The 115343-nt window shown below is 37.7% G+C and carries 122 protein-coding genes and 1 other RNA gene (2 of these 123 cut by a window edge); 85 read left to right on the top strand and 38 right to left on the bottom strand.

The window, feature by feature from the left end:
- From ZA05_RS09835 to ZA05_RS09805, 7 genes are all read left to right on the top strand, one after another.
- On the top strand, positions 1-981 hold the 3' portion of the coding sequence (locus ZA05_RS09835; protein WP_053991518.1) for a glycoside hydrolase family 43 protein. The gene continues 30 nt to the left of window position 1, outside the view; only the last 981 of its 1011 coding nucleotides appear in the window; its start codon lies off the left edge, out of view; its stop codon occupies positions 979-981.
- A 105-nt stretch (positions 982-1086) separates the two neighbouring features.
- Entirely contained in the window at positions 1087-3123 is a 2037-nt protein-coding gene (locus ZA05_RS09830; RefSeq protein ID WP_082333734.1) for an alpha-L-arabinofuranosidase C-terminal domain-containing protein, read from the top strand.
- A gap of 58 nt (positions 3124-3181) precedes the next feature.
- Positions 3182-4858, top strand: coding sequence for a ribulokinase (locus tag ZA05_RS09825; RefSeq protein WP_053991517.1), 1677 nt, complete (start codon positions 3182-3184; stop codon positions 4856-4858).
- On the top strand, positions 4858-5559 hold the full coding sequence (locus tag ZA05_RS09820; protein WP_053991516.1) for an L-ribulose-5-phosphate 4-epimerase: 702 nt from the start codon (positions 4858-4860) through the stop codon (positions 5557-5559). The genes ZA05_RS09825 and ZA05_RS09820 overlap by 1 nt, the downstream gene beginning before the upstream one ends.
- Before the next feature lie 15 nt (positions 5560-5574).
- The gene (gene araA, locus ZA05_RS09815; RefSeq protein WP_053991515.1) at positions 5575-7065 is read left to right on the top strand and encodes an L-arabinose isomerase; all 1491 of its coding nucleotides are present in this window, start codon (positions 5575-5577) and stop codon (positions 7063-7065) included.
- A 33-nt stretch (positions 7066-7098) separates the two neighbouring features.
- A complete protein-coding gene (locus ZA05_RS09810) occupies positions 7099-8277 on the top strand; it encodes an aldose epimerase family protein (protein ID WP_053991514.1) in 1179 nt (392 codons plus the stop codon).
- 10 nt (positions 8278-8287) lie between these two features.
- On the top strand, positions 8288-9907 hold the full coding sequence (locus ZA05_RS09805; protein ID WP_053991513.1) for a sodium:solute symporter: 1620 nt from the start codon (positions 8288-8290) through the stop codon (positions 9905-9907).
- 63 nt (positions 9908-9970) lie between these two features.
- On the opposite strand, the gene ZA05_RS09800 is transcribed toward ZA05_RS09805, so the two are convergent.
- On the bottom strand, positions 9971-11887 hold the full coding sequence (locus tag ZA05_RS09800) for a glycoside hydrolase family 97 protein (protein ID WP_053991512.1): 1917 nt from the start codon (positions 11885-11887) through the stop codon (positions 9971-9973).
- A gap of 201 nt (positions 11888-12088) precedes the next feature.
- Here ZA05_RS09800 and ZA05_RS09795 point away from each other — a divergent pair, with 201 nt between their 5' ends.
- The 9 genes from ZA05_RS09795 to ZA05_RS09755 all read left to right on the top strand — a co-directional run bounded on the left by ZA05_RS09795 (position 12089) and on the right by ZA05_RS09755 (position 23310).
- Positions 12089-12622, top strand: coding sequence for a YSC84-related protein (locus tag ZA05_RS09795; RefSeq protein WP_053991511.1), 534 nt, complete (start codon positions 12089-12091; stop codon positions 12620-12622).
- 135 nt (positions 12623-12757) lie between these two features.
- Positions 12758-14020, top strand: a complete 1263-nt coding sequence (locus tag ZA05_RS09790) for an ATP-binding protein (RefSeq protein WP_053991510.1) — start codon at positions 12758-12760, stop codon at positions 14018-14020.
- Positions 13998-15053, top strand: coding sequence for a response regulator (locus ZA05_RS09785; protein ID WP_053991509.1), 1056 nt, complete (start codon positions 13998-14000; stop codon positions 15051-15053). Before ZA05_RS09790 ends, ZA05_RS09785 begins: the two co-directional genes overlap by 23 nt.
- A gap of 82 nt (positions 15054-15135) precedes the next feature.
- Positions 15136-15975 (top strand): universal stress protein, encoded by an 840-nt coding sequence (locus tag ZA05_RS09780; protein WP_053991508.1) that lies wholly within the window; start codon positions 15136-15138, stop codon positions 15973-15975.
- Between the two features lie 116 nt (positions 15976-16091).
- Positions 16092-17453: an oxygen-independent coproporphyrinogen III oxidase gene (gene hemN / locus ZA05_RS09775; protein ID WP_053991507.1), complete on the top strand. Its 1362-nt coding sequence runs from the start codon at positions 16092-16094 to the stop codon at positions 17451-17453.
- Between the two features lie 201 nt (positions 17454-17654).
- Complete coding sequence (locus ZA05_RS09770; RefSeq protein ID WP_053991506.1) at positions 17655-18239, top strand: YceI family protein; 585 nt, start codon at positions 17655-17657, stop codon at positions 18237-18239.
- A gap of 38 nt (positions 18240-18277) precedes the next feature.
- Positions 18278-19558 carry a hypothetical protein gene (locus ZA05_RS09765; protein WP_053991505.1) on the top strand — a complete coding sequence of 427 codons (1281 nt, stop codon included), beginning with the start codon at positions 18278-18280 and terminating at the stop codon, positions 19556-19558.
- A 458-nt stretch (positions 19559-20016) separates the two neighbouring features.
- The gene (gene pta, locus ZA05_RS09760; RefSeq protein WP_053991504.1) at positions 20017-22110 is read left to right on the top strand and encodes a phosphate acetyltransferase; all 2094 of its coding nucleotides are present in this window, start codon (positions 20017-20019) and stop codon (positions 22108-22110) included.
- 15 nt (positions 22111-22125) lie between these two features.
- The gene (locus ZA05_RS09755; protein ID WP_053991503.1) at positions 22126-23310 is read left to right on the top strand and encodes an acetate/propionate family kinase; all 1185 of its coding nucleotides are present in this window, start codon (positions 22126-22128) and stop codon (positions 23308-23310) included.
- A 41-nt stretch (positions 23311-23351) separates the two neighbouring features.
- On the opposite strand, the gene ZA05_RS09750 is transcribed toward ZA05_RS09755, so the two are convergent.
- From ZA05_RS09750 to ZA05_RS09730, 5 genes are all read right to left on the bottom strand, one after another.
- The gene (locus ZA05_RS09750; RefSeq protein WP_082333733.1) at positions 23352-25769 is read right to left on the bottom strand and encodes a thioredoxin family protein; all 2418 of its coding nucleotides are present in this window, start codon (positions 25767-25769) and stop codon (positions 23352-23354) included.
- A gap of 195 nt (positions 25770-25964) precedes the next feature.
- Positions 25965-26369 carry a rhodanese-like domain-containing protein gene (locus tag ZA05_RS09745; RefSeq protein ID WP_053991502.1) on the bottom strand — a complete coding sequence of 135 codons (405 nt, stop codon included), beginning with the start codon at positions 26367-26369 and terminating at the stop codon, positions 25965-25967.
- 12 nt (positions 26370-26381) lie between these two features.
- Positions 26382-26699 (bottom strand): rhodanese-like domain-containing protein, encoded by a 318-nt coding sequence (locus ZA05_RS09740; protein ID WP_053991501.1) that lies wholly within the window; start codon positions 26697-26699, stop codon positions 26382-26384.
- Positions 26700-26804: 105 nt separating this feature from the next.
- Positions 26805-27416 (bottom strand): thioredoxin family protein, encoded by a 612-nt coding sequence (locus tag ZA05_RS09735; protein WP_053991500.1) that lies wholly within the window; start codon positions 27414-27416, stop codon positions 26805-26807.
- 5 nt (positions 27417-27421) lie between these two features.
- Positions 27422-27946, bottom strand: coding sequence for a TlpA family protein disulfide reductase (locus tag ZA05_RS09730; protein ID WP_053991499.1), 525 nt, complete (start codon positions 27944-27946; stop codon positions 27422-27424).
- A gap of 309 nt (positions 27947-28255) precedes the next feature.
- Between ZA05_RS09730 and ZA05_RS09725 the strand changes: the two genes are divergently transcribed.
- The 9 genes from ZA05_RS09725 to ZA05_RS09685 all read left to right on the top strand — a co-directional run bounded on the left by ZA05_RS09725 (position 28256) and on the right by ZA05_RS09685 (position 36622).
- Positions 28256-29659 carry an anthranilate synthase component I family protein gene (locus ZA05_RS09725; protein WP_053991498.1) on the top strand — a complete coding sequence of 468 codons (1404 nt, stop codon included), beginning with the start codon at positions 28256-28258 and terminating at the stop codon, positions 29657-29659.
- Between the two features lie 36 nt (positions 29660-29695).
- Complete coding sequence (locus tag ZA05_RS09720; protein WP_053991497.1) at positions 29696-30262, top strand: aminodeoxychorismate/anthranilate synthase component II; 567 nt, start codon at positions 29696-29698, stop codon at positions 30260-30262.
- 42 nt (positions 30263-30304) lie between these two features.
- Complete coding sequence (trpD, locus tag ZA05_RS09715; RefSeq protein ID WP_053991496.1) at positions 30305-31297, top strand: anthranilate phosphoribosyltransferase; 993 nt, start codon at positions 30305-30307, stop codon at positions 31295-31297.
- Positions 31298-31299: 2 nt separating this feature from the next.
- Positions 31300-32085 carry an indole-3-glycerol phosphate synthase TrpC gene (trpC, locus tag ZA05_RS09710; protein ID WP_053991495.1) on the top strand — a complete coding sequence of 262 codons (786 nt, stop codon included), beginning with the start codon at positions 31300-31302 and terminating at the stop codon, positions 32083-32085.
- On the top strand, positions 32082-32726 hold the full coding sequence (locus ZA05_RS09705; RefSeq protein WP_053991494.1) for a phosphoribosylanthranilate isomerase: 645 nt from the start codon (positions 32082-32084) through the stop codon (positions 32724-32726). The genes trpC and ZA05_RS09705 overlap by 4 nt, the downstream gene beginning before the upstream one ends.
- A complete protein-coding gene (trpB, locus tag ZA05_RS09700; RefSeq protein ID WP_053991493.1) occupies positions 32707-33888 on the top strand; it encodes a tryptophan synthase subunit beta in 1182 nt (393 codons plus the stop codon). Before ZA05_RS09705 ends, trpB begins: the two co-directional genes overlap by 20 nt.
- Before the next feature lie 8 nt (positions 33889-33896).
- Positions 33897-34661, top strand: a complete 765-nt coding sequence (gene trpA / locus ZA05_RS09695) for a tryptophan synthase subunit alpha (RefSeq protein ID WP_053991492.1) — start codon at positions 33897-33899, stop codon at positions 34659-34661.
- Positions 34662-34786: 125 nt separating this feature from the next.
- On the top strand, positions 34787-36211 hold the full coding sequence (locus ZA05_RS09690) for a hypothetical protein (protein WP_157514644.1): 1425 nt from the start codon (positions 34787-34789) through the stop codon (positions 36209-36211).
- A gap of 60 nt (positions 36212-36271) precedes the next feature.
- Positions 36272-36622, top strand: coding sequence for a hypothetical protein (locus ZA05_RS09685; RefSeq protein ID WP_053991490.1), 351 nt, complete (start codon positions 36272-36274; stop codon positions 36620-36622).
- A gap of 1 nt (position 36623) precedes the next feature.
- On the opposite strand, the gene ZA05_RS09680 is transcribed toward ZA05_RS09685, so the two are convergent.
- From ZA05_RS09680 to ZA05_RS09660, 5 genes are all read right to left on the bottom strand, one after another.
- The gene (locus tag ZA05_RS09680; protein WP_053991489.1) at positions 36624-37646 is read right to left on the bottom strand and encodes a hypothetical protein; all 1023 of its coding nucleotides are present in this window, start codon (positions 37644-37646) and stop codon (positions 36624-36626) included.
- A 134-nt stretch (positions 37647-37780) separates the two neighbouring features.
- Positions 37781-38239 carry an RNA methyltransferase gene (locus ZA05_RS09675; protein ID WP_053975800.1) on the bottom strand — a complete coding sequence of 153 codons (459 nt, stop codon included), beginning with the start codon at positions 38237-38239 and terminating at the stop codon, positions 37781-37783.
- 43 nt (positions 38240-38282) lie between these two features.
- Entirely contained in the window at positions 38283-38585 is a 303-nt protein-coding gene (locus ZA05_RS09670; protein WP_053991488.1) for a hypothetical protein, read from the bottom strand.
- 162 nt (positions 38586-38747) lie between these two features.
- Complete coding sequence (locus tag ZA05_RS09665) at positions 38748-39611, bottom strand: outer membrane beta-barrel protein (RefSeq protein ID WP_053991487.1); 864 nt, start codon at positions 39609-39611, stop codon at positions 38748-38750.
- A gap of 65 nt (positions 39612-39676) precedes the next feature.
- Complete coding sequence (locus ZA05_RS09660; protein WP_053991486.1) at positions 39677-39856, bottom strand: hypothetical protein; 180 nt, start codon at positions 39854-39856, stop codon at positions 39677-39679.
- Between the two features lie 189 nt (positions 39857-40045).
- On the opposite strand from ZA05_RS09660, the gene ZA05_RS09655 reads away from it, so the two are divergent.
- Entirely contained in the window at positions 40046-40813 is a 768-nt protein-coding gene (locus tag ZA05_RS09655; protein WP_053991485.1) for a hypothetical protein, read from the top strand.
- 97 nt (positions 40814-40910) lie between these two features.
- Here ZA05_RS09655 and ssrA read toward each other — a convergent pair.
- Positions 40911-41306, bottom strand: a transfer-messenger RNA (tmRNA) gene (gene ssrA, locus ZA05_RS18040).
- 236 nt (positions 41307-41542) lie between these two features.
- On the opposite strand from ssrA, the gene ZA05_RS09650 reads away from it, so the two are divergent.
- Positions 41543-42745 (top strand): NAD(P)-dependent oxidoreductase, encoded by a 1203-nt coding sequence (locus tag ZA05_RS09650; protein ID WP_053991484.1) that lies wholly within the window; start codon positions 41543-41545, stop codon positions 42743-42745.
- A 2-nt stretch (positions 42746-42747) separates the two neighbouring features.
- Here the strand turns inward: ZA05_RS09650 and ZA05_RS09645 are convergent, their stop codons facing one another.
- Entirely contained in the window at positions 42748-44031 is a 1284-nt protein-coding gene (locus ZA05_RS09645; RefSeq protein ID WP_053991483.1) for a glycosyltransferase family 39 protein, read from the bottom strand.
- Positions 44028-44744, bottom strand: coding sequence for a glycosyltransferase family 2 protein (locus ZA05_RS09640; protein ID WP_053991482.1), 717 nt, complete (start codon positions 44742-44744; stop codon positions 44028-44030). The genes ZA05_RS09645 and ZA05_RS09640 overlap by 4 nt, the downstream gene beginning before the upstream one ends.
- A 249-nt stretch (positions 44745-44993) precedes the next feature.
- Here ZA05_RS09640 and ZA05_RS09635 point away from each other — a divergent pair, with 249 nt between their 5' ends.
- Entirely contained in the window at positions 44994-45776 is a 783-nt protein-coding gene (locus tag ZA05_RS09635; protein ID WP_053991481.1) for an SDR family oxidoreductase, read from the top strand.
- On the opposite strand, the gene ZA05_RS09630 is transcribed toward ZA05_RS09635, so the two are convergent.
- The 9 genes from ZA05_RS09630 to ZA05_RS09590 all read right to left on the bottom strand — a co-directional run bounded on the left by ZA05_RS09630 (position 45773) and on the right by ZA05_RS09590 (position 51540).
- Positions 45773-46432, bottom strand: a complete 660-nt coding sequence (locus ZA05_RS09630; RefSeq protein WP_082333732.1) for a DUF1361 domain-containing protein — start codon at positions 46430-46432, stop codon at positions 45773-45775. The genes ZA05_RS09635 and ZA05_RS09630 overlap by 4 nt on opposite strands.
- Positions 46425-46802 (bottom strand): DUF2809 domain-containing protein, encoded by a 378-nt coding sequence (locus tag ZA05_RS09625; protein WP_053991479.1) that lies wholly within the window; start codon positions 46800-46802, stop codon positions 46425-46427. The genes ZA05_RS09630 and ZA05_RS09625 overlap by 8 nt, the downstream gene beginning before the upstream one ends.
- Positions 46799-47287, bottom strand: coding sequence for a Coq4 family protein (locus ZA05_RS09620; RefSeq protein ID WP_053991656.1), 489 nt, complete (start codon positions 47285-47287; stop codon positions 46799-46801). Before ZA05_RS09620 ends, ZA05_RS09625 begins: the two co-directional genes overlap by 4 nt.
- Positions 47288-47357: 70 nt before the next feature.
- Positions 47358-48731: a cell envelope integrity protein CreD gene (gene creD, locus ZA05_RS09615; RefSeq protein ID WP_053991478.1), complete on the bottom strand. Its 1374-nt coding sequence runs from the start codon at positions 48729-48731 to the stop codon at positions 47358-47360.
- Between the two features lie 53 nt (positions 48732-48784).
- The gene (locus ZA05_RS09610) at positions 48785-49078 is read right to left on the bottom strand and encodes a transcriptional regulator (RefSeq protein WP_053991477.1); all 294 of its coding nucleotides are present in this window, start codon (positions 49076-49078) and stop codon (positions 48785-48787) included.
- Positions 49079-49081: 3 nt separating this feature from the next.
- Positions 49082-49690 carry a hypothetical protein gene (locus ZA05_RS09605; RefSeq protein WP_053991476.1) on the bottom strand — a complete coding sequence of 203 codons (609 nt, stop codon included), beginning with the start codon at positions 49688-49690 and terminating at the stop codon, positions 49082-49084.
- Positions 49691-49825: 135 nt separating this feature from the next.
- Positions 49826-50290: a GNAT family N-acetyltransferase gene (locus tag ZA05_RS09600; protein WP_053991475.1), complete on the bottom strand. Its 465-nt coding sequence runs from the start codon at positions 50288-50290 to the stop codon at positions 49826-49828.
- Positions 50291-50322: 32 nt separating this feature from the next.
- The gene (gene kdsA, locus ZA05_RS09595) at positions 50323-51141 is read right to left on the bottom strand and encodes a 3-deoxy-8-phosphooctulonate synthase (protein WP_053991474.1); all 819 of its coding nucleotides are present in this window, start codon (positions 51139-51141) and stop codon (positions 50323-50325) included.
- A 39-nt stretch (positions 51142-51180) separates the two neighbouring features.
- The gene (locus tag ZA05_RS09590) at positions 51181-51540 is read right to left on the bottom strand and encodes a hypothetical protein (RefSeq protein ID WP_053991473.1); all 360 of its coding nucleotides are present in this window, start codon (positions 51538-51540) and stop codon (positions 51181-51183) included.
- A gap of 320 nt (positions 51541-51860) precedes the next feature.
- Here ZA05_RS09590 and typA point away from each other — a divergent pair, with 320 nt between their 5' ends.
- The 10 genes from typA (at position 51861) to ZA05_RS09540 (ending at position 62823) form a co-directional block, all read left to right on the top strand.
- On the top strand, positions 51861-53660 hold the full coding sequence (typA, locus tag ZA05_RS09585) for a translational GTPase TypA (RefSeq protein ID WP_053991472.1): 1800 nt from the start codon (positions 51861-51863) through the stop codon (positions 53658-53660).
- A gap of 104 nt (positions 53661-53764) precedes the next feature.
- The gene (locus ZA05_RS09580) at positions 53765-53977 is read left to right on the top strand and encodes a hypothetical protein (RefSeq protein WP_053991471.1); all 213 of its coding nucleotides are present in this window, start codon (positions 53765-53767) and stop codon (positions 53975-53977) included.
- Positions 53967-55355 (top strand): hypothetical protein, encoded by a 1389-nt coding sequence (locus ZA05_RS09575; protein ID WP_053991470.1) that lies wholly within the window; start codon positions 53967-53969, stop codon positions 55353-55355. The genes ZA05_RS09580 and ZA05_RS09575 overlap by 11 nt, the downstream gene beginning before the upstream one ends.
- Positions 55345-56826: a sulfatase-like hydrolase/transferase gene (locus ZA05_RS09570; protein WP_053991469.1), complete on the top strand. Its 1482-nt coding sequence runs from the start codon at positions 55345-55347 to the stop codon at positions 56824-56826. The genes ZA05_RS09575 and ZA05_RS09570 overlap by 11 nt, the downstream gene beginning before the upstream one ends.
- Positions 56827-56916: 90 nt before the next feature.
- Positions 56917-57150: a hypothetical protein gene (locus ZA05_RS09565; protein ID WP_053991468.1), complete on the top strand. Its 234-nt coding sequence runs from the start codon at positions 56917-56919 to the stop codon at positions 57148-57150.
- 122 nt (positions 57151-57272) lie between these two features.
- Entirely contained in the window at positions 57273-58223 is a 951-nt protein-coding gene (locus ZA05_RS09560) for a FemAB family protein (protein WP_053991467.1), read from the top strand.
- Positions 58220-59320 (top strand): DegT/DnrJ/EryC1/StrS aminotransferase family protein, encoded by a 1101-nt coding sequence (locus ZA05_RS09555; RefSeq protein WP_053991466.1) that lies wholly within the window; start codon positions 58220-58222, stop codon positions 59318-59320. Before ZA05_RS09560 ends, ZA05_RS09555 begins: the two co-directional genes overlap by 4 nt.
- Positions 59321-60652 carry an O-antigen translocase gene (locus ZA05_RS09550; RefSeq protein ID WP_053991465.1) on the top strand — a complete coding sequence of 444 codons (1332 nt, stop codon included), beginning with the start codon at positions 59321-59323 and terminating at the stop codon, positions 60650-60652. It begins immediately after the preceding gene.
- Between the two features lie 17 nt (positions 60653-60669).
- Complete coding sequence (locus tag ZA05_RS09545) at positions 60670-61965, top strand: O-antigen translocase (protein ID WP_053991464.1); 1296 nt, start codon at positions 60670-60672, stop codon at positions 61963-61965.
- Between the two features lie 27 nt (positions 61966-61992).
- Positions 61993-62823: a phytanoyl-CoA dioxygenase family protein gene (locus ZA05_RS09540; protein ID WP_053991463.1), complete on the top strand. Its 831-nt coding sequence runs from the start codon at positions 61993-61995 to the stop codon at positions 62821-62823.
- On the opposite strand, the gene ZA05_RS09535 is transcribed toward ZA05_RS09540, so the two are convergent.
- On the bottom strand, positions 62813-63967 hold the full coding sequence (locus ZA05_RS09535) for a glycosyltransferase (RefSeq protein WP_053991462.1): 1155 nt from the start codon (positions 63965-63967) through the stop codon (positions 62813-62815). The two genes, ZA05_RS09540 and ZA05_RS09535, sit on opposite strands and share 11 nt — an antisense overlap.
- Before the next feature lie 40 nt (positions 63968-64007).
- Between ZA05_RS09535 and ZA05_RS09530 the strand changes: the two genes are divergently transcribed.
- Together ZA05_RS09530 and ZA05_RS09525 are read left to right on the top strand one after the other, a co-directional pair.
- On the top strand, positions 64008-65105 hold the full coding sequence (locus ZA05_RS09530) for a glycosyltransferase (RefSeq protein WP_157514639.1): 1098 nt from the start codon (positions 64008-64010) through the stop codon (positions 65103-65105).
- On the top strand, positions 65102-65506 hold the full coding sequence (locus tag ZA05_RS09525) for an FdtA/QdtA family cupin domain-containing protein (protein WP_053991655.1): 405 nt from the start codon (positions 65102-65104) through the stop codon (positions 65504-65506). Before ZA05_RS09530 ends, ZA05_RS09525 begins: the two co-directional genes overlap by 4 nt.
- On the opposite strand, the gene ZA05_RS09520 is transcribed toward ZA05_RS09525, so the two are convergent.
- The 3 genes from ZA05_RS09520 to ZA05_RS09510 are packed head-to-tail and all read right to left on the bottom strand — an operon-like array spanning position 65482 to position 68011.
- The gene (locus tag ZA05_RS09520; protein ID WP_053991460.1) at positions 65482-66414 is read right to left on the bottom strand and encodes a glycosyltransferase family A protein; all 933 of its coding nucleotides are present in this window, start codon (positions 66412-66414) and stop codon (positions 65482-65484) included. The genes ZA05_RS09525 and ZA05_RS09520 overlap by 25 nt on opposite strands.
- Positions 66407-67294 carry a glycosyltransferase family 2 protein gene (locus tag ZA05_RS09515; RefSeq protein ID WP_053991459.1) on the bottom strand — a complete coding sequence of 296 codons (888 nt, stop codon included), beginning with the start codon at positions 67292-67294 and terminating at the stop codon, positions 66407-66409. The genes ZA05_RS09520 and ZA05_RS09515 overlap by 8 nt, the downstream gene beginning before the upstream one ends.
- 33 nt (positions 67295-67327) lie before the next feature.
- Complete coding sequence (locus ZA05_RS09510) at positions 67328-68011, bottom strand: cell division ATP-binding protein FtsE (RefSeq protein ID WP_053991458.1); 684 nt, start codon at positions 68009-68011, stop codon at positions 67328-67330.
- Between the two features lie 257 nt (positions 68012-68268).
- On the opposite strand from ZA05_RS09510, the gene ZA05_RS09505 reads away from it, so the two are divergent.
- The 3 genes from ZA05_RS09505 to ZA05_RS09495 all read left to right on the top strand — a co-directional run bounded on the left by ZA05_RS09505 (position 68269) and on the right by ZA05_RS09495 (position 74218).
- Positions 68269-71295 carry a tetratricopeptide repeat protein gene (locus ZA05_RS09505; protein WP_053991457.1) on the top strand — a complete coding sequence of 1009 codons (3027 nt, stop codon included), beginning with the start codon at positions 68269-68271 and terminating at the stop codon, positions 71293-71295.
- A gap of 30 nt (positions 71296-71325) precedes the next feature.
- Positions 71326-73062 (top strand): TonB-dependent receptor, encoded by a 1737-nt coding sequence (locus ZA05_RS09500; protein ID WP_053991456.1) that lies wholly within the window; start codon positions 71326-71328, stop codon positions 73060-73062.
- Between the two features lie 151 nt (positions 73063-73213).
- Positions 73214-74218: a DUF6340 family protein gene (locus ZA05_RS09495; RefSeq protein ID WP_053991455.1), complete on the top strand. Its 1005-nt coding sequence runs from the start codon at positions 73214-73216 to the stop codon at positions 74216-74218.
- A gap of 73 nt (positions 74219-74291) precedes the next feature.
- Here the strand turns inward: ZA05_RS09495 and ZA05_RS09490 are convergent, their stop codons facing one another.
- Together ZA05_RS09490 and ZA05_RS09485 are read right to left on the bottom strand one after the other, a co-directional pair.
- A complete protein-coding gene (locus ZA05_RS09490) occupies positions 74292-74501 on the bottom strand; it encodes a putative signal transducing protein (RefSeq protein WP_053991454.1) in 210 nt (69 codons plus the stop codon).
- Positions 74502-74513: 12 nt separating this feature from the next.
- Positions 74514-77156 carry a mechanosensitive ion channel family protein gene (locus tag ZA05_RS09485; protein WP_053991453.1) on the bottom strand — a complete coding sequence of 881 codons (2643 nt, stop codon included), beginning with the start codon at positions 77154-77156 and terminating at the stop codon, positions 74514-74516.
- A 228-nt stretch (positions 77157-77384) separates the two neighbouring features.
- Between ZA05_RS09485 and ZA05_RS09480 the strand changes: the two genes are divergently transcribed.
- Both ZA05_RS09480 and ZA05_RS09475 read left to right on the top strand, forming a co-directional pair.
- Positions 77385-78023 carry a hypothetical protein gene (locus ZA05_RS09480; protein WP_053991452.1) on the top strand — a complete coding sequence of 213 codons (639 nt, stop codon included), beginning with the start codon at positions 77385-77387 and terminating at the stop codon, positions 78021-78023.
- A 12-nt stretch (positions 78024-78035) separates the two neighbouring features.
- A complete protein-coding gene (locus tag ZA05_RS09475; RefSeq protein ID WP_053991451.1) occupies positions 78036-78674 on the top strand; it encodes a hypothetical protein in 639 nt (212 codons plus the stop codon).
- Between the two features lie 27 nt (positions 78675-78701).
- Here the strand turns inward: ZA05_RS09475 and ZA05_RS09470 are convergent, their stop codons facing one another.
- Together ZA05_RS09470 and ZA05_RS09465 are read right to left on the bottom strand one after the other, a co-directional pair.
- Complete coding sequence (locus ZA05_RS09470) at positions 78702-79295, bottom strand: FMN-binding negative transcriptional regulator (protein WP_053991450.1); 594 nt, start codon at positions 79293-79295, stop codon at positions 78702-78704.
- A gap of 6 nt (positions 79296-79301) precedes the next feature.
- Complete coding sequence (locus ZA05_RS09465; RefSeq protein WP_053991449.1) at positions 79302-79751, bottom strand: DUF1569 domain-containing protein; 450 nt, start codon at positions 79749-79751, stop codon at positions 79302-79304.
- Positions 79752-79882: 131 nt separating this feature from the next.
- Here ZA05_RS09465 and radC point away from each other — a divergent pair, with 131 nt between their 5' ends.
- The 4 genes from radC (at position 79883) to ZA05_RS09445 (ending at position 83493) form a co-directional block, all read left to right on the top strand.
- Positions 79883-80581 carry a DNA repair protein RadC gene (gene radC / locus ZA05_RS09460; RefSeq protein ID WP_053991448.1) on the top strand — a complete coding sequence of 233 codons (699 nt, stop codon included), beginning with the start codon at positions 79883-79885 and terminating at the stop codon, positions 80579-80581.
- Positions 80582-80671: 90 nt separating this feature from the next.
- Positions 80672-81976 carry a polysaccharide deacetylase family protein gene (locus ZA05_RS09455; protein ID WP_053991447.1) on the top strand — a complete coding sequence of 435 codons (1305 nt, stop codon included), beginning with the start codon at positions 80672-80674 and terminating at the stop codon, positions 81974-81976.
- Positions 81963-82652, top strand: a complete 690-nt coding sequence (locus ZA05_RS09450; RefSeq protein ID WP_053991446.1) for a YjjG family noncanonical pyrimidine nucleotidase — start codon at positions 81963-81965, stop codon at positions 82650-82652. The genes ZA05_RS09455 and ZA05_RS09450 overlap by 14 nt, the downstream gene beginning before the upstream one ends.
- Before the next feature lie 40 nt (positions 82653-82692).
- A complete protein-coding gene (locus tag ZA05_RS09445; protein ID WP_053991445.1) occupies positions 82693-83493 on the top strand; it encodes a hypothetical protein in 801 nt (266 codons plus the stop codon).
- Here ZA05_RS09445 and ZA05_RS09440 read toward each other — a convergent pair.
- Positions 83490-84770, bottom strand: coding sequence for a replication-associated recombination protein A (locus ZA05_RS09440; protein WP_053991444.1), 1281 nt, complete (start codon positions 84768-84770; stop codon positions 83490-83492). The two genes, ZA05_RS09445 and ZA05_RS09440, sit on opposite strands and share 4 nt — an antisense overlap.
- Before the next feature lie 145 nt (positions 84771-84915).
- On the opposite strand from ZA05_RS09440, the gene ZA05_RS09435 reads away from it, so the two are divergent.
- Complete coding sequence (locus ZA05_RS09435) at positions 84916-85677, top strand: rhomboid family intramembrane serine protease (RefSeq protein WP_053991443.1); 762 nt, start codon at positions 84916-84918, stop codon at positions 85675-85677.
- Here ZA05_RS09435 and rlmB read toward each other — a convergent pair.
- From rlmB to ZA05_RS09405, 6 genes are all read right to left on the bottom strand, one after another.
- Complete coding sequence (gene rlmB, locus ZA05_RS09430; RefSeq protein WP_053991654.1) at positions 85674-86408, bottom strand: 23S rRNA (guanosine(2251)-2'-O)-methyltransferase RlmB; 735 nt, start codon at positions 86406-86408, stop codon at positions 85674-85676. The genes ZA05_RS09435 and rlmB overlap by 4 nt on opposite strands.
- A 135-nt stretch (positions 86409-86543) precedes the next feature.
- Entirely contained in the window at positions 86544-87770 is a 1227-nt protein-coding gene (locus ZA05_RS09425) for a hypothetical protein (protein ID WP_053991442.1), read from the bottom strand.
- Positions 87771-87783: 13 nt separating this feature from the next.
- Entirely contained in the window at positions 87784-88707 is a 924-nt protein-coding gene (locus ZA05_RS09420) for a hypothetical protein (RefSeq protein ID WP_157514637.1), read from the bottom strand.
- A 20-nt stretch (positions 88708-88727) separates the two neighbouring features.
- Positions 88728-90176, bottom strand: a complete 1449-nt coding sequence (locus ZA05_RS09415) for a SusD/RagB family nutrient-binding outer membrane lipoprotein (protein WP_053991440.1) — start codon at positions 90174-90176, stop codon at positions 88728-88730.
- 10 nt (positions 90177-90186) lie between these two features.
- A complete protein-coding gene (locus ZA05_RS09410; RefSeq protein WP_053991439.1) occupies positions 90187-93339 on the bottom strand; it encodes a SusC/RagA family TonB-linked outer membrane protein in 3153 nt (1050 codons plus the stop codon).
- A 100-nt stretch (positions 93340-93439) separates the two neighbouring features.
- Positions 93440-95104, bottom strand: coding sequence for a POTRA domain-containing protein (locus tag ZA05_RS09405; protein ID WP_231632473.1), 1665 nt, complete (start codon positions 95102-95104; stop codon positions 93440-93442).
- 194 nt (positions 95105-95298) lie between these two features.
- On the opposite strand from ZA05_RS09405, the gene rpsL reads away from it, so the two are divergent.
- From rpsL to eno, 35 genes are all read left to right on the top strand, one after another.
- On the top strand, positions 95299-95673 hold the full coding sequence (gene rpsL, locus ZA05_RS09400; RefSeq protein WP_019386263.1) for a 30S ribosomal protein S12: 375 nt from the start codon (positions 95299-95301) through the stop codon (positions 95671-95673).
- Positions 95674-95697: 24 nt separating this feature from the next.
- Complete coding sequence (gene rpsG / locus ZA05_RS09395) at positions 95698-96174, top strand: 30S ribosomal protein S7 (RefSeq protein WP_053991438.1); 477 nt, start codon at positions 95698-95700, stop codon at positions 96172-96174.
- Positions 96175-96179: 5 nt separating this feature from the next.
- Positions 96180-98309: an elongation factor G gene (fusA, locus tag ZA05_RS09390; protein WP_053991437.1), complete on the top strand. Its 2130-nt coding sequence runs from the start codon at positions 96180-96182 to the stop codon at positions 98307-98309.
- An 11-nt stretch (positions 98310-98320) separates the two neighbouring features.
- Positions 98321-98626: a 30S ribosomal protein S10 gene (gene rpsJ, locus ZA05_RS09385; protein WP_007650482.1), complete on the top strand. Its 306-nt coding sequence runs from the start codon at positions 98321-98323 to the stop codon at positions 98624-98626.
- 148 nt (positions 98627-98774) lie between these two features.
- Positions 98775-99392 (top strand): 50S ribosomal protein L3, encoded by a 618-nt coding sequence (gene rplC / locus ZA05_RS09380; protein WP_053991436.1) that lies wholly within the window; start codon positions 98775-98777, stop codon positions 99390-99392.
- On the top strand, positions 99392-100021 hold the full coding sequence (gene rplD / locus ZA05_RS09375; protein WP_053991435.1) for a 50S ribosomal protein L4: 630 nt from the start codon (positions 99392-99394) through the stop codon (positions 100019-100021). The genes rplC and rplD overlap by 1 nt, the downstream gene beginning before the upstream one ends.
- 8 nt (positions 100022-100029) lie before the next feature.
- Entirely contained in the window at positions 100030-100320 is a 291-nt protein-coding gene (gene rplW / locus ZA05_RS09370) for a 50S ribosomal protein L23 (protein ID WP_053991434.1), read from the top strand.
- Between the two features lie 10 nt (positions 100321-100330).
- Complete coding sequence (gene rplB, locus ZA05_RS09365; RefSeq protein ID WP_053975742.1) at positions 100331-101158, top strand: 50S ribosomal protein L2; 828 nt, start codon at positions 100331-100333, stop codon at positions 101156-101158.
- Between the two features lie 6 nt (positions 101159-101164).
- On the top strand, positions 101165-101443 hold the full coding sequence (gene rpsS / locus ZA05_RS09360) for a 30S ribosomal protein S19 (RefSeq protein WP_053975741.1): 279 nt from the start codon (positions 101165-101167) through the stop codon (positions 101441-101443).
- Between the two features lie 8 nt (positions 101444-101451).
- The gene (gene rplV / locus ZA05_RS09355; protein WP_053975740.1) at positions 101452-101862 is read left to right on the top strand and encodes a 50S ribosomal protein L22; all 411 of its coding nucleotides are present in this window, start codon (positions 101452-101454) and stop codon (positions 101860-101862) included.
- A 9-nt stretch (positions 101863-101871) separates the two neighbouring features.
- Positions 101872-102585 (top strand): 30S ribosomal protein S3, encoded by a 714-nt coding sequence (gene rpsC / locus ZA05_RS09350; protein ID WP_053991433.1) that lies wholly within the window; start codon positions 101872-101874, stop codon positions 102583-102585.
- A gap of 18 nt (positions 102586-102603) precedes the next feature.
- Complete coding sequence (gene rplP, locus ZA05_RS09345; protein WP_053991432.1) at positions 102604-103029, top strand: 50S ribosomal protein L16; 426 nt, start codon at positions 102604-102606, stop codon at positions 103027-103029.
- Between the two features lie 13 nt (positions 103030-103042).
- The gene (gene rpmC, locus ZA05_RS18035) at positions 103043-103234 is read left to right on the top strand and encodes a 50S ribosomal protein L29 (protein ID WP_053975737.1); all 192 of its coding nucleotides are present in this window, start codon (positions 103043-103045) and stop codon (positions 103232-103234) included.
- Between the two features lie 17 nt (positions 103235-103251).
- Complete coding sequence (rpsQ, locus tag ZA05_RS09340) at positions 103252-103509, top strand: 30S ribosomal protein S17 (protein WP_053991431.1); 258 nt, start codon at positions 103252-103254, stop codon at positions 103507-103509.
- A gap of 2 nt (positions 103510-103511) precedes the next feature.
- Positions 103512-103880: a 50S ribosomal protein L14 gene (gene rplN, locus ZA05_RS09335; protein ID WP_053975735.1), complete on the top strand. Its 369-nt coding sequence runs from the start codon at positions 103512-103514 to the stop codon at positions 103878-103880.
- 13 nt (positions 103881-103893) lie between these two features.
- Complete coding sequence (rplX, locus tag ZA05_RS09330; protein ID WP_053991430.1) at positions 103894-104205, top strand: 50S ribosomal protein L24; 312 nt, start codon at positions 103894-103896, stop codon at positions 104203-104205.
- A gap of 5 nt (positions 104206-104210) precedes the next feature.
- Positions 104211-104762: a 50S ribosomal protein L5 gene (gene rplE, locus ZA05_RS09325; RefSeq protein ID WP_053991429.1), complete on the top strand. Its 552-nt coding sequence runs from the start codon at positions 104211-104213 to the stop codon at positions 104760-104762.
- A gap of 3 nt (positions 104763-104765) precedes the next feature.
- Positions 104766-105035 carry a 30S ribosomal protein S14 gene (gene rpsN, locus ZA05_RS09320; RefSeq protein ID WP_053975732.1) on the top strand — a complete coding sequence of 90 codons (270 nt, stop codon included), beginning with the start codon at positions 104766-104768 and terminating at the stop codon, positions 105033-105035.
- A gap of 74 nt (positions 105036-105109) precedes the next feature.
- Positions 105110-105508, top strand: coding sequence for a 30S ribosomal protein S8 (rpsH, locus tag ZA05_RS09315; protein ID WP_053991428.1), 399 nt, complete (start codon positions 105110-105112; stop codon positions 105506-105508).
- Positions 105509-105527: 19 nt separating this feature from the next.
- Positions 105528-106070, top strand: coding sequence for a 50S ribosomal protein L6 (gene rplF / locus ZA05_RS09310; protein ID WP_053991427.1), 543 nt, complete (start codon positions 105528-105530; stop codon positions 106068-106070).
- Between the two features lie 10 nt (positions 106071-106080).
- Complete coding sequence (gene rplR / locus ZA05_RS09305) at positions 106081-106437, top strand: 50S ribosomal protein L18 (RefSeq protein ID WP_053991426.1); 357 nt, start codon at positions 106081-106083, stop codon at positions 106435-106437.
- A gap of 6 nt (positions 106438-106443) precedes the next feature.
- The gene (gene rpsE / locus ZA05_RS09300; protein WP_053991425.1) at positions 106444-106968 is read left to right on the top strand and encodes a 30S ribosomal protein S5; all 525 of its coding nucleotides are present in this window, start codon (positions 106444-106446) and stop codon (positions 106966-106968) included.
- Positions 106969-106979: 11 nt separating this feature from the next.
- Positions 106980-107162, top strand: a complete 183-nt coding sequence (rpmD, locus tag ZA05_RS09295; protein WP_053991424.1) for a 50S ribosomal protein L30 — start codon at positions 106980-106982, stop codon at positions 107160-107162.
- A gap of 12 nt (positions 107163-107174) precedes the next feature.
- Positions 107175-107627 carry a 50S ribosomal protein L15 gene (rplO, locus tag ZA05_RS09290; RefSeq protein ID WP_053991423.1) on the top strand — a complete coding sequence of 151 codons (453 nt, stop codon included), beginning with the start codon at positions 107175-107177 and terminating at the stop codon, positions 107625-107627.
- Positions 107628-107640: 13 nt separating this feature from the next.
- Entirely contained in the window at positions 107641-108984 is a 1344-nt protein-coding gene (gene secY, locus ZA05_RS09285; protein WP_053991422.1) for a preprotein translocase subunit SecY, read from the top strand.
- Positions 108985-108996: 12 nt separating this feature from the next.
- The gene (infA, locus tag ZA05_RS09280) at positions 108997-109212 is read left to right on the top strand and encodes a translation initiation factor IF-1 (protein WP_026753784.1); all 216 of its coding nucleotides are present in this window, start codon (positions 108997-108999) and stop codon (positions 109210-109212) included.
- A 4-nt stretch (positions 109213-109216) separates the two neighbouring features.
- Entirely contained in the window at positions 109217-109333 is a 117-nt protein-coding gene (gene ykgO / locus ZA05_RS18030; protein WP_008269159.1) for a type B 50S ribosomal protein L36, read from the top strand.
- A 2-nt stretch (positions 109334-109335) separates the two neighbouring features.
- Entirely contained in the window at positions 109336-109710 is a 375-nt protein-coding gene (gene rpsM, locus ZA05_RS09275; RefSeq protein WP_053991421.1) for a 30S ribosomal protein S13, read from the top strand.
- A gap of 11 nt (positions 109711-109721) precedes the next feature.
- Positions 109722-110111, top strand: a complete 390-nt coding sequence (gene rpsK / locus ZA05_RS09270; protein WP_053991420.1) for a 30S ribosomal protein S11 — start codon at positions 109722-109724, stop codon at positions 110109-110111.
- Positions 110112-110286: 175 nt separating this feature from the next.
- Complete coding sequence (gene rpsD / locus ZA05_RS09265; RefSeq protein WP_053991419.1) at positions 110287-110892, top strand: 30S ribosomal protein S4; 606 nt, start codon at positions 110287-110289, stop codon at positions 110890-110892.
- A gap of 23 nt (positions 110893-110915) precedes the next feature.
- Positions 110916-111908: a DNA-directed RNA polymerase subunit alpha gene (locus ZA05_RS09260; RefSeq protein ID WP_053975721.1), complete on the top strand. Its 993-nt coding sequence runs from the start codon at positions 110916-110918 to the stop codon at positions 111906-111908.
- 69 nt (positions 111909-111977) lie between these two features.
- Positions 111978-112460 carry a 50S ribosomal protein L17 gene (gene rplQ / locus ZA05_RS09255; RefSeq protein WP_053991418.1) on the top strand — a complete coding sequence of 161 codons (483 nt, stop codon included), beginning with the start codon at positions 111978-111980 and terminating at the stop codon, positions 112458-112460.
- A gap of 99 nt (positions 112461-112559) precedes the next feature.
- Complete coding sequence (locus tag ZA05_RS09250) at positions 112560-113258, top strand: hypothetical protein (RefSeq protein ID WP_053991417.1); 699 nt, start codon at positions 112560-112562, stop codon at positions 113256-113258.
- A 65-nt stretch (positions 113259-113323) separates the two neighbouring features.
- Complete coding sequence (carA, locus tag ZA05_RS09245) at positions 113324-114427, top strand: glutamine-hydrolyzing carbamoyl-phosphate synthase small subunit (RefSeq protein WP_053991416.1); 1104 nt, start codon at positions 113324-113326, stop codon at positions 114425-114427.
- A 167-nt stretch (positions 114428-114594) separates the two neighbouring features.
- Positions 114595-115343, top strand: the 5' portion of a protein-coding gene (eno, locus tag ZA05_RS09240) for a phosphopyruvate hydratase (RefSeq protein ID WP_053991415.1). Its footprint extends 541 nt past the window's final position; only the first 749 of its 1290 coding nucleotides appear in the window; its start codon is at positions 114595-114597; its stop codon lies beyond the right edge, outside the window.

Below are 115343 nucleotides of genomic sequence, written 5' to 3'. Positions count from 1 at the left end.
CCGATTGTAGAACAACGTGCCGACCCGTTTATCTATAAGCACACGGATGGTTATTACTATTTTACGGGGTCTGTGCCAACCTATGATCGTATTGAACTTAGAAGAGCGAAAACTATTGCTGAATTGCAGAATGCAGAAACCTTTGATGTTTGGTTCAAGCATGAAAGTGGACCAATGAGCCGTCATATTTGGGCGCCTGAGGTTCATTATTTGGATGGGAAATGGTATGTGTATTTTGCGGCCAGTGAAGAAGAGGATATCTGGGCATTGCGACCTTATGTTTTGGAATGTACAGGTCAAGACCCTCTTAAGGATGAATGGATTGAATTGGGGATGATGCAAGCGGCTGATTGTGACGAGAAATCATTCATCGACTTTTCATTGGATGGTACCGTGTTTGAAAATAATGGTAAGCGTTATTTCTGTTGGGCTGAAAAAACAGGAGGTCAATTTGCGGCGTCCAATTTGTATTTGGCAGAAATGGAATCGCCAATCAAACTTAAAACAACGCAGTTCATGCTGACCACGCCAGATTACGATTGGGAGCGTATTGGCTTTTGGGTGAACGAAGGACCAGCGGTTTTAAAGCACAACGGTAAAATATTTATCACCTTTTCGGCTAGTGCTACTGGCGCCTGTTATTGTATGGGTTATATGGAAGCCGATGAAACTGCTGATTTATTGGATAGAAATTCATGGACCAAAACCAGATACCCGGTATTGGAAACCAATTACGACAAGAAAATTTTTGGTCCCGGACATAATTGCTTTACCGTGGCAGAAGATGATACAACGCCGCTGTGCATCTATCACGCCAGGGATTATGAAAATGCCGTTGGCGATCCTACAGTGGTTCCGAAAACTGATACGAGACCTTTGGAGGAGATTGTTGCTGATCCATTATATGATCCAAACCGACATGCTAGAATGTTGGAGGTGAGTTATGACGACAATGGAAAGCCGCTTTTTGAATTGTATTAAATTTTGACTTTTGGTTGAATAGTGTCACTAGGATGAACGATTACCATCCATGGTTGGCATAAAATTTATTGAATTTTGATGCATAAATTATTTGCAAGCTTTTAAATGAAAAAAACAGTTTTAAAACCAGTAGTTTTTGTTGCCTTGGCAACTTGTAATTTCTTTGGATGCAAGGAGGTAGTAGAGGATAGGTCTATTCTCGAATCAAATATTGCTTCAAAGGAAATTACACAACTAGTGGTGGATTTAAATGATACAGGTGTCAAAATTCAACCTACGATGTACGGTATCTTTTTTGAGGACATCAACTTTGCTGCCGATGGAGGCCTTTATGCCGAAATGGTAAAAAACCGGTCGTTTGAGTTTTTAAATCCAAAAATGGGCTGGAAGGAGCCTAATAGTAATACACATAGTCATAATACGGAATCAGGGTATTTAAGTCCTGTAAAATATACAGGTGAAAATGCTAATCAAACCTATGCTCGTGTTGAGGTAAAAGGGCCAAAATACGAATTGCTCAATGAAGGGTTTAGAGGTATGGGGATTAAAAAGGATGCCCAATACAACCTGACTTTAGATGCAAAAAAGGTAAGTGGGGATATTCAAAAAATTCGGTTTCAGTTTATAGATTCACTAAACCAAGTTTTAGGAGAATCTGTCATTGCGGCAAAAGGAACTTCTTGGACAAATTATGAAGGACAATTAATGGCCAATCAAACCCAAATGAACGCCCAGCTTAAAATCACTTTTGAAGGTACTGGGGTTATTGATTTGGATATGATATCCTTATTTCCCGAAGATACTTGGAAAGGTAGAAAGAAAGGATTACGAAAGGATATCGTTGAGTTGTTGGATGGCTTAAATCCTGGATTTTTAAGGTTTCCTGGCGGCTGTATTGTTGAAGGAAGAACTTTGGAACGACGCTACCAATGGAAAAAAACTGTAGGAGATATAGAGGATAGAGAAATTTTGGTGAACCGTTGGAATACTGAGTTTGCGCATAAACCAGCTCCAGATTATTACCAAAGTTTCGGTGTTGGCTTTTTTGAATATTTCCAGCTATCGGAAGATTTAGGTGCTGAGCCACTTCCTATTTTGAGTTGCGGAATTGCTTGTCAGTTTAACACAGGTGAGTTGGTTCCTATAGATGGTTTGGACCCTTATGTTCAAGATGCTTTGGATTTAATAGAATTTGCCAACGGAAGTACTTCTACAACTTGGGGAAAACTACGTTCCGACATGGGGCACCCTGAGCCTTTCAACTTAAAATATTTAGGGGTAGGGAATGAGCAATGGGGCCCCGCTTATATTGAGCGTTACAAGGTGTTTCATAAGGCTATAAAAGCTAAATATCCTGAGATTATCATAGTATCTGGTAGTGGACCATTTCCAGATGGAGACCAATTTGAATATGGTTGGGAGGAACTCAAGAAAATGAATGCCGAGATTGTAGATGAGCATTATTATCGTTCTCCAGAATGGTTTTTGGAAAACGCCAACAGATATGACAGTTATGACCGAAATGGCCCAAAAGTCTTTGCTGGAGAGTATGCCGCACATCCCAAAGACGTGGAAGACGGTCCTAAAGAGAATAATTGGTTGGCAGCACTTTCTGAAGCGGCATTCATGACAGGATTGGAACGCAATGCCGATGTGGTGCAATTAACATCTTATGCTCCTTTGATGGCGCATATTGATGCATTTCAATGGGCTCCAGATATGATTTGGTTTAACAATTTGGAAACTTATGGAACGCCCAATTATTATGTGCAAAAGCTGTATGCCAATAATCCTGGAACAGATTTGTTAAAAATTACCAAGGATGGGCAACCACTAATTGGCCAAGAACAATTGTATGCTTCGGTGGTAAAGGATGTCAACACAAATGAGCTGATAGTGAAATTGGTGAATACAGCAGAAGAGGGGAAGCGTATTTCTCTAAATATGGGTGACGCTACTTTAGAAGAAAAAGGAACTGTGATTGTTCTTCAAAATGAGGATAGAACACAAAGTAATTCCTTTAAATCACCAAAATCAATAAGCCCAAAAATTGATGAAATTGAATTGAAGAACGGGCAACTTGAAATAGAATTAGAGCCTAGTTCTTTGAATGTGTTAAAACTAAAATTTAAAAGTGTATAAAATACACTTATTTTAATGTAAAGCGTATCTTTGTATACAAACAACTAAACAAGTTAAGATGAAAACATATGTTATAGGATTAGATTATGGATCGGATTCTGTTCGTGCGGTCTTGATTGATACACAAAACGGGGCCGAATTGGCTTCAGAAGTATTTTGGTATCCACGATGGAAGGAACAAAAATATTGTAATGCAGGAATTAATCAGTTTAGGCAGCACCCTTTGGATCATATAGAAGGGTTGGAACATACCATTACTTCTGTAATGCAGCAAAGTGACGTGAAGCCAGAAGCTGTAGTTGGAATTTGTATCGATACTACAGGGTCGTCACCTATGCCTTTAACAGCCGAGGGAACGCCATTGGCATTGGTTGATGGGTTCGCAGAAAATCCAAATGCCATGATGGTACTTTGGAAAGATCATACCTCTGTTAACGAAGCCAACGAAATTAATGAATTGGCCAGAACTTGGGGAGGTGAAGACTATACCAAATTTGAAGGAGGTATTTACTCTTCTGAATGGTTCTGGGCAAAAATATTACATATCGCCAGAGAAGATAAGGCAGTAAAAGAGCAGGCTTACACTTGGATGGAGCATTGTGACTATATCACTTACTTACTGGCCGATAACAAAGATTTAAATACGTTTAAAAGAAGCCGTTGTGCCGCAGGGCATAAAGCGATGTGGCATGAGAGTTGGGGAGGATTGCCTGCTAAGGAATTCTTAGGGCAATTGGATCCATATTTAGCCGATTTAAAAGATAATTTATATACAGAAACCTTTACGTCCGACGATATTGCTGGTCACCTTAATGAAGAGTGGGCCGCTAAATTAGGTCTGTCAACTAAAACAGTAATTGCTGTGGGTACTTTCGATGCACACTCTGGTGCGGTGGGAGCTAAGGTTGACAATAATGCGTTGGTACGCGTTATGGGAACCTCTACTTGCGATATCATGGTATCACCTCGTGAAGTGATTGGGGATAACTGTGTAAAAGGAATTTGTGGACAAGTAGATGGTTCGGTAATTCCAGGCATGATTGGTTTGGAAGCTGGTCAGTCTGCTTTTGGGGATGTGTTGGCTTGGTTCAAAGATGTGTTGTCTTGGCCTATAGATAATTTGGTCATGACTTCAAAAATGTTGAACGATGAGCAAAAACAATCCCTAAAGGATGAAATTGAAGCTAAGTTCATTCGTACTTTAGCAGAACAGGCGGAGAGAATTCCAATTTCAGAAGCCATTCCAATTGCATTGGATTGGGTAAACGGAAGAAGAACTCCAGATGCCAACCAAGAGTTGAAAAGTGCCATCTCTGGAATTTCCTTGGGAACAAAAGCGCCTCATATCTTCAAGGCTTTGGTGAATTCTATTTGTTTTGGTTCCAAAATGATCGTGGATCGTTTTGAGAGCGAAGGCGTAAAAATAGAATCTGTTATCGGAATTGGAGGCGTGGCAAGAAAGTCGCCTTTCATCATGCAAACTTTGGCCAACGTTTTGAATATGCCTATTAAAGTGGCCGAATCAGACCAAGCACCAGCTTTGGGGGCTGCCATTTATGCTGCTGTAGCTGCAGGTTTATATCCAAACGTAATTGAAGCTAGTAAAGTCATGGGAAGTGACTTTGAAGCAGAATATTTCCCGCAAACAGAACAAGTGAAGGTGTATGCCAATTATATGGAGGCCTACAAAACATTGGCGACCTTTGTTGAAACTAACATTAAATCCAAAAAGTAATGAGTTCTAAGTACAAATCTTTAAAAGAAGAATGTTACGAGGCAAACATGCAATTGAATGCCTTGAACCTTGTAGTGTACACTTTCGGGAATGTAAGTGCTGTAGACAGAGCCAATGGCGTATTTGCCATTAAGCCAAGCGGGGTGCCGTATGAAATTTTGAAGCCTGAAGATATTGTGATCTTGGATTACGACAACAATATTGTGGAAGGAACAATGAGACCTTCTTCCGATACCAAAACACATTCCTTCTTGTATAAAAATTGGGATGACATCGGTGGCATTGCCCATACACATGCTACCTATTCGGTGTCATGGGCACAGGCGCAAAGAGACATTCCTATTTTTGGAACCACCCACGCCGATCATTTAACAGCCGATATTCCTTGTGCACCACCTATGAGCGACGACCTTATTGAAGGGAATTATGAGCACAACACGGGAATTCAAATTTTGAACTGTTTCAAGGATAAGAACATTTCGCATAAAGAAGTGGAAATGGTACTTATTGGAAACCATGGTCCATTTACTTGGGGTAAAGATGCTGCAAAGGCAGTGTATAACAGTAAGGTTCTGGAAGTGGTGGCAGAAATGGCCTATTTAACACTTCAAATCAACCCAAGCGCACCAAGATTAAAAGATTCATTAATAAAAAAACACTACGAGCGTAAGCACGGTAAAAATGCCTATTACGGTCAATAATTAATACACACAATTATGATTGATATATCACAAAAGGAAGTTTGGTTCATTACAGGGAGCCAACATCTATATGGGCCAGAAACATTGGAGCAAGTGGCCAAAAACTCTTCGGAAATTGTTGAAGCCTTAAATGCATCCCAACAAATTCCTGTAAAAGTAGTTTTCAAGCCAACGGTAAAGACTACTGAAGAAATTTACGAAACTTTAACCGCAGCTAATCAAGAGGCGAACTGTATCGGGATCATTACTTGGATGCACACGTTTTCACCTGCTAAAATGTGGATTCGTGGGTTAACTGCCCTTCAAAAACCTTTGTGTCACTTACATACGCAATTCAATAGAGACATTCCTTGGGATTCCATCGATATGGATTTTATGAACTTAAACCAAGCGGCCCACGGTGACCGTGAGTTTGGATTTATGGTGAGCAGATTACGTAAAAATAGAAAAGTAGTTGTTGGACACTGGTCTCAAGAATCTGTACAAAAGAAAATTGGAGATTGGACACGTGTCGCTGCAGGATGGGACGATTGGCAAGGTGCTAAGTTTGCTCGTTTTGGAGACAATATGCGTTTTGTTGCCGTAACCGATGGAGATAAAGTAGAGGCTGAAACCAAATTTGGTTTTTCAGTGAATACCTATGCTGTTGGTGATTTAGTAGAAGTTATCAATGGAGTGTCTGACGAGGCTATTGCTGAATTGGTTAAGGAATATGAAAGTTCTTATAACATGGCTGATTCCTTATTGGAAGGCGGAGAGAACAGACAGTCTTTAATTGAAGCGGCTCGCATTGAATTAGGACTTGAGAAGTTCTTGGTTGATGGAGGGTTTAAAGGCTTCACCGATACGTTTGAAGATTTACATGGCATGGTTCAATTGCCAGGTATCGCTGTACAACGTTTGATGCAAAAGGGATATTCTTTTGCAGGAGAAGGTGACTGGAAAACGGCTGCTTTGGTACGTGCTATGAAGGTTATGGGAGCTGGATTGGAAGGTGGAAATGCCTTTATGGAAGATTACACCTATCACTTAGACCCTAAAGAACCTAGAATTTTAGGATCGCACATGTTGGAAGTTGATCCGGTTTTGGCGGCTTCAAAACCTTCTTGTGAAGTACATCCTTTAGGAATTGGAGGAAAAGCAGATCCTGTACGTTTGGTATTTAATGGTAGAGCTGGAGATTCTTTGGTTGCTGGTTTAATGGACTTTGGAAACCGTTTCAGATTGTTGATCAACAAAACAGTTGGAGAAGAAGTAAAAGAAGCCTTGCCTAAATTGCCGGTAGCAAGAATTATGTGGAAACCACTACCTGATTTCGAAACTGCATGTACTGCTTGGATTTTGGGAGGTGGAGCACACCACACTTGTTACAGTGAAAATGTATCGGTTGAGCAATTGGAAGATTTTGCCGAAATTGCGGGCATAGAATCTTTGGTGATTGATGAACACACAACCATCAGGGATTTTAAAAATACCATACATACCAATGAGGCCTACTATAGATAATAGTAGGTTAGGACTAACTAAAATTAATTAAACATGAAGATTCTAAAACGTTCCTTGTTTTATGCACTAATGTTGCTGTTAACCTTGAGTAATATTCAGTGTAAAAAAGACAAAAAGGAAGAATCAGAAACAACAATTCCAGTGAAAGAGAAATTAACAATTGATAAGGAACTATTTGGCACGATGCCAGATGGTCAAGAGGTGGAGAAATTCACCTTGAAGAACCATAACGGGGTAGAAATGCAGGTAATAACTTATGGCGGAAGGATTACTTCCCTTAAAGTACCTAATAAGCAAGGAGCGTTTGAGAATGTCATACTTGGGTTTGATAAGTTAGAGGATTACTTGGCTGACAACCCATTCTTTGGTGCGTTGATTGGGCGTTACGGAAACCGAATTGCTAAAGGAAAATTTACTTTGGAAGACAAGGAATATGCCTTGGCAATCAACGATGGCCCTAATCATTTGCACGGTGGTGTAGACGGTTATGATCGTGTAGTTTGGAAAGCTGAAGCTATCGAAGGCGAAGAGGATTCAACCTTAAGATTGAATTATTTGAGCAAAGATGGCGAAGAAGGTTATCCAGGAGATTTGAACGTGACCGTAACGTATGTGTTGACCAAAGACAATGAGTTGAAGGTTTCATATAAAGCCACTACCAACAAAACTACGGTGGTGAATTTAACCCAGCACAGTTATTTTAACTTATCGGGAGATTTTTCAAAATCTATTTTAGACCATGAAGTAGTATTGGATGCCGATGCATTTTTACCAGTAGATGCTACCTTGATTCCAACAGGGGAAATCGGAAGCGTGGAAGGAACACCATTCGATTTCAGAACTGTAAAAACTATTGGAAGAGATATTGAAGCTGATAATGAGCAATTGATTTTAGGAAAAGGTTACGATCATTGTTGGATATTGAACGGAGAAGCAGGAAGCTTAAGAAAAGTAGGTTCTGCTTTTGATGCTACAAGCGGGCGTTTTATGGAAGTATTTACAGATCAACCTGGAATGCAATTCTACACCGGAAACTTTTTGGATGGCACATTGCCTATGCCAAATGGGGGTACTTATGGTCAAAGAACAGGATTTTGTTTAGAAACACAACATTATCCAGATTCTCCAAATCAACCAGAGTTTCCTTCTACGGTTTTACAACCAAAAGAAACGTATACAACAACGACCATTTATAAATTTTCAACTAAATAATTAAGAGCAGATGAAGACTTTAGATACTTTAGATTGGATTTTTATTGGGGTATATTTTCTGGTGTTGGTAGGAATTGCCGTTTGGATCATCAGAAAAAAACAAAATAATACAGAAGACTATTTCCTTGCAGGAAGAAATGTGGGATGGTTTGTGGTTGGAGCCTCTATTTTTGCCTCCAATATCGGGTCAGAGCACGTTGTGGGATTGGCAGGAGCCGGAGCCGGAAACAAATTGCCAATGCTTATTTACGAGATTCAGGCCTGGGTGGTATTGATTCTCGGTTGGGTATTCTTGCCCTTTTATGCCAGAAGTGGTGTGTTTACCATGCCTGAGTTCTTGGAAAAACGTTTTGATGCACGTTCACGTTGGATCTTGTCCATTTTCTCTATTGCAGCCTATGTACTTACCAAAATTTCGGTAACCATTTACGCAGGAGGTGTGGTAGTGTCTGCTTTATTGGGAATTGATTTCTGGACGGGAGCTTTGGCTACGGTAATCTTAACAGGATTGTATACGGTTGTAGGTGGAATGCGTGCTGTAGTTTACACTGAAACCTTGCAAGCTATCGTCTTGGTGATTGGTGCTGCGGCATTGACCTTTATTGGTTTGGACCACGTAGGTGGTTGGGAGAGTATGGCCGAAACGGTATCTCCTGAGTACTTGAACATGTGGAGACCAGCTACAGATCCTGATTTCCCTTGGCCAACCTTGTTTATTACAAGTACCATTGTAGGGATTTGGTATTGGTGTACCGACCAATATATTGTACAAAGAACCTTGACAGCTAAAAACATTAAGGAAGGTAGACGAGGAACTATTTTTGGAGCTTTATTGAAGCTACTTCCTGTATTCTTGTTCTTGGTTCCTGGGATTATAGCTTTAGCATTAAAAATGAGAGGAGAGTTACATTGGGATAGTCCAGACCAGGCATTTCCTGTATTGATGAGTAACTTGTTGCCTTCTGGTTTAAGAGGATTGGTAGCAGCAGGTCTTTTAGCAGCATTGATGAGTTCTTTGGCATCGGTGTTCAATTCCTGTTCTACTTTGTTTACGGTGGATATCTATAAGAAATTAAGACCGAATACACCTGAAAAGAAATTAGTGAAAACAGGACAAATTGCAACGGTATTTATCGTAATTATCGGAATTATTTGGATTCCTATTATGGCCAACATTTCTGGGGTATTATATGAATATCTACAGAGTGTACAGTCCTATATCGCGCCTCCAATTACGGCGGTATTCTTACTGGGAATCTTCTCAAAGAGAATCAACGGAACGGGAGCTTATGTTACTTTAGTTGTAGGATTGATAGTAGCAGCCATTAGAATTGTACTGGAATTGGTAAAAGGTTCTATGGATCCAAATGGGGTATTATTCTTCTTAGGTAATATGAACTTCTTGACCTTTGGTGCATGGTTCTTCTTATTCTGTGTATTATTAATCATCACAGTAAGTTTCTTGACCAAAGCACCTTCAGAAGAAAAAGTGGCCAACCTTACGTTCTCTACAATTTCTGAAGAAGAAAAAGCAAACAATAAAAATAGTTATAGCTGGGTGGATATTGCCATATCAATCTTAGTTGTGGTTATTGTTGTTGGAGTGATGATATTCTTTAATGGAAAATAATCCATAAAATATGATATAAAAAAAGCGGGCCAAAGCCCGCTTTTTTTATATGTGATGATGAGATTAAAACTTCATTACAAACCCACCATAAGGTTGTACTTCTACAGTTTTTACAGTAGCAGCATTTACAGGTTCCAATACAAATTTATCGTCTTCATCTGCAATCATGGTTCCGTTACCTTCACCAATAAAGGAAAGATCCATTTCTAAAGTTTTGGCTTTGTCTTCACCATTGATACCTACTACATACCAATTGCCATTGTGTTTTCTGGCCATTACCACATCTTTTCCAGGAAAACCTGATACAAACTTACTGCTGTCCCAATTTACAGGTATATCTTTTAAAAAATCTACGATATAGTCTGGTTGCTTTTTCATGCCTTCAGGGATTTCTGCCATATGTTGTACCCCAGAAGTAAACAGAATAGGCAATGCCAACTCAAAAGTGTTCGTGGTTTTTCTGTTGATGTTGGTAATAGAATCCAATACCATTGGGGTAAAGTCCATTGGGTCAAACACATTTCTGGTAAAAGGTAACATGGTACAGTGGTTAGGCTGTAAATCGGCGTTTTTTTGCTCGAAGGTTATAAATTCTTCTCCCATAATAGATTCCATCGTCATTAAGTGAGGATAGGTGCGTTGCCAACCTCTAGGCAGTGTACAACCGTGGAAGTTTACCAAAAGCTTGTATTGAGCGGCATCTTTAAGAATGTCGTGGTAATACGCAATCATGGATTGGCCGTCCCCTCCAAAGAAATCAATCTTAACACCAGAAACTCCTAAATCCACCAATTTTTGAAATTCAACTGTACGGTTGTCATGAGTAAGTAACTTGCTTTTTGGTGTGTACGGCGTCTCATTCCAATCTCCTGATGAATTGTACCAAACCAATATTTTAACACCTTTAGAATTGGCATATTCGGCTAATTCCTTGATTTTTTCGTTGCCTATTTTTTGATCCCAATTCACATCGATAAGGCAGTAAGGCCAGTTCATAGAGGCTGAATAATCGATGAATTTTTTGGTAGTTTCATAGGTGATAAAATCATCTTTCAACAAAACCCAGCTCCAAGAGGCAAGTCCTCCTTTTATAAAGGACGTGTCCATATCCATGGCAGGCTTGGCAAGGTCGGTTCCCAAAGTACTTTCGGTAACCGTAGCAAGATCACCAATGGCGAGGATGCGCCAAGGTGTTTCCCAAGGTAATTTGGATTCTGGGTTGAGGGCACCGCCTGGGAAGAACTCTTCCTTTTGTGGAAATACCACCTGCAGCGACTTTTTATCGTCCTTATATTGTAAATGAGTTCCGCAGTAATTTGGTTCCAAAGCAGTCTCAGAAATCAATACCCAAGTATTATTGCTGTTGAAAAGCGCAGGGTATACCCAGCCTTCACCAATCTCCGATTTGGTGTTGATATCTACATTTTGATAGTAGTGTTCTTCGTAGGAAGGATTGGTGCTGCTCCAGCCAGTTTTTGCTTTGGACATAGGTTGTACCCAAGCTTTGGCTGACGTTGGGAAGTTGTAAGTAGTCAGTTCTTCTGTGATTTTTTTGATGTCTTCAGATGTATTTGGGAACACATATTTAAAGGCAATCCCATCATCTGAAAGGTTGAAGACAATCTGCATAGGTTGTCCATTTTCGTTTTCAAGGTCAACGGTGTATTGGTTGGCCTCATAACTCATGTGTTTTTGCTTGCCGTGAAGCATGCTATACTTATCCGAAACTTTTTTTGCTTCAGAAATGCCTTTTAAAGTCATGTTGTTAAAAAAGTTGGCATCCTCGCGTACAAGTCCTAAACTTGAAGAGTCAATCACTAATTCGGTCTTGTCATAAACTAGGTAATAAGGCTGTTTGTGAGTATTCAGTCCAACTTCAACAGATAAGGTATTTGAGGGGTTGGATAATAATTTTAGCGTTTCCTTTTTGGAACAGGACACGCTTATAATTGCAATAAGTAGTAGGGTTAATTTTTTCATTTTAAATGTTAATTAGACACTTTAAAAGTACTAAATATCTATGGTTTTTAGAGTGGATTTTAGACAGGAAAGAGGCTGGTTTTTGCAACTGTTTGTGACAGAGAAGGTTTGTTAAAAATATAATGCTGTCAATTTCAGAAATTCATTGCTTTTTGGTAATTTAACTATCTATTAATTAATTATTTAATCCGTAAAAAGACTATGAGACATTTTAAAAAATTAATGGTATTCCTTTTTGTAGGGAATTTTGCGTTGACACTGTCCGCACAATCTAGTAAAGACCAAAAAATAATCGAGGAAGCCGATAAGGCTGTTGCAACCTTATTGGAAGTCAATCCGGGATTACGGGAGTATTTCGATAAATCGGCTGGTTGTGTGGTGTTTCCCAATGTAGGGAAAGGAGGACTTATTATTGGGGGAGCTTCCGGTAATGGTGTACTTTATGAATATGGCCATAAAAAAGGTATGGCAAGTGTGAAGGAAATAAGTGTGGGTGCCCAAATTGGTGGGCAGGCCTTGATAGAGGTGATCTTTTTTGAAACCAAAGAAGAAGTTGATAAGTTCAAGGAAAGTAAATTTGAATTCGACGCCGGTATTTCAGCAACAGCTTTGAAAGAAGGCAAAAGTTTGGATGTTAAATACAAGGATGGTGTAGCGGTGTTTACCCATACGAAAGGAGGTTTGATGGCCGAAGTGTCTGTTGGAGGGCAAAAATTTAAATACGAACCATTCTAAAAATAGAATATTCAAGACGTTATAAAAGGCCTTTTAAAAAGGTCTTTTTTTTGTACGTTATTTGGACAACTTAATTGCAATATCAGGGAGCTTCTTCAAAACTCTTTCGTACATTAGTTGTTTCAAATTCTTACCATGCTTAAAAGAGAAAATGATGTTTTTCAGCTCCTTTTTGAATCTGTTTCCGAAGGGGTAGTTGTTGTAAATCAAAATCATACCATAGTTGCTACCAACTCTTCTGCCGAGCGGATGTTTGGGTACGAGCATGACGAGCTTTTGCAGCAACCTTTATCTATCTTAATTCCCAAGAAGAATCAAGACGGTCATGAAAAAAAAGTGAGCATGTTCATTTCCGAAGATCGATCCCGCCAAATGGGCAAAGGTTTGGATTTGTTTGCACTGCGAAAGGATGGTGAGCTCTTCCCTGTAGAAATTGGTTTGAACATTGTTGAGCTTCAGGGGGAAAAGATTGTGATGGCTATTATCAGTGATATTTCCATTAGAAAACAACACGAAAAGGAAATCCTGGATTTGAATGCCGAATTGGAGCAAAAGGTGGTTAAAAGAACCCAAGCCTTGAGTGAGTCTGTGGAAGAACTCAAAGAGTTGAACATGGAGCTTAGGAAGGAAAATGAGAAGCGCCTTGAAGCAGAGCGCAAGGTGAAAAAGGCCCTTAAAAAAGAAAAGGAACTCAACGATTTAAAGACTAAATTCCTGTCCTTGGTGTCTCATGAATTCAAAACTCCTCTTAGTGGTATTTTAACTTCTACCATGCTTTTGGGCAAATATAAATTGGCCGAACAACAGGAAAAACGCGATAAGCAAATAGGCAACATTACCAATAAGGTACATTACCTCAATAACATTCTTACAGACTTCCTTTCCATCGAAAAGTTGGAAACCGGGAATATCAGCTATCAAGTAAGTACTTTTAAATTGAGTAAAGTTGTCAACGAGGTGGTTTATGATGCCAATATGCTGTTGAAAGAAGGGCAAAACATTATTTACCCAGAAGATATTGATGATATTAGTTTGACCCAAGATGAGAAAATTGTAGAATTGGGGTTATCCAATTTGGTGCGTAACGCGATCAAATATTCTCCTGAGAATTCAACCATTAAAATCGTCATCAAGCAAAAGAAGGACAATACTATATTTAAGGTGATTGATGAAGGTGTTGGAATTCCCAAAAAAGACCAGAAAAACATATTCAAACGTTATTTTAGGGCAGAAAACGTGCTTTTGGTAGAAGGGACAGGAATTGGGCTAAATATTGTAAAAAGTCACTTGAAAAATTTAGGAGGGAACCTTACCTTTGACAGCCGAGAAAATCAAGGGACTACTTTTGTAATGTCTATCCCAAATAAAATAAAATATGAAGAAAATACTGTTGATTGAAGATGATACCATGCTTAGGGAAAATACCGCCGAATTACTGGAACTTTCAGGGTATACGGTTAATACGGCTCCTAATGGTAAACAGGCAATTGAACACATAAAGGACGACCTTCCAAACATTGTGATATGCGATATTATGATGCCAGAACTTGATGGTTATGGCGTTTTGGAAGCTTTGTCTAAAGACGAGGAAACAAAGTATATTCCCTTCATATTTTTATCGGCCAAAACCGAGCGTAAAGACGTTAGAAGAGGGATGGAATTGGGAGCCGATGATTATATCCCCAAGCCGTTCCAGGAAGACGAACTTATCAATGCCATTGAAAGTAGATTGGCAAAATCCGAAATTTTAAAGGACCAAAGGGTTGCTCCTGTCATAACCGAAGCGGAAACCAATGAGGACGAATTGGAAACCCTGAACGACCTTAAAAACTTTTTTGATGACAATGGAGAAGTGCTATGTTTTCAAAAAGGGGATACTATTTATGAAGAAGGACAAAACTCCAATTACATTTATTTAATAACCAAGGGCTCTGTAAAAAGTCACAAGTTGGACGAGCTTGGCAAAGATCTTACAACGTCGCTGTATAACGAAGATGATCTGTTTGGCTATGCCTCCTTCTCACAGGATAGACCGTACCAGGAAACAGCAACGGCCATAGTGGATACCGAGGTGGCTTGCATTTCAAAGAAGACTTTAAAAGATTTATTGGACCACAACCATAAAATAGCCTTGGAATTAATGCAGTTGCTCACCAACGATATTTTAGGAATTAAGGATCAGCTTTTGCAAATGGCCTATAGTTCTGTAAATAAAAAGACCGCTTCTACCATTATTAAATTTGCCGAAAAACTCAATCACGATACCAATAAGGCCATTACAATTTCCCGTAGTGATTTGGCCAGTGTGGCGGGTATCGCCCCGGAAACTTTAATTAGAACGCTTTCCAATTTTAAGAAGCAAGGTATTATTGAAATTAAAGGTAAAAACATTCGCATCCTAGATCTGGAAAGGCTTCAGGACATGCACTAGTATTGGTTTCATTAATTGGTATGATTTAAATCATATTTTTGAAAGCACTTTCAAATTACTTTTGTGTAAGAAAGTGTGAACAATGAAAAATATACTATTACCAACAGATTTTTCAGAAAATTCATTGAACTCCATAAGATACGCCCTTAAGTTTTATGAAGGGGAGGCTTGTGAGTTCTATTTGCTGCATATAATTGTGTTGAAAAATGGTATGTCCAATTTGTCGGATACGGAGCTTTCCAAAATCCAGGAAGAAACCCTTGCAAAGTTGGAGCAATTGCAACAAACTTTGGAACAAGAGTTGCCGGAAGGGCATCATTTTAAATTTCACATTTTGACGGACTATAACTTTTTTGTGGAATCCATTAGGAGTCAAGTCAAAAAACTCAAAATAGATGTTATAGTTATTGGCACCAAAGGCGCCAATGAATTTAAGAACGCAGGGATAGGAACTCATACCCATGAAATAATTACCAAGGTAAAGTGTAATGCATTGGTAGTGCCAGAACATGCCAAGTTTAAGGATTGTAAGGAAATTGTGTTTCCTACAGATTTTTCCATGATTTACCATGATGATACCTTGAAGTCTATTGAAGCTATATTAAAGCGTTTCGATACCAATTTTAGAGTGTTGCATGTGTGCAAAAAAGACAGCGAATTGTTCCCAGATCAAGTGAAAAATAAAACCTACTTGGAGGCTTTTTTGAGATATTTCCATCATAGTTTTAACTTCTTCAATGATAAAAAGCTAGAAGCAGCTATACAATGTTTTGTGGAAGATCAGGGGGTAGATCTAATTGCCTTGGTAGCAAAAAATCTAAATTATATGCAACGCTTGTTGTTTCAACCAAGCGTTAAGAAACTAACCTATTTAACGAATATTCCTTTTTTGGTGTTCCACGAACACCGGCCAACCAAATAGCTTTTCTATAGCGTGAAAACCAATCGTCTCCCTTGGAGATGGTTGGTTTTTAAACTGATATATGTCATATGCAAATGATGGCATACATTTTATTTTTGGCAAAAATTATAGTGTAAATGAATTGTAACCTAGTCAATAAATATAACGTTCCTGGACCTAGATATACCAGTTACCCAACGGTTCCGTTTTGGGATGTAGATTCTTTTTCTTTGGAACAATGGAAAGCCTCCCTAAAAACATCCTTTGTTGAGAGTAAGGAAGAAGGTATTAGTCTTTATATTCACCTTCCTTATTGTGAAAGCTTATGTACCTTTTGTGGTTGCAACAAGCGCATTACCAAACGGCATGAGGTAGAAAAACCATATATAGACTATGTGCTGCGCGAATGGGATTTGTATTGTGAAATTTTGCCAGAAAAGCCAAGCATTAAGGAATTGCATTTAGGAGGTGGAACCCCTACGTTTTTCTCTCCAGAACATTTAAGTGAACTTATTCAGGGTATTCTAAAAAAGGCTGATTTGGCCAAAGGTTACGAGTTCAGTTTTGAAGGACACCCTAATAATACTACAGAAGCACACTTACAGACTTTGTATGATTTGGGCTTCAGAAGAGTGAGTTTTGGAGTTCAAGACTATAATGAAAAGGTGCAAAAGGCCATTCATCGTGTACAACCTTTTGAAAATGTAAAAAGAGTAACAGAAACGGCTAGGGCTATTGGCTATACTTCCGTTGGGCATGATATCATCTTTGGTTTGCCATTCCAGGAAATGGAACATATTGAAACAACCATAGCTTACACCAAAGAATTAAAACCCGACCGTATTGCATTTTATGGCTATGCCCACACGCCCTGGATAAAAGGTAATGGTCAAAGAGGGTTTAACGAACAGGATTTGCCTTCGGCAGAAAGTAGACGCCAACAATACGAAAACGGAAAAGCCTTGTTGGAGCAGGTAGGTTATATGGAGATTGGTATGGACCATTTTGCGTTGCCTACAGATTCTATGTATACTGCCATGAAAACTGACCAGTTGCATAGGAACTTTATGGGCTATACGGCTTCAAAGACCCAAATGATGATTGGTTTGGGAGTTTCGGCTATTGGAGATAGCTGGTATGCCTTTGCCCAAAATGCCAAAGATATTGAGACCTACAAACAATTGATAGATGAAGGATTGATTCCTGTATTTAGAGGTCACATATTAAATGAGGAAGATTTAATCATCAGAAAACATATTTTAGGATTGATGTGTCAATTCAAAACGTCTTGGGAAAATGAGGGGACATACTTTGAGAGTTTGCCAGAAGTGGTTTCGCAACTGGAAGAAATGAAACAAGACGGCCTTATAGAAATAGGGGATCACGCTATTAGGATTACAGAAAAAGGAGTGCCATTTGTACGGAATGTGTGCATGGCTTTTGATGTCAAACTCCAAAAAAGGAGCTCTGGAAAACCTATATTTTCCATGACTATTTAAATGAAAATCGCCTTTGGGCGATTTTTTTATTTCTTCCTTTTTAATTCAAAAGAATTTTCCATTCTTGCAGACCCTTGTAGTAAAAATTTTACACACATTAAATGATTTATTGTCAGTGTTTTATGTCGGTGTATGATTATCGTCATATTTTAATTCTTACATCGGTTGCATCTTTGTACCATAATTAAAAACAAAACGGATATGAAAACGCTTAACAAAATGAACATCGCTCTTAGTGTATTGGCACTTCTGTTCATTTCGTCTACGGCCTCTTTCGCACAACAGTTCAAGTTGAACAACCAAAGTTCTACATTGGTAGTGAAGGGAACCTCAAGCTTGCACGATTGGGAGGAGACTGCAGAAACTCAAAAAGGGAGTTTGGACATTGCAACAACAGATGGCCTTACAATCAATAGTCTTAAAATTGAAATCGAGGCAGAAAGCTTGAAGAGTGGAAAGTCTGCAATGGACAAGAACACTTATAAAGCCTTAAACACTGGAAAATATAAGTACATCACTTTTGAGCTTTTAAACACCAAAAGTGTTCAGGATCTAGGAAATGGAAAATACAAAGTGGCCGCCGAAGGAAACTTGACCATTTCAGGAGCCACCAATAAAGTGACCTTGGATTTCGAGTTAACTCTAAAAGGAAATCAAGCAACGCTTAAAGGAAGTAAGGATCTTAAAATGACCGACTTTAAAGTTGAACCTCCAACAGCAATGTTTGGTGCAGTGACCACTGGAGATGCGCTTACCATAGAATTTAATACCATCATGATAAACTAAATAAAAACAACAAAATCTAACGCAAAAAAATTTAAAACATGAAATCAATTTTTACAAATTCAGTAGTGGCAGTAATGTTAATCGGAGGACTTAACGGTTTTGCCCAAAAAAATAATAGAAGTTTAGACAATTATAGAGAACCAGATAAAGCAGGTATTAACGTATTTGAATCTCCAAAAGATACCATTTCAACTTTTGACGGTATTAGAGTAAGAGTAGGTGGATCATTCGCTTTGCAATTCCAAGCTTTGGATCATGAAGCTTCAGGAGTAGATGTAGACGGAAATGCCTTGGCTCTAGCGGAGTTGGGAAGCAACTTTAACCTGGCTACAGCAAACTTAGATTTGGACGTAGCACTAGCAGATGGGGTACGTATGCACTTAAGAACTTATTTAAGTTCTAGACACCACCCAGAACCATATGTAAAAGGAGGATACTTCCAAATTGACAAATTAGACTTCATCAAAGAAGGACTTTTGGAAGACTTCATGAAACACACTACCGTTAGAATTGGGCACATGGAGAACAACTATGGGGATGCTCACTTTAGAAGAAGTGATAACGCGCAAGCTATCTACAACCCATTTGTTGGAAACTTGATCATGGACGCTTTCACTACAGAAGTTGGTGCTGAACTTTACTACAGAAACAGTGGTTTCATTGGAATGGTTGGATTCTCTAACGGTAAATTGAACCAATCTACAGTGAAAAATGATGCCAACGGAGCTTCTTTCTTAGCTAAATTGGGATATGACAACCAAGTTACTGACGATTTGAGATTACGTTTAACAGGATCTCTTTACAACACCGGTAGCGTTGCAAGTTCTTACCTATACAGTGCAGACCGTACAGGATCTAGATACTACCACGTAATGCAAGCAGAAGGAGCTGATGACAACTTCAGATCTGGACGTTACAACCCTAACTTTGGGAACAAAGTAACAGCTTTTATGATCAATCCATTCGTAAAATATAGAGGTTTGGAGTTCTTTGGAACTGTTGAGGTTGCAAACGGTAGACGTAATTCAGAAGCTGATAGAAGAAGCGCTAACCAATACGCTGGAGAGTTAATCTACAGATTCGGTAGCAAAGAAAACTTCTACGTAGGTGGACGTTACAACATGGTAGATGCTGAAGACAGAAGTGGAGATGATGTTGAAATTTCAAGATTCAACTTTGCAGCAGGTTGGTTCATGACAAACAACATTCTTGTAAAAGCGGAGTATGTTAACCAAACATATGACGGTTATGCAACAGATAACATCTTACACGATGGTCAATTCGATGGACTAATGATGGAAGCCGTAATTAGCTTCTAAATTATAAAAGAGCTGCTTAATATGTTGTATTAAGTTAGTGTTGATTGATGGATAAGGCCTCATTTAAAATACTAAATGGGGCCTTTGTTTTTAATCAATTTAAAAAGAGCCAACAATCTTTTAAATTTAATTGTAGTGTCACCCATCTTTGGGTTTTGGATTGGAAAATAATCCTTAAATTCGTAGTTAACTATTTTTATTACAGGTGTTTAAATTAGGTTTTGAGTCAGGTGGGCTCAATTTAGCCGGAGTATTCAATAGAATGGGAGGTAATAAAGTAGTTCATGTAAATTCGCACCCCAATTACCAAAAACAGCTACAAAGCCAAATTGCACTAAAAGATATTGGTAAATAACACGAAATCTTTTACAATATTGATCTTAAAGATTTCAATTCATAAAATAACAAGGAATCTCAGTTATGCGATTCTTTAAATTACTAACCAAAAGTAAACAACCATGAACAAAGGACTTTATATTGCAACCTTGGAGACCAATAGTGGTAAGTCAATCGTGTCCTTGGGACTTATGCAGGCGCTTTTAGGAAAAACTCCAAAAGTAGCATATTTCAGACCCATTATAAGTAATCAGGAGGAGGGTGTTAAGGACAACCATATAGATACAATTCTTACATATTTTAATTTAGACATCCCTTATGAAGATGCCTACGCCTTAACCCGTCAAGAGATCATTCAGAACCGAAATGCTGGGAAAATAGGCGAGTCCTTGGATATCATTATCAAGAAGTACAAGGAACTCGAAGACCAATATGATTTTGTGTTGGTAGAAGGTAGCGATTTTGTTGGAGAAGGCAGTGTGTTTGAATTTGACTGGAACGTTAATATTGCTAAAAACCTGGGTTTGCCTACCGTAATTGTGAGCAGTGGGGTAGGGAAAACGTTAGAGAAGTTTATTGGCAGTTTAGAAATGGCCTATAAAACTTTTAAGAGTCAAGATGTGGAAATTTTGGCCTTGATAGCTAATAAAATCCAATCTAAAAATGCCACTTTACTTCAAAAATCTATCAAGTCATTTATTCCGGAGGAAGTGGAGGTGCTTACCATCCCGTTGGTGGATACTTTAGCATTTCCAACCTTAACCGAAATTACAGATGCCTTGGAAGGAAAGGTGTTGTTTGGAGGGGAGCATATGGGCAACCAATCGGGGAATTTTGCCGTGGGAGCTATGCAGCTTCGCAATTTCCTGACACATATTAAAGAGGGAAGTTTGCTGATTATGCCAGGGGACCGTGCCGATTTGATTTTGGGATCCTTACAGGCCCATTTGTCGAGTAACTATCCAAATATTTCTGGAATCGTTCTTACAGGTGGTTTGATGCCAGAAGAGCCTATTTTAAAATTGATCGATGGACTTTCCAATGTGGTGCCTATCGTGTCTGTGAACAAAGGTACTTTTGAGGTGACCCAAAGAATAGGTAGCATTAAATCTAATATTTATGCCGAAAGCAAAGAGAAAATACTAACCTCGATAGCTACCTTCCAAAAAAATGTTGCTATAGATGACATATTCGAGAAATTGACGGCTTTCGAAACCAAGGTGATGACACCTCGAATGTTTCAGTATAAATTGATTCAGAAGGCTAGGAAGGAGAAAAAATGTATTGTACTTCCAGAGGCTACAGATTCACGTATCCTTACGGCGGCTGCTAGACTCTCATTATTGGATTTGGTAGACTTGGTATTGTTGGGTAACAAAAAGGAAATCAAAACCAAGATCGATGAGTTGGGATTGAACATGGACGCTTCCAAAATCCAGATTATTGAACCTGCCAAATATGAGAAGTTTGATGAGTATGTGGAAACCTTTTACGAACTGCGCAAACATAAAAATGTAAACATGGATATGGCCAGGGACATGATGTGCGACCTGTCCTATTTCGGCACCATGATGATTTACAAAGGGGATGCCGATGGCATGGTTTCAGGAGCTATTCACACTACGCAACATACCATTCGTCCAGCGCTTCAGTTTATTAAAACCAAACCGGGCTGCTCTATTGTATCATCTATTTTCTTTATGTGTCTGGACGATAGAGTATCTATTTTTGGGGACTGTGCCATTAACCCGAACCCAAATGCCGAACAATTGGCCGAAATTGCCATTTCTTCAGCGAGAAGTAGTGAGGCCTTTGGTATTGAGCCAAAAGTAGCTATGTTATCCTATTCCTCTGGGTCTTCTGGAAAAGGGGAAGATGTTGAGGTAGTAAGAGAAGCAACCCAAATTGTAAAACAACAGTGCCCCGATTTAAAAGTGGAAGGGCCAATTCAATATGATGCAGCTGTAGATCCGGTGATTGGAAAAAGCAAAATGCCAGATTCCGACGTGGCGGGACAGGCTACCGTATTGATTTTTCCAGATTTGAACACAGGAAACAATACCTATAAAGCTGTGCAGCGTGAAACAGGCGCTTTGGCTATTGGACCGATGTTGCAAGGGCTTAACAAACCCGTTAATGATTTAAGTAGAGGCTGTACCATCGATGATGTGTTCAACACCGTAGTATTAACCGCGATACAGGCTCAGGGCCTATAAACTTTAGATTTTTGTATGAAAACACTTGTAATAAATTCAGGAAGTTCTTCTATTAAATTCCAATTGATTGAAATGCCTTCAGAAACAGTCGTTGCCTCTGGATTGGTGGAACGCATAGGTTTGGACATAGGCGCAATTGTTTATAAAAAAGGTAATGAAGGGATTACTTTAAACATTCCGGTGGCAGATCATGCCTTTGGTTTGTCCGAAGTTGCCAAATTACTTATGGACCCTAAAAAAGGGGTAATTTCAAACGTAGATGAAATTGATATTGTAGGGCACCGTATTGTGCATGGTGGAAAGGATTTTTCGGATACCATTGAAATTGATGAGAAGGTGAAACACAAAATCAAAAGCTTGTTTTCCTTGGCACCTTTGCACAATCCTCCTAATTATGAAGGGGTTTTGGTCGCGGAGCGTATTTTTCCAAATGCCAAACAAGTGGCGGTATTCGATACGGCCTTTCACCAGTCGTTACCTAAAAAAGTATACAAGTATGCCATTGAGAACAAGTATTTGGATCAAGGCATTCGTGTGTATGGATTCCATGGAATTTCCCACAAATATGTTTCAGAAGAAGCGGTGGAATTTTTAGGAAAACCTAGCGCAAAGGTCATTACCATCCATTTAGGGAATGGTTGTAGTATGACAGCCGTACATGAAGGAAAAAGCTTGGATCACACCCTAGGCTTTGGACCCAATGAAGGCTTAATAATGGGAACCCGAAGTGGAGCGATAGATCAAACGGTTATTTTTTATCTTATGAACAAGTATGGCTATTCTAAGGAAGAAATGTCAGACATCTTATCCAAAAAGAGTGGAATGCTGGGCTTAACTGGATTTAGTGATCTAAGGGAGATTGAAGCGGAAGCGGGTAATGGCAATAAGGATTGTTTGTTGGCTTTAGAGATGAATGCCTACCGCATTAAAAAGTTTATTGGAGCTTATGCTGCAGCACTGAATGGTTTGGACGCTATTGTGTTTACTGCTGGAATTGGGGAGAACAGTGATGTGCTAAGAGGCTTAGTTTGTGAGGATATGGACTTTTTAGGAATTCAATTGAATACTGAACTAAACTCTATAAGGTCTAAAGATGCAAGAGACATAAGCATTGAAGATTCTAGAGTGAAAGTACTGGTTATCCCTACCAACGAAGAGCTGGAAATTGCGAAGCAGAGTTATGAGCTAGTTGCTAAATAAAAGGCATAAAAAAACCTCCCAATTGGGAGGTTTTTTTGTTGTTATTCGGTTTTGAAATTGTTCAAACCATTTTCTAACCAAGTATGGTATTCTTCGGCGTCGGGAGTGTAACCAACAGGCGTGTTTAAATTGTCTCCGTTGTGATCCATCAACACATAAAACGGTTGTGTATTGGTTTTGTATTTAATGGTTTGGAATTCGCTCCACTTTTGACCAATATACTTTAACTGTTTTCCTGGTTTCAATTGCGATTCCATCACTTCACCTTCAGGAAGCGGACGTTTGTCATCAACGTATAATGAAATCAGCACCACATCGTTTTTCAATATGTTTAAGATGTTGTCTTTCACCCAAACATTTTGTTCCATTTTACGGCAATTTACACAAGCCCATCCCGTAAAGTCAAGCATTACCGGTTTGCCAACTTCTTTGGCATAAGCCAATCCTTTGTCATAATCGTTAAAGGCCAAAATTTGGTGAGGAGCCAATAAATGGGCGCCATCAGGAAGGTCCTCGTGGCTAGCGGAAGCTGCTCCACCGCCTTTTGAATTTCCAACACCGTATGGAGACTCACTATAATCTAATGGAGGAGGAAAAGCACTGATTAAATTTAAAGGTGCTCCCCAAAGCCCAGGAATCATATAAATCGTAAACGATAATACTAAAAGTCCTAAGCTCAATCGGCCAACAGAAATATGTGAAATAGGCGAATCGTGAGGCAATTGGATTTTTCCAAAGAGATAAAAAGCTAAAGCTCCGAAAATAGCAATCCAAATAGCGATAAATACTTCACGCTCCAAGAAGTGTGTTTGCAGTACCAAGTCGGCATTGGATAAGAATTTGAACGCAAGGGCTAATTCTAAAAATCCTAAAACAACCTTAACCGTATTTAACCAACCTCCTGATTTAGGCAATGAGTTTAACCATCCAGGGAATGCTGCAAACAAGGCAAAAGGTAAGGCTATTGCCAGAGAGAATCCTAACATTCCAACAATTGGACCTACTTGACTGCCTCCAGCTGCTGCTTGTACTAATAGGGTTCCAACAATTGGTCCTGTACAAGAGAACGAAACGATAGCCAAGGCTAAGGCCATAAAAAAGATACCGATCATGCCTCCCCTATCAGCTTGGGAATCTACTTTATTGGCCCATGAGTTAGGTAGCAATATTTCGAAAGCGCCCAAAAAGGATGCTGCAAAGACTAGTAATAAGATAAAGAATATAAGGTTGAACCACACGTTTGTGGATAGGGCATTCAGGGCATCAGCTCCAAATATTAAACTTACTAAAATCCCTAAAAGTACATATATCACAATGATTGAAACACCATAAATAACAGCATTTCTAATACCTGCAGCTTTGCTTTTACTTTGTTTGGTAAAGAAACTTACGGTCATCGGAATCATAGGGAATACGCAAGGGGTCAATAAGGCTGCAAAGCCAGAAAGGAAGGCTACAAAGAAAATTCCCAAAAGACCTTTTTCCTCTTCGTTGGATGACTCGCTTATATTAGCAGAGTTGTCTGCTGAAGCAACTGTACTTTTTGATAAGTCGAAATTTAAATCTATATAGGTAGGTGCTGTACACTGTGTGTTGTTGCAGGCCATAAACTCTACTTCCCCAGTTACGGTTTTTAGAGTGTTGTCCAATACTTTGATACGCTGCCTGAATTCGGTAGCATTTTCAAAGAATTTAATTTCCATGTTGAAAACAGGGTCGTTTACCGTGTGGCCATCCGCCTCCACAGTATTGCCAACAATTTGGTAAGTGGCATCTTCATTGTAAATAAATGTAGTCGCGATTGGACCATTTTCTGGTACTTTTTGTGAGTACAAATGCCATCCATTATCGATAGTAGCCTTAGAAACCAAGTTGTATTCGTCTTCGGTAACTTTCTCAACTGTTGTACTCCATTTAACGGGTTCAATAATGTTAGATGCCGTAGACGCCGTGTTTTCTTCTGTTTTGCTGAAAATGGCGCCTTCGTCTGCAGCAGCGGCAGTACTTTTTGTTAGGTCGAAAGTAAGATCTAAGAAGTTTGGGGGCAAGCAACGCTCGTCGTCACATACCATAAATTCTACTTCACCTTTTACCAAGGACAATTCGGCATTTAGAACTTTGATGCGTTGTCTAAATTCGGCATGATCTTCAAAAAACTTGATTTTCATTTGAAAGACAGGATCATCTACAATATGACCTTCTTCTTCCAAAGTTTCATTGACAAGTTCAAAATTGGTGGTTTTGTTGTATGAAAATGTTGTAGGAATGGGACCGTTGTCCGGAACGTTTTGAGAGTATAGGTGCCATCCTTTGTCAATGGTGGCTTTTGAGACTAAATAATACTCGGTTTCGGAAATTTTTTCAACAGCGGTAGACCATTTTACGGGTTCAAGTACTTGTGCATTGGTAGCGGTAATGGACAGTACCAGAAAAAATAAGCTTGCTAAAAATTTGTTCATTAGGTAACATAATTTTAAAAAATCTGCAAAAAGACATCGGTTTTTACAGATATTTATAAGGTTGTCGGCAAATTTAAAAGAACTTATCTTATAAACACACAAAGGACTCTTAAAATTAGCCTTAAAATGAACTTATATACAACAAAAAAAGCCGAACTGCGTTGTTCGGCCTTTTGATTGTTTTAAGTGTGTTTTTTATGACTTTATATCAATGTCCAACCCGTCGTGTTTCCATTTGGAAAACCCGCCATCCAAGTCATAGATTTTTACAAATCCAGCTTCCTTAAGTTTTTTGGAGCACTTGGCGCTTCGTCTACCAGATTTACAATAGAGAATCACAGGTTTGGTCTTGTCCAGTTTTGAAATGTCCTCTTCAAAAGTGGGGGAGTTGTAATCTATATTTTGGGATTCTGGAATATACCCTTCTTCATGTTCTTCGGGAGTGCGTACATCAATAAGTTGAACATCTTCTAATTCTATAAGCGTTTGCATTTCCTCGGGAGTCACCAGTTTGATGTCTGTGTCTCCTTTGGAGTCCAACCCACATCCTGTGGAAAGTACCATCAAGGCTAAGCTTAAGATAATTAGAACATGTTTCATATTTATTTAAATTTAGACGGACGTCACATCTCCAGCCCATTCGCTGAAGCCACCCAACAGATTGTTGGTTTTTTCAAACCCCAACTGGTTCATGATGGCGCAAGCTTGGCCACTTCGGTTTCCAGATCGGCAATACACATAATAGCTTTTACTTTTGTCCAAGTTTTCCAATTCATAAATAAATCCTTGGCCTTTGTAGATGTCAATATGTATCGCATTTGGGATAATCCCTTCTTCATCAACCTCGTCTTGGGTTCTAACGTCCAATACCACAGCGTTATTGTCTTGGGATAGCTGTTCAGCCCATTCTTCTTGTGTTAAATCTGCCATTCTTTTGTATTTTTAGAACTACAAAATTAACTTTTCTTTACCATATAGACGAAAAAAAATCCGAAGTGTTACACTCCGGATTCTTATTTTTAAGGATGTTAGGTATTAAATCTTGATAGAGCATCCAATAGCTTTGGTGTGCGGCTCCTTGATGTCTTTTCCTTGTAAAAGAGCATCAACTGCATTTTCTACATATTTGGTGGTAACGGCAGACGCATCTTGATAGTTGTCATCTATGGCACCAATATATTTTACTTGATTTCCTTTGTCGGTTTTTTGAAGCACATATACATGAGGGGTCTTGGTAGCTCCATATTGAGGGAAGATTTCTTGATTTTTATCAATTAAATAAGGAAATGTAAAGCCTTTTTCTTGGGCTCTAACCTTCATGGCTTCCAAATTATCTCCAGGTTTGATATCGGTATTGTTAGGCATGATAGCGATAACAGGATATCCCTTTTGGGCGTATTTTTTGTTCAGGTCATTGATGCGGTCCTCGTAGGCAACCGCATATGGACAGGTATTACACGTAAAGACTACGATAAATCCTTTGGTATTGTTGTAATCGGACAGGGAGATCATTCGTCCGTCAATATTTTCCAGTTTAAAATCTGTTGCCATGTCTCCCACGCTATACCCTGGCTCTGTTGTAACAGAGGTAAAGGCCGAAAGGGATAAAACGGCAACAAAGGCAAATAAAAGTTTCATTGTTTTCATAATAATTAGTTTATAAAGTGTTGAAGTTCGGTTTCTAATTCGGTATAATCAAATGATTTTTCAAAAAACTTACGATCCTTGGCGTTAAAGATTAAAGTGGCGGGCAAGGCACCAGTCCAAGCGTCGCTTACTTTTGGAATCCAAGAGTTGGAATCTGGATCGTTTAAAGCGACAACTTTAGACTGTAATTTGTTCTTTTCAATAAAAGGGATCAATTTCGATTCGTATTGATTCGGAAAATCAAGGCTTATTAAAATGACTTCCACATTCTTGTCTTTAAAGTTAGTTCTCAATTGTTCAAAATAGGGGAGTTCTTTTACACAGGGAGCGCACCAAGTAGCCCAAAAGTTCACCACATAGGTTTTATAGTCATTGGTAGTGAGGTAAGGTTGAATGCCTTCAAAATTATGGACTTCTAAAGTATATGGCTTTTCCTCTGCCGTAGTGTTCTCAGCAATTGGTTCCTTGGATTTGCTGTTTTGGCAAGAGAACATGCCCAATAGGACAATAAAAATTAAAATCTTTTTCATTAGCTAAAGTTATAAAGAGCATTTATAGGAACTAATTTTTTAACAAAAAATTAAGGGCAAGTAGCGGTGGTCTGTAGACTGTTCTTTCCCCGTGAATTACTTTTTTTGATAAAAAATTTGAAAAACAAGAGAACATTTATATCTTTGAAATTCAATAACAAACAATGCAAACAATTTTAAATAATACATGGTGGTGGAGTTCCCGAAATGCAGTTTTCGTGAATTAGACCCTTTTGTATATTTAAAACACAATATCAAGGCTTGTCGTTCACGACAGGCCTTTTTTTATATCATGAATTATCCAATATTATGAAAACCTTTAGTCTCTATACCCACTACAAGAAAATCCTGGCAGATACCATTACTCCAGTATCTGTGTATCTCAAAATACGGGATCAATATCCCAATAGTATTTTGTTGGAAAGTAGCGATTACCATGCAAGCGACAACAGTTTTTCTTATATCTGCTGTAATCCTATTGCTACTTTTAAAGTTCAGGATAATGTCATAACACACACCTTTCCAGACGGGAGTGTTTTGGTTAATAAAATCAAGCAGAGCAATGAGGTGATAGAGAAGATTCATAAGTTCACGCATCGTTTCAAGGTGCATTCAAACCGGGAGTTCAAGTTTATCAATAATGGGGTGTTTGGATATATGGGCTATGATGCGGTTAGGTTTTTTGAAGATATCGAGATTTCCAAAAAGGACGATTGTTTGGGAATTCCCGATATTTTTTATGCTGTATATCAAAATATCATCGCTATTAACCACTATAAAAATGAGGCCTATATTTTTGCCCATTGTTTCGAGGCTGAAAATAATATTGATGAAATCCATCAACTCATACAATCCAAAAACTATACAGTATTCAATTTTTCCAAAGAAGGAGAACCAGCATCCAATCTTTCCGACGAAGAATATATGGCCAATGTGGAGTTGGCAAAACAGCATTGCGCTAGGGGAGATGTGTTTCAATTGGTGCTGTCCAAAAAATTTTCCCAACATTTTAGGGGAGATGAATTCAATGTTTACAGGGCGTTGCGAAGCATTAATCCTTCTCCATATTTGTTTTATTTTGACTATGGAAATTTTAAAATCTTTGGAAGTTCGCCCGAGGCACACTTGGTAGTCAAGGATGGTCGGACGGAAATTCATCCCATTGCAGGTACCTTTAAGAGAACTGGAAATGATGAGGAAGACGCCCAATTGGCAAGACAATTGGCCAATGATATCAAGGAAAATAGTGAGCACGTCATGCTTGTAGATTTGGCGCGCAATGATTTGAGTCGCCATGGAAGTGATGTAAAGGTGGAAACTTATAGGGAAATTCAGTTTTTCTCACATGTCATCCATTTGGTAAGTAAGGTTATTGGCGAAAAGCACGCCTATACCCAAACCATGCAGATTGTGGCAGATACCTTTCCCGCAGGGACGCTTACGGGAGCACCAAAGCATATGGCCATGCAGTTGATTGAGAAATACGAAAAAACAAGTAGGGAGTTTTACGGCGGTGCCATTGGGTTTATGGATTTTGAAGGGAATTTTAACCATGCCATTATGATTCGCACCTTTGTGAGCAAGGATCATGTATTGCATTGGCAAGCAGGTGCGGGACTGGTTTCCAAATCGGTTCCAGAAACCGAATTACAGGAAGTTTATAACAAGTTGGGTGCTTTAAACAAGGCGCTTGAACTTGCAGAAAACATATAAGAATTAAAAACATATTCAGAATTAACGAATAGAGAAATGAAAAAGATTTTAGTCATTGACAATTATGACAGCTTTACCTACAACCTTGTCCATTATTTGGAAGACTTGGATTGTGAGGTAACGGTAATACGAAATGACCAACTTAGTTTGGAAGATGTTGCCCCTTTCGATAAAATATTGTTGTCTCCAGGGCCGGGAATTCCTGATGAGGCCGGTTTATTAAAGCCAATCATCCAAAAGTATGCACCAAGCAAAAGTATTCTTGGGGTGTGCTTGGGGCAACAGGCCATCGGCGAAGTTTTTGGCGGAAGTTTGATCAATTTGGAAACCGTGTTTCACGGCGTCTCAACGCAAGTGACCATTTGTGTGGATAATGAACAACTTTTTGAGGGATTGGACAAAACCATTGAGGTTGGGCGTTACCATTCTTGGGTGGTGGCTCCAAACTTGCCGGATAGTTTAGAAGCAACCTCTTATGATAGTAATGGGCAGGTGATGTCTTTGCGTCATAAAGTGTACGATGTAAAAGGGGTGCAGTTCCATCCTGAATCTGTTTTGACGCCTCAAGGAAAACAAATGTTGGAAAATTGGATCAAAGAATAGGTTTTAAAAGAAAAAACAAGTTCCAACAAAAGATTTAAGCACATGAAAGAAATATTAAACAGACTTATCAATCAGGAGTACATCTCAAGCGAGGAAGCCAAAGAGGTTTTGGTGAATATTTCCAAGGGAGAATATAACAACAGCCAAATTGCCTCTTTTGTCACCATTTATATGATGCGCGGAATCACGGTGGAAGAATTGAAGGGATTTAGGGATGCTCTTTTGGAACTGTGCATCCATGTGGATTTGGATGGTTATGATGCTATAGATTTATGTGGTACTGGTGGCGATGGTAAGCATACGTTTAATATTTCAACCTTGGCTTCTTTTGTAACGGCAGGAGCAGGGGTAAATGTAGCCAAGCATGGTAATTATGGAGTGTCTTCGGCGAGTGGCTCTTCCAATGTGTTGGAACATTTAGGTATCAAATTCAGTAATAAAAGAAACTTTCTAAAACGAAGTTTGGACAAAACGGGCATTTGCATTTTGCATGCACCCTTATTCCATCCTGCCATGAAAAATGTGGCGCCGATTAGGAAGGAATTGGGAGTAAAGACGTTTTTCAATATGCTTGGTCCTATGGTGAATCCGGCAAAACCTAAATACCAAGCGGTTGGGGTGTTTAATCTGGAATTATTGCGTTTGTATAGTTATTTATACGAAGGTTCAGATAAAGTATATAGTATCGTTCATGCATTGGATGGTTATGACGAAATTTCCTTAACCGGAAGGGCGAAAGTGGTGCAAAGGGACGCTGAATTTATGGTGACTCCAGAATCGTTTGGGGTTCAAACCTTAACTTCAGAGTCTATTCACGGAGGTGGTTCTGTGGAATCTTCTGCGAAAATATTCATGCATATTTTGCAAGGTCAGGGTACCGAGGCACAAAACAGTGTGGTATGTGCCAATGCTGCTATGGCCATCGCGACGGTAAAGGGCACCGATTTGGAAACAAGTTATGGAATGGCCAAAGAATCCTTGGAGAGTGGTGAAGCCCTAAAGCGTTTTAACCTGTTGTGGGATTTAAGTCAGTAGCTATGGATATTTTACAACGAATTATCAACGACAAAAGACAAGAAGTACAATTCCGAAAAGGACTCATTCCTTTTTCTCAATTGGAGCAATCTGTACTGTTTGGCAGAGCTACAGTTTCCATGTGTGAACGGCTGAAAAATAGTGCTTCGGGTATTATTGCCGAATATAAGCGGCGGTCGCCTTCCAAAGCAGTCATCAATCAAGATGCGAATGTGTTTGATGTGGCCAAAGGCTATGAAAAGGCCGGGGCTTGTGGAATGTCGGTATTGACAGATGGAAAGTATTTTGGAGGTTCCCTCGATGATTTGCTTCTTGCTAGATCCAGTTGTGGATTGCCATTATTGCGAAAGGAATTTATAATAGATGAATACCAAATAGTGGAGTCCAAAGCTTACGGTGCAGATGTGATCTTACTTATTGCTGCAGTGCTGAGTTCAGAAGAAATTAGGCAATTTTCTGAATTGGCAAAAAGTTTAGGATTGGAAGTGTTGTTGGAAGTCCATAACCATGAAGAACTTCAAAAATCCCTAATGCCCAGTTTGGATTTATTGGGAGTCAACAACCGCAATCTAAAGTCTTTCGAGGTGAGTTTGGAAACGAGTAAAGAGTTAAGTGCTCGAATTCCCGATGAATTTGTAAAGGTGTCGGAAAGTGGTATCAGTAATGTGGAGGCTATCAAAGCATTAAGGGACTATGGGTTTTCGGGGTTCTTGATTGGGGAAAACTTTATGAAAACAAGCAGTCCTGGGGAAAGTGCAATTGAATTTATGAAACAATTGGAGCAATGAAACTGAAGGTATGTGGCATGAAGTATTCGGATAATATCAAGGCCGTAGCTGCTTTGAAACCAGATTATTTGGGGTTCATTTTCTATGAAGGCTCTAGTCGGTTTTTTAAAGGAAACATTCCTGAAATTTCAGATACTATTAAAAAGACGGGGGTGTTTGTAAATGCTTCCATTCAAGAGGTCATTAAAAAGGTTGCTGATTACGGACTGAAAGCAGTACAATTACATGGTGCGGAATCGGTAACGTTTATAGATGGTTTAAAAAAGGAATTGAACAAGATATCCGATTCATCTGTGGAAATTATTAAAGTTTTCAGTGTAGATAGGAATTTCAATTTTGACATTATCAAACCTTTTGAAACCATGAGCGACTATTTTTTGTTTGATACCAAAGGAGATTTGCCGGGAGGCAATGGAGAGCTGTTCAATTGGAAAATTTTGGAGAGTTACCCCTCTACGAGACCCTATATTTTGAGTGGAGGTATAGGACCAACAGATGTGCCAATATTGAATCGGTTTTTCAAATCTTCGGCAGCAAAATATTGTTATGCCATTGATGTAAACAGTAGGTTTGAAATTACGGCAGGACATAAGAATGTGAATGAACTAGAAAACTTTATAAATGAGCTACAACGTCAATAACAAAGGATATTATGGGGAGTTTGGAGGGGCCTTTATCCCTGAGATGCTCTATCCCAATGTAGAGGAACTACGGCAGAATTATTTAAAGGTAATGGCTGAACCTGAGTTTCAAAAGGAATTCAATCAGTTGCTTAAAGACTATGTGGGCAGGCCTTCGCCATTATACTTCGCTAAGCGATTGTCCGAAGTGTATAACACCAAAATCTATTTAAAAAGGGAAGACCTCAATCATACGGGGGCTCATAAAATCAATAATACCATTGGGCAGATTTTGATGGCCAAACGCTTGGGCAAAACCCGAATTATTGCCGAAACAGGTGCGGGCCAACACGGTGTAGCAACCGCTACGGTTTGCGCCTTGATGGGCTTGGAGTGTATTGTCTACATGGGAGAAATTGACATTGAGAGGCAAGCACCCAATGTGGCCCGGATGAAAATGTTGGGAGCAATCGTGGTTCCAGCGTTATCAGGAAGCAAGACTTTGAAAGATGCCACCAATGAAGCGATTCGGGATTGGATCAACAATCCCGTCAATACCCATTACATTATCGGAAGTGTGGTAGGACCACATCCATATCCGGATATGGTGGCGAGGTTCCAATCGGTGATTTCAGAGGAAATTAAGGAGCAGTTGCAGGCACATGAGCAAACCTCAAAACCTGATTATGTGGTAGCCTGTGTTGGTGGTGGTAGTAATGCAGCAGGCGCTTACTATCATTTTTTGGAAGACACTTCTGTAAAGTTGATCGCAGTTGAAGCGGCAGGTCATGGGATTGATTCAGGAGAAAGTGCTGCGACCTCAGTTTTGGGAAGAGAGGGAATTATCCATGGAAGCAAAACCTTATTGATGCAGACCAAGGATGGCCAGATTACTGAGCCATATTCTATTTCTGCAGGTTTGGATTATCCTGGAGTTGGGCCTATGCATGCGCATTTGTTTGCTTCGGGAAGGGCCGAGTTTTTGTCGGTTACAGATAACGAAGCTATGACTGCTGGAATGAAATTGGCCCAATTGGAAGGGATTATACCTGCTATTGAAAGCGCGCATGCTTTGGCAGTTTTTGAAAAGAAACAGTTCAATCCCAATGATATTGTCGTGCTCTGTTTGTCTGGGAGGGGGGATAAGGATCTCGATACTTATATCAAGTATTTTAAGTTATAAAAGATATGATGAACCGCATTCAAACAAAGCTCAAAGAAGGTGAAAAGTTACTGTCTATCTATTTTACGGCAGGTTTTCCGACTCTTAACGATACTATTTCCATCATACAGAACTTGGAGCAAAGCGGAGTGGATATGATTGAAATTGGTTTACCTTTTAGTGATCCTTTAGCGGACGGGCCAATCATTCAGGCTAGTTCTACTCAAGCTTTAAAAAATGGTATGACCACAGAGGTCTTGTTTCAGCAGCTTAAAAACATTCGGGAGACAGTTTCAATTCCACTATTAGTTATGGGCTATTTCAATCCAATCCTGCAATATGGCGTAGAAGCTTTTTGTGAAAAATGTCAGGAGGTTGGAATTGATGGACTTATCATTCCTGATTTACCTGTAGATGTTTATGTAGCAGACTATCAAAAAATGTTTGAAGCTCATGGCTTGCTGAACGTGTTTTTGATAACGCCTCAAACTTCTGAGGAACGTATAAAATTTATCGATTCTATTTCCAATGGGTTTATTTATATGGTGAGCAGTAGCAGTGTTACGGGGAGCCAAGAGGGATTTGGAGAGGAACAAACCAATTATTTTAAGCGAGTTGCCAAAATGCATTTGCACAATGCTCAAATAGTGGGATTTGGAATTTCAAATAAGCAAACATTTTCTCAAGCAACAAATTATGCAAAAGGAGCTATCATTGGGAGTGCGTTTATAAAACATTTGCAGAAAAATGGTGTGGGAACCATAGAAGACTTTGTAAAGACTATTTTGAAATAAAATTAAAGGGAAATAAGTTGACTGTGAATTTTTAAGTGGCTGTATTTCAGCTTCTGAAGTGCAAGTTTCAGCAATAAAAGTAGTATTTTTATAGTAGATTGTTGAATTTAAGTCCTTTGCAGTTGATGAAGCTAAAGTTACCTCTATGCGTTTTTATGGTCTTTGGGTGTTCCTTGCAATTGCTCGCTCAAGAAACCAACTATAAGTTTGAAAATTATGGAAACCGTTCGGTGTTGCTCTTGGGTAATGTAACGGGGAGTGTTAACGATTTGGGACTTACCTATTACAACCCTTCGCGTTTGGCATTGGCCAAAAACACTACCTTTACTATTAACGCCAAGGCCTATGATTATAGTAGGATTCGGCTCAATAACAATGTGGGACCAGAAGATGCCGCTATCCGAAGCAAAAATTTCGACGGGATTCCATCCATGGTGGCAGGGACCTTTAAATTTAAGGGCGAACAATTTGCCTATTCCTCATTTTCTAAATTCCGAAACAGCATAGATCTTAATTATGATACCCCATTTAAGGAGGCGGATATTGTAGATATCGTTGAAGGGAATGAGATGTATTCTACACGAATAAAACTCAAAAACGCAGTAAAAGATGAGTGGGTTGGGATTACCTGGGCCAAATCCCTAAATGATCGTTTGAGTATTGGAGTTAGTGGCTTTTTCTCCATTTATCGGAATTCGGGGGGGACCGCTTTAGGCAACACCGTAAGGTATGGAGAGGACAAAGTGGCTTATTTTAATGAGGAAATCAATTACAGTCAGGAATCTTATGGTTTGTTTTGGAAACTAGGCGCGAGTTATCGAGGTGAGGGCGTAGACTTTGGTATGACCATGACTTTGCCATATTGGGAACTCATTAGCAATAGCCGATACGGTTACAATAAGGTTATTTCTGGAGTTGGAACAGGAAGTGACCAATCGGTTATAGCGGGATTTAAAGATTTGGATGCCAAACGCAAGCAACCTTTTGGTTTGGCCGTGGGGGCTGGTATTCCTATAGGAAGAAGTATGTTGCATTTGAATGTGGAATGGTTTAATGGATTAAATTCCTACTCGCGTTTTTCTGTGCCGGAATTTGATATCAGCGATACCGAAACGCTATCTCCAGAGTTTTATCAGGATTTAAAATCGGTGGTCAATTTTGGAGCTGGGGCAGAAATCTATGTTCGTCATAATTTAAATGCCTATGTAAGTTTCTCCACAGACTATTCTGCCGAAAAGGAGAGTTCGAATTTTTTTGATTTATCCAGTTCGCAGGCTAGTTTGCTCAATATGGGAGACGATTTTTTACATATGGCAGCTGGGTTTGATTATTCCTTAAAATGGGGAAGGATCATATTGGGAGGTACATACGCCAATGGTTCTTCTGAATATACGACTTCTCTAAACTTGTTGGGTGAATTTTTGGGAGCCACCAATGAAACTTCAAAACTGGACTATACCAGGTGGCGCTTTATTGTGGGTATTGAACTGCCATTTTTCGACAACCTTATTCCTATTAAAAAGGATGAAGAAAAAGAAGATGAGCCTTGATGATTTAAAGGTTTTGTTTTAAGCCTCTGTTTGTTGTTGCCTTCAATAAGAATTTTCAAAATGAGACAATTATTGGTTTTGATAGTAACCTGCGCGATGCTTTATGGGTGTAAAACTACAAAAAGTACAACTGCGGTCGATTTTTCCCTTGAAGAAACCCTTTGGGCATACAGCGATGCAGATTGGACCTACCAAATAAGGTTTGCGAAAAATGGTATCTTGGAAACCACACATCCAAACGATACATCCAAGGAAAATGATATTTGGCAACAGAATGGGGATGAGGTTATTCTGGAATTTAATGATGGCTTTTCAAAATATACAGGGAAAATGATTGCGCCTAATGTTATTGAAGGAACAGCCAAAAGTAAATATGCTACGTGGCAATGGCGTATGGAACGCATCGAATAGGTTAATCCAAATAATTCATGACCAATCTGTAGGCGTTAGGGAAATTCAATATCTGGGCTTCCAAAATCTCAGGGGCCATAGAAGCATTGGTTGGATATTGTCCATTTTTAGGAACCAAACGCCTATAGCCTTTACTGTACACATAAAGCTCTTTCCATTCACCTTTTTGTTTTTGGTCATTTTCAAATGAAGTTACAGGAACATAGATAGGAGGTTTGGTGACGGAAATTTCAGAGAGCACTTCCCCAGATTTGTTAAGGATAAACAAATTGCAGCCTCCTGTCCCGCAAAGCATGGGGTCCATTACGTAGAGTAAATATTCATAGTCGCTTGGGTCGTGGTTTAAATCCACCATGGCTTCCAAGAATTTTAGTTGGTCCAAATCTTCTTTGGAATAGCCAAGGTTTTGGGAAGTCATCACTTTTTTTAGTCGGCTTCTATCTGTTGTATTTAAAAAGTGGTTTATAAAACCTTGTTGGTATTCTTTAAATAAGTCATTGTACATATCACAATTGATTCTAGGTAGGCTAGCTTCTTGGCCATCCACAGTTTGATAGCCTAATAAAATATGGTCCTCTTTTATGGGATAGGTTCTTTGTTCTTTGTAAGTTTCACCTTCGGCCAAATATTCCGCTGTAACATCAAATGCCTGCTTGTCTTTGTTCCAAACACCTTTTAGATGCCCTTTGGCCTCATCTTTTCCAAAATAGGACACATAAAATTGACCAGTAACTTTTCCTTCTATATCCTTTTCAAGACGGATGAATTCATAATTGTATTCATTTGGATAGTTTACCGCTTCCGATTTTTGAGCGAAACAAAATAGATGTTGATCAAATGTTTGAGAAGTATCTAATTGCTTTGTTTGGGCTTGGGAAAAATCCGTTTTTGTAATTGTAGAATCATTTTCTTCAATCAATAGACTTTCTTTATCGTAGGTTTTGAATTGTTTACAGCTCTGTGTAAAGCATAGTAAGATTAAGACCCAATTTAGAAGGTTGAGATAAGGTGTAATTTGTTTCATAATCCACAATATTACTTAGTTGGAATAGGGGCAAGGCTAAAATGAACTAATTAGGAGGACTCTTAGCCTTAGTGAATATAAGTAATTTACATGGAATTTTAACAGCGGACGCTAAGTCAAAATTGCTCCTATACTTAGGATCTCGGTTTGGCAATACCTCTGTCGTACATCACGATGCTTCCGGCAACGGAAACATTCACACTTAACTGGGAGTTGAACTTTACTAAGAAATGAGCCTTTTCAATAGCCTTTTTGGAAAGTCCGTGGTCTTCGGCTCCCAAGAGGTAGACACAGCGTCTTGGGTGGTGGAAGGTTTCCAATGGCACGGCATCTTCCGTAAGTTCTACACCAACCAAACGAGCACCTTTAGGCATATTATTGAAAAAATCCTCAAAAGTATCATAATGAAAATAAGGCATGGCCTTTACGGCATTGTGGGTGTCACAAGCTTGTTTGGCATAGCGGTTGCCAATGGTAAAGATAAAACTGGCCCCCATGTTTTGTGCCGAACGCCATAGCATGCCTAGGTTCTCTGGAGTTTTTCCGTTTTGGATTCCAATGCCAAAAAACTCATTTGTAAAGTTATCGTTCATAGGCTGCAAAAATAGGAAAAGCACAAGCTTTTAAAAAGTACTATTAAGCCTTAGTGGCCAAAATAAGCTTATAATCGCCTTCAAAAATATTGTTAGGGTAGCGGGTTTTCAATAATTCTGCAATATGTGGTGAAGCAAGGTTGTCCAAAACAATTTTCACATCCACACCTTCCTCAGGAATTACCAATACCATATCCAACCGACTATTGTCATTGGCAGGTTCTAAGTTTTGCAGTACATGGCGAATGCCAACCCTTAGAAAATTTAGGTTTTGGCGGATAAGTAATTCAGCAGCAGAATCCTTTCGTTTACTCCCAATGCGTACAATTTCAAATTTTACGTCCATAGTGAAAAAGTTAAATGGTAATGTGAATTTCAAAATTATTTATGGAATTTACAACACAATTTAGGAGTCTGTTTACTATTTTATTTCTACCTCATTTAATACCAAAAAAATACCCCCTGTAGATACAGAGGGTAAGATTTAAAAAGGTTTTTAAAAAACAACCTATTGTTTTTTAGAGGATGCCTTAAAGGTATAGGTAATCCCAATGTTGATTCCAAAAGATGAATACGGTACCTTTTGTGCTAGTTTTCTAGAAGGATCGGTATTATCGTTTGGCAATTCATCTACATAGGTAGTTTCTTTAGAGTATCCCGCAGGCAAGTTGTCCAAAGTATAGTATCCTTCAACGGCCACAGTACCATCAGGCAATACAATGTTGGTGTTGAATTCAACAAGTTCAGAGTCTTTACGCTTCAAGCTGATACCGTAATATTCCGCTTCAGCAAACAAACTAATGTTAGGGCTTACGTCAAATTTGTAGCCTAGAGCTCCCACAAATCCCAATGGGAATTTTCCGTGGAAATCTTCAACATAATGGGTGTCTGAATAAGACCCTTCCGGAAGGTTTAAAGCAGTAGCTTCTGCAGATGAGAATACTGATTTTTGATTCACAACAGCTTCAGTTTTTCCGCCTACTTTAATCAAGGCTCCAAAACGTCCGTAAATATTATTGCTAAATCTATAAACCATAGACAAAGAAGCTCCATAAGCACGGGCTCTGGCAATAGCGTCCAACTCTAGGTTTGGTAAATTAACCTCAGAAACGGTTTGGTCTGCCCCATGAAGGTATCCAAAACCTAAATCGGCTCCAAAGTGTTCGTTAAAGAAATAGGTACCTCTTAATTGGAAATTCACACCTTCTCCGTAGCTTCCATAAGAGTTCTCGGTTGTACTAGTGCTTACTTTTTCGCCTAACTTAATTTCAGCACTTCCAATGGCATACCCGCCACTGGCAGAAATTTGCAACTGTGCAAAAGACATACCGCTCAACAATAGGCCAACTACTGTAAATAGTTTTGTTTTCATATTTGTTTGGTAAAAATTTTTGCAAAGATACTACCATTAAACAGCTAGAGCAACAAACACGCGCTCTAGTTTCGGTTTTTATAGGCTTTTATAAGGGATCTATTATAGGCAATGGAGAAAATGACTATCAAAAATTTGTATTTGATAAACGGATTGTTTGGCCAAATATTTGTAAGAGCAAGGATTACTAAGGCTAGGGTAATAATGGAAATAACAATTTCTAAAGGTCTTAAAAGTTTGTTCATGTATTAAACCAGTTTGAATAAACAAGAATTCTATGGTTGATATTGATAATAATAAAAGTAGATTTTTTGTTGTAAATTTATAAGACTTCCTGAAAATATGAAACAGTTCTAATTAATTGGCAAACAATAGAAACACCTTGAGTTGCCTCAGTGAAACAAGGTTGGTGCAACCAATTTAAATGTATTGTCATGAATACTCACACAGTAACTGGCTCTCGCTCCAATATTAAATCTTTTGAGCATTATTTTTTCTCTATTTCGGCTATTCTATTTTTTATTATTTGTGTCTTAGGTTTTACTCCTAATATTTTTAGAAGGGTAGACGAAGGTAATATGGAGGTGTATCCATTATTGGTAATGCATAGTCTTTCTGCAACACTTTGGCTGTTGGTGTTTATAGCACAAACGCAATTTGTGTTTTGGGATAAGTTTAAGTACCATCCTAAAATTGGGAGATGGGCTGTTCTAATTTTATTGGTTTGGATAATCTCTTCCATATTTATATCTCTTACTGATCTTTCAAAATTTGGTTATCCTGACAATTTTTTTACCGATGAAAAAGTAAGAACCAGATGGGGAAGATTAATGGGGAATGATTTATTGGATTTTCTTTATACTGCAGGTATGATAACTATTGGTATTATAAATAGAAAAAGGCCGTTTTTACACAAACGCTTCATCTATTATGGTACTTTATTGATGGTGGGAGCAGGTATTACTCGTTTGCCAGTTGCCTTTGGAATGGAAAGAGGGGACTTTAGTTTCGTGTTGCCTTTATTATTGCCTTTACCTTTATTAGTGTATGATTTAATAAGTCAAAAGAAAATTAATTTTAAAGTATGGGCTTTGTCTTTGTTTCTTTTAAAATATTCTGATGGTCAGGCATATCGATTTTTAAATCGTAATGTGTTTAATACACCGGAATGGATTGATTTCTGTATTGCTATTAACTTTTAATTGCTGCAAAAGGTGTAAGGAGGGAATTTTGAAAATGGCTGAATAAATTAAGAATAAAAAACAAACCCCCTGTAAAAACAGAGGGTCTGGGATGTTTTAGTGGAGTCGGAGAGAATCGAACTCTCGTCCAAACAAGTAACTAAAGAGCTTTCTACACGCTTAGTCTTTTCTTGTGTTTTCGATTGCAACCTGGCTAAAGACAGCCTAGCGACAACTTATCTTTTTTAGTTTCAAAAGCAGGTCAAAGCGCCCTACCTTCTATATTGACATTTACGATGCCTCAAAATGGAACGCCGTCAATCAAGGCTTTCCGGAGACATTTAGCTTGTACACCTTGTGTACCTAGGCAAATCTTACTATAATTCAGATTAAGCAGCTAAAGCGTAGTTATTCTCGCCGTTTAAAAGTTTGACCTAGCCTTTAACGTGTTTCAAAGTCATTACACGACGTGCTTACCGTTTAATTAATCTCGCTGTCAAAACCAGTCGACCCCAAATTAGTTATGTCACTTCAAGAGTTGGTCGAGAAGTTGGCGTTCCCCTTACGGGGCAGGCTTTCGCAACTCGCTTTTTTGGGCGCTTCTCCCAAAAAGAGCTCATACAAATTGCTCAATCCTTAACGCGGATGCAAAGTTATTAAAAAGTTTGTATAACCATACTATTCCACTTATTTTCGTGCAATCATTATACCAAAGTGGTATGTGTCAGTTACCTTAAATGCTTCATTGTTATGAAATTTGCCATCATCAAGGAGCGTAAATCACCACCGGATAGACGTGTGGTTTTTTCGCCCGAAACCCTAAAAAAAGCGAGTCAGTTATTCCCTCATGCCACTTTTAAAGTGGAAGCTTCCAATATTAGGGTGTTTCCAAATGAGGCATATAGCAGTCAAGGATTTGAGGTGGTTGACGATGTGAGCGATTGTGATGTGTTGATTGGCGTAAAGGAAGTTCCTGTAGATTACTTGATACCGAATAAATCCTATTTCTTCTTTTCACATACCATTAAGAAGCAACCTTACAACAGGGATTTGCTGTGCTCCATTTTGGAAAAAAACATCACGCTTTATGACCACGAAACTATTGTTAGGGAAAATGGCGCACGACTCATAGGTTTTGGAAGATATGCGGGCATTGTTGGGGCCTATAATGGATTCAGGGCTTGGGGGCTAAAACAGGATACTTGGAATTTACCTAAAGCCGAGACCTTGGCAGACCAACAGGCTTTGATAGCACAGCTTAATACTATTGCCTTACCGCCAATAAAAATCTTGCTTACAGGAAGTGGTAAGGTGGCAGGAGGTGCCAAGGAAATGTTGGATGCCATGAATATTAAACAGGTTGAGGTAGCGGCCTATTTGGACCAAACTTTTGATGAACCTGTGTATTGTGTTATTGATGTATTGGATTATAACAAGCGCAAGGATGGAAAAGTGATTGATAATTTGGACTTCTTCAATCATCCAGAAGCTTATGAATCCAACTTTATGCGCTTTGCCAAAGTCACCGATTTCTTTATTGCGGGGCATTTTTATGGAGATGGTGCACCTTATTTGTTTACCCGAGAGGATGCTAAATCCGAGGATTTCAATATTTCAGTAGTGGCCGATATTAGTTGTGATATCGATGGACCAGTGGGAACTACCATCAGACCTTCTACCATTGCAGAACCAATTTATGGTTACGAACCACAAACCGAAACCGAAATAGATTATAAAGATCCTAAGGCTATCGTTGTCATGGCAGTAGATAATTTGCCTTGCGAATTGCCTAAAGATGCCAGCGAAGGTTTTGGAAGTTTGTTTTTGGAGTATGTGTTGCCTGCGTTTTTTAATGCCGATAAAGATGGTATCTTGCAGCGAGCAAAGGTAACCCAGAATGGTAAGTTAACTGAGAGGTTTGGCTATTTGCAGGATTATGTGGATGGAATTTAACTTTAAATAGTGATGTTGTGTTGTTGTTTTAGTTTAATTTTTAATGAGACATACCTGTCTAGAATATAGGTAATCCATGTTAAAAGAGGGGGCATTATAGGATATAGGAAACGATGATAAGATGATAACAAACTTATGCCTCCTAAATATATTAGGGAAAAACTAGAAATTAATATAATTGGTAATTCTATGTCCTTAAATTTTAAAAGGCTTAATACGAATGTCATTATTAAGCATATTACCAATAGAGTATCAGGTATCACATAATAAAGCATTCTATTTGAGGTTATTTGGAAGTCATGTGGATAACCAAAGAATATACGACCTAGATTTGAAATCCAATTTTTAAAATATTTTGCCTTGTGATTAATGATGTTTTCTATGGCTTTATTTTTCAGCGCTTCATCTTTTGCTACGGGATGCAAATTGTCAATAGAATTTATGAATTCAATATGATTAACTTCTATTTCCTTCTTTTTGTCGAGGGTTTTGAAAGAATGCCAATCACCAAGTTCTCCTTCAAAAGGAGTGCTCATCCAATATAGGCTCATTCCTCCGGCATTACCATAATAAAAAAACTTATCAGTGATATTATATGTGTAGGTTAAATAGGGAAGAGTTGTAAGAAAGCCAAGCAAGAATATAACTAAAGATTGTTTGAGAGCCTTTGTGTGAAATCTAGGTTTTAGAAATAGTAGAATCACCAATACTATAAACATTGTTACAATTACATAGGCGAAAATAACCTTTGTTAGAGCCAAATATCCTAAAGCAATAGATGCCAAAAAAAAGTTTTTTCTTCTGCCAAGTTTTAAATTAGTTATAAATTGATATGTGAAAAAAGATACCAGAAAGAAAGAAATGGCTTCAGTTAAAATTCTTGGAAGGCTTTCAAATAAAAGAGGGTAATATAGACCTAATGCCAAACTAATTAGTAGAGCCTTGTTTTTATTTAAGAAAAGGAGCAGGGATCTATAAAGGTAAATGATTCCGAAATAGATAAAAAGTGCATTAAAAAGTTTTGGAATCAAAAGGGGAATTTTGAGATATAGGAATGGAGTTAAAAAAAGGGGGTAGCCTGGTCCATTCCATAGAAAGTTAGATTCTTCTTTAAAAGAACCAATATAGGTGCCGTTAAGCAAATTATGGGCATAGGCTAAATATCTACCTTCATCACCAATTAATATATTTTGTTGCTTTATTAAACAAATAATTAAATATAAAATTAATAATGGAGAAAACAATAAGTAGATATTATTGGTAATGCATTTTAGTTTTGTTTTCATTTAAAGATATTGTACTTAAAAATACACCATAGTGCCCTAAATCCATCTTTCCAGTTAATTTTTTTTCCTTCCGCATATGTTCTACCATAGTATGATATGCCAATTTCGTAGATTCTAATATTAGGAATTCTAGCTATTTTAGCGGTAACTTCTGGTTCAAAACCAAATCTTGTTTCTTTGAGTTTCAAATTTTTTATGATATCAGCTCTAAATAACTTGTAGCATGTTTCCATGTCAGTTAGATTTAAATTTGTAAAGGCATTAGATAAGAAGGTCAAAAATTTATTTCCAATCGAATGCCAAAAAAATAAAACTCTATGCGGATTTCCGCCCATAAACCTTGACCCATAAACAACGTCGGCATACCCGGAAATTATAGGTTTTAATAAATTGTTGAATTCATTGGGGTCATATTCCAAATCCGCATCTTGAATAACGATATAATCGCCATTAGCATTTGAAATACCTGTGTGAATAGCTGCTCCCTTTCCTTTATTTTTTTGGTGTTTCAAATAAGTTATGGGTAATTCTTTGTTGGATTTTATATAATGAGCAATAAGATTTTCAGTATTGTCATTGGAACAATCATCAATAATGATTACCGATTTGGAAATGTTATTGTCCAATGTTACATTCTTAATTTTATCCAGTAGAGTGAGAATCGTTGCCTCCTCATTATATACAGGAATAAGAATGGATAATATTTTTTTCATGGGGTAATTGAGGTATTGCTAAAGTAAGCCTGTAAAAGTAGCTAAATTGAAATTAGTTTAAAAAGTCAATTTTTTGTTTTTTGAATAATGAAAATAATGGAATTGTTCGGATTTAGATTTAAAAAGTAATTTTGAATAGGTTACAGAGGTCAAAATGAAGATTTTAAAAAACTTTAAGACTTTCCATAGGATGTTTGGGTAAATTAGGTAGTTTTGAGGCTCTTTATTTTTTGAATTGAACTATTAGTTATGGCTAAAACGGTATTGATAACAGGCGGGGCTTCAGGATTGGGATATGAATTGGCATTGTTGTTTGCAAAGGATACATATAATTTGGTGTTGGTAGATATCAATGCAGATAATTTAAAGCAGGCAAAAGAAACGTTGGAAAAGAAGTACAATGCCAATGTTCGAGTGATGCTGAAGGATTTGAGCCAAGTCAATATCTCTGAAGAAATTGTTGCCGAACTGGGAGATACTGCTATAGATGTGCTGGTAAACAATGCCGGGTTTGGATTGTTCGGTACTTTTGCCACGACCGATTGGGACCGTGAAGCCAAAATGTTGAACCTTCATGTGGTTACTACAACGCATTTAACCAAACTCATATTAAAAGGTATGGTGGCTCGAGGATCAGGGAAGATTTTAAACCTGTCCTCTTTAGCAGGTTTTCAACCAGGGCCTTTAATGTCATTATATTATGCTACCAAGGGGTACATTTTGTCTTTTTCAGAGGCCATTGCTAATGAGCTAAAGGGAACTGGAGTAACGGTTACGGCACTTTGTCCTGGTCCTACGAAAACGTCTTTTCAACAAGTAGTTTCAGAAGGGACTTCCGAAAATAAAATCACCTTTAATATGGCAACGGCTAAGGACGTTGCTGCCTATGGTTATAAAGCGATGAATAAAGGGAAATCTGTGGCCATTCCTGGTGGATTCAATAAGTTTTTGGCAACACTTCCACGTATCATGCCTAGAAGATTAGCCACCTCTATTGTTAGAAATATCCAAGAGAAAAACAGAGCCGACTAATTGGCATTTCTAATACTTTTAAAAAGCCAATAACCTATTCCTAAAAAGATACCGAAGCTAATGGTAAAGGTCCATGCGCTGAGGTGTTGATTTGGTTGTATAAGAATACTCCAAATATCATTGAAAATGGTAAGAGGATGTTGTATGATTTCCCAAGAATTGAAGCGTAAATAGCGACCTAAGTACATTCCAAAACTTATGACAAAGAATAGTGGAAACATTAAGAGGGAAATGGTCTTGCTTTGCCAATAACGTTTCATAATCAATTCTATATCCAATAAGGAAAGGAAAAACAGGAGTACTCCCGTTAACGAAAAGGAGCTTACTATCAATACATCCAACCACAGAATATCATGACTGCTATTTTTGAGGTGGAACAAATCCGTGATGATATATGGGGCATTTGGAGCAAAAAGTAACCAAATGCCGAATCCTATAAATGTGCCAAATTTGTTAAGTTGACTCAGACTTCTTATATAGGTGGAAATCGCAAAAGGCACTATGGCTAAAAATAGATTCCAGACCAAAAACAGAAAGTAAAAGGAGTAGGTGAGTTTCATCCGAACCATGAGGAGGATTATGCTCAAAGTGGCCGCCACTATGGGCAGCACTATAATCTTGAATCGAGAAAACAGCAAGTATTTAATATTATTCATTGGTAAGCAATTTAAATTCAACAATAATTACGGTGATAATGCCTAGCGAATAGGCCATAAGGTCGGTATAGTTAAAGGTGTTGCCAAGGATTAATTTGGCGAGTGTATTGTGTTCCAAGTTCAGCAATTTCAACAAGTGGAAGGCTTGCAATATTTCAATAATATAGGAAACGGCTAATACCAATATGGCTGTTGGAAAGATGGCCAATTTGGTAAAACTTCTAACCAAACAGTACAGGAGGATTACAACTAGAAAATCTCCGAACGTATGGCGGATGAAGCCAGTTTCTAGGTTGGTAGCAATGAGTGTTTCAACTGCAAATAGAACCAGCGTCAGGAAAAAGTATGATTTATGGAATGTTAGTGTCATATGTTTTTAATTGGTGAATGAGATCTAAGGAAAAATGCGCCCTGTAAGATGGTTAAGTCTATATCCAGTAGCTTTTTGAAATCTAAGTTATGAAATGTATTGGCTTTTTTGCCAATGGTATATGAATCTAAATAGTAGCCTAAATAATCTGGCAGAATTAGGGTGCCCAACAAAATTGCGCCGTACATATAGGGGCTTTGTTTGCCGTTGCCAAAGCTTAAATATTGTAAAGCTATTTCATCTTCTACGGTAATACCGTATCCTGTCAAAACATGGTAGCAATCGTGACGTTCTACTTTTGGAATCAATTCAAAACCGTGTTGGTTTAAAAATTCGCCCAAGTGTCTGCCAAAGGAGGTTTCCGGAAGTTGGAGGAGTTGATTTGTAGTAATGCCCCATGGTTCATGATGTTTGAAAATTCGTGTGTATATAGTCTTTGATATTTCAAAGAGCCAATGGATAAGTTGTTTTCTGTATGTTTTCATTATGTGGTAGGTTTTAAACTCCCGCCCCTTCAATGGGATGAAGGGAACAGGAGTTGTTTTGGGGAAAAGATTATCCGTTATTCCAATCAATTTTTCTAGATACAAACATGACGGTTGCCAAAATGATGAACAGTCCAATGCTGCCAACCAAAAGCGCATAGTTTTCCAATTGAATAATGACGTAGATGAAGGTGTAAAGCGCAGTAAGGCTCAATCCAATAAAAATGGGGAACTTAAAGGTTTTGAGTATGGATTTGGAGTACAGTGTTATAAGAGTCACCACCGAAATACCTGCTACCAAATAAGCTTTTAGGAAATTACTGTGTTCCGAAATGGAAACGAGCAAAGTGTAAAACATGGTGAGTGCCAAACCAATCATTAAATATTGAAATGGGTGTATATTAATGTTACTCATGGTTTGTATGAGGAAGAAAATGAGGAAGGTTAACCCGATGACAAGGAAGCCATATTTGGCAGAGCGCTCACTTTTTTGGTATTCGTCTACCATGACGATAAACTTGGTGCCGAAGGCAAATTCCTGTAAATCTGGTATGTTTTTTAAGTATTGCTGAGAAAAGGCCCTGTTGATATGCAGGATTTTCCAATCGGCTTCAAAACCTTCGTCTGTAATGGTTTTTGTTTCGTCGTTGGGAAGAAAATTGCCAATAAAACTAGGGTTGGCCCAATTGGACGTCATATGCATGGTGGTTGTTTTTCCAATTGGAATGAGCTGAATGTTCTGGCTTCCGTTAAAGGTCATGTGGAAACTGAAATTGGTATTGGCAGATTTTGGAACATCCGTTTCTTTTAAAAATCCAGATTCCAATTCATCCAATTGTGAGCTATTTCTAGAATTGTTTTTAAAGTTGGTTTCAAAAGAATAGGTGCTGTCGTTCAATTTTAAGGACATTTCATTCTTTATGCCCTTTAGATTGGACGTTTTAATAAGAATTGTGGCTTTGTTCCACAAGATATCCTCATCCTTGATGTCTTTTATTTTAAGGTTGGGGATTGGAAAATTCCCATTAAAATCCATGTTAGCGGTGTAGACGGCCGACTCATAATTGTTTCGGTTCAAAGATTTAGAATCGACATCTACATCAGATGTTAAGGATTCAGGAAAGATATAGGCATATTTTATTTCTGATGTCGTTTCGGTAAAATAGGTTTTGGTTTGTTCGTTGTAGGTTTTTGTTTCCGAATAGGTTTTGTATGGGAGTTTTAAAATAGGGCCGTAAATCATCACGTGGTTTCCCCATTTGTCATTGATTTCGTTGACCACATCCTGTTGTCGCATGGAACGTTCAAAAATGAGGCTTTCAATAAATGAAAGGGGAATCAATAAAATCAATACCAAGAAACCTACCATGAGCATTCTTGCTGTAATAGAGGTTTTTAGCCAGTTGCCAAATTTGTTCGGTTGAGGTTTTTGTAGTTGTTCCATGGTTAAGTGTTTAAAGTACTTTGAAATTCAAAGTAAGTTGATAAAAAAATATGTTATTGTTTATTGATCAATTTTTCAAGGGCTTCGATGTGCTTTTGAAATTCGACTTTGCCAAGTTTTGTCACCGAATAGCGTGTGTTAGGTTTTCTTCCTATAAATTGCTTTTCCACCTTTATATATTCTGCCTTTTCCAGAGCCTTCGTATGGCTGGCAAGATTCCCGTCCGTAGCACCGAGAAGTTCTTTTAAGGTATTGAAATCGGCGTATTCGTTGACCATTAAAATGGACATAATACCCAGCCTAATTCTATGGTCAAAGACCTTATTTATGTTGTTGATAATGCTCAAAACCTATGCTCTGTCATATTTGAAATGCATCCAAGTACCGTAAATGATGTGCATAAGGCCAAAGCCAATGACCCACAGCCAAAAACCACAACCGGGATATAGGGCGCAAATTAAGCCTAAAATTATTTCGGCGAAACCTAAATAGCGAATATCTCCTATACTATACTTTGACGCGTTGATTAATGCCAGTCCATAAAAAATAAGCATTAGAGCACCAGTTTGACCATATTTTTGTTGACCCAAAATTATCAAGATGTAGATACCGCCTACTACCAGAGGAATCAAAAAATTTATGACCAATCTTTTGGAAGCGCCATCCCATATTTTTTCACCTGCTTTTTTCGCTTTTCTGGTGGTTAGGATCACGCCTGTAACTGCGCTTAAAAAGGCAATCAAAAACAGATCTAACATCACCAATTTGAAAATCATACCATCCAATATTAGATAATCTCTATCGGAATTGGCAACGAGCCAATAGGCAACACTAGCTCCAATTAGGGCGTAAATACCAGCGAGAATTCCAGAGAGGCCGCTTAATGAAATAAATCGCGAGGATTTGTTCATTAGGTTTTTAATTTCGGTAATGTCTTTTAGATAATCTTTTGATTCCATATTAAAGTACTTTGAAAAACAAAGTAAATAAATTTATTTCAATTTTGAACTATGTTTTTTTGAAAAAAAAATCTAGAGGTTTAAGAAATGAAAGATTATAGTAATAGACCTAAGTAGAGATCAATGATCAAAAGTTTATAAAGCTTTATTCACCAAATAGTTTTGGAACACGATGCCTTTAAAAGGTTTCTTCTGTTTTTTGATGACATCAAAATAATGGTTCTCGAAAAAGGGGAGTGCTGTTTTGCTAACATCGGAGCGCATCTCTTCAAAGCCTTCTCCAATGGCGTAAGATTCCATCACCCTTAAAAGTTTAGAGGCAATGCCCTGGCGCTGGTAATCCTTGTGTACAAAAAGTCCGTCTAGATAATTACCGTTTTTAAGGTAGGCAAAGCCTGTGATGGTGTCATCTTGTTCGGCAACAATGAAATAAAGGGACTCAATGCGTTCTTCCCATTTCTCGATATCATTGGCACCAGAAGCCCAAACTTCTATCTGTTTTTCAGAATAGTCCTTACTGTTAACATTCTGGATGGTATCCCTGAAAAGTGCAGTAATAAACGGAATGTCTTCTTTGGTAGCTTCTCTAATTTGAATCATGATGTTGCAAATATGCGTTCCCCTAAAGGATGTTATAAAGAGTTAATTGTTTTTCTAATTGCAACTAGGTTGGTAAGAAGGTTTTCCAAGTTGTCCAAATGCAACATATTGGCTCCATCACTTTTGGCTTTGGCTGGATCAAAATGGGTTTCAATAAATAGGCCATCAACATTATTGACAACTCCTGCACGAGCAATGGTTTCAATCATATCAGGTCTTCCGCCTGTTACCCCAGCCGTTTGGTTTGGTTGTTGAAGAGAGTGGGTTACATCCAATACTACTGGTGCGTATTGCTTCATGGTAGGGATGCCTCTAAAATCAACAATCATGTCTTGATAACCAAACATGGTACCACGGTCGGTAATCCAAGCTTTGTCACTTCCTGAATCTTTTACCTTTTGCACCGCATGTTTCATGGCTTCAGGGCTCATGAATTGTCCTTTTTTAAGGTTGACCACTTTGCCTGTTTCGGCGGCCGCCACAACCAAATCCGTCTGTCTTACCAAAAAGGCTGGAATTTGAAGGACGTCTACATATTCAGCAGCTTTTGCAGCGTCAGAAACTTCATGGATATCTGTAACTGTAGGCACGCCAAATTCTTGGGAGACTTTTTGTAAAATTTTCAAGGCTTTCTCGTCACCGATCCCTGTAAAACTATCAATTCTACTACGATTGGCTTTTTTGAAACTTCCTTTAAATACATAAGGGATTTCCAGTTTGTTGGTAATGCCCACCACTTTTTCGGCAATGCGCATGGCCATGTCTTCGCCTTCAATGGCACATGGACCGGCCAATAAAAAGAAATTGTTTGAATTGCTGTGTTTTATGTTAGGGACATCGCTGAGTTTCATCTGCTTGAATTTCTAAAATTGAGCGGCAAATATACGCATTTAAAAGGTTTTTTTTATGCTGTTTCGAATCATCCAAAGAGACATGGCAAAATTGGCAAATACAAAGAGGCCACCATAAAGGACAAACCTTTTCACAAAGCTTGAAAATTGAATGATATTGAGTAAATCTGAAAGGTAGGCCCAAATCATATAAGAGGACAGGCACACAAAGGTGATGCCCAGTGAGAAGTTGAGTTGCTTACTTGGTTTTATGAGTTGCCAAACAAAAGGCAGAGCAAAAATTAAAATAGGATAGGCTTCAATGCCCAGATTTCGGTTGACATCAGTAAACCAAAAGACGATTACCGACAGGAAATATAGGTAGGGTATGAATTTGGAATATTTTTGAATTAGATTCATTTTTAAATGATCTTAACTAAAATGTATATTAATTATTGGTGATAAGTAGGTGAAGTATAATGTTAAAGGTCATTCTTCTCATAAATATACGTATAGAACCCCTGTTTTTGGATTATTCTAACATAGAATTAACTAAATTAATAAATCTTTAATTTAAATTGAGTGTTTTTAAGATGTTTGCATTCAGTTAGTTGGTTGGTTTGTGGGAGGGCATGTTAAATGCTTTTGAAATTTGTTTTAAAGGATTGTAATAATTATTGATAATTAATTTTTCCTAAGGAATTTAATGTACCTTTGCACGCTTAAAATAAGGCGTCATTATGGCTAAGATTAAAAACATAGCAATTATTGCTCACGTAGACCACGGTAAGACAACCTTGGTTGATAAGATCATGTACCACTGTCAATTGTTTCGTGAAAACGAAAATACAGGGGATCTTATATTGGATAATAACGACTTGGAACGTGAAAGAGGAATCACCATTACTTCCAAGAATGTGTCCGTAACTTACAAAGACACTAAAATCAATATTATTGACACTCCTGGTCACGCCGATTTTGGAGGAGAAGTAGAGCGTGTTCTTAACATGGCCGATGGGGTTTTGTTGTTGGTGGATGCCTTTGAAGGTCCAATGCCGCAAACAAGATTTGTATTACAAAAAGCTATTGACCTTGGATTGAAACCTTGTGTGGTAGTTAATAAAGTAGATAAAGAAAACTGTACGCCAGAAGAAGTTCATGAAAAGGTATTCGACCTGATGTTTGAACTTGGAGCGGAAGAGTGGCAGTTGGATTTCCCAACCGTTTATGGTTCGGCGAAAAACAACTGGATGAGTGACGACTGGAAAAACCAAACCGAAAACATCGAGCCATTGTTGGATATGGTAATCGAGCATATTCCTGAGCCAAAATTTGATCAAGGAACTACTCAAATGTTGATTACTTCATTAGACTTCTCAAGCTTTACAGGACGTATTGCTATTGGACGTTTGACTCGTGGAGAATTGAAAGCAGGACAGAACATTTCGTTGGTAAAGCGTGATGGAACTGTGGTTAAAAATAAAATTAAAGAGCTTCATGTATTTGAAGGTCTTGGACGTGTAAAAGTAGATCACGTGCAAACTGGAGATATCTGTGCTATCGTTGGTCTGGAAGGTTTTGAAATTGGTGACACTGTTGCCGATTTTGAAAATCCGGAAGCTTTAAAAACCATCGCCATTGATGAGCCAACAATGAGTATGTTGTTTACTATTAACGATTCTCCTTTCTTCGGAAAAGACGGAAAGTTTGTAACATCTCGTCACATCAAAGAGCGCTTGACAAAAGAGTTGGAGAAAAACTTGGCCTTACGTGTTCAGGAAACTGATAGTGCCGATAAGTTTTTGGTATTTGGTCGTGGGGTACTTCACTTATCTGTTTTGATTGAAACCATGCGTCGTGAAGGATATGAGCTTCAAATTGGGCAACCACAGGTAATCATCAAGGAAATTGATGGTGTGAAATGTGAGCCGGTAGAAGAGATGACGATTGATTTACCTGAAAATGTTTCTGGTAAGGCGGTTGAATTAGTAACCATACGTAAAGGTGAAATGTTAAGTATGGAAGCTAAAGGCGATCGTATGGTGATTGAGTTTATGGTGCCATCCCGTGGTATTATTGGCTTACGTAATCAATTGTTGACAGCTACGGCTGGTGAGGCTATTATGGCGCACCGTTTTAAAGAATACCAACCTCTAAAAGGAGGTATTCCTGAGCGTCAAAATGGATCCTTGGTATCTATGGAAAAAGGTCAGGCAATCCCTTACTCGATTGATAAGTTACAGGATAGAGGTAAGTTTTTTGTAGATCCAGGAGAAGATATTTACGAAGGTCAAGTAATTGGTGAGAACTCTCGTCAAGATGATATGACAGTAAATATTACCAAGACCAAAAAATTAAGTAACGTACGTTCGGCTGGAGCAGATGATAAAGCTAGAATTGTACCTGCTATTAAATTCTCTTTGGAAGAAGCCTTGGAATACATCCAAAAGGATGAGTATGTAGAGGTTACTCCAAACCACTTACGTATCCGTAAAATTTTATTAACGGAAGTAGAGCGTAAGCGTAATAAGAATATCTAACATATAGATGTTCCAAAACATCATTTTAAAAAGCGAAACCTTTAAAGGTTTCGCTTTTTTCTTTAAAGGTCTCACGGGTTTCCTATCTTTACAGAAAAAGAAGAATGGTACATTTTCTATATTTTGATCCTGGTTTAGGGGCGATGGTTGTACAAGCTGTCATTGCTGCAGTTGCTGGTGTTGTCTTGTTTTCTAAAAATTTGATGTTTAAGATCAAATCACTCTTTGGTTTTTCACAGGATAAAAATGAAGAGCTTTTTGACGATATAGATGTTACTGACAAGGATATAGAAAATACCGAGAATAGTGACAGATAAGATTCAACACTCTTCTTCCTTCAGAGACCCTTCTGGGTATGTTTTTACAGAGGGAAATATTTTAAAAAGACAGATATCTCCTCTTTATTTTAAGCAATATAAAGCATTAAAGGAGTCTGGTTTTTATCAGAAATTAATCAAAGCAGGGCTGTTGATTTCTCACAAGGAAATTACGGAAGACAATACAGGAGTTGTTATCCAGCCTGAATTTATTCCTTTTGTAACATATCCCTATGAATGGAGTTTCAATCAATATAAGGAAGCAGCTCTTTTAACCTTAAAGCTGCAGAAATTTTGTTTGGACCATGATTTTTCGCTAAAGGACGCCACTGCATTTAATGTAACTTTTCATAAGGGCAAAGCCATTTTTATAGATACATTGTCTTTCGATTTTTATCAAGATAATTCTCCTTGGCGGGCGTATAAACAATTTATTAGTCATTTCTTTGGGCCATTGGTTTTAGCCCATTATCATGGAGCGCAATCCTTGAAATTGATGCATAGTTTTATTGATGGGATTCCTATCAAGATATTATCGTCAATGTTGCCAGGAAAAACGAAGCTTTCACCGTTTTTATACTCAAACATTCATTTGTTATCTAAATATGAAGATAAGCATAGTGAAGATTATAAAGGGGAGGTTAAGTCTGGCACATTATCCAAAGCTGCTCAAAAAAAAATAATTAAAAGTCTTTACGGATATATTAAGAGGTTGACACTTAAGGAGGCTAGCGAATGGGGTGATTATTATAACAAAACCAATTATACAAGTGATGCCTTTCTACAAAAGGAAAAAATAGTGATTGCTTGGGTAAAGGAAAACAAAGCCAAAACACTTATAGATGTTGGCGGGAATGATGGAACATTTGTTAGAAAAATTGATGTTAGGCTGGAGCAGGCTTTGGTATGTGATATTGATAACAACGCAGTAGACAACAATTACAGGGAGGTTAAAAGGAGCAAGGAAGGTTATATGACTCCTTTTGTTCAAGATGTTTTAAATCCATCGGCATCTATTGGGTTTAATAATGATGAACGATTTTCATTTAGGGAAAGGCTACAGGAATTTTCTCCGGATATTACCTTGGCTTTGGCGGTGATACATCATATATCTCTTTCAGGGAATGTGCCATTTAACAAGTCGGCTGAGTTTTTTGCTGCTTTTTCCAACTATCTAATTATTGAATTTCCCAAAAGAGAAGACTCATGGGTGCAACGACTGTTAAATGCTAAATCTGAATTCAAGGGACATTTTGATTTTTATAATCAAGAAAATTTTGAAAAGGCGTTTATGCACTACTTCACTTTGGAGAGAAAGGAAGTGATTGCCAATTCGCATCGAATCATGTATTTGTTAAAATCAAAGAATGCCAAATAAATTAAGGGAACGGTTAATAGAATTTACCACCAACGATAAACAATATCCAATAATAAGCGCATTAGGAGCAGGATTGTACCCTTTGCTTTATTACTACAACAATAATTTTTCATTGGTAAATTCTTGGGGGCAATTTTTACAATTTGTGTTGTGGTTTCTTTTTGTCCCTATTGCTGTTTTTCAGATTGCTTTATTGTTTTTCAAAAGAGTATTACCGCAAAGATTTTTTGGTTATGTCTTGCCTGTTCTCAATTTTGTGCTTTTTGGAGGGCTAATGATACTAAGTTCTTATGGTGTTGGTAAAAAGAGATATCTTTTGGTCACCATGGCCGCTTTGGGGTTGGGTTTTTTACTTCAAAAACATTTCAAGAAAATATTGGTCATTCAATTTGTATTGATCTTGTTGGCAGTACCAAAATTAATAACGCATATTCAAAGACATGTTTCTTACGATAAAACATGGATGAGCTTACCTGATAATATTGAAGAAGTCAAGTTTACAAGAAAACCAAATGTGTATGTAATTCAACCAGATGGCTATCCTAATTTTGAAGAGCTTAAAAGAGGTTGTTATAATTTTGATAATAGCCAGTTTGAGGGGTTTTTACAGGAGAATGGTTTCACGCTTTATGAAGGTTTTAGAAGTAATTACTTCTCCACACTTAGTTCCAACTCTTCGATGTTTGCAATGAAACATCATTATTACAACAGCCCGCCAAAAGGTGAAAATGAGTTTTATAATGCAAGGGATATTATTGTAGGACAAAACGCTGTGGTCCCAGTTTTTAAAAATAATGGCTATAACACGTCTTTGCTTTTGGAGAAGTCCTATTTACTACTTAACAAACCAAAACTACAATATGATTTTTGCAATATAGCTCAAGATGAACTGTCATTTTTAGCAAGAGGTTTTGAGATAACAAAAGATCTAAAAGCTGATTTAGAAAATGCTTTGCAGAATCAAACCAATGAGCCTAATTTTTATTTTATAGAAAAAATTGCTCCTGGGCATATTACAACTTACAAAAATCGATCCTTGGGAAAGGAGCAGGAGCGGTTGAACTATCTTGAAAAATTGAAGTCTGCCAATGACTGGCTAAAGGAAATGGTAGAGTTAATTCAAACACATGATGAAAATGCCTTAATTGTAATTGTGGCGGACCATGGAGGATTTGTTGGAATGGATTATACGTTGGAATGTAAGGAAAAGCAAACTAACCGAAATTTGATTTATTCTATTTTTTCAACGGCCCTAGCTGTAAAATGGCCTGAGAATGCAATGAATTATGATAAGGAGCTTAAAACAAATGTGAATCTATTTAGGATCCTGTTTTCCTATCTTAGTGAAAATCCAAAGTATTTGGAGAATTTGGAGTCTGATACCAGTTTTGTGGTTCTTAAGGAAGGGGCCTCTTTTGGTGTTTATCAATATATTGATGAGGAGGGGGAAGCAGTGTTTATAAAGAGGTAAATTGAACTTTCTTTGATAAGTTTGCTGACAAGCATTGTTGTAGTGTTATATACATACTTTTTCACTATCTTAAACAATCAATTTAAGATTATGGAATTCCTAGGAGTGAGCTTTACGGAATGGGTGGGTTATTTGGCCTCGGCTGGGTTGTTACTGTCTTTTACCATGAAGGATTTGGTGAAGTTGCGCATTATTAATTCCGTTGGGTGTGCATTGTTTGTAATTTATGGGTTTATGTTGCAGACGGCATGGCCCATTATTGTTACCAACGCAGCAATTCTGCTTATCAACTTCTATTATTTATTCTTCAAAAGGAAAACTTAAATTCTACAGAGGTCCGTTATCTAAGGCATCGAAATAATATTATCTTTGAAAAGTGTTATGAATAGTCATGTAATAAGCGTGATTTTTGAGTTTTAGGACCCTTGAACTAACCAAACAAAGATTTGAAATTTACTGTAAGATTATATACACCAAACGACTTCGATGTTTGGAACCTTTTTGTTGCTAAGGCAAAAAATTCTACATTTTTATTTCATAGAAATTTTATGGAATATCATAGTGATAGGTTCCATGATTTTTCCCTTATGGTATTTAAAGATAGTGTTCTTAAAGCTGTATTACCGGGAAATAGGGTTGGGGAAGTATTGCATTCACATCAGGGATTGACCTTTGGAGGATTACTTTTGGAGTCCAATATAGGTTTTGAGCAGGTAAGCGAGATGATAAGTGTCATTTTGGAGTTTTTGTCAAAACAAGGGATAAAACAGTTTAATGTGAAAACTTTGCCTTCTTTTTATTGCAAATCGGCAGCGAATGAAATGACTTTTATGTTTCAAAATAAAGGCGGCAGTTTGGTGAAGACATTTATGGTATTGGCCGTTGATTATGCTAGCCCGTTATTAATTCATAAAACGAAGCTCAAGCATTACAAACGAAATAGTGATATGGGGTTTGTAATTAAAGAAAGCACTGACTTTTCTCTGTTCTGGAACGAAGTATTAAAGCCACGTTTACAAAGTAGGTTTGAAACAAAACCCGTTCATAGTTTAGAAGAGATTCAGCTGTTAAGGGAGAGGTTTCCTGATAATATTAGGCAATTTGATATTTTTTATGAGGATAGAATTTTGGCTGGAATCACCATATTTGAGAATGAATTGGTCGTAAAATCGCAATATGGAGCAACTACCAAAGAAGGTGAAAAATTACGGGCATTTGATTATTTGTTCATACACTTAATAAAACATTTCCAAGAAAAAGGGAAACACCATTTTTCTATGGGAACCGTTATGGATGATAGCTTCGAACAAGGATATAATCCGGGGCTCTTAAAACAAAAGGAAGAGTTGGGGTGTGATCTTTATCTTCAGGAAATATATAGTTTGAAATTAGCATGATTAAATTCCTAGATCTACAGAAAATAAATGCCGAATATGAGGAGAAATTCAAAGTTGAATTTCAACAGTTTTTGGATACAGGCTGTTATATTTTAGGAAATGGCGTTGAACAGTTTGAAACCAATTTCGCGGAATATTGTGGTGCGAAACACTGTGTAGGAGTTGGGAATGGGTTGGATGCGCTCACTCTGATTTTTAAGGGCTATATAGAAGTGGGGAAACTAAAGGAAGGAGATGAAGTTATTGTGCCAGCAAACACTTATATTGCTAGTATTTTGTCTGTATTGCATGCTGGGTTAACTCCTGTTTTTGTGGAACCAGATAGAAATACTTATAATATTTCAATTGAAGAAATCGAAAAACATATATCTCCCAAAACAAAAGCAATTCTCGTGGTGCATCTTTATGGACAATTGGCCGACATGGATGCTATCAATTCTTTAGCTAGTCTCAATGATTTGTTGGTAATCGAGGATGCTGCCCAAGCGCATGGTGCAATAAATTCAAAAGGTATAAAAGCCGGTAATTTGTCGGATGCCGCTGGATTTAGCTTTTATCCGAGTAAAAATTTAGGAGCTCTGGGGGATGCGGGTGCTGTGGTTACAAATGATTCGGAGTTGGCAAATTGTATTTCGGCCTTGAGGAACTACGGCGGACTGCAAAAATATGTCAATGGGTATGTAGGCTATAACAGCAGAATGGATGAATTGCAGGCCATGTTTTTAAATGTCAAACTGCCAAATTTAGAAAGGGACAACGAAAGGCGTCGAAGTGTTGCTCGCCGGTATTTGTCCGAGATCAACAATTCAAAAATAAAGTTGCCTTTTTACGATGGAAGCGATAATCATGTGTTCCATGTGTTTGTGGTAGTGGTTGAAAATAGGGATCATTTTTCAGAATATTTAGATGATAGCGGTATTGGTTGGTTGATTCATTACCCAACGCCTCCACATCGTCAAAAAGCCTTGATAAATTTTTGTAACTTGTCGCTGCCATTAACCGATCAAATACATCAAAAAGTGATAAGTATCCCGATGAGCCCCGTTATGGAGGATAAAGAGGTGAGCCGTGTAATTGATATCTTAAATGCCTACTAATTGAGAAAGTTACTGCACTATATCAATACAAAGGTTTTATTTAAGGTAGCCCATTTAAATTCGGCTACGATCATTACCAAGATTTTGGCAGGAATTGTTACCTCCAAAGCAATTGCTATTTTTATTGGTGTAGAAGGTTTGGCACTTATTGGCAACATTAGAAACTTCCTAAGTGCGGTTCAGTCATTTTCTATTTTAGGGTTTTACAAAGGCTTGGTAAAGTATATCGCGGAGTTTAAAAACGATGCGCTTAAACTCAGCCAAACATTGTCTTCGGCCTATTATTTTGGATTTATAGCCACTATGCTCATAGCATTTGTTTGTTATTACAATGCAAATACGATAAATGACTTTTTATTTTCACCCATTTACAATTACGCATACATTATTAAAATAATGGCTTTGGCCTTGCCGTTCTATTCGTTGAATATGTTCAGTTTTTCAATAATGAACGGCTTTTCCAAATTTAAAATACTGCTTGTAATTAGTATTATTGGGCAAATATTGGGGCTATTAGTTACGCTTTTATTGATCTACCAAAACAACATTGACGGGGCACTGATCTCGGCAGTGATAGCACCTTCCTTAATATTCTTGATAACCTTTGTGGGCTTTATGAATCAGAGAAGTTTGGTAGGCTCTATCAAAATCACCAACGTCAATTTCGAAATTTTAAAGAAATTCAGTCCTTTTACCTTAATGGCATTAGTGTCTACGTTTGCTTTGCCTTTGGTGTCTATTTTAATTCGAAATTATATTATTCATGAAGTTGGTATGAAGGAAGCCGGTTATTGGGAAGCCATGAACCGGATTTCGGATTATTATTTAATGTTCGTCAATTCCTTAATGTCACTGTATATTTTACCAAGGTTTAGTGAAATAGATAATAAAGCGGAGTTTCGGGCCGAGGTTTTTAGTTTTTATAAATCTATAATCCCAATCTTCGGATTAGGATTGGTGGCTATTTATTTTTTAAGGTCATTTTTGATTAATATCATTTTCTCTGAAGAATTTCAGCCAGTAGAAGGCTTGTTTTTATGGCAGTTGTTAGGAGATTTTGTCAAGGTGCTATCCTTTGTCATTGCATTTCAATTTCTGGCCAAGAAAATGTTTACTCACTTTATCATTATCCAATTGTTTTTAGTGGTGATGCTGTATTTTTCCAGTGTATATTTAATAGATGACTTTGGTGTGAAAGGTGCCGTAATGGGGCATTTTGCCAGTTACTTGATGCATTACGGAGTAATATTGTTGATATTTGGAAGTTCCCTTTTCGGTATTGTTGCCGATAAAAACGGAGAACAGAAACCTGAAGAAGACCATAATTTGTGAGGACATTCCAGGGATAAATGAAGCAGAAACTAATATCTTTTTTTAAGGGGAACCATCTTGTTAAGATTGCTTCCTTAAATTCTGTAGCCATAATTATTAAAGTTCTGGCGGGATTTATTACTTCAAAATTCATTGCCATTTTTGTTGGACCCAGTGGTTTGGCTCTGGTTGGAAACTTGAGGGATTTTATGACCTCGACTCAAGCCTTTTCTACTCTTGGACTTTATAATGGTATTATTAAGTATGTAGCGGAGTTCAAGGATGATGTTAAGGAGTTGAGAAAAACTATCTCAACGACCTTTTATTTGTTTTTGCTTTCTTCTATGGCTGTGGCTGCCTATTGCTTTTTTAAGGCAAAGTACATAAACGATGCTTTGTTTACACCACAGCACAACTATGTTCATATTATAAGAACTTTGGCTGTTGCCATTCCTTTTTATACTATGAAAACATATGTGTTTTCAATATTAAACGGCTTGTCTAAACAAAAGAAGCTGCTTTATATCACCATTTTTTCACATATTATTGGAGTTGTTATAAACGGGATTCTTATTTGGAAATTTCAACTTGAAGGAGCTTTGATATATATAGCGGCCGTTGAAATTGTACTGTGTTTGATCACTTTTTTGGGTGTTTCCAAATTTTGGAAGGGAGTTAATTTTATTTCATTTAAAAAAGTGAGTTTTTCTAGCATTAAAAATTTAAGTGCTTTTTCAATCATGGCCTTATTTTCTGCTACGGTATTGCCAATGGTATCTGTTTTGATAAGAAATCATATCATTGATAATTTAGGAGAAGCATCGGCGGGATATTGGGTGGCCATGGGGAGAATTTCCAATTATTATTTAATGTTCATCAGTAGTTTGGTGACGCTGTATATTTTACCGCGTTTTGCTTCAATTCACACCAATTTGGAGTTCAGAAAGGAAGTTTGGAATTTTTATAAAACTATCGTGCCCATATTTTGTATGGGCCTTGTCATTATTTATTTGCTTAGAAACCTAATCGTTAAAGTTATCTTTACCGAAGAATTCGTTGTGGTAGAAGAATTGTTTTTTTGGCAGCTTATGGGTGATTTTCTAAAAGTGCTTTCCATGGTAGTTAGCTATCAATTTTTGGCAAAAAAAATGCTATGGCGTTATATGCTCAGTGAAATTTTCTCTGTTGCATTATTGTATTTTGCGAGTATTTATTTAATAAGTGTTTATGGTTTAAAAGGAGTGGTAATGGCACATTTTGTTGACTATCTGTTGTACTATATATTGTTATTGGCAATTTTTTACAAACCACTTTTAGGAAAGCTGTCAGAATAGAATTAATGGAACTAATTTATATTAATAATGCCAAATAAGAAATGTAACCTGCTTATTGACGACAAGCCTTTTAGTTTTGATGTTGAAGGAGCGTTTTTCTGGGGAGAAGAGGAAGTCTTGTATTCAGAATCAAAGAGTCCTATCTCCAAAGCGAATTGGAAAGATATTGGGTATGCGGTGGTAAAGGCTTTTACAGGAGAAGAGTTTGAGGAGTTAAGAAAATCAGTGACTCAAAATATTTTAAATGCCATTAGGACAAACAACATAGACTTTGATGAAGTGACGTTTTCCTTGTCTAGATACCATGAAGTTGTTACAACCGATGAGATGCACAACAAAGTGATAAATATTACAAGAAATCTGGAGCTGGAAGATTTTGATTTCGACATTAATTTGCTTGTAGAGCGTTTTGGAAATATTCTGGGGTGCAAACTCACCTCTTGGGTTGAAGAATTGCAGAAATCCCATATCCAAATTAGAATTAGTAGGCCTGAATCTTTAGATATTAATCCACCTCATAGAGATGGTTATTTGAGTTATTGGGAAGATATTATAAATGTTTGGATCCCCGTAGAAGGAAGCAACGAAAAATCCTCATTGCCAGTGCTTCCAAAAAGTCATCTGTTACCAGAAAATGAGATTTTAAGGACGGAAAGTAAAGGCGCAAAAATAAATGGGAATATCTATTATGTACCTTGTATTTTGGAAACTAAAAATGGCATTATGGAAATGGTAAGGCCTAATCCTAAACAAGGAGAGGCTTTGATATTTTCTCCGTTTTTAATCCACGGGGCAGCCGTAAATGAGAACAATAACCTAACTAGGGTTTCTTTGGAATTACGCTTCCCTAGGGTGTGATCTCGGTTTGGGTAGACCATTTTTGAAGGATATCTTTAGCACATTTAACGTGATGGTGGTGGTCCTCAACAAACTTGCGGGCATTTTTGGATATTGATTTTAGTTTGTTTGGATTTTGGATTAACCATTCTAGTTTTTCGGCAATAGCATTAGGATCAGGTAACGCATTGATGGCAACGGTGTCTTCCGCTAAGCCGTAATAGTCTAGCCATTCTTGTTCTGCCCCGGTAAAGACCACTTTTCCTTTTGCCATAGCCTCAAGGGCATTGTAACCTTGATCGTAGGCATAAACTTGGTCAAGCAATATGTGAGCTTGATCAAACGCTTTGATGTATATGTGGTAAGGCACACTTTCTACAGTGATTATTTCAATGAGATCTCTATGTTTTTTATGGACTATTGCCAAGGCTTTTTCAAAAATATCATTGCCTTTTTTGAAATAAGTACTTCTGTTAATGCCGTGGAAAATTACAATCTTATCTTCAACGTTTAATTTTGAATAGGGAATTTTGTCCACGTTTATGGGGTGAGGGATGAGCCCCAAGTGTTTTGGGTGGTCCTGTAAAGGAAGATAATAATCAAGGTCGTATGAAACTACTCCTTTAATGGTATTGTAAATGTATTTATGGAGGTCAACAAAATCTGGTTCCAAATATTTTAAGGCATGGTTGTAGTTAAATGGGGTACCTCGGTTTTCAAAATAAGGTGTTAGAATGGAGTAGGTGAATTTTTTGTCATAAGCATATTTTACGCTGGGGTAATCGCAACCACATGATGACAAAAAGATATTCTTGTTCCAGCTGGAAATTGATTTAAATAATTCCTTTTCCACTTTTGGGGTACACAAAAAAGGAGATTCGTTGATAAACTGGACGATGTCATATCCCGATAGTAAAGGTTTTAGTCTTAATACTTGTCTTTTAACATAATAGGAATGAAGGTCTATCTTGAAGATTTTATATAGTGCTGTTCTTGTTTTTCTTGCCATCCAATTGCTGGGGAAAGATTTTATAAGGTGGTCCACGTCTACTTTTTTGAAACCATCATTGAGTCCAACCACTATGGCTTCATGGTTTAATTTTATTAGGCCTTCCTTTAAGAATTTATGGGAGCGGTTATATTCCCCAATTAATAATATCTTCACGTGTTTTAAATTATATCTTTGTCAAAGATAGTGTTTGGCTGTGCAAAATAAGAATATTAAAATAGCAATATTGGTGTCCTCGTTGGCGAATGGAGGAGCGGAACGAACGTCGGCATTACTCTCTAAAATGTTGTCCAATTTGGGGTATGATATTCATATAATCTCTATTTTAAATGCTATTGATTATCCCTTTGAAGGTAAATTGTTAAATCTTGGGGCTTTAAAGGATGAGAATGATAGCTTGTTAGGTAGGTTCAATAGGTTGAAAGTCATGAAGGCCTATTTGGATACACATCATTTTGATCTTATTATTGATAGCCGATCCAGGCCAGTTCTTTTAAAGGAGATAGGTATAAAAAGATTAATTTATAAGGATTACAAGGTCCTTTATCTTGTTCATAGTTCAAAATTGGATTTATACCTTCCCAAGAGCAAAAACGCATTGCCGTTAATGTTTAAACCCGAGGATCATTTTGTTTGTGTAAGTACATCTATTGCGAGGGAGGTAAAAGAGAAATACGCCCTTCAAAATGTATCTACAATTCACAACGCTGTAGATGTAGTTAACAACAAATTAGATGCTAAAGACGATATTTCCATAGAAGATGAGTTTGTTTTGTATTTTGGTAGGCTTGTAGATAAAGTGAAAAATGTGTCTCTTTTAATAGATGCCTATCACCTGTCCAAGCTTAAGTCTAGGAATGTTAAGTTGGTGATTTTGGGTGACGGCGTGGACAAGGATGACTTAGAGAAAAAGGTCCGTAATCTGAAGCTATCTCAACACGTGTTATTTTTGCCTTATACAAAAAATCCATTTCCTTATATAAAAAGAGCGAAATTTACTTTGTTGACCAGTAAATATGAAGGATTTCCTATGGTAATTATGGAAAGCTTGTCTGTAGGTACTCCAGTGATATCTGTAGATTTACCATCTTCTAAAGAGGTTTTAAAAGATGGGTACAACGGGAGTTTGATAACCAATCATGATGTCAGGTCTTTAGCTGAAGCAATGGATAAATTTATTTTGGATAAGGGGGCATATGATGCTTGTAAAAAAAATGCAGAAGGCAGTGTAGAGGAGTTTTCTATAGCCAATATATCTAAAAAATGGGAAGCCCTATTACAAGAAATATTATGACAGAAAATAGTGTTAGAATTATTGAAATTCCAAAAATAAAAGATGCAAGGGGCAACCTTGCTATTATAGAAAAAGATTGTATCCCGTTTGAAATTAAAAGGGTGTACTATTTATTTGATGTGCCGAGTGATGCTTACAGAGGAGGACACGCACATAAAAAACAGGAATCTTTTTTAGTGGCCTTAAGCGGGAGTTTTGAGGTGGTGATCGACGATGGTTTAAAAAAGGATAGAATTATGTTGAATAAGCCAGATAAGGGATTGTTGATTTCTACAGGAGTGTGGCGAGAATTGGAAAATTTTTCGGCGGGAGCTGTATGTTTGGTTTTGGCCTCTACAGAGTTTGAGGAAGCTGAATATATTAGGGATTATGATGATTATTTACGGTTTAAGGCTTTGTAATACACTTTTTCTTTTTTTAAGGATTTTAAATCCAAAAGCATTTTCAAAAACCATTTAGGACTTTGTAAAAAAATGCGATGGCGCCATTTTAGGTTCGTTAAATCAATTGCATTCTTGTATTCAGAAAACTCATTGTTATAGTCATGGAGCTTACACATCAGGGCTAAAGAATATCGATTGACATCTAAGAATTTTTTTAAATGTTTATTGTTGATTTCTTGGGTTGTATAATTGTTAAATTTAGGTTTATACTTAGGGTCAAAAGTAGTGTTAGACAGGCTATAGTCGTTAAATCTATAATGCACGAGCACTCTATTGATAAAAACTACAGGGAAATTTAAGCCTATTTTTATCCAGAAATCAACATCTTGTCCTGAGACTATCGATGTGTCGTACCACCCCGTTTTTTTTATGATTTCCTTTTTGAAAATAATACTTGAACTGGTAAGTAGGGAGTAGTTATAAGTACTGTTTTTAAAATAATCAATAATTTTTATGGTATTAGTATTTTTAACGGCGTAAGATACGGGGACTATTTTATCATCATAGGTGTTGGCAATGGCGCTAGCGAAAACAGCCTCATTAGGGAATGTTTGAATGCTTGTAACCATTTCTGCTAAATAATTTGGTAGCCATAAGTCATCTCCGTCAAGAAGTGCTATATATTCATATTTACTCTCTTTAATCCCTAGGTTTCTTGCTGCAGAGGCACCTTGATTGGTTTGGTTGATAATGCGTAAACGGGAATCTGAAAACCCTTTTAGAATATTTAAACTATTATCTGAAGAACCATCGTTAACTGCAATAATCTCAAAATTTTGATAGGTTTGATTGAGTACGGATTCAATGGTGCTCTTTAGATAATCTTCCTTGTTATAGACCGATATGACGATGGAGATATTAATCATTTTTGTTTTTTAAAGTGCAGAAATATCCAATACGGTACATATCAAAAAGCCATAAATTCGGATTTTTTGAGAGCAGGTTTTTTAAAAGGAGCTTTTCAAACTTGTAGAAACCATAGGATATTGGCTGTTGTATCCGTAGTAATTCTATAAAGTGGTAATATTTTAATATTTTAATGGAAAGAGGCGGTTCCTTTTTTTTTAGGTTGTAAATATATAAGTTTTTGATAGACTGTTTGATCTTTTCAAGATAGACCTTATTATTGTCCAATTGCAAATGGTAAACAGGATTGTTGATTTGTTTGATGCTGAAGCCTCTTTTTATTATGCTGTTGGAAAATATAATATCTTCATAGCCATAACCTAAAAGAGTTTCGTTGAACAATATGGAGCTGAAAAGCGATTTTTTAATCCCAAAATTGGCAGTTGTAAAATGAAGGGTTTTACTTGTCTGTCTTTTGTTATGGGGAATTGCTTCCCTTTTTGTTCCGTATTTATGTCTTAATGAAAATTTTGGGTTGTTATTTTGAGTGTACTCGATACCTCCAAAAATAACTTTATGAATATTGAAATACTGAAGATATTTGTAAATAAAGTCATTGTTGACTGGAAGGGTATCGCTATCCAAAAAAATAAGATTGTCAAACGAAGCATGTTTGGCAAGTAGATTTCTGACTTTACTTCTCCCTAGGTTGGAATTTAAAGCTAAGAATTTAACGTGTAAAAATTGAATGAAATCTTCTTGTTTATTTTTAGGGGCAGGGGAAGCATCATCTATAACGACGATTTCGACAGGGAATGACAGAGATGCAATTTCTTCCGAAAGGCTTTTTACTAATGGTAATACATTATAATTGTATGTTGGAATTAGTATTGAAAGCATTTTGAAGAAACTCTGATATTTAATTGAAAAAATCTACCCTCTACGCTGCACCACTTCAAACACTTTATTTTCATCACATTTTAAGGTCTTGCTTGGGTATTTTAAAAGCAAGGCATAGTCATGTGTGGCCATAAGGATGGTGTTGCCATTTTTGTTGATTTCACGCAGCACTTCCATTACCTCAATGCTGGTTTGAGGATCTAGGTTTCCAGTTGGCTCATCTGCAAGGATGAGTTCTGGTTCGTTCAATAAGGCTCTTGCAATGGCAATACGTTGTTGTTCTCCTCCAGAAAGTTCATGAGGAAATTTAAATCCCTTGGTTTTCATGCCCACTTTGTCCAATACTTTCTCGATGCGTTCGGTGATTTCATTTTTGTTTTTCCAGCCAGTTGCTTTTAAAACGAATTCCAGATTGCTATTGATGGTTCTATCCGGTAGTAATTTGAAATCCTGAAATACAATTCCAAGTTTACGTCTTAAAAAGGGAATGTCCTTTTCCTTTAGCGTTCTCAAGTCAAAATCCACGATGGAGCCTTCCCCTTTGGTAAGTTCCAAATCGCCGTAAAGCGTTTTCATAAAACTACTTTTTCCGCTTCCGGTTTTTCCAATTAAATACACAAAATCACCCTTGTGCATTTCAAAATTCACATTGCTGAGCACCATGTTTTCTCCTTGGAAAATAGAGGCGTCTTTTAATTGTAAAACCATTTCGGACATTTTGTAGTGGGGTATTTTTTAAGCGTTGTAAATGTATTGTTTTAAAATTCAAAATTCAAATTTTATGTTTTGCAAAGTCTATAGGCTGAATGTCAACTTGAATTCGTCAAACAGAAAATTGCAAATATTCAAAAAAGTAAGGGATTAGCTTCTTTTTGTAAATGTAATTTTTAATAAATCCGTTTATAATTATACGTAAAATCCGTCGTTATAGTATAAGGATTCATTTATCTTTGAACATCAAAAAAACGAACTTAATGGCTCACAAAAAAATAATCACTTTAGCAAGCTTTGCGATGCTAAACGTTTATATACAAGCACAGGAATCTTCAATTTACACCAACGATTTGGTGGATTACCAAAAAGCCCTCACACTTTACAACAACAAACAGTACCAAGCATCCCAAACATTGTTCGATCAGGTTAAGGACCAGGCCGATAATGAGCAGGTGGAATCTGATTGTGCCTATTACATCGCCAATTGTGCGGTACGATTAAATCAAAAAAATGCTGATTTTTTAATGCAGCAGTTTGTGGACAATTATCCAACGAGTACCAAGCGCAATACGGCGTTTTTGGATGTGGCCGATTACTATTTCGCCAACGGTAAATATTCGTATGCTCGCAAGTGGTATGAGCGTGTGGAAGAAAACAGTATTTCGCGTACAGAGCGCGATCGTTTCTATTTCAACTACGGGTATTCCTTGTATTCTACTAAGGAAGAGGTGGAAGCCCAAAAGTATTTGAACCGTGTGGTCAATTCAAAAACATACGGGTCACAGGCCAAGTATTATATTGGTTATATGGCCTATGAAGGAGATGATTATGATACCGCCAATGAATACTTCGACCAGGTTAGCGACCAAGAAGGTTACAAAGAAAAACTTTCCTATTACCAAGCGGATTTAAATTTCAAATTAGGAAACTTTGAAAAAGCCATTGAACTAGCCAAAGCCCAAATGGCAAAAGGTAATCGTGATGAAGTATCCGACCTTTCCAAAATCATTGGGGAGAGTTATTTCAATTTAGGACAATATGATCAAGCCATTACTTATTTAAAAGATTATAGGGGTAAAAAGGGCAAGTGGACAAATACAGATTACTATCAGTTGGGTTATGCCTATTATAAGCAAAATGATTTTGAAAGTGCCATTTCAGAGTTTAATAAAATTATAGACGGAACAAACAGTGTGGCGCAAAATGCCTATTATCATTTAGGGGAAAGTTACATCAACCTGGATAAAAAGCAGGAAGCATTAAACGCTTTCAGAAATGCATCTCAAATGGATTTCGATTTGAAAATTCAGGAAGATGCTTGGTTGAATTATGCCAAGATCAGTTACGAAATTGGAAATCCGTACCAATCCGTACCACAGGTATTGACAGGTTATTTGGAAAAGTATCCTAATACGGCTTATAAGGAAGAGGTGGAGACCTTATTGATTGACTCTTACATTACTTCAAAAAATTACGAAGAGGCTTTGGAGCTTTTGAAAGGAAAGCGCAGCTTCGAAAATAGGGTAGCGTATCAAAAAGTGACTTTTTACCGTGGAATTGAAATGTACAATGAGGCTAAGTATAACGAGGCTAAAGGTATGTTCTCCAGTTCGGCTCAAGAAGCGAAGGATCCCGTGTTCACAGCTAGGGCTATTTACTGGAAAGCGGAAACAGATTACTTGTTGAATAATTTCAACGATGCACTTATTGGCTTTAAGCAATTTTTGCAACAGGCAGAGGCCAACAATGTGCCAGAAATGGAGCATATAGACTATAACTTGGCCTATACCTATTTCAAACTGAAAAATTACCCGAAGTCTACAGAGCATTTTCAAGAATTTATCAATGCAAATAAAGATGACAAATTAAGGGTGAATGACGCTTACCTAAGACTTGGTGACGGTTATTTCGTGTCCAGCGATTACAGCAATGCCATTGCTGCTTATGATAAGGCGATTGCTCTTAAAGTTTTGGAATCGGATTATCCATTTTTCCAGAAGGCGATGAGTTATGGTTATTTGGGACAAGGTTCTAAAAAAATCCAAGAGCTTAATGCTTTTATCAATAGTTATTCTAAATCTTCGTTACGTGATGATGCCATGTACGAATTGGCTAATTCTTATGTAAAGGCAGGTGAAACCGATAAGGCTATGGCCATGTACGACCGATTGAATTCAGAATATAAAAACTCCGTTTTCGTTTCGAAATCATTATTGCGTCAGGGATTGTCTTACTACAATACCAATGACAACAATAGAGCCTTGACCAAGTTTAAAACAGTTGCCAAAGATTTTCCGAATTCGGAAGAAGCAGTGCAGGCGGTTGCGACAGCACGTTTGATTTATATTGATTTGGGACGTGTAGACGAATATGCTGAATGGGTAAGAACTCTAGATTATATTGATGTTTCCGATGCCGAGTTGGACAACACTTCATACTTAGCTGCCGAAAAGCAGTATTTGGATAATAATTCTGAAAAAGCCATCAAGCAATTCAATACATACTTGACGGAATTTCCTAATGGTATCCACGCCTTGAAATCACATTTCTATTTGGCAGAACTGTATACCAAAAAGGATTTACCAGAAAATGCCCAATCTCATTATGAATATGTGGTGGACAAACCGAAAAATGAATATACCGAGCAGGCCATGGTAAAGCTTTCTGAAATTTATTTGAATACCTCTCAATTGGATGAGGCCATTCCGTTGTTGAAGCGTTTGGAAACCGAAGCGGATTACCCTCAAAATATCACATATGCGCAATCCAACTTAATGAATGCGTACTACAAGCAGGAAAAGTATTCCGAAGCAGTAAGCTATGCCGAAAAAGTATTGTCGAATTCCAAAATTGACAATAAGGTGAAAAGTGATGCCCAGATTATTATTGCGCGTTCGGCTATTAAAACAGGAGATGAAGCCAAAGCTAAAGCGGCCTATGCCAATGTTGAAAAGATAGCAACAGGTTCCTTGGCGGCAGAGGCACTTTACTACAATGCCTATTTCAAAAATAAGGAAGGGCAGTTTGAAGCTTCCAACGCAACGGTTCAACAGTTGGCCAAAGATTACTCTAGCTACAAATATTATAGTGCTAAAGGTTTGGTGATCATGGCCAAAAACTTCTATGCTTTGGATGATGCTTTCCAAGCCACTTATATTTTGGAAAGTGTTACCAAGAATTTTGTAGAGTTTGATGATGTTGTGCAAGAAGCCCAAGAGGAATTGAACAAAATCAAAACCGAACAGGCCAAGACCAATTCATCGGTAATTTCAGAACCAGGCAACTAATTTTTCCCTCAAAACAAATAATAGATATTCATGTTCAAGCAATTTAAATATATAGTACTTACGGCCTTTACGGGAACCGTATGTCAAACCTATGCGCAGGAGCGTAAACAAACCAATGATACCATCGACACCCAAGTGGTAACTGTGGTAAAGCCTTATACACCTACCATTTCCGATGCCTTTAAAATAAAGGAAGAACCTACTTTGGATGATAAAACCACAGCTACCAAAAAGGAGGTGAAATACAATATTTTCTCTATTCCTGTGGCGTCCACGTTTACGCCTGCCAAAGGGAAAGCAGAGGCAGTGGCTAAGACCAAATCTGTAAAGTTGTATGATAATTATGCCTCTCTGGGGTTGGGGACCTATACGACCATTTTAGGGGAAGTGTATCTAAACCATAAATTGAGCAATACTGAAACGGTTGGTGGGTATTTTAGTCACCATTCGTCTCAAGGAGGCATCGATGGTTTGCTTTTGGATGACAAATTTTCCAATACTAACCTTCATGCCAATTTTACCCAAAGACAGCGCGATTATACTTGGCGTGTTGATGGAGGAGGAAAATTTCTTTCCTATAATTGGTATGGATTGCCACAACCTTATTTTGATGGAATTACCGCCAACGATTTAAATGTAAAGCATGCGTTTTATAATGCCAATGTAGGAGGTAAGATTACTTTTGATGATGCTATAGCAGAAGAGGCTAGTTTACGTTTTAGACATTTCGGTGATGACCAAGGCTCTGGTGAAAATCGGTTATTGGTAAAAGGAACTTTTGGTATTCCTGTAATGGACGAAACCATTAAAACAGAAGTAACCTTGGATTATTTGGGCGGTGCTTTTGAGAGAAACTATTATTCTGAAGACAAATTGGAATATGGGAATTTCAATGTTGGACTGGCGCCTAGCTATCAGTTGGTACAGGATGATTTAACCCTTAATTTGGGGATTGGGTTGGTGTATTTAAACAATACAAAAGATGGTGACAATAAACTGTATATCTATCCAAATATTACAGGATCCTATCGTTTGGTAGATGAGTTAATGATTGCTTTTGGAGGTATTGAAGGTCGCTTGATACAAAATACCTATGAAGATTTCGCAATGGAAAATCCATTTGTATCACCAACTTTATTGGTGGTTCCAACAGACCAACAGTATAATGCCACTTTGGGAGTAAAAGGAAAATTGACCCATACTATAGGTTATAGTGTAAGTGGAAACTATACGGCAGACAGAAACAAAGCGCTTTTTAGAGCGAACAGTGTACTGGGAGAAGCCACCGAAGATTACCAATTTGGGAATTCTTTTGGAGTGGTATATGATGATGTTAAAACCTTTTCTTTTGAAGGGGAGCTTAGCGTTGACATCAATAGAAATTTCAACCTTGGGGCTAAAGCAGCGTATTTTATGTATAATACCAAAAATCAAGATGAGGCATGGAACCTTCCAGAACTTAAGGCCTCTTTGTTCGCGGATTATCAAATTACTGAACAATGGTTTGCAGGCGCTAGCTTGTTCTATGTAGGAGAACGTAAAGATGTGTTCTTTGAAGAGGGGACTTTGGTATTACCTATTGTAGAAACCAGAACGCTTGATGGCTATTTTGATGCCAACTTACATGCAGGTTATAGGGTGAATGAAAAACTGTCTATTTTCCTTAAAGGTAATAACCTGTTCAACCGGGACTACGAACGTTGGATGCATTACCCAGTACAAGGCTTACAGATTCTTGGAGGAGCAACTTACCAGTTCGATTTTTAGGGAAATATTTTTTCGAAGAACAATTATTTTGAAGCTTCAAACCAAGCGTAAAACCTTGGATTGGAGCTTCAACTGTATTTGGTAGGTACAGTTTTTCTTCGAAAAATGGCATATTTATTGTTAATTGCATAGCGGCACTAAATCGATTATTATGAAAAAAATCTACTTTTTAGGCTTTGCAATGGTGTTGCTTAGCCTAACTTCATGCAGTAAATATGGATATGTCCGCTTAAATTATCCGCAAGCTTCAGTGGTGTCGTTACCAGATAATGTGAATGATATTGTGGTAGTGAACCGCTCTCTTACAAAGGAAGAAGACAAAAATTCAGAAGCTATTGAAGCTATCACCACAGGTGAAATAGCGGGTTCTGACAAGTTAGCTTCTGATGAGGCTATTAAAGGCGTGTTCGATGGTTTGCAGAATAAAAGTCATTTAAAGATTATTATCCCCGACACACTAAGAATGTACGGTACTGGAACGCGTCAAACGCCTGATAGATTAAGTTGGGAGAAGGTATCCCAAATCTGTAATACTGCCAATGCCGATATGCTGTTGGTCTTGGAAACTTTCGACTCTAATTCCGATCTTCTGAGGGCCGCGGTAGCAGATCAAGTAAATGCTGTGATTACCACGGGAAAACCTAGCGCTAGGTTTCCAACCCAAGCGCGAATTGATGTACGGAGTTATTGGAGGCTTTATGACCCAGCAACCCAAAATATTTCAGACCATTTTCAGCAAACCTATTTTATGGATTTTAATTTAATAAATGGTTTACCTCCACTGAATGCACTTCATGAAACTGCTTATGCAGCTGGACAAGATTATGTGTCTAGGTTTTTGCCGAGTTATTATAGAGTGAAACGAGACATGTACAAAAAAGGAAAAGGCGCTGATAAACGACAATTTGAAATGGGGTGGCGCTCTGCCGAAGTTGCCAAGTGGGATGATGCCATAGAAATTTGGAAAAATATCGTAAACGATTTTGGAAGTAAATCGGCAGGGAGAGCTGCTTTAAACATTGCTGTAGCTTATGAAGTGTTGGGAGATACCGAATTGGCTTTGGAGTGGGCCCAACGTGCTTATCGAGATTATGGAGATGATTTGAGCAGAGATTATGCTAAAACTTTACTTAGAAGAAAGAACTTGGAGTTGTAAATTAAATTTTCATTCAGCGAAAAGAAGTCTATTGGGGAAATAACAAAGATCCAATAGACTTCTTTTTTATAGTTTATTCCTCAAACTGAAGCTCTTCAATAAGAGATTGGGCTTTTTCAACATCGGTTTCATCCACTGAAATTTCAATATTTCCGAAAAGATTGGCATAAGAGGTATCTCTCTTATCAATTTCGGTAAAGGAAATAGCGTTGTCGGCTAACAAATTTTTTATAGCCATGGCTTTAACATCTGATTTTGCAGAATATACAGTAACCTGTTTCATGATTTATTGGGTTTATTGGTTGTCATTGTTTGGTTCTTGATCATAGTTTGGTTCTTCATCATTTGTTTCTTCGCTTTCATCTTCATCTACCTCCACATCGTGCCCAGGATCTCTGTGCTCAATTGGAATCACCACTTTCGGAATCTCAGTATCGTCCAAATTGGTTTCGCTTTCAGGTGGATCATGGGGTGGAGGCGTTTTATAATTGGAAACAATTTCGGGAATATTTTTTACATGGATGTCACGTTGTGGGAATGGAATTTCTATGTCGGCTTCCTTAAATTGGTTATAAACTTCAATAGAGACATCACTTTTTGCCTGAAGCCATAATTCATAGTGTACCCAAAACCGAAGTGTAAAATTCAGTGAATTATCCCCAAAGTCTACAAATAAGGCTTGTGGAGGTGGATTTTTAAGGGTGTCTTCATAGTTGCTGGCCGCTTCATATAAAATTTTAAGTACTTCATTGGGATCGGAGCTGTAAGAAGTGCCTACCAATATTTCTACACGTTTGGTGTTGTTGGAAAGTGTCCAGTTGATGAGATCGTTTGATATTAAGTTGTTGTTAGGCACTATCACTTCGGCACCTTCAAAAGTGGTAATTGAGGAAGATCTAACTCCAATCCTGTTTACGGTCCCCAAAAGGTTGTCTACTTCAACAGTATCTCCCTGTAAAATGGGGCGCTCGAATACCAAGATCAAGCCCGACACAAAATTGGAGATCACTGTTTGCAGGCCAAATCCAATCCCTAAACCTAAGGCGCCGGCCATAAGGTTGAATTTGCTCAAGTCGATTCCTAGAGATGATAAAGCCAAGATGATTCCAAATCCAATAATCAAATATCTAATCACAAGTGATATGGCCGCTGGTATGCCTTTGGGAAATTTGAAAACTCTTAATATCCCTTGGCCATCATTAATAAGAAAAGATACAATGCGGGTTAGGGCAAAGGAAATGAACAACACCACTAAAAATGAAAGGACTTCATTTAGGGTGAAGGACAAGTTGCCAAACTTATAGGGGTCGCTGGAGGTATCAGTAAAATAGGTTTGGATAGGAGCTAATTGGTCTATCATATTTAGAAAAACCAACCCCCAAATGATAATGACAGTAACTCTATTGAACTTAAGTACTTTCTTTTCGGTTTGTAGTTTTAGTTCAGGATCGAAGGAAGGCTGTACACTAAAATGCCTATGGATGATACTTAAGAAAATGGAATTGGAAATAATCAAAAGGGAATAGAACAAAATGATGAACACCCCACTTCGAGTACTAATTTTTAGAGTTAAATCTGTTAGGTTGATATATCCTAGTATGTTTGCGATTATGGAGATGCCACACAAAACATAAATTAATGGAGTCAACCGAAACAGGAATTTTCCAAAAGTTTCCATCTTCATTTTGAGGGTTTCTCTGTAGGGATGGGTAAAGGAAAATATAACTGCCATAGCCAAAACTGCTTCCATGAAAGTATACAGTCTATACTGTTGCGCATTGAACCAGACATAGGTTTTAATCGAGTCGAACACATAAAAAAATATGGCAAAATAGATAAGCTTTTTAAAGCGCTTATACATTAAAGGTCTTACTAACGCAATGGCCGAGAACAAAGAGCAAAGCGTCAAGATGTCCAAAAACAATTTTGGTGCTGGTACAAAGTAGAACCTTGCTAGTAGAAATGTTAGAAAGAAGATGGTTGCCAAATAATGTTCCTTGAGAGTGCTTTGGGCATGTTGTAAATCTGCATTCTCTTCCGTGAAGGGATATGTTGTAAAGGCCTTTTTTAAATAGAGTATAAGAAGTGTGATCAAGGCCACTAAAAACAGGAAAAGGGGAAGCAATCTTTTAAGGTTTTTTACAAAATCGAAAGTACCCAAAGTACTCTTTCTAACAGCATCAATATTTTTGGTCCCGGAGCGTTTCCAAATATTGCTAAAGGAGGTTGTCCAGATAGGGGCAAGTCGTTGATAGAACAAATTGTAAACCTCTGAATCTTTCAAAGAGGTCAGTTCTTCAATGACTTCATCAATTTCATTTAATTCCACATTAATCCTTGCCTCCATACTCAAAAAGTCATTGTTGTTTTTCAGTATGATATCCTTGAGTTTTACAACGCTGTCCCTAATGGCTACAATATTGTTTAAAATTTCGGGCGGGGCATTTTCCTCTAGGGCATTGTCGTAGGTTAAATTCCAAGTGGTTTCTGCAGGTTCAATAGTTTCGTAAAGCCTGGAGTTACGTTCTTCAAATTCGTTGATTTCAGACTGCCATATTTCCAGATATTCGCCATAGCCCTCCCATTTTATGATGAGGTTGTCAATTTTTTCACGGTTAGGGTCGGCTTTTAGAAATTTGTCAACTTCCTCTTTCTGGATTTTCAAAAACTCTTCATAAAAGGGGAACATCGAGTCTATTTCTGTGATCTTTCTGTCCTTGTTGATCTTTTTGTCAATGTTCTTGATTTCCTTGTTGGTAACCTCAATGCCTTCAATAATATGGGTAAGAGGAATGACCTTTGGCGTTTTTGTCTTTATGGAATCTGATATTACATTGGGGATTTCGGTATCCAAAATCTGTCCGTTGGTAAGGATAGGAAATATTAGAAGCGCAAGAAATACAATAGTTTTATATGTGTGCGAGGAAATTTTAAACATAAATATTGGCCATGGACTTACATAGCTAATATACTATTTTATTCCCTTAAAAAATATTTAGTTCATTGAAAATGAATGGTGTAGTTGGTGGTCTTGTAGTGTTGGATAAGAAATTTTAAAATTCAATAATATTGTAGGAATTATTGCGTTAAATGAATTGTAAACCATAAAATCACAAGCATAGAGTACAACTACGTTTTTTAATTAATCAACTTTAACCAATCAATTATGAAACGTATTCTTTTCTGTTTATGCTTTTGGGCGTTATTTATTGCCTGTGACTCGAGCGACGATGAATCCTCCAATCAATCCTCCAATTTTTATGCCTTAAAAGTTGGAAACTCTTGGGTTTATAAATACTATCAATATAGTCCTTCTCTAGACGAGTATTTAGAGACTAGTGTAGTGGATTCCGTAAGTATTGTGGGTAAGGAGCAAGTTTATGGTAATACATATTATAAATTTCGAACCTGGACTACAGGCAATGACTCTGGTAGCGCTCTTTACAATGCCAATGGAGAACATTTTGAATTGTTGCGGGACTATGAAGGAACTCTTTTACGGGATGATGGTTTTGTGAAATTTACAAATAATGATTATTCAGAACGATTGATTTGGGAAGAGGATTGGGGATCGGTTTATGAACGCTTGGTGGAAGGAACCACGGAACTTACGGTTGAAGCAGGAACATTCACATGTATCAACTCTGAAATGTACTTAATCACTGCTTCTGGTGTACAATTGCCGGGATTAGATCGTTATTATTATGCCGAAGGTATTGGTTTGGTGTTGAGTACGGTTTCATTTGTCAGTCAGCCCATACCAAATATTATTAGAAGATTAGATTCTTATAAAATTAAAAATTAATAGTTTATGAATATGAAAGCAACAGTATTCGCAATAGTGGTAATATTCCTTTTAGTGTCTTGTAGTTCGAGTGACGATTCAAGTCCTTCGCCTGAAGACTTTTATGCATTAAAAGAGGGGAATTCTTGGGTCTATAAGAATTATAAGTATAATACAACATCTCAAGCATATGAGGATACTGGCATTATAGATTCTGTATCCATAGTTGGTACAAAGCATATTTATGGGGATTCTTATTTTGAGTTTAGAACAAAGACAACGGGAAATGATGCAGAGATAACTTACTGTAATCCCAACGGAGAGCACTTTGAATATTTAAGGGCTTATAAAGGCTCACTTATAGACCAGGATAACAGTATCAAATTTGTAAACAACAATTTTGATGAAATTCTGGTTAGGGAATTGGAAGGTTTTGGTTCCTATTATATTCGAGTTGATGAAAACCCTGTTTTGGTTGATGTAGAATCAGGAAGTTTTGAATGTTTGAAAATGGAGTATTATTTGAAGTATGATGAAGATGAAACTATGTATAAGGGTAAAGTTAACTATTACTATGCCGAAGGAATAGGTTTGGTAAAGGATACGCCATCACATGTAGCTCTAGACATTCCTGCCATAGAAAGACGATTGGTTTCCTATCATTTGGAATAATTTAAATCATTTTTTTGAAAAGGGCATTCACTTAAAGAGTCTCCCCAAAAACTCTTGAATGCTCTTTTGGTTTTCAGTGATAAGCGCTTCTTTGGCCTGTACAAATTCTAGATGGGGTTTGTCCTGTGACAGTTTGAATTTACCCTCCCAATGGGTAATGTCTATCTCAAAACCACTTACGTAGTTAATGAGTTGCTCCATCCTTGGATTGTCCTGTTCCAAAATGTATTTGTGATCTGGAGCTTCTAAAAAATGGGTCATGGCTACCATGGAGTCCTTGATGGCATTTGCATCTGAAATTTCAATGGCATTTCCTTGAATATGAACAAAAATATAATTCCATGTTGGTAATTGTTCCGACTCAAAATTGCTGGGCGATATGTAGGCCTGTGGTCCTGAAAAAATAGCGGTTACGGGCTGATTGTTTTTTAGAAGTTTGGCTTGTGGATTTTGTTTGTCCAAATGGCCAATGAGTTTACCGTCTTTATAGACCAACGGGATATGAGTAACTATTGGACGGTTGTTTTCTACAGAAATTACCGTGGCCAAGGGGTATGCTTTTATCACTTCAAGCAAATGAGGTAAAGAGCTGTCCCGATATGTTTTTGGAGGATAGGCCATAAACCGTTATACTCCAAATTGTGTAAAGTGATGATCTAAATGTTTATACTGCATCATGCCCCACTGTTCGGGGGTAAAGGTACCAAAATAGGGGTGCACTGGCCAAGTGGTTTGGTCTTTTTTAGCATGGAATTCGTTGATGAGGTCTATCAGTTCTTTTTTGGAGCTGCTGAAATTGGTGTCTTGGGTAATTTTGTATTCCTTGGTGGTTGGCAGCCCTTTTTTCCAGGGTTTGTCATCGTATAGGGAACTTCTGAAAAATGACAACATTAACTTCATCATAAAATTAGGTTTTTTCAGTTTAAGTTTCCCCAACGACACTTTTAAAGGGCCACAACAGTGAGCAAACATTTTGGCAGCATTCATCTCTCCCCAAAGCGGAATGCTATGTTCTTGAATGTTATCTATGCGCTCTAAAATTTCTGTATGTGCCGAAGTGTCAAAAAGGGATTTCATAATAAGGTTTAAAGGTATCGGGTAAATTTACAATAAAAAGGATTTCAAAGATTGTCAGTCAAAATTTATTGTGCCTTAAAGTTTGATTTACTTTATGTAAATTTAAGGAACACTAACCCTTAAGTTTTATTATGCAGAATAACCAACCATCATTCTCCATTAAAAACTGGTCGCAAGACGACCAACCCCGCGAAAAATTACGAGATAAAGGAAAATCGGTATTGAGTGATTCCGAATTACTTGCTATTTTGATAGGTTCTGGAAGCAGAAGTGAAAGCGCCGTGGAACTCTGCAAGCGTATTTTGGCAAGCGTTGACAACAATTTAAATGACCTTGGGAAATTGAGCATCACTCAGCTTATGGAGTTCAAAGGGATTGGTGAGGCCAAAGCTATTAGTATTGTTGCGGCTATGGAATTGGGAAGACGACGAAGAGGGGAGGAAGCCTTGGAAAAACAAAAAATACTCTCCAGCGCTTCTGTGTTTGAACTTATGCAGCCTATTGTGGGAGAGTTGCCCCATGAAGAGTTTTGGATACTATATCTCAATAATTCAAATAAGGTAATTCAGAAAAATTTGTTAAGTAAAGGTGGAATCACGGGAACCTTGGTGGATGTGCGACTGGTTTTAAAAACGGCACTTCAGGTGGGAGCTACAGGACTTATTTTAGTTCACAACCATCCTTCTGGGACTTTGGTGGCTAGCGAAGCCGATAAACAAATCACCCAAAAATTAAAGCAGGCAAGTTCTAGTTTGGATATTAAAGTACTGGATCATTTAATCATTACCGAAAGAGCCTATTTTAGTTTCGCCGATGAAGGCATTCTATAAAATTAAATTTATGGGAAGATGCTGCCAATGGACTTTCGGAATTTCTTATTTTTGGTTGACAACACCGGTTGAGGCCTTCCAATACTATTTATGCTATTAGTCTATACCCATAAAATAACCCCGCGTCTAACTTATACTTTCAAGCATATTTGCACCAGGATTTTAGGGGTTCCTGTTGGCTTTACCACTACTATCGAAGAATTTATTGCCCATGAGGACATTAAGATGTCATATACCAAACAACCTTTGGGCAATGAAATTTTCATAAGGAGCCATGAACTGTTGTTTGAGCAGGGCTTGAGTGATGTAGACATTAATGTGATGGATTGGGAGGATACCAAATGCTTTTTTACTTCTAGTGATAAAAGCAGCCTGCCGTTCGATATTTTTGCGGCAGCATTCTACCTACTGTGTCGTTATGAGGAATATTTGCCACATGTTAAAGATCCTTATGGAAGGTTTGTGGCTAAGGAAAGTCTGGCCTATAAAAACGGTTTTCTCAACCAACCGGTTATCGACATTTGGGCCTATAAATTCAAGGCGGTCATTCAAGGTCAATTCGAGTCGTTTCAGTTTCCAGAACGGAGCTATAAGGTGCAGCCAGTAATAGACGTTCCCATGGCCTATTATTACAAGCAAAAAGGTTTACTGAGGACCATAGGAGGAACTATGAGTGATTTGTTTCGCTTCAAACTGAAAAGTGTCTACACCCGTTTTTTAGTAATGTTTGGTTTTAAACGTGATCCCTATGATAACTTCAAATGGATCATCAACAGACAAAAACAATTTAAGGAAAGGTTCATTGTGTTCTTTTTGATAGGGGATTTTTCTACTTACGATAAAAATATCAATGTAAACAAGAAGAAGTTTATGTCCCTTATCAAATCTGTTGCAGATTATTGCAAGGTAGGGCTCAAGGTTTCCTATTTTGCTTTGGACAATAATGAAGCTCTTAAAAAAGAAAAGGCAAAAATGGAGGCCATTACCAATTACAATTTAGAAGCCTCTAGGAATTCTTTTTCAAAAATCAATTTACCCGAAACCTACAGAAGCTTGATAGAATTGGAAGTGAAACAAGACTTTACCATGGGGTATATTAATGAATTGGGGTTTAGGGCCAGTACCTGTACACCCTTTCAGTTTTATGATCTGGATTATGAAATCCAAACGCCTTTGCAGATTAATTCCTTTCATTGTATTGATTTTGCACTTTTAAAAAAGCAGTCATTTTTAGATAAGAAAGAAGAATTGCAGCGGTTAATGCACAGTGTGCAAAAAGTAAACGGTACATTTACTCCAATTTTCCACAACTATACGTTTAGTGAGGACCATAGATGGAAAGGATTTAGGGAATTGTTTAATATTGTTTTGGATTCTGTAAATGAAGCTTCATAAAATCAAGCACGTATTTTTTGATTTGGATCATACCCTTTGGGATTTTGACCGGAATTCTGCCTTGACTTTTGAGAAAATATTTCAAATTCATGGGTTGAAAGCACCGTTGGATAGGTTTTTACTGGTGTACAACAAAGTGAACCGTAATTATTGGAAACTCTACAGGCATGAAAAGATAGATAAAGAAAAGTTGCGTTACGGTAGGTTGCGTGACACATTTGATAGCATTGAATTTGATGTGTCTGATGAACTTATTTTGCAAATTTCGGTAGATTATATTACCTATTTAACCACATTTAATCACGTATATGAAGGTGCTTTGGAAATCTTGGATTATTTAAAACCCAACTATGAACTCCATATCATAACCAACGGTTTTAAGGAAGCCCAAAATAAAAAAATGAATGGTTCTAAAATGGGGCATTTTTTCAAGACCATGACCAATGCAGAAGTGGTAGGGGTTAAGAAGCCTAATCCGGAGATTTTTGAGTTTGCCCTAAATGAAGCCAAGGCTAAACCAGAAGAGAGTATCATGGTGGGAGATAGTTTTGAAGCAGATGTACAGGGCGCAATGGAAGTAGGCTTAGATGCTATTTTTTTCAATTGCAGGAACGAATACGTAGAGAAAACTGTAAAACAAGTAACGCATCTTATTCAATTAAAAAACTATCTTTAGGCTATATTAAGCAAGCTTATAATTCATAAAAAAGAATACAATGAACTTTTATAAACGTCTTTTATTACTGGTATCCATCAACTTGTTTGCATTTGGGAGCTTTGCTCAAGATGCCGTAAATAATTATAAATATATCATCATTCCAACGAAATATGAATTTCTAAAGGCAAATGATGAATATCAATTAAATTCATTGACCAAGTTTCTATTCAATAAATACGGTTTTACGGCTTTTTTCAACAATGAGACACTTCCTGCAGATTTGCAGTCTAACAGGTGTTTGGCTTTGTATGCCAATGTTACGCAAATAAAAGGTGGGCTTTTCAAGACGAAATTGCAGATAGATTTAAAGAATTGTGATGGTAAGGTAATTGAATCATCCCAAGTAGGGGAGTCTAGGGAAAAATCATACGATACAGCATATACCATGGCCCTAAGGGATGCCTTTGAAACTTTTCAATATATGGGCTATGTATATGAGCCAGTGTCTGGGGCAAGTCAATCAGTCGTGCCCGTAACAGAGACTACTCCGGTTACTTCAAATACTGTAAAAGAAAATACCACGACTGTAGCAGCCTCGGCTTCGGTGAGCAATACTGTTAAATCTACTCCATCAGCAGTAGGGGAAACGGAAACCTTATATGCACAGGCTTTGGATAAAGGATATCAATTGGTAGATAGAACTCCAAAGGTTGTTATGGTTCTATTGGAAACTTCCAAAGCGGATGTATTTGTTGTAAAAGGTAGCGATGCTATTGTGTACAAGGAAAACGGGACCTGGTACTATTCCCATAACGATGGCACATCGGTGAATTCCAAAACCTTAAATATTAAATTTTAGTACCCGTATTTATCTTTCCAACGTTGTTTTAGAAACTCACGTTGAGATTGTTCCCTGGCATTGCTGCCGGGCTCGTAGAGCCGAGTGTTTTTAATTTCTTCAGGCATAAACTCTTGAGCTGCGAAATTGTTCTCGTAATTATGTGCGTATTGGTAGTCTTCACCGTAACCTAACTCTTTCATAAGTTTGGTAGGCGCATTTCTTATGGATAATGGCACCGACAAATCGCCTGTTTGTCTCACAAGTTGCTGAGCTTGGCCTATAGCTTGGTAGGAAGCGTTACTTTTAGGGGAGGTGGCCAAATAAATAGTGCACTGACTTAAAATTATACGCGATTCCGGGTAGCCAATTGTAGAAACCGCCTGAAAGGAATTGTTGGCAATAACAAGCGCAGTTGGGTTGGCATTGCCAATATCTTCACTGGCCAAAATAAGAAGTCGGCGGGCAATGAATTTAACATCTTCACCGCCTTCAATCATTCTTGCCAACCAATACACGGCAGCATTGGGATCGCTTCCCCTTATGGATTTTATAAAGGCTGAAATAATGTCGTAATGCTGTTCGCCGGTTTTGTCATAACGAACCGTATTGTTCTGAACTTTCTTAAATACATCGTCATTAGTAATAACAATGTCCTGATCTTCTCCAAAAGAAGAGACAATGAGTTCAAAAATATTGAGAAGCTTACGCCCATCACCACCTGAAAGCCGAATTAAAGCTTCCGTTTCTTTGAGTTGGATATTTTTGGAGGATAAAATGGTGTCTTCATGCATGGCTCTATTAAGAAGCGCTTCTAAATCCTCTTTGCTGAAAGAATTCAATACATAAACCTGACAGCGCGAAATAAGTGCGGGAATCACTTCAAAACTGGGGTTTTCTGTAGTGGCACCAATAAGGGTTACCCAGCCTTTTTCTACAGCCTGTAACAGGGAATCCTGCTGCGATTTACTGAACCGGTGGATCTCATCAATAAACAAGATTGGGTTTTTGGTAGTGAACAATCCTCCGCTTTGTTTGGCTTTCTCTATGACTTCCCGTACATCTTTCACTCCAGAACTAATGGCACTTAAGGTATAGAATGGGCGGTCTGATTCGTTGGCAATAATATTGGCCAAGGTAGTTTTTCCTGTGCCTGGAGGGCCCCAAAAAATCATGGAGGGGATAACGCCGTTTCTCAATTGCTGTGCAAGAGCGCCTTGCTCACCAACCAAATGGGTTTGACTAAGGTACTCTTTAAGGTGCTTGGGTCTGAGTCGTTCTGCTAAAGGTTCATTCATAGCGGTAAAATTACAAAATTGAGAGGCAAGTTTGTAAAGAGGACTTGATTCAATTTTTCAATTCAACTGAATAGTAAAAAGATGACAATATTTCATTAAACCTAGAAATGGTTAGTATTTTGACAAGAATATTTTAAATTTAAGTATGGACAATTCTCAACAGTTTAAATATTCAACGGGAGTCGTTGCTTACCCCATATTTATGGTACTGGCACTTTGGATTGTGTTTTGGCTTCAGGTGCGGTTTTTTCACGGGATTAAAAACTTTGGTGTCTATCCCATGACTTTTAAAGGATTGAGGGGTATTCTGTTCAGTCCCTTTATCCATTCGGATATTAAGCATCTGTACCACAACAGTCTTCCGTTTTTAATCTTGTCCATGTCCTTGTTCTATTTCTACAGAAAAATAGCATGGAAGGTCTTGTTTTATGGTATTCTACTGTCGGGCTTTATAACATGGTGCATTGGTAGGCCAGCAAACCATATTGGTGCTAGTGGATTGATTTATGTTTTGGTAAGCTTTATTTTTTTTAAGGGGGTTTTTGCCAAATATTACAGGTTGGTGGCACTTTCCTTTTTGATTGTTTTTCTATATGGAAGTATGATTTGGTATGTGTTTCCGGGAGAGAGGGGAATGTCTTGGGAAGGCCATTTGGCAGGTTTAGTTACTGGATTTGTATTTGCCCTGCTATTTAGAAAAACCATTGCAAAGCCGGAACGTTATGTGTGGCAACAACCGGATTATAACGAGGATGACGACCCATTTCTCAAACATTTTGATGAAAATGGTAATTTCATTGAGCTTAAGGAAGAGGAAGATGAACCTGAAGAAACTCTAGAAAATCTCTCAAAGGATAGTCATGTAAAGATTGTCTATGATTTTAAAGAAAGCCCCACAGAGGATTAACGTCTTTGGCGAATAGCTTCATATAAAAAAGCACCACATGCCACGGAAACGTTTAGTGACTCAATCTCTCCCAAAATAGGAAGTTTAGCTTTTTCATCCACGACACTCAATACCGAAGGATTGATCCCTTTGCCTTCAGAACCCATGATTATGGCACAAGGTTCTGTAAAAGAGACATCGTAAAGGGTTTGGTCTGTTTTTTCTGTAGCCGCAATCACTTTGATGCCGGAAGCCTGCATATAGAATACAGCATCCTTTATGTGGTCTACTTTACAAATAGGCATTTTAAAAATGGCACCAGCACTGGTTTTTACGGTATCACCGTTTACAGGCGCCCCTCCTTTTTTTTGTATAATGATTCCAGAAACCCCTGTGCATTCTGCTGTTCTCACAATGGCTCCAAAGTTACGGACATCACTCAATTGGTCGAGTAGGAGAAAGAGCGGTGTTTTGCCTGATTCCATTACTTCTATTACCAATTCCTCCAAGTCATAGAAGGTAATTGGAGCAATTTGTGCGATGACTCCCTGATGGTTTTTCTTGGAGAGTCTATTGAGCTTTTCAACAGGGACATATGAAGTATTTAAACGCTCTTTTTTTAGAAGTTGTTCCAATTCGGAAAACAAATCTCCCCGAAGTCCTTTTTGAATAAAAACCTTGTCGATGTTCTCGCCGGATTTAATAGCTTCAATAACAGCTCTAATCCCAAAAATAGTAGTCTCTTTTTCCATTGGGGCAAAGGTATGAAAAAGCAGTTTCACAAAATGCATTGTATAAAATAAATAGTTGGAGCAATTCATAAAAAAACCACCTCTATGAGGTGGTTTTAAAAGACTAACTATAATAATTGGTGAATTATTCTGAATTTATAATTGTAGTGAGAAGCCATATCCTGGGTAATCACCACAGTTACCTAGACCAAAATCTAAAACAAGGTCTATTGTTCCCGCACAAGCATTTACCGATCCAGAACCAGTGACGTCTCCCTCACTACAGCCATATTGAAAATCTTCATTGGACATTAGTGTTACATTTGCTGTAGCAGGATCAACAGTAACAATAAAATATGCCGTATCTGGATTTTCAATGTATGGATTGGCGTAAGCTCTGATCCAAAATTCGTATTCATTGGCACCAGCTTCAATCTCTATGGTATCTCCCGGTGAATAATCGGCCCATTCATCCGTAACAACAGTTGCTGTTCCAATAAAAGGTGCTGCCGTAACAGGGCTAGGTTCTCCTACTTCAGTGATTGTGTAACTATCTCCCATTTTGGTTATTTGAGCCATGATGTAGTAAACACTGGAGCAAGAATTTCCAGTATTCATTGCACCTGCAAAACTATATTCCTCACCGTTGATAACTCCTGTTTGGTCAAAGGTCAAATGTAGATTTAAATCTACAGGAATGTCCATAGCAGAGTAATAATCGGCTACCACGTAGTAATCACCGTCAGGAGTGTCTGAAGAAATGGTGTAAGTTTCAAAGCTACCCCCATCTGCACCTCCTAATATTTCTGTGTAAGGTACATCAGTTATCAATAGGCGTAAATCAGCTACGTCCGTAGCTCCCAATTCTGTTCCGAAATTGTCCGTAACCGTTGTTGCAGTTTCCCAAGACATTCCTATCATTAAATCACCTTCAACAAGGTTTTGGATATTGAACGTAACGACCTGCTCATTTACAGCAGAAACGTTGGATTCATTACCTGTACCGATTTTGATTGTAGCTGTTTCAGTTTCTTCAATTAAATCATCGGCATGAATAGCTATTACATCTGATACAGAAGTTGACCCCGCAGGAATTGTTACGCTATGTGGAAAAGAGAAATCCTCACCATCAGTTGCGTCCCCTGCAGTTTGCTCAAGATAAACTCTTACGTTTACAATTTGAGGCTCACTTATACTTACTGTAAAACCATAAGTTGTTTCTTCTTCAACCAAAGTTTGGTTATTAGCGAAATCCAATGCAACGCTAAGTGTTGGGGTGCTTGGTTCCATGGTGCTGTGCCCTGTTAGATCATCGTCGCTACAAGCTGTAGTAACAATAAGAGCAAAGACCATAAGATATATTTTTATAAATTTATTTTTCATGTTTTTTGATTTATTATTCTACAATTTTTTCCATGACTTGATAGAATTCTCTTGATCCAGATCCTGAAGTATAATAACCAAAGGACATATATAGTAAATCCTCACCATTAACTTCATCTCTTACTACAATATTAGTTTCTGCCCCACATGGAACATTACTCATATCTGCTGGAGAAGATTCACAGGTAATCAACGGTTGTCCGTTTCCTGTTTGGGCATCTCCACTAGGAGTTTCGTCAGGATAGGTGATTTTGTCGTTCTCGTCAATTTGGAAGTACCACTCATTACCATTAAATGCTCCGAAGTATTCTACAACTCTATAGGTGGTTGCGTCAACAGATTCAATGGTTGTTTCTGAAGGCCAATCCGAGGTAGTATAAGTAAGCACTCCAATTCTGTAGTACTCAGCTTCTAGGCATCGGTAAAGACCAGCAAAACGCGTTCCAACAGAAACTTTGGTAATTGCAGCACTAGCAAAAACTTCTCCAGTACTCAGGGTCGCTTCATAGCGAAGTGTCCAAAAGTCCCCAATATTTAGTTCGCTATCACTTGTAGGTAATGGGCTTCCATCCAATGTCAAACCCTCAATTAAATCTTCATAAGTAAACGATGTTGAAAAAGGAGCATTAGTCCCTAATTCAGTATCTGTAATTGTAACCGAATCATATAAGATTTCATCAGTACTATTTCCTGTAGCAGAACTTGTAAAAGATTTATAAATGTCGATGTTTACAGTCTTCGTATTGCCCTGGTAAACACTTCCAGAGGCAGTATAAGTAGCACCGTTTCCAACTACATAACCAATAGCAGCGTTATTAAGTGTTATTAAACCTCCAGTTGACGCTCCCCCGGTTAATTCGTCATTATCGTCGTCTATACAGGACACAACCATTGACAACGAAAACAACATTAATATTAAGAATTTTATATTTTTCATACTTGTAAGTTTATAGGTTATTATTGCCAAAATAATGAAGAAGTCAATTCGTCACCTCCAATCGAAGAAGCTGCTGCAGCATGGTTATCTCCATTAAGTGATGGTTCTGTTGTTGGGTAGTAGTATCTTGAAGGAATTTGGTTGATGTCTCCTTCGACCGCTGGAGTTAGAACAGGAACATTTGTTCTTCTCCATTCTGTCCAAGCTTCAAACCCCTGTCCAAACAGTGCTAACCACTTTTCTTCGCCAATTTTTTCACGTGCATCATTTTGATTGGCAAAACCTAACCCTTCTTGTCCAATGTACGAAGAAGGACTAATGCCATGAAATTCGTAACTCGCTTCGATACCGGTGTAATAGTAATTCAAGGCAGCATCTAGACCTCCAGAAATATAGCCTTCATTTGCAGCTTCTGCCATTAAGAAACTAAGTTCCGAAAATGACATCAATACTCCGGGTAATTCAGGATCTAAATAGAAATCTCCAAGTCCAGAAATGTTGGCATATGTATATCCTAAACCTTCGTTAGGTAAAGCGGTAAGGTCTCCATAACCTGCTGGTTTCCCTCTATATTCTCCATCAGATTCTGCTGGGGCAACATATAGAGGTAAACGATCATCATTTAAGGTTGTCATTCTATCCACAACAAGAGAATTTACTTTATACTCCAATCTAGATCCAAAATCAATCAATTCGTAGATTGGGTTGGCATCAGGTTGTGTTGCTGTGTAGTTAACCTGGGCGTCATCTGCGTTTGATGACATAAGGTAACCTCCATTTACAAGTGCCTGTAATTCTGAACTAACATCTTGTGTGGATGAAATTCTCATCAAAGCTCTAAATTTTAAAGAGTTGGCCAGTTTTCTCCATTTCGTTACATCTCCTCCGTAGAATAAATCAGAAGAAGCAACTATTTCTCCAGAACCGTTGGCTAGCATTGAAGCAGCCTCTGTGTACATTTCTATGATTCCATTATATATGGTAGCTTCATCATCATAAACTGGCTTCAAGATAGATGGGTTCATGGCCTCGGTAAACGGGATTGGTCCGAATAGTTCTGTTAAAAACTGAAATCCACTTGCTTTCATGATCATTGCGGCGGCTTGAAGGTTTGTGTTGCCTTCTTCTATAGCCAACTGTTCCATAGCGTCTGCTTCGGCAATAACACTTGCAAAAGCATTATCCCAAATATTGTCAATTACGGTACGTCTTGGAATGTAACGCTCTTCAGAGTTGTATTGAACCTTTGTCCACAACTGTGCCCAAACAGCTCCCATGTCTCCACCGGCTCCACCTAATACACCGTGCATCACATTCATGTAGACTCTTTGTGTAGTTCCTAACAATAGGTGAGCAGGAACTGCTACAGGGTTATTAGGGTCTGTATTCAGCTCTTCATAATCTTTGGTACAACCTGTAATCACGGAAAGCGTGATGAAGGTGCAAATAATGAATTTTATTTTTTTCATAATCTTTTTTTTAGAATTTTAAGTTGATGTTGAAACCAATATTTCTCGCTGATGGATACTGACCAAATTCTTGGCCCTGTTGTCCATTGGCACTACTAAATCCTGTTTCAGGATCGATGTGCGGTGCTTTCTTATACAACATCGCTAGATTTCTTCCCACAACAGAGAATTTTAATCCTTCTATAGCGGAGTTTTTGAAGAATTTCTTTGGAATGGAATACCCCAAAGTAATTTGTCTTAGTTTTACGTAGGAAGCATCGAAGATAGAACTAGATTCTACGTCATTACTATAGGCTGCTTGGTTGAAAACTTTTGCATCTACCACTACATTGTTTGGAACGTATCCTCCGTTTCCATCAGACATAACACCGTTTCCAACTACACCAGATTCTCTTCCAATCAAAGATTCTTCAAGAGTTCCTGCATATCTACCCCAAGCGTAAGTCATACTATGTACATCGCCACCAATTTTGGCATCGATCAAAGTAGAAAGGTCAAAGTTTTTGATTCTAATGGCAAAGTTGGCACCTCCTGTCCAATCTGGAGCAATGTCTCCCAAAACTTTATAGTCTTGGTCAATTACAGGAAGACCATCTTCGTAAATTACTTGACCGTCTTCGGTTCTTTCAAAATCTCTACCAACCAAAACTCCGTAAGGTAATCCCGGTCTGGCTTCTAAATTAAGTCCCCATTGACCTCCTAAAATATAAGTGTCCAATTCTCCAAGAGACGTAACTTCATTGTCATTGGTAGCCCAGTTGAGGTCTATATCGAAACTAAAATCTTCTGTTTCTATTACAGTTGCTCCAAATTGAACTTCAAATCCTTTATTGGTCATATCGGCCACATTATCCCACACATTGGTGAAACCAGTTGCAGCTGTTACCTGGATCGGTACTAATAGGTCTTCTGATTTTTGGTCGTAATAGGTGAACCCAAAACGCAATCTGTTTTGGAAGAATTTACCATCAATACCAACTTCCACTCCCGTTACTGTTTCAGCCTTCAAATTTGGATTCCATTGAATGTCTGGTACAGAGGCCTGGTTTCCAAAAGCATTGTTACCTAAGCTGTAAATGGAGTTTAGTCTATATGGCCCTAAAGCTCCTGTACTACCAACCTTTGACCAACCACCTCTAATTTTTAGGAAGTTAACGGCATCGCTAGTAATGTCTAGAGCATCAGTAAGTACAATTGATCCACTTACAGAAGGATAAAAGAAGGAGTTGTTTTCAACAGGAAGGATACTTGCCCAGTCATTTCTTGCTGTAAAATCGATAAAGACGAAATTTCCAAATCCAATTTGTCCATATCCATACAAACTGCTTATTTCTTGAGAACTTTGAGGGAATAAATATTGAGCGCCTGTTGGGCTAACATTTGTTCCTGCCGTAGCTCCTGTTTGAAGGTTGGAAAGTGTGTATAGGTTTGGTAGTTCCAATGCTGGAAGATATCCAGAGGTCAAACTGTTTTTTTGAGACATTTTATTAGCACCTAAATTTAAAGAGAAGTTGAAATTCTCTCCTAGGTCTTTATTAATGCTCACTAAAAGGCTAGAGTTGATTTCTTCAAAGCGTCTTTCAATTTCGTAGTAAGAACCATCAGGAGCATTGTTACTTCCTTTGGCTTGTCTTCTTGTTTCAAATTGGTTGTAGTAATCAATTCCAACTTTGGCACCAACCGTTAACCAATCCAAAACTTCATAACTTAAATCCACATTTCCTATGATACGGTCTTTTTCAAGAGTATTTCTGTTGGTTTCCAACACCCAATAAGGGTTGTTTTGGAAATTGTGGTTCCAGTTCAAAGGAGTGCCCTCTGCTGCTGTTCCTGCAGGAGCTAATGGGAAATTTCTCCAATCTCTTAAATCGGAAAAGTTTACCTGTCTTGCAGACCAGATGAACTGCTGGAATGGATTTTCATTATTGTATCCTGTAATAGGAAGGTTGTCACTGTCTATGTTAAAATAAGTAACGGAAGCCATTGCTGTAAAGCGTTCGCCTAAATCAAGAGTTCCGTTAAGACCAAAGGTTGTCTTTTTTAATTCAGTGAAAGGCACCATTCCCTTTTCATCACTGTTCCCTATAGACAGTCTCAGCTTATCAGTGGTTAAAGATACATTGTTGCTAATGTTTACCCCTGTATCTAAAAAGTCTTTTACGTTGTCTGGATATGACTGCCATGGAAGCGGAGAGCCTCCATATAATTGAGAGTTCCATTGAATGAACTCCAATCCTGTATCCAAGGCAGGACCCCAACTTTCGTCAACACCGTCTCCAACACCTCCACCGGCACCATTAACAAACTCAAAGTAACTTGGGTCTCCACCCTGTCCATAGGAGTTTTGGTAATCAGGAAGCAACAATGGATTTGAAAAAGTTACGTTGGTATTGATTGATATTCCAAATTTCTTAGCGCCGCTACCACTTTTTGTAGTGATTACAATAACCCCGTTACCCGCACGAAGTCCGTATAGTGCAGCTGCGTTAGGTCCTTTAAGGACCGTTACAGATTCAATGTCGTCGGGGTTAATATCGGCAGCGCCATTAGGTAAATCCACACCTCCGCCACTACCAGCGTTACCAAATGAACGGTTGTCAATTGGTACACCGTCAACTACATAAAGAGGTTCGTTGTTACCAGTGATCGAAGAGTTACCCCTTAGTACAATACGGGAAGAAGCTCCAACGCTACCGGAAGTACCTGTAACTTGAACCCCGGCAACTTTACCACTAATGGCATTTGATATGTTGCTTTCCCTCGCTTCGGTCATACCTTCACCTTTAATACTTTGTACGGAATAACCAAGTGCTTTTTCTTCTCTTTTGATTCCCAAAGCAGTTACCACAACTTCATCTAGAACTGCAGCGTCTTCTAACATAGTAACGTTGATTGTGTTTGAAGAGCCTACCGTGATTTCTTGGGTTTTCAATCCGATGTAAGTAAAAGTTAAAACGTCCCCAGCCTTAGCGGTGATGCTGTAGTTCCCATCAAAATCAGTTTGGGTTCCTGTGGTTGTTCCTTTTACGATGATGTTAACTCCAGGAAGCGGTAGGCCGGTGTCATCCGCAACCGTTCCTGAAATTGTTTTTTCTTGTGCAAAAGTTAGCTGCACGACAAACGCCAGTATTAGCGTTAGAATTCCACTAAACTTTGTTTTCATATTTAAATTAATTTGAATTAGCCAGCACCAATATCTTAATAAAAAGTTAATAAAACAATAAACTTTCACTAAAATTTAAAAAGGACCTTCAGAGAATATGTTAAAATGTAGAAGAAATACTGATGTGGACTTTGGAGTCGGAAAACTTGAACTTCTGATTCTCAGTCTTTCCGTTGGAGTAATTTAGTCTGAAGAGACCTGTGTTGGTTAGAAGCCCAAAACCAAAGCCTATCCCAAAGAGTTTTTCTTTGGTGCTGTTTAATTGGTTTTCAAAATAGGAAGCGTCCAAAACGCTATGTATGTAGAGGTTATTGGAAAGGCGGTATCTGTATTCTGTATTAAGCACCGTAAAGAGGTTGGCCAAAATGCTGTTTTCTTCAAACCCTCTTATGGAATTGATGCCTCCAAAGCGATACAGTTCATTTTCCAAGTAGTTATTGGAATTTAAATAAGCGCCATTTAATCTTGTATAAATGCTATTGCGATGATTTAGGTTGAAAATTTTGAAGCTATTAAGTTGAAAGTTGGTTTGGTTTTCCTTGTTGGATTCGGTATTTCTATTCCCAAGGCCAGTTGAAAACTCAAATAAAAAGTTGGTAGGGAATAAAGAGTCATAATATTGTTGCTTGGTGTAGCTATAGTCAATTTGGTAAAAAGTGGAATTGTAATCTATTAAGGTTGTAGAAGAACTGTTGAGTAAATTACTTGAGTTGATTGCTTCAATTCCTATAGCCAGTTTGTTCCTAGAATTTATTTGATAAAAGATGTTGGCAGATTGGGTGACGTTTACAAATGAAGAATCTCTTCTAAAAATATTGAGCCTGCCGTTCACACCCAAAGGGCTTTTGAATAGATATGGTAAACTAATATCTACATTAAAGGTTCTTTGCTCATTTTCGTCACTTTTGTAAAGGAGCTTCAATGATTCTCCATAATTAAGATTGTTAATCAGTGATAAGTCCAAATAACCATCGAATTCCAATTTTTGATTTTCCGCATTGGTGCCAAAACCCAAAAAGCCATCAAAGGAATTGGCTTTCTTTTTTTCGATGTATAAATATAAAGTAGTGGAGTCCTTGGTAAATAGAACTTCAGGCTCCTTAATCTGGTTGGCAAACTGCAAATCATTCAAAAGATTGGTTTGCTGTTTTATTTTTGAAAGATTAAAGGTTTGTGATGTTTTAATCTTTAAGAAGTGCTTGGTGTAAGATTTGGGGAATTTCTCATAACCTTTAATAACGATGCCGTCAATGGTTCTGATTTTGTTGCTAGTGATTTTCAGATTTGCAGACAGAGTAGAATCGTTGGTTTTTTGTAGGTCGGTTAATTGAATGGAGTTGAAAGGATCCCCTGAATTTGCAATTTCATTGTTGAGCTTTTCCAAGGTGGTTTCTAGTTCGGCAATGGAAACTATAAAATAGCCGTCCAGGGTTTTTAGGTTTATGTTTTTAAAAAAATCCTTTTTAACCTCTTCAATATATATATGTACAAAGTTGTATTTGTTGTTTAACTGAAGGTGGGCGATATAAGTAGAGTCGGTTTCTCTTTGAAGTCGTTCTAGTTTTGATTCTAGATACCCCAAATTGTTGAGTTTCTGTTGAAGGGAAATCAACTCGGTTTGAATCGCTTTATAGTTTTCAAGTTTTTTTTTGTACCCGAGCGAGTCGATAATTTTGCTTTCCGTTTCATTGGTACCCTTAACGTTTAAGTGAAGTGATTGAGCGTTAATGAAGTTGCAGAACAACATCCAAAAAACCAATTGCATTAACAATTTTGAGGCGGGCATCATACGGAATTTAATTTCAAAGCTAACGGAAATAATTCAACTAAAATATCTGGAGCAAAAAATAATTCACCAAACTTTTTAAAATTAATTACTTAACATTTGAAAAATTCATTTTTATTCCTACCTTTGCAGCCCTCTAAATAGAGGGTTTAATAAAAATTATATAGTAATATATGCCAACAATTTCACAATTAGTACGAAAAGGAAGAGCCAAAATAACCAAGAAGAGTAAATCGGCTGCTTTGGATTCGTGCCCGCAAAGACGCGGTGTGTGTACTCGTGTTTATACTACAACACCTAAGAAACCTAACTCAGCAATGCGTAAGGTAGCAAGGGTTCGTTTAACAAACGGAAACGAGGTTAACGCATACATCGGTGGTGAGGGTCACAACCTACAAGAGCACTCGATAGTATTGGTTAGAGGCGGAAGGGTAAAAGATTTACCAGGTGTTAGATATCACATCGTTCGTGGAGCTTTGGATACCGCAGGTGTATCAGGAAGAACACAACGTAGATCTAAGTATGGTGCAAAACGCCCTAAGAAGTAATTAAAAAAACTTTAAGAAGAAGACATGAGAAAAAGACAAGCGAAAAAAAGACCGCTTTTACCAGATCCACGCTTTAACGATCAGTTGGTAACACGTTTCGTTAATATGATGATGTGGGACGGAAAGAAGTCTGTAGCTTTTAAAATATTCTATGATGCTATTGATATTGTAGAGTCTAAGAAAGCTGATGATGAGAAAACAGCGTTGGAAATTTGGAAAGATGCTTTATCAAACGTTATGCCTCACGTAGAAGTACGTAGTCGTAGAGTTGGTGGTGCAACCTTTCAAATCCCTATGCAAATACGTCCAGACCGTAAAATTTCAACTGCAATGAAGTGGTTGATTGGTTACGCGCGTAAAAGAAATGAAAAATCTATGCCTCAGAAATTGGCAGCTGAGATTTTAGCAGCAGCTAAGGAAGAAGGAGCAGCCGTGAAGAAGAGAGTTGATACTCATAAGATGGCAGAGGCTAACAAAGCATTCTCACACTTTAGATTCTAATAAAAATGGCACAAAGAGATTTAAAATATACAAGAAACATAGGAATTGCGGCTCACATTGATGCTGGTAAAACAACAACAACTGAGCGTATTCTTTTTTATACTGGAGTTTCCCACAAGATTGGTGAGGTGCACGATGGTGCAGCTACAATGGACTGGATGGAGCAAGAGCAGGAAAGAGGTATCACCATTACTTCTGCTGCAACTACTTGTACTTGGCAGTTCCCAACTGAGCAAGGAAAGCCTACAGCCGATGCTAAAGGATATCACTTTAATATTATTGATACTCCTGGTCACGTTGATTTTACAGTAGAGGTAAACCGTTCTTTACGTGTATTGGACGGATTGGTATTCTTGTTTAGTGCGGTTGATGGTGTTGAGCCACAATCTGAAACTAACTGGAGACTTGCAGACAACTATAAAGTACCTAGAATTGGTTTCGTTAACAAAATGGACCGTCAAGGATCTAACTTTTTGGCTGTATGTCAACAAGTAAAAGATATGTTGGGGTCTAATGCTGTGCCAATTGTATTGAACATTGGTGACGAAGCAGACTTTAAAGGTATTGTAGACCTTGTAAAGAATAGAGCTATTGTATGGCACGATGATAACTTCGGATCTACTTTCGACGTTGTTGATATTCCTGCAGACATGCAAGAAGAGGTGAAGAAATACAGAGCTTTATTGATCGAGGAGGTAGCTGGTTATGACGAGAACCTTCTTGAGAAATTCATGGAAGATGAAGATTCTATTACTGAAGATGAAGTGCACGCTGCATTGAGAGCTGCTGTAATGGACAGAGCGATCATTCCTATGATTTGTGGTTCTTCTTTCAAGAATAAAGGAGTACAGTTCTTATTGGACGCTGTTTGTCGTTATTTGCCTTCACCGGTAGATAAGGATGCTATTGAAGGTACAGATCCAAATACAGGTGAAACTGTAACTCGTAAGCCAGATGTAGATGCACCGTTTGCTGCTTTGGCATTTAAGATTGCTACCGATCCTTTCGTAGGTCGTTTGGCATTCTTCCGTGCTTATTCTGGTAGATTGGATGCTGGTTCTTACGTAATGAACAACCGTTCTGGTAAGAAAGAGCGTATCTCTCGTATCTACCAAATGCACTCTAACAAGCAAAATGCGATCGACTTCATCGAAGCTGGAGATATTGGAGCAGCAGTAGGATTTAAGGATATCAAAACAGGAGATACCCTTTCTGACGAAAAAGCGCCAATCGTATTGGAAAGTATGGACTTCCCAGACCCAGTAATCGGTATCGCTGTTGAGCCTAAGACTAAAGCTGACGTTGATAAGTTAGGTATGGCCTTGGCTAAATTGGCAGAAGAAGATCCAACATTTACTGCAAGAACTGATGAGGCTTCAGGACAGACTATTATTTCTGGAATGGGAGAGCTTCACTTAGATATTATTGTTGACCGTTTGAAGCGTGAGTTCAAGGTTGAAGTTAACCAAGGACAACCTCAAGTAGAGTACAAAGAGGCTATTACTCAAACTGCACAGCACAGAGAAGTTTACAAGAAACAATCTGGTGGACGTGGTAAATTCGCAGATATCGTATTTACCCTTGAGCCTGCAGAAGAAGGTAAAGTTGGTCTTGAGTTCGTTTCTGAGATCAAAGGTGGTAACGTACCAAAAGAATTTATCCCTTCAATTGAGAAAGGATTTAAGATGGCAATGGTAAACGGTCCATTGGCGGGTTACGAAGTAGACGCTATGAAAGTTACCTTGACAGATGGATCTTACCACGATGTGGATTCTGACCAGTTATCATTCGAATTGGCTGCTAAACTTGGTTTCAAAGCTGCTGCTAAAGCTGCTAAAGCCGTAATCATGGAGCCTATCATGAAATTGGAAGTGTTAACTCCAGAAGAAAACATGGGTGATATCGTAGGTGACCTTAACCGTCGTCGTGGACAGGTTAACGACATGAGCGATAGAGCAGGATCTAAAGTTGTAAAAGCGCACGTACCATTATCTGAAATGTTTGGTTATGTAACGTCTTTACGTACTTTGTCTTCTGGTAGAGCAACCTCTACTATGGAATTTTCACATTACGCTGAAACTCCTTCGAACATTGCAGAAGAAGTGATTAAGGCAGCAAAAGGAGTTGAAGCTTAAATCTTAAGAAAATGAGTCAAAAAATCAGAATAAAATTAAAGTCTTACGATCACAACTTGGTTGACAAGTCAGCTGACAAGATTGTAAAAACAGTAAAAAGTACAGGTGCTGTGGTAACGGGTCCAATTCCATTACCAACTCACAAAAAGATTTTCACTGTATTACGTTCACCACACGTAAACAAGAAGTCTAGAGAGCAGTTCCAATTAAGCTCTTACAAGAGATTGTTGGATATCTACTCTTCATCTTCTAAAACAATCGACGCTTTAATGAAACTTGAATTGCCAAGTGGAGTTGAAGTAGAGATCAAGGTGTAAGTAAGCACATCAAGAATTTAAGTTCTTGATCACATGTCCGGAGCTTCGAGCAAAGGAAAAACGGAAAAAGTACAATTCAGGGTTGAAACGTATTTTTGACCCTGAATTTTTTAAAACAAAATAGTAATCAATTTAATAATTAATAAATATGTCTGGGTTAATAGGAAAAAAGATCGGTATGACCAGCATTTTTGATGAAAATGGAAAAAACATTCCATGTACAGTAATCGAAGCTGGACCATGTATCGTTACCCAAGTCAGAACCGAAGAGGTTGACGGGTATAATGCTCTTCAACTTGGTTTCGATGACAAGACAGAAAAAAGTGCTACAAAAGCAGAGCTTGGTCACGCCAAAAAAGCTGGTACTTCTGTTAAGAAAAAAGTCGTTGAATTCCAAGGGTTTGAAGGAGATTACAAATTAGGTGATGCAATCACAGTAGAGCACTTCGTAGAGGGTGAGTTTGTGGATATTGCTGGTACATCTAAAGGTAAAGGATTCCAAGGTGTTGTAAAACGTCATGGGTTTGGTGGAGTTGGTCAAGCTACGCATGGTCAACACAACCGTTTAAGAGCTCCTGGTTCTATTGGTGCAGCTTCTTATCCTGCGAGAGTATTCAAAGGAATGAAGATGGCCGGAAGAATGGGCGGTGAAAAAGTGAAAGTTGAAAATTTAAGAGTTTACAAAGTAGTTCCAGAAAAGAACCTTCTTGTTGTTAAAGGATGTGTTCCTGGGCACAAAAACTCTTATGTAATCATTGAGAAATAATGAAAGTAGCAGTTTTAGATATAAACGGAAAAGACACAGGTAGACAAGCAGAGCTTTCTAAGGATGTGTTTGCTATAGAGCCTAACAATCATGCTGTATACTTAGACGTGAAGCAATATTTGGCTAACCAACGTCAAGGTACGCACAAGGCTAAGGAAAGAGCTGAAATTTCTGGAAGTACTCGTAAGATTAAAAAGCAGAAAGGAACTGGTACAGCCCGTGCGGGAAGTATCAAGTCTGGAGTATTTAAAGGTGGTGGACGTATGTTTGGTCCAAGACCTAGAAACTACGGAATCAAATTGAACAAAAACCTTAAGCGTTTGGCACGTAAATCTGCCTTGAGCATTAAGGCAAATGACAAGTCAATCGTAGTTTTGGAAGACTTTAATTTTGACACTCCAAAAACCAAGAACTTCACAGCGGTATTGAAAGCCCTTGATATTCAAGACAAAAAATCTTTGTTTGTGTTGGGAGCGTCAAATAATAATGTATATTTGTCATCGCGCAATTTTAAAGGGTCTGAAGTTGTAACTGCTTCAGAATTAAATACTTATAAAATTTTGAATGCAAATAAAGTAGTCCTTTTAGAGGGGGCTCTAGAGGGAATTGAAACGAATTTAAGTAAATAAGGAAAGTCATGAGTATCTTAATTAAACCTATTATCACCGAAAAAGCAACAACTCAGGGTGAGTTGAACAACTGCTTTAGCTTTGAAGTGAGCACAAAGGCGAACAAGGTAGAAATTAAAAAAGCAGTAGAAGCTGCTTATGGCGTTTCTGTTGAAAAAGTTCGTACTATAAATGTCCGTCCAGATAGAAGAACCCGTTATACAAAAACAGGTATTCAACATGGTAAAACAAATGCTATTAAAAAGGCATTTGTACAACTGGCGGAAGGTGAGACTATTGATTTATACAGTAACATGTAATTAGACGAAAATGTCAGTAAGAAAATTAAAACCGATTACATCAGCTCAGCGTTTTAGAGTAGTTAATGGATTTGACGCCATTACTACTGATAAGCCGGAGAAAAGCTTGCTTGCTCCGAAAAAAAGATCTGGTGGTAGAAACAGTCAAGGAAAAATGACCATGCGCTACATTGGTGGTGGTCACAAAAAGAAGTATCGTATCATCGATTTCAAAAGAAACAAAGCAGGAATCCCTGCCGAGGTTAAAACTATCGAGTACGATCCAAACAGAACAGCTTTTATCGCGTTGTTGAACTACCAAGATGGTGAAAAGAGATACATCATTGCCCAAAATGGTTTACAGGTTGGACAAAACGTTGTATCTGGTGCCTCAGGAGTAGCTCCAGAAATTGGAAACGCAATGCCTTTAAGCGAAATACCTTTAGGTACTATTATTTCATGTATTGAGTTGCACCCAGGACAAGGGGCTGTTATGGCTCGTAGTGCAGGGGCATTTGCTCAATTGATGGCAAGAGACGGTAAATTTGCTACCGTTAAATTACCATCAGGTGAAACCAGATTGGTACTTGTAACTTGTATGGCAACTATTGGAGCCGTTTCTAACTCAGACCACCAGTTGATCGTATCTGGTAAAGCAGGTAGAAGCAGATGGTTGGGTAGAAGACCAAGAACAAGAGCCGTAGTAATGAACCCTGTTGATCACCCAATGGGTGGTGGTGAAGGTCGTTCATCTGGAGGACACCCACGTTCTAGAAAAGGTTTACCTGCTAAAGGTTACAGAACCCGTTCTAAAACAAAAGCGAGTAATAAATATATTGTAGAACGTAGAAAGAAATAATAGGACATGGCAAGATCATTAAAAAAAGGACCTTACGTTCATTATAAATTAGATAGAAAAGTTCAACAAAATGTTGAGTCTGGCAAGAAGACAGTTATCAAAACTTGGTCTAGAGCTTCTATGATTACTCCAGACTTCGTAGGACAAACTATTGCAGTGCACAACGGTCGTCAGTTTGTACCAGTTTACGTAACAGAAAACATGGTAGGTCATAAATTAGGAGAATTTTCACCAACACGTTCTTTTAGAGGGCATGCAGGTGCAAAAAATAAAGGTAAAAAATAAGAAGAGCTATGGGAAGTCGTAAAAAACAGATGGCAGAGGCTATGAAAGAAGACAGAAAGCAAATTGCGTTTGCAAAATTGAACAACTGTCCTACCTCACCAAGAAAAATGCGTTTAGTAGCTGATTTGGTAAGAGGTCAAAAAGCTGAAAAAGCTCTTCAGATCCTTAGATTTAGCTCGAAAGAGGCATCACGTCGTTTAGAGAAACTTGTACTTTCAGCAATCGCTAACTGGCAAGCTAAGAACGAAGATGCTAACATCGAAGAAGCTAACTTATTTGTAAAAGAGATCAGAGTAGACGGTGGAACAATGTTGAAAAGATTGCGTCCAGCGCCTCAAGGTCGAGCACACAGAATTAGAAAACGTTCTAACCACGTAACAGTTGTGATTGGAGCATTAAATAACAATACACAAAGCTAAGATAGAGATATGGGACAAAAAACAAATCCAATCGGAAATCGCTTAGGAATCATCAGAGGATGGGAGTCTAACTGGTACGGAGGCAATGACTATGGAGACAAGCTTGCTGAAGACGATAAGATTAGAAAATATGTTCACGCTCGTTTATCTAAAGCTAGTGTGTCTAGAGTAATTATTGAGCGTACGCTTAAACTTGTAACCGTTACTATCACTACTGCCAGACCTGGTATCATTATCGGTAAAGGTGGTCAAGAGGTAGACAAGTTGAAAGAAGAGCTTAAAAAGATTACAAACAAGGAAGTTCAATTAAACATCTTTGAAATAAAGAGACCAGAACTTGACGCATATTTGGTAGCATCAAGTATTGCCCGTCAAATTGAGAACCGTATCTCTTACAGACGTGCAATTAAAATGGCTATCGCGGCTGCGATGCGTATGAATGCAGAAGGAATTAAAGTACAGATCAGTGGACGTTTGAACGGAGCTGAGATGGCGCGTTCTGAGCACTACAAGGAAGGTCGTATTCCATTATCTACATTTAGAGCCGATATTGACTATGCTTTGGTTGAAGCCCACACTACTTACGGTAGATTGGGAGTTAAAGTATGGATCATGAAAGGTGAGGTATATGGTAAAAGAGAACTTTCTCCGCTAGTTGGTTTATCCAAAAAGCAAGGAAAAGGAGGACGTGGAGGTAATAACAAATCTCGACGAAGAAAGTAATTTAAAAAGTAAAAGAAGATGTTACAACCAAAGAAAACAAAGTTTCGTAAGCAACAGAAAGGTCGCATGAAAGGAAATGCCGGAAGAGGGCATGTACTTTCAAATGGAATGTTTGGTATAAAATCACTTGACTCTCAATTTATTACTGCGCGTCAAATCGAAGCTGCTCGTATTGCTGCAACTCGTTATATGAAAAGAGAAGGGCAACTTTGGATTAAAATTTTTCCAGACAAGCCTATCACAAAGAAGCCTCTTGAAGTACGTATGGGTAAAGGTAAAGGTGCTGTTGAATACTGGGCTGCTGTTGTTAAACCAGGTAGAGTATTATTTGAAGTTACAGGTGTGCCATTAGAAATCGCAAAAGAAGCGTTACGTTTGGCAGCTCAAAAACTTCCAGTTAAAACTAAGTTTATTATAGCTCGAGACTACGACGAAGCTCAATAAGAATGAATGTATTATGAAGCAATCAGAAATTAAACAGCTATCTACAGCCGAGTTACAAGAACAACTTGGTGTGACCAAAAAGAGTTATGCAGACCTGAAAATGGCTCATGCAATATCTCCTTTAGAAAATCCAATTCAATTGCGTTCTGTAAGACGTTCAATAGCAAGAATTGAGACTGAATTAACTAAAAGAGAACTACAATAACTGTATTCTGCTGAAAGATGGAAAAAAGAAACTTAAGAAAAGAACGTATAGGAGTTGTTACAAGTAACAAAATGCAGAAATCCATTGTGGTTTCTGAGGTTAAGAAAGTAAAACACCCTATGTATGGAAAATTCGTGTTGAAAACGAAAAAATACGTTGCACACGATGAAACAAACGACTGTAACATTGGAGATACTGTAAAGATCATGGAAACACGACCTATGAGTAAATCCAAATGTTGGAGATTAGTAGAAATAATTGAAAGAGCGAAGTAATTATGGTACAACAAGAATCAAGATTAAAAGTAGCCGATAACACTGGAGCAAAAGAAGTATTGACAATACGTGTTCTAGGTGGTACTAAGAAGCGATATGCTTCTATTGGAGATAAAATTGTTGTTTCTGTAAAAGATGCAACTCCTAACGGAAACGTAAAAAAAGGTGCAGTTTCTACTGCCGTTGTTGTACGTACCGTAAAAGAAGTAAGACGCCCAGACGGATCTTATATTAGATTCGACGACAACGCTTGTGTGCTTTTGAATGCTCAAGGTGAGATGAGAGGTACACGTGTATTTGGACCTGTTGCTAGAGAACTTCGTGATAAACAATTCATGAAAATTGTATCATTGGCACCTGAAGTGCTTTAATGACTAAACCAAGATGACAAAGCTTAAAATAAAATCAGGAGATACCGTAAAAGTAATTGCCGGAGACAACAAAGGATCGGAAGGTAAAGTACTTAAAGTATTTGTAGATAAGAACAAGGCCATCGTAGAAGGAGTAAACATTGTGAAGAAGCACACAAAGCCAAGCGCACAAAATCCTCAAGGTGGTATCGTAGAGAAAGAAGCACCAATCCATATCTCAAATTTGTCTTTGATGAATTCTAAAGGAGAAACTACTAGAGTAGGGTACAAAATGGAAGGTGATAAAAAAGTAAGATTTGCCAAAAAATCTAATGAAGTAATATAGTAGTTATGACTTATACTCCAAGATTAAAACAAGAGTACAGAGACAGAATCGTTTCAGCTCTTACAGAAGAATTCGGTTATCAAAACGTAATGCAGGTTCCTAAACTAGAAAAGATCATCTTATCTAGAGGAGTTGGGGCTGCGGTTGCCGATAAGAAATTAATCGATCATGCAGTTGAAGAATTAACTAAGATCTCTGGACAAAAGGCCGTAGCTACCCTTTCTAAAAAGGACGTAGCATCTTTCAAATTACGTAAAGGAATGCCAATTGGTGCCCGCGTAACCTTGAGAGGAGAGAGAATGTACGAATTCTTAGATCGTTTGATTACTTCGGCTTTACCACGTGTAAGAGATTTTGGTGGTATCAAAGCTACTGGATTTGATGGTAGAGGTAACTACAACTTAGGTATTACCGAGCAAATCATTTTCCCAGAAATTGATATTGACAAAATCAACAAAATATCAGGAATGGACATTACCTTTGTAACGTCTGCAGAGACTGATAAGGAAGCACATTCGTTATTAACTGAATTAGGATTACCTTTTCAAAAGAATTAAGATATGGCTAAAGAATCAATGAAAGCCCGTGAGGTAAAAAGAGCAAAAACAGTAGCTAAGTATGCTGAGAAACGTAAAGCTTTAAAAGAAGCTGGAGATTACGAAGCATTACAGAAGTTGCCTAAAAATGCTTCTCCGGTACGTATGCACAATAGATGTAAACTTACAGGAAGACCAAAAGGGTATGTTCGTACATTTGGAATTTCACGTGTAATGTTGCGTGAAATGGCAAATAAAGGACTTATTCCAGGAGTGAAAAAAGCTAGCTGGTAAAAAATAATTATAAACTGGTTTGAAGTTCGGAGCCGAAAATCGGCTCCGAAAACCAAAACCGAAAATTAATATAGATGTATACAGATCCTATCGCAGATTATCTAACAAGAATTAGAAATGCCGTGAAAGCCAACCACAGAGTGGTTGAGATTCCAGCATCCAATCTGAAAAAAGAAATTACTAAAATATTATTCGACCAAGGATATATTTTAAGTTACAAGTTTGATGATTCTTCAGTACAAGGGACTATTAAAATTGCCCTTAAGTACAACAAAGAAACAAAAGAGCCTGTAATCAAGAAGATTCAAAGAATCAGTAAACCAGGTTTACGTAAATATGCAAGCTCCAATGAAATGCCAAGAATCCTTAATGGTCTTGGAATTGCAATTGTGTCTACATCTCACGGGGTGTTAACCGGAAAGCAAGCGCAACAACAAAACGTTGGTGGAGAATTATTGTGTTACGTTTACTAATTTATAAAACAGAAAAGACATGTCAAGAATAGGTAAAAACCCAGTAGCTATCCCAGGAGGAGTTACAGTTGAAGTTAAAGACAATGTAATTACTGTAAAAGGTAAATTAGGTGAATTAACTCAAGAATTTTCTGGTGTAGAAATTAAAGTAGAAGAAGGAAACGTTATCGTTGAGCGTGCCTCAGATAAAAAGGACGTAAGAGCAAAACACGGACTTTATAGAGCCTTGATTAACAATATGATTAAGGGTGTATCTGAAGGATGGACCAAGGAACTAGAGTTGGTAGGTGTTGGTTATAGAGCATCTAACCAAGGGCAAAAATTGGATTTAGCATTAGGTTTTTCTCATAATATTATATTAGATTTAGCTCCTGAAGTTAAAGTTGAGACCATATCTGAAAAAGGAAAGAATCCAATCGTTAAATTAACCTCTCACGACAAACAGTTGGTAGGACAAGTAGCTGCGAAGATCCGTAGTTTCAGAAAACCAGAACCTTACAAAGGAAAAGGTATCAAGTTTGTTGGTGAAGAATTAAGAAGAAAAGCAGGTAAATCAGCTTAATAGTTAAGTTATGGCATTAACAAAGAATCAGAGAAGACTAAGAATAAAAAGCAGAATCCGTAAAATAGTTTCAGGAACTGAAGCTAGACCACGATTGGCTGTGTATAGAAGCAATAAAGAAATTTATGCTCAACTTATAAACGATGTAACTGGTACAACTATCAGTTCTGCATCTTCAAGAGATAAAGACATTAGCGCTGCAACAGGGAACAAAACTGAAATTGCTGCCTTGGTAGGTAAAGCAATCGCAGAAAAGGCCCTTAAGGCAGGTGTTGATACTATTTCTTTTGATAGAGGAGGATATAAATATCACGGAAGAGTTAAATCATTGGCAGAAGGTGCTAGAGAAGCAGGACTAAAATTCTAAGAAATTATGTATCAAAAATATAAAAACGCAGAATTGGTAAAACCAGGTGGATTAGATCTTAAAGATCGTTTAGTTGGTGTACAAAGGGTTACTAAAGTAACAAAAGGAGGTAGAGCATTCGGTTTTTCAGCTATCGTAGTAGTTGGAGATGAAGCTGGTGTAGTAGGACACGGTTTAGGGAAGTCTAAGGACGTTGCTACTGCTATCGCGAAAGCTGTAGAAGATGCTAAGAAGAACTTGGTGAAAATTCCAATCATCAAAGGAACTTTACCTCACGAACAAAAAGGTAAATATGGTGGTGCTAGAGTAAACATTATTCCTGCAGCTCCTGGTACCGGGGTAATTGCTGGTGGAGCTGTGAGAACAGTTTTGGAAGCAGTTGGAGTACATGATGTATTGTCTAAATCTCAAGGATCTTCTAACCCACACAACGTTGTAAAAGCAACTTTCGATGCTTTGTTACAATTGAGAAGCGCAGAATCTGTTGCTAGGGATAGAGGAATTTCTCTTGAAAAAGTATTTAACGGTTAATTTATAGGACGATGGCTAAAATTAGAGTAACAAAAGTAAAAAGCGCAATCAACCGTACGCAAAACCAAAAAAGAACTTTGGAAGCTTTAGGTTTGAAGAAAATCGGTCAGGTTGTAGAACATGATGCCACTCCAAACATCGTTGGTATGGTGAATAAAGTTAAACATTTAGTTTCTGTTGAGGAAACAAAATAATACAGCATAGAAATGGACTTAAGTAATTTAAAACCAGCTGAAGGCTCAGTTAAAAATCAAGGTAAGAGAGTAGGTAGAGGACAAGGTTCTGGTAAAGGTGGTACCGCTACACGTGGTCACAAAGGAGCTAAGTCTCGCTCTGGATATTCTAAGAAAGTTGGTTTTGAAGGTGGGCAGATGCCACTTCAAAGACGTGTACCTAAATTTGGATTTACTAATATTAACCGTGTAGAGTACCAAGGTGTAAACCTAGATACATTACAACAGTTGGTTGATGATAAGAAAGTGAAGGATACTGTTGATTTTAATACATTGGTTGAACTGCGTTTGGCTGGTAAAAACGATTTGGTGAAAATCCTAGGTCGTGGAGAATTGAAATCTAAACTAAAAGTATCTGCTCATAAATTTACTGCTTCAGCAAAAGCTGCAATTGAAGCTGCAGGTGGAGAAGCCGTAACTTTATAAGACCAATTAGAGTATGAAATTTATAGACACTTTAAAAAATGTTTGGAAAATAACGGAACTAAAAGACAGGATCGTGCTTACGCTCGGCCTGCTTTTGGTTTATCGTTTTGGTGCACAAGTAGTATTGCCGGGTATTGATGCTTCTCAATTAGGAGGTTTGGCAGACAGTACTGATGACGGACTACTTGGATTATTAAATGCATTTACCGGAGGAGCATTTGCTAATGCCTCTGTTTTTGCATTGGGTATTATGCCATATATCTCTGCTTCCATTGTAGTGCAGTTGATGGGAATTGCAATTCCTTATCTTCAAAAACTACAAAAGGAAGGAGAAAGTGGACGTAAGAAAATCAATCAGATCACCCGTTGGTTGACCATTGGTATCTGTTTGGTTCAAGCACCTGGATATTTGGCAAGTTTACCTACTTTGGGTATTCCTCAAGAAGCCTTTTTATTGGGTACAGGAGGGATGTTCTATTTTTCATCAATAATCATTTTGGTTACAGGAACTGTTTTCGCAATGTGGTTGGGTGAAAAAATCACCGACAAAGGAATTGGTAATGGTATTTCATTATTGATTATGGTAGGTATTATTGCTAAGTTACCACAAAACTTCTTGCAGGAATATGCTGCAAGGGTAACACAATCAAACGGTGGTTTGATCATGATTTTGATCGAGCTTGTAATTTGGTTGTTGATCATTTTAGGATCTATCATGTTAGTTATGGGTGTGCGTAAAGTTGCTGTTGAGTATGCTAGACGTACCGCTACTGGTGGATACGAAAAGAATGTTTTTGGTTCCAGACAATTTTTACCTTTAAAATTGAATGCTTCAGGTGTAATGCCAATCATCTTTGCACAGGCTATTATGTTCGTGCCAAGTTTAATTGGAAAATCATTTGGTTCTGGAGCGGTAGGTACATGGATGCAAACCCAGTTTTCTGATATCTTCGGATTTTGGTATAACGTGGTATTTGCAGTATTGATCATTGTATTTACATATTTTTATACTGCTATTACTGTTCCAACAAACAAAATGGCAGACGATTTAAAGCGTAGTGGTGGTTTTATTCCAGGGATTCGTCCTGGATCAGAAACTTCAGAATATTTGGATAAGATAATGTCGCAAATTACCTTACCTGGTTCTATATTCTTGGCTTTGATAGCTGTGTTCCCAGCCATCATTGTGAAGCTTATGGATGTACAGGCAGGTTGGGCCTTATTTTTTGGAGGGACATCATTACTAATTATGGTAGGAGTTGCAATAGATACCATGCAACAGGTAAATTCTTACTTGTTGAACAAACACTATGATGGCTTGATGAAAACCGGTAAAAATAGAAAAGCAGTAGCTTAAAAATATTATACTATGGCAAAACAGGCAGCAATAGAACAAGACGGATCAATTATCGAAGCATTGTCTAACGCAATGTTTAGAGTTGAATTGGAGAATGGTCATATTGTGACTGCGCATATTTCTGGTAAAATGCGTATGCACTATATCAAACTATTACCAGGAGACAAAGTAAAATTAGAAATGAGTCCTTACGATTTAACTAAGGCTAGAATAACTTATAGATACTAATACGATGAAAGTAAGAGCATCAGTTAAAAAAAGAAGCGCAGACTGTAAACTAGTGCGCAGAAAAGGTAGACTTTACGTGATTAACAAAAAGAATCCTAGATTCAAACAAAGACAAGGGTAATTATGGCAAGAATTGCAGGTGTAGACATACCAAAACAGAAAAGAGGAGTTATCTCTTTAACTTATATCTATGGAATAGGTAGAAGTAGAGCGAAAGAAATTTTAGCAACGGCTAAAGTTGACGAGAGCACAAAAGTACAAGACTGGACAGATGATCAAATCGGAAGCATCCGTGACGCTGTTGCAGCCTTTACTATTGAAGGTGAACTTCGTTCTGAAACTCAATTGAACATTAAGCGTTTAATGGACATTGGATGTTACAGAGGTATTCGTCATAGAGCGGGACTTCCATTAAGAGGTCAACGTACTAAAAACAACTCTAGAACAAGAAAAGGTAGAAGAAAAACAGTTGCAAACAAGAAAAAGGCAACTAAATAATAATTAGTAACATGGCAAAGTCAAATACTAAAACTAAAAAGCGTAAAGTAATTGTTGACTCTATTGGAGAAGCACATATTGCAGCCTCTTTCAACAATATCATCATCTCTTTGACTAACAAAAAAGGAGATGTTATAGCATGGTCATCTGCCGGTAAAATGGGATTCCGTGGTTCTAAAAAGAACACGCCATATGCTGCGCAATTGGCTGCAGAGGATGCTGCAGGTGTAGCTAAAGAAGCAGGTTTGAAAAAAGTGAAGGTTTATGTAAAAGGACCTGGTAACGGTAGAGAATCTGCTATTAGATCTATCCATAACTCAGGTATTGAAGTATCAGAAATTATCGATGTTACTCCACTACCACACAATGGATGTAGACCTCCAAAAAGAAGAAGAGTTTAATTTATTCAGAAATTTTATAATTAATATCAATTGTTTTTACAATTGATATTAATTATTTCTGTTAAATTTGCAAGCTGAAAAATTTATAAACAAGTATTAACGGGAGATAAACTGTTTATCGAAGGATAAGAATAAGACCTTAATTCATAAACACTCCCAAAATTAATTTTAACAAATGGCAAGATATACTGGTCCTAAAACTAAGATAGCCCGTAAATTCGGTGAAGCTATCTATGGAGATGACAAGGCTTTTGAAAAAAGAAACTATCCTCCAGGTCAACACGGTGTAAACAAGCGTCGTGGTAAAAAATCTGAATACGCGATCCAATTGATGGAAAAGCAAAAAGCAAAATACACTTATGGTATTTTGGAAAAGCAATTCAGAAACATGTTTAAAAGAGCAACTGCTGCCCCTGGTATTACAGGTGAAGTATTGTTACAACTTTGTGAGTCTAGACTTGACAACGTAGTTTACAGAATGGGTATTGCCCCTTCTCGTAGTGGCGCTAGACAATTGGTTTCTCACAGACACATTACTGTAAACGGAGAAATTGTAAACGTTCCTTCTTACCAATTGAAAGCTGGTGATGTTGTAGCAGTAAGAGAAAAATCAAAATCTTTAGAAACCATTCTAAATTCATTGGCTAATTCTAGTGAAGTTTATGAGTGGATTACTTGGAATAGCGAAACCAAGCAAGGTACTTATGTTTCAGTACCTGCAAGAGTGCAAATTCCAGAAAATATCAACGAGCAATTCATCGTCGAATTATACTCTAAATAATAACTAGAAACAAAACACACAATATGGCAATATTAAATTTTCAGAAGCCTGACAAAGTAATCATGATTGATTCTACTGATTTTGAAGGTAAATTCGAATTTAGACCTTTAGAACCAGGATATGGATTGACAGTAGGTAACGCTTTAAGACGAGTGTTATTATCTTCTTTGGAAGGATTTGCCATTACATCTGTGAAAATAGAAACCGTAGATCACGAGTTCTCTACCATCGCGGGAGTAGTGGAAGATGTTACAGAAATTATTTTGAACTTAAAGCAGGTTCGCTTCAAGCGCCAAATTGATGAAATCGATAACGAGTCTGTTTCTATTTCTATTTCTGGACAAGAGCAAATCACAGCAGGTGATTTTCAAAAGTTCATTTCCGGTTTCCAAGTATTGAACAAAGATCTTGTGATCTGCAACTTGGATCCTAAGGTGAACATCAACATGGAAATTACTATTGAAAAAGGTAGAGGATATGTACCTGCTGAGGAAAACAAAAAAGCTTCTGCTCCAATTGGTACTATATTTACCGATTCAATTTATACGCCAATAAAAAATGTGAAGTATAGTATTGAAAACTATCGTGTAGAGCAAAAAACCGATTATGAGAAATTGGTTTTCGAAATTATCACAGATGGATCAATACACCCAAAAGATGCTTTAACAGAAGCTGCTAAAATCCTAATTCACCACTTCATGTTGTTCTCTGACGAGCGCATTACCCTTGAGGCGGATGAGATTGCACAAACAGAAACTTATGATGAAGAATCACTTCACATGAGACAGTTATTGAAAACCAAATTGGTTGACATGGACCTTTCTGTAAGAGCATTGAACTGTTTGAAAGCAGCTGAAGTTGATACATTGGGAGATTTGGTTTCTTTTAATAAGAACGATTTGATGAAATTCAGAAACTTCGGTAAAAAGTCCTTAACAGAGTTGGAAGAACTTGTAATTGTTAAGGGATTGAGTTTCGGAATGGACTTGAGCAAATACAAATTAGATAAAGACTAACAAACAAATTCCTTCATAGTTTGCTCCCCAATCATGGGTTGAGCAAGATGAAGGTTAACATCAAATGTCATGAGACACGGAAAGAAATTTAATCATTTAGGAAGAAAGACAGCTCACAGAAAAGCAATGTTGGCCAATATGGCTTGTTCTTTAATCGAGCACAAGCGTATCAACACCACTGTTGCTAAAGCTAAAGCTTTAAAGCAATTTGTTGAGCCTTTGATTACAAAATCAAAAGAAGACACTACGCACAACAGACGTATTGTTATGGCTCGTTTAAGACAAAAAGAAGCGGTTGCTGAGTTGTTTAGAGATGTTGCTGCCAAAATTGGAGATCGTCCAGGAGGATACACAAGAATTATTAAGTTGGGTAACCGTCTTGGTGATAACGCTGATATGGCAATGATCGAGTTGGTTGATTACAATGAAATCTACAACGCTGGGAAACCAGAAAAGAAAACTACCCGTAGAAGTAGAAGAGGTGGATCTAAGGCTGCTGCTCCTGCACCGGCTGCTGCTGAAACTAAAACTTCAAACGAGGAAGAAGAATAAAAAATACGTTTGTATTTTAAGTTCAAAAGGGATAAACAATTTGTTTATCCCTTTTTTTTGGGCCATATTTAAACTGATTAAACTTAAAACCAACTTATTATGAAAACCATTCAGCTAGTGTTTATATTACTATTATGTAATTTAGGTATTGCACAAAACTTTAGTACAGGCCAAACAAGCAACGATTTAAGGAGAGACCTCTCCCAGGGAGGAAGTATTTGGGTTTCTACGGGCTCTAAAAATTCTAATATTGAAGGAAGTGTTTACTTGTTCAACAGTTGGGTTAATATTTCAACGGTTTATATGGAGGAAACTTCATATCAAATATCCAATCTTAATTATAATATCGATAAGGACCAATTGGAAGCTAAATTCTCAGAGGATTCTGTTTTGGTTATTAATCCTCAAAAGATTTTGAAGGTTAAGATTTATGATGTCGAACTGGCACAACATTATAAACCTAATACAAAGGAAAAAGCTTTTTATCAAACTGTAGCCGATACAGGTGAATTTATGTTGCTAAAACAATATTCTGTAAGTATTAAGGAAGGAACGTTTAACCCCATGACCCAACAAAAGACTAAGCCTGATGAATATGTGAAACATGAAGATTACTTTATTAAAACAAAGGAACAAGAAGTTTTAAAACCAATAAAACTTAAGAAGAGTACCGTATTAGATTTAGTGGGGGCCAAAGGAGACGAAATCAAGAACTATGTAAAGAATAACAATCTTCATTACAACAATGACTCCGACGTTTGCAAAATTTTAACTTACTATAAATCCTTGTCAATTTAAAATATACACGCTAACATTTTAGTTTGTCCTTTTTTTTGTGGAAATTTGCAAAACTTTTCGAACAAATGAAGTACAATAAAAGAGACAAAGCTTTAGTATTATTATCTGACGGGACCATTTTTTATGGAAAATCCATTGGGCAATCAGGAACTGCTTTTGGCGAAGTATGTTTCAATACAGGAACTACAGGGTATCAAGAAATTTTTACAGACCCATCATATTTTGGGCAAATCATGGTCGCTACTAATGCCCATATTGGGAATTATGGTACCAAGGAAGATGAGATAGAATCCGATTCTATCAAAATTTCGGGTTTGATCTGCAAAAATTTCAGTTTCAATTATTCTCGCGAAGCTGCTGATGATTCTTTGCAAAATTTCTTTGAAAAGAATAACGTGCTGGCTATTTCAGATGTGGATACTCGCGCCTTGGTAAGCTACATTAGAGAACACGGTGCCATGAATGCCGTAATCTCTACTGAGGTTGATAACATTGAAGGTTTAAAAGAGCAATTGGCAAAGGTACCTCAAATGAATGGTTTGGAGTTGGCCTCAAAAGTATCTACCAAGGAGGCTTATTACTACGGTGATGAAAACGCCACTTATAAAATTGCAGCTTTAGACCTAGGAATCAAGAAGAATATCCTTCGTAATCTTGCAAAACGTGATGCGTACATCAAGGTATTTCCATACAATGCTACTTTTGAAGAGATGAACGAATGGAATCCAGATGGTTATTTCTTGTCTAACGGTCCTGGAGATCCAGAACCTTTGGAGGAGGCGCAGGCAGTAGCTAAAAAGATTATGGATAGAAACCTTCCTTTATTTGGAATTTGTTTGGGACATCAGGTTATCGCTTTGGCCAATGGTATTTCTACCTATAAGATGTATAATGGGCATAGAGGGATCAATCATCCAGTTAAAAATTTAGAGACAGGTAAAGGAGAAATTACTTCTCAAAACCATGGTTTTGCCATTAACAGGGAGGAAACCGAAAATCATCCAGATATAGAAATTAGCCATGTTCACCTTAATGATGATACCGTGGCAGGAATCAAGATGAAGACTAAAAATGTCTTCTCGGTGCAATACCATCCAGAGGCAAGTCCTGGTCCTCATGATTCATCTTATTTGTTTGATCAATTTATAGAGAACATCAAAAATAAATAATAGAAAAACCTCAAAGAAAATCACTTTTTTTTGAGGTTTTTTTTATTCGAAAACAATGTAGTAAGATTAATGTATAATAATGATTTGGTAACCGATATTTGGGTAACTATTTTGTAAATTTGTTATAGAAAAATAAGAAAAAAGGAATCAACCTTAAACTATGTATTATGAGCATTATAATTAACATTCACGCAAGACAAATATTAGATTCAAGAGGGAATCCAACCGTAGAGGTTGATGTAGTAACAGAAAACGGAGTTATGGGAAGAGCGGCAGTACCATCAGGAGCATCTACAGGAGAGCACGAAGCTGTAGAGCTTAGAGATGGCGGTGATTCTTATATGGGGAAAGGAGTTTCTAAAGCCGTTGAAAATGTTAATTCTGTAATCGCTCAAGAATTGTTGGGTGTTTCTGTGTTTGAACAAAATGTTATCGATAAAATGATGATCGAGTTGGACGGAACTCCAAACAAATCTAAATTGGGTGCCAATGCCATTTTGGGAGTTTCTTTAGCTGTTGCTAAAGCCGCTGCCAATGAATTGGGAATGCCACTTTATAGATATGTCGGTGGTGTGTCTGCCAAGACATTGCCAGTTCCAATGATGAACATCATCAACGGAGGTTCTCACAGTGATGCGCCTATCGCATTCCAAGAATTTATGGTGATGCCAGTAAAGGCTAAAAACTTTACGCACGCTATGCAAATGGGAACTGAAATTTTCCACAACTTGAAAAAAGTGTTACACGATAGAGGTCTAAGTACCGCAGTAGGAGACGAAGGAGGATTTGCTCCAACTTTAGATGGTACAGAAGATGCGATTGAATCTATCCAAAAAGCGGTTGAAAAAGCAGGGTATAAATTTGGTGACGAAGTGATGATTGCTTTGGACTGTGCTTCTGCTGAATTCTATGTAGA

The sequence above is a fragment of the Mangrovimonas sp. TPBH4 genome (genome assembly GCF_001280505.1).
Classification (GTDB): Bacteria; Bacteroidota; Bacteroidia; order Flavobacteriales; family Flavobacteriaceae; genus Mangrovimonas_A.
This window is presented reverse-complemented; position numbering and strand designations above follow the sequence as displayed.

What these genes read in the sequence shown, in the direction of transcription:
- ZA05_RS09830 (WP_082333734.1), top strand. Translation starts at nt 1,087, where the DNA reads ATGAAAAAAACAGTTTTAAAACCAGTAGTTTTTGTTGCCTTGGCAACT.
- ZA05_RS09825 (WP_053991517.1), top strand. Translation starts at nt 3,182, where the DNA reads ATGAAAACATATGTTATAGGATTAGATTATGGATCGGATTCTGTTCGT.
- ZA05_RS09820 (WP_053991516.1), top strand. Translation starts at nt 4,858, where the DNA reads ATGAGTTCTAAGTACAAATCTTTAAAAGAAGAATGTTACGAGGCAAAC.
- araA (WP_053991515.1), top strand. Translation starts at nt 5,575, where the DNA reads ATGATTGATATATCACAAAAGGAAGTTTGGTTCATTACAGGGAGCCAA.
- ZA05_RS09810 (WP_053991514.1), top strand. Translation starts at nt 7,099, where the DNA reads ATGAAGATTCTAAAACGTTCCTTGTTTTATGCACTAATGTTGCTGTTA.
- ZA05_RS09805 (WP_053991513.1), top strand. Translation starts at nt 8,288, where the DNA reads ATGAAGACTTTAGATACTTTAGATTGGATTTTTATTGGGGTATATTTT.
- ZA05_RS09800 (WP_053991512.1), bottom strand. Translation starts at nt 11,887, where the DNA reads ATGAAAAAATTAACCCTACTACTTATTGCAATTATAAGCGTGTCCTGT.
- ZA05_RS09795 (WP_053991511.1), top strand. Translation starts at nt 12,089, where the DNA reads ATGAGACATTTTAAAAAATTAATGGTATTCCTTTTTGTAGGGAATTTT.
- ZA05_RS09790 (WP_053991510.1), top strand. Translation starts at nt 12,758, where the DNA reads ATGCTTAAAAGAGAAAATGATGTTTTTCAGCTCCTTTTTGAATCTGTT.
- ZA05_RS09785 (WP_053991509.1), top strand. Translation starts at nt 13,998, where the DNA reads ATGAAGAAAATACTGTTGATTGAAGATGATACCATGCTTAGGGAAAAT.
- ZA05_RS09780 (WP_053991508.1), top strand. Translation starts at nt 15,136, where the DNA reads ATGAAAAATATACTATTACCAACAGATTTTTCAGAAAATTCATTGAAC.
- hemN (WP_053991507.1), top strand. Translation starts at nt 16,092, where the DNA reads ATGAATTGTAACCTAGTCAATAAATATAACGTTCCTGGACCTAGATAT.
- ZA05_RS09770 (WP_053991506.1), top strand. Translation starts at nt 17,655, where the DNA reads ATGAAAACGCTTAACAAAATGAACATCGCTCTTAGTGTATTGGCACTT.
- ZA05_RS09765 (WP_053991505.1), top strand. Translation starts at nt 18,278, where the DNA reads ATGAAATCAATTTTTACAAATTCAGTAGTGGCAGTAATGTTAATCGGA.
- pta (WP_053991504.1), top strand. Translation starts at nt 20,017, where the DNA reads ATGAACAAAGGACTTTATATTGCAACCTTGGAGACCAATAGTGGTAAG.
- ZA05_RS09755 (WP_053991503.1), top strand. Translation starts at nt 22,126, where the DNA reads ATGAAAACACTTGTAATAAATTCAGGAAGTTCTTCTATTAAATTCCAA.
- ZA05_RS09750 (WP_082333733.1), bottom strand. Translation starts at nt 25,769, where the DNA reads ATGAACAAATTTTTAGCAAGCTTATTTTTTCTGGTACTGTCCATTACC.
- ZA05_RS09745 (WP_053991502.1), bottom strand. Translation starts at nt 26,369, where the DNA reads ATGAAACATGTTCTAATTATCTTAAGCTTAGCCTTGATGGTACTTTCC.
- ZA05_RS09740 (WP_053991501.1), bottom strand. Translation starts at nt 26,699, where the DNA reads ATGGCAGATTTAACACAAGAAGAATGGGCTGAACAGCTATCCCAAGAC.
- ZA05_RS09735 (WP_053991500.1), bottom strand. Translation starts at nt 27,416, where the DNA reads ATGAAAACAATGAAACTTTTATTTGCCTTTGTTGCCGTTTTATCCCTT.
- ZA05_RS09730 (WP_053991499.1), bottom strand. Translation starts at nt 27,946, where the DNA reads ATGAAAAAGATTTTAATTTTTATTGTCCTATTGGGCATGTTCTCTTGC.
- ZA05_RS09725 (WP_053991498.1), top strand. Translation starts at nt 28,256, where the DNA reads ATGAAAACCTTTAGTCTCTATACCCACTACAAGAAAATCCTGGCAGAT.
- ZA05_RS09720 (WP_053991497.1), top strand. Translation starts at nt 29,696, where the DNA reads ATGAAAAAGATTTTAGTCATTGACAATTATGACAGCTTTACCTACAAC.
- trpD (WP_053991496.1), top strand. Translation starts at nt 30,305, where the DNA reads ATGAAAGAAATATTAAACAGACTTATCAATCAGGAGTACATCTCAAGC.
- trpC (WP_053991495.1), top strand. Translation starts at nt 31,300, where the DNA reads ATGGATATTTTACAACGAATTATCAACGACAAAAGACAAGAAGTACAA.
- ZA05_RS09705 (WP_053991494.1), top strand. Translation starts at nt 32,082, where the DNA reads ATGAAACTGAAGGTATGTGGCATGAAGTATTCGGATAATATCAAGGCC.
- trpB (WP_053991493.1), top strand. Translation starts at nt 32,707, where the DNA reads ATGAGCTACAACGTCAATAACAAAGGATATTATGGGGAGTTTGGAGGG.
- trpA (WP_053991492.1), top strand. Translation starts at nt 33,897, where the DNA reads ATGAACCGCATTCAAACAAAGCTCAAAGAAGGTGAAAAGTTACTGTCT.
- ZA05_RS09690 (WP_157514644.1), top strand. Translation starts at nt 34,787, where the DNA reads ATGAAGCTAAAGTTACCTCTATGCGTTTTTATGGTCTTTGGGTGTTCC.
- ZA05_RS09685 (WP_053991490.1), top strand. Translation starts at nt 36,272, where the DNA reads ATGAGACAATTATTGGTTTTGATAGTAACCTGCGCGATGCTTTATGGG.
- ZA05_RS09680 (WP_053991489.1), bottom strand. Translation starts at nt 37,646, where the DNA reads ATGAAACAAATTACACCTTATCTCAACCTTCTAAATTGGGTCTTAATC.
- ZA05_RS09675 (WP_053975800.1), bottom strand. Translation starts at nt 38,239, where the DNA reads ATGAACGATAACTTTACAAATGAGTTTTTTGGCATTGGAATCCAAAAC.
- ZA05_RS09670 (WP_053991488.1), bottom strand. Translation starts at nt 38,585, where the DNA reads ATGGACGTAAAATTTGAAATTGTACGCATTGGGAGTAAACGAAAGGAT.
- ZA05_RS09665 (WP_053991487.1), bottom strand. Translation starts at nt 39,611, where the DNA reads ATGAAAACAAAACTATTTACAGTAGTTGGCCTATTGTTGAGCGGTATG.
- ZA05_RS09660 (WP_053991486.1), bottom strand. Translation starts at nt 39,856, where the DNA reads ATGAACAAACTTTTAAGACCTTTAGAAATTGTTATTTCCATTATTACC.
- ZA05_RS09655 (WP_053991485.1), top strand. Translation starts at nt 40,046, where the DNA reads ATGAATACTCACACAGTAACTGGCTCTCGCTCCAATATTAAATCTTTT.
- ZA05_RS09650 (WP_053991484.1), top strand. Translation starts at nt 41,543, where the DNA reads ATGAAATTTGCCATCATCAAGGAGCGTAAATCACCACCGGATAGACGT.
- ZA05_RS09645 (WP_053991483.1), bottom strand. Translation starts at nt 44,031, where the DNA reads ATGAAAACAAAACTAAAATGCATTACCAATAATATCTACTTATTGTTT.
- ZA05_RS09640 (WP_053991482.1), bottom strand. Translation starts at nt 44,744, where the DNA reads ATGAAAAAAATATTATCCATTCTTATTCCTGTATATAATGAGGAGGCA.
- ZA05_RS09635 (WP_053991481.1), top strand. Translation starts at nt 44,994, where the DNA reads ATGGCTAAAACGGTATTGATAACAGGCGGGGCTTCAGGATTGGGATAT.
- ZA05_RS09630 (WP_082333732.1), bottom strand. Translation starts at nt 46,432, where the DNA reads ATGAATAATATTAAATACTTGCTGTTTTCTCGATTCAAGATTATAGTG.
- ZA05_RS09625 (WP_053991479.1), bottom strand. Translation starts at nt 46,802, where the DNA reads ATGACACTAACATTCCATAAATCATACTTTTTCCTGACGCTGGTTCTA.
- ZA05_RS09620 (WP_053991656.1), bottom strand. Translation starts at nt 47,287, where the DNA reads ATGAAAACATACAGAAAACAACTTATCCATTGGCTCTTTGAAATATCA.
- creD (WP_053991478.1), bottom strand. Translation starts at nt 48,731, where the DNA reads ATGGAACAACTACAAAAACCTCAACCGAACAAATTTGGCAACTGGCTA.
- ZA05_RS09605 (WP_053991476.1), bottom strand. Translation starts at nt 49,690, where the DNA reads ATGGAATCAAAAGATTATCTAAAAGACATTACCGAAATTAAAAACCTA.
- ZA05_RS09600 (WP_053991475.1), bottom strand. Translation starts at nt 50,290, where the DNA reads ATGATTCAAATTAGAGAAGCTACCAAAGAAGACATTCCGTTTATTACT.
- kdsA (WP_053991474.1), bottom strand. Translation starts at nt 51,141, where the DNA reads ATGAAACTCAGCGATGTCCCTAACATAAAACACAGCAATTCAAACAAT.
- ZA05_RS09590 (WP_053991473.1), bottom strand. Translation starts at nt 51,540, where the DNA reads ATGAATCTAATTCAAAAATATTCCAAATTCATACCCTACCTATATTTC.
- typA (WP_053991472.1), top strand. Translation starts at nt 51,861, where the DNA reads ATGGCTAAGATTAAAAACATAGCAATTATTGCTCACGTAGACCACGGT.
- ZA05_RS09580 (WP_053991471.1), top strand. Translation starts at nt 53,765, where the DNA reads ATGGTACATTTTCTATATTTTGATCCTGGTTTAGGGGCGATGGTTGTA.
- ZA05_RS09570 (WP_053991469.1), top strand. Translation starts at nt 55,345, where the DNA reads ATGCCAAATAAATTAAGGGAACGGTTAATAGAATTTACCACCAACGAT.
- ZA05_RS09565 (WP_053991468.1), top strand. Translation starts at nt 56,917, where the DNA reads ATGGAATTCCTAGGAGTGAGCTTTACGGAATGGGTGGGTTATTTGGCC.
- ZA05_RS09555 (WP_053991466.1), top strand. Translation starts at nt 58,220, where the DNA reads ATGATTAAATTCCTAGATCTACAGAAAATAAATGCCGAATATGAGGAG.
- ZA05_RS09545 (WP_053991464.1), top strand. Translation starts at nt 60,670, where the DNA reads ATGAAGCAGAAACTAATATCTTTTTTTAAGGGGAACCATCTTGTTAAG.
- ZA05_RS09540 (WP_053991463.1), top strand. Translation starts at nt 61,993, where the DNA reads ATGCCAAATAAGAAATGTAACCTGCTTATTGACGACAAGCCTTTTAGT.
- ZA05_RS09525 (WP_053991655.1), top strand. Translation starts at nt 65,102, where the DNA reads ATGACAGAAAATAGTGTTAGAATTATTGAAATTCCAAAAATAAAAGAT.
- ZA05_RS09520 (WP_053991460.1), bottom strand. Translation starts at nt 66,414, where the DNA reads ATGATTAATATCTCCATCGTCATATCGGTCTATAACAAGGAAGATTAT.
- ZA05_RS09515 (WP_053991459.1), bottom strand. Translation starts at nt 67,294, where the DNA reads ATGCTTTCAATACTAATTCCAACATACAATTATAATGTATTACCATTA.
- ZA05_RS09510 (WP_053991458.1), bottom strand. Translation starts at nt 68,011, where the DNA reads ATGTCCGAAATGGTTTTACAATTAAAAGACGCCTCTATTTTCCAAGGA.
- ZA05_RS09505 (WP_053991457.1), top strand. Translation starts at nt 68,269, where the DNA reads ATGGCTCACAAAAAAATAATCACTTTAGCAAGCTTTGCGATGCTAAAC.
- ZA05_RS09500 (WP_053991456.1), top strand. Translation starts at nt 71,326, where the DNA reads ATGTTCAAGCAATTTAAATATATAGTACTTACGGCCTTTACGGGAACC.
- ZA05_RS09495 (WP_053991455.1), top strand. Translation starts at nt 73,214, where the DNA reads ATGAAAAAAATCTACTTTTTAGGCTTTGCAATGGTGTTGCTTAGCCTA.
- ZA05_RS09490 (WP_053991454.1), bottom strand. Translation starts at nt 74,501, where the DNA reads ATGAAACAGGTTACTGTATATTCTGCAAAATCAGATGTTAAAGCCATG.
- ZA05_RS09485 (WP_053991453.1), bottom strand. Translation starts at nt 77,156, where the DNA reads ATGTTTAAAATTTCCTCGCACACATATAAAACTATTGTATTTCTTGCG.
- ZA05_RS09480 (WP_053991452.1), top strand. Translation starts at nt 77,385, where the DNA reads ATGAAACGTATTCTTTTCTGTTTATGCTTTTGGGCGTTATTTATTGCC.
- ZA05_RS09475 (WP_053991451.1), top strand. Translation starts at nt 78,036, where the DNA reads ATGAAAGCAACAGTATTCGCAATAGTGGTAATATTCCTTTTAGTGTCT.
- ZA05_RS09470 (WP_053991450.1), bottom strand. Translation starts at nt 79,295, where the DNA reads ATGGCCTATCCTCCAAAAACATATCGGGACAGCTCTTTACCTCATTTG.
- ZA05_RS09465 (WP_053991449.1), bottom strand. Translation starts at nt 79,751, where the DNA reads ATGAAATCCCTTTTTGACACTTCGGCACATACAGAAATTTTAGAGCGC.
- radC (WP_053991448.1), top strand. Translation starts at nt 79,883, where the DNA reads ATGCAGAATAACCAACCATCATTCTCCATTAAAAACTGGTCGCAAGAC.
- ZA05_RS09455 (WP_053991447.1), top strand. Translation starts at nt 80,672, where the DNA reads ATGCTATTAGTCTATACCCATAAAATAACCCCGCGTCTAACTTATACT.
- ZA05_RS09450 (WP_053991446.1), top strand. Translation starts at nt 81,963, where the DNA reads ATGAAGCTTCATAAAATCAAGCACGTATTTTTTGATTTGGATCATACC.
- ZA05_RS09445 (WP_053991445.1), top strand. Translation starts at nt 82,693, where the DNA reads ATGAACTTTTATAAACGTCTTTTATTACTGGTATCCATCAACTTGTTT.
- ZA05_RS09440 (WP_053991444.1), bottom strand. Translation starts at nt 84,770, where the DNA reads ATGAATGAACCTTTAGCAGAACGACTCAGACCCAAGCACCTTAAAGAG.
- ZA05_RS09435 (WP_053991443.1), top strand. Translation starts at nt 84,916, where the DNA reads ATGGACAATTCTCAACAGTTTAAATATTCAACGGGAGTCGTTGCTTAC.
- rlmB (WP_053991654.1), bottom strand. Translation starts at nt 86,408, where the DNA reads ATGGAAAAAGAGACTACTATTTTTGGGATTAGAGCTGTTATTGAAGCT.
- ZA05_RS09425 (WP_053991442.1), bottom strand. Translation starts at nt 87,770, where the DNA reads ATGAAAAATAAATTTATAAAAATATATCTTATGGTCTTTGCTCTTATT.
- ZA05_RS09420 (WP_157514637.1), bottom strand. Translation starts at nt 88,707, where the DNA reads ATGAAAAATATAAAATTCTTAATATTAATGTTGTTTTCGTTGTCAATG.
- ZA05_RS09415 (WP_053991440.1), bottom strand. Translation starts at nt 90,176, where the DNA reads ATGAAAAAAATAAAATTCATTATTTGCACCTTCATCACGCTTTCCGTG.
- ZA05_RS09410 (WP_053991439.1), bottom strand. Translation starts at nt 93,339, where the DNA reads ATGAAAACAAAGTTTAGTGGAATTCTAACGCTAATACTGGCGTTTGTC.
- ZA05_RS09405 (WP_231632473.1), bottom strand. Translation starts at nt 95,104, where the DNA reads ATGCAATTGGTTTTTTGGATGTTGTTCTGCAACTTCATTAACGCTCAA.
- rpsL (WP_019386263.1), top strand. Translation starts at nt 95,299, where the DNA reads ATGCCAACAATTTCACAATTAGTACGAAAAGGAAGAGCCAAAATAACC.
- rpsG (WP_053991438.1), top strand. Translation starts at nt 95,698, where the DNA reads ATGAGAAAAAGACAAGCGAAAAAAAGACCGCTTTTACCAGATCCACGC.
- fusA (WP_053991437.1), top strand. Translation starts at nt 96,180, where the DNA reads ATGGCACAAAGAGATTTAAAATATACAAGAAACATAGGAATTGCGGCT.
- rpsJ (WP_007650482.1), top strand. Translation starts at nt 98,321, where the DNA reads ATGAGTCAAAAAATCAGAATAAAATTAAAGTCTTACGATCACAACTTG.
- rplC (WP_053991436.1), top strand. Translation starts at nt 98,775, where the DNA reads ATGTCTGGGTTAATAGGAAAAAAGATCGGTATGACCAGCATTTTTGAT.
- rplD (WP_053991435.1), top strand. Translation starts at nt 99,392, where the DNA reads ATGAAAGTAGCAGTTTTAGATATAAACGGAAAAGACACAGGTAGACAA.
- rplW (WP_053991434.1), top strand. Translation starts at nt 100,030, where the DNA reads ATGAGTATCTTAATTAAACCTATTATCACCGAAAAAGCAACAACTCAG.
- rplB (WP_053975742.1), top strand. Translation starts at nt 100,331, where the DNA reads ATGTCAGTAAGAAAATTAAAACCGATTACATCAGCTCAGCGTTTTAGA.
- rpsS (WP_053975741.1), top strand. Translation starts at nt 101,165, where the DNA reads ATGGCAAGATCATTAAAAAAAGGACCTTACGTTCATTATAAATTAGAT.
- rplV (WP_053975740.1), top strand. Translation starts at nt 101,452, where the DNA reads ATGGGAAGTCGTAAAAAACAGATGGCAGAGGCTATGAAAGAAGACAGA.
- rpsC (WP_053991433.1), top strand. Translation starts at nt 101,872, where the DNA reads ATGGGACAAAAAACAAATCCAATCGGAAATCGCTTAGGAATCATCAGA.
- rplP (WP_053991432.1), top strand. Translation starts at nt 102,604, where the DNA reads ATGTTACAACCAAAGAAAACAAAGTTTCGTAAGCAACAGAAAGGTCGC.
- rpmC (WP_053975737.1), top strand. Translation starts at nt 103,043, where the DNA reads ATGAAGCAATCAGAAATTAAACAGCTATCTACAGCCGAGTTACAAGAA.
- rpsQ (WP_053991431.1), top strand. Translation starts at nt 103,252, where the DNA reads ATGGAAAAAAGAAACTTAAGAAAAGAACGTATAGGAGTTGTTACAAGT.
- rplN (WP_053975735.1), top strand. Translation starts at nt 103,512, where the DNA reads ATGGTACAACAAGAATCAAGATTAAAAGTAGCCGATAACACTGGAGCA.
- rplX (WP_053991430.1), top strand. Translation starts at nt 103,894, where the DNA reads ATGACAAAGCTTAAAATAAAATCAGGAGATACCGTAAAAGTAATTGCC.
- rplE (WP_053991429.1), top strand. Translation starts at nt 104,211, where the DNA reads ATGACTTATACTCCAAGATTAAAACAAGAGTACAGAGACAGAATCGTT.
- rpsN (WP_053975732.1), top strand. Translation starts at nt 104,766, where the DNA reads ATGGCTAAAGAATCAATGAAAGCCCGTGAGGTAAAAAGAGCAAAAACA.
- rpsH (WP_053991428.1), top strand. Translation starts at nt 105,110, where the DNA reads ATGTATACAGATCCTATCGCAGATTATCTAACAAGAATTAGAAATGCC.
- rplF (WP_053991427.1), top strand. Translation starts at nt 105,528, where the DNA reads ATGTCAAGAATAGGTAAAAACCCAGTAGCTATCCCAGGAGGAGTTACA.
- rplR (WP_053991426.1), top strand. Translation starts at nt 106,081, where the DNA reads ATGGCATTAACAAAGAATCAGAGAAGACTAAGAATAAAAAGCAGAATC.
- rpsE (WP_053991425.1), top strand. Translation starts at nt 106,444, where the DNA reads ATGTATCAAAAATATAAAAACGCAGAATTGGTAAAACCAGGTGGATTA.
- rpmD (WP_053991424.1), top strand. Translation starts at nt 106,980, where the DNA reads ATGGCTAAAATTAGAGTAACAAAAGTAAAAAGCGCAATCAACCGTACG.
- rplO (WP_053991423.1), top strand. Translation starts at nt 107,175, where the DNA reads ATGGACTTAAGTAATTTAAAACCAGCTGAAGGCTCAGTTAAAAATCAA.
- secY (WP_053991422.1), top strand. Translation starts at nt 107,641, where the DNA reads ATGAAATTTATAGACACTTTAAAAAATGTTTGGAAAATAACGGAACTA.
- infA (WP_026753784.1), top strand. Translation starts at nt 108,997, where the DNA reads ATGGCAAAACAGGCAGCAATAGAACAAGACGGATCAATTATCGAAGCA.
- ykgO (WP_008269159.1), top strand. Translation starts at nt 109,217, where the DNA reads ATGAAAGTAAGAGCATCAGTTAAAAAAAGAAGCGCAGACTGTAAACTA.
- rpsM (WP_053991421.1), top strand. Translation starts at nt 109,336, where the DNA reads ATGGCAAGAATTGCAGGTGTAGACATACCAAAACAGAAAAGAGGAGTT.
- rpsK (WP_053991420.1), top strand. Translation starts at nt 109,722, where the DNA reads ATGGCAAAGTCAAATACTAAAACTAAAAAGCGTAAAGTAATTGTTGAC.
- rpsD (WP_053991419.1), top strand. Translation starts at nt 110,287, where the DNA reads ATGGCAAGATATACTGGTCCTAAAACTAAGATAGCCCGTAAATTCGGT.
- ZA05_RS09260 (WP_053975721.1), top strand. Translation starts at nt 110,916, where the DNA reads ATGGCAATATTAAATTTTCAGAAGCCTGACAAAGTAATCATGATTGAT.
- rplQ (WP_053991418.1), top strand. Translation starts at nt 111,978, where the DNA reads ATGAGACACGGAAAGAAATTTAATCATTTAGGAAGAAAGACAGCTCAC.
- ZA05_RS09250 (WP_053991417.1), top strand. Translation starts at nt 112,560, where the DNA reads ATGAAAACCATTCAGCTAGTGTTTATATTACTATTATGTAATTTAGGT.
- carA (WP_053991416.1), top strand. Translation starts at nt 113,324, where the DNA reads ATGAAGTACAATAAAAGAGACAAAGCTTTAGTATTATTATCTGACGGG.